At 40.4% G+C, this 115,343-nt stretch carries 97 protein-coding genes, 2 pseudogenes and 2 riboswitches (1 of these 101 only partly in view); of the genes and pseudogenes, 14 read left to right on the top strand and 85 right to left on the bottom strand.

Annotation, left to right across the window (positions count from 1 at the left end):
- Positions 1–202 precede the first annotated feature (202 nt).
- Positions 203–760 carry a hypothetical protein gene (locus AC0VYV_RS20315; RefSeq protein ID WP_475374184.1) on the bottom strand — a complete coding sequence of 186 codons (558 nt, stop codon included), beginning with the start codon at positions 758–760 and terminating at the stop codon, positions 203–205.
- Positions 761–1,181: 421 nt separating this feature from the next.
- Between AC0VYV_RS20315 and AC0VYV_RS20320 the strand changes: the two genes are divergently transcribed.
- Positions 1,182–1,955, top strand: coding sequence for a hypothetical protein (locus AC0VYV_RS20320; protein ID WP_475374185.1), 774 nt, complete (start codon positions 1,182–1,184; stop codon positions 1,953–1,955).
- Positions 1,956–2,454: 499 nt separating this feature from the next.
- Here AC0VYV_RS20320 and istB read toward each other — a convergent pair whose 3' ends face one another.
- The 12 genes from istB to pgsB form a co-directional block, all read right to left on the bottom strand.
- Positions 2,455–3,219, bottom strand: a complete 765-nt coding sequence (istB, locus tag AC0VYV_RS20325; RefSeq protein WP_371017751.1) for an IS21-like element helper ATPase IstB — start codon at positions 3,217–3,219, stop codon at positions 2,455–2,457.
- Positions 3,219–4,763 (bottom strand): IS21 family transposase, encoded by a 1,545-nt coding sequence (gene istA / locus AC0VYV_RS20330; RefSeq protein WP_371017948.1) that lies wholly within the window; start codon positions 4,761–4,763, stop codon positions 3,219–3,221. Before istA ends, istB begins: the two co-directional genes overlap by 1 nt.
- A gap of 126 nt (positions 4,764–4,889) precedes the next feature.
- A complete protein-coding gene (locus AC0VYV_RS20335) occupies positions 4,890–5,396 on the bottom strand; it encodes a hypothetical protein (RefSeq protein ID WP_475374186.1) in 507 nt (168 codons plus the stop codon).
- Positions 5,393–7,024 carry a putative bifunctional diguanylate cyclase/phosphodiesterase gene (locus AC0VYV_RS20340; protein WP_475374906.1) on the bottom strand — a complete coding sequence of 544 codons (1,632 nt, stop codon included), beginning with the start codon at positions 7,022–7,024 and terminating at the stop codon, positions 5,393–5,395. Before AC0VYV_RS20340 ends, AC0VYV_RS20335 begins: the two co-directional genes overlap by 4 nt.
- Before the next feature lie 416 nt (positions 7,025–7,440).
- Positions 7,441–8,124 (bottom strand): hypothetical protein, encoded by a 684-nt coding sequence (locus tag AC0VYV_RS20345; protein ID WP_475374187.1) that lies wholly within the window; start codon positions 8,122–8,124, stop codon positions 7,441–7,443.
- 235 nt (positions 8,125–8,359) lie between these two features.
- A complete protein-coding gene (locus AC0VYV_RS20350; protein WP_475374188.1) occupies positions 8,360–9,007 on the bottom strand; it encodes an N-formylglutamate amidohydrolase in 648 nt (215 codons plus the stop codon).
- Positions 9,008–9,079: 72 nt separating this feature from the next.
- Entirely contained in the window at positions 9,080–12,613 is a 3,534-nt protein-coding gene (locus tag AC0VYV_RS20355; RefSeq protein WP_475374189.1) for a C40 family peptidase, read from the bottom strand.
- Positions 12,614–12,743: 130 nt separating this feature from the next.
- On the bottom strand, positions 12,744–12,950 hold the full coding sequence (locus AC0VYV_RS20360) for a hypothetical protein (protein ID WP_475374190.1): 207 nt from the start codon (positions 12,948–12,950) through the stop codon (positions 12,744–12,746).
- Positions 12,951–13,004: 54 nt separating this feature from the next.
- A complete protein-coding gene (gene ggt / locus AC0VYV_RS20365; protein ID WP_475374191.1) occupies positions 13,005–14,663 on the bottom strand; it encodes a gamma-glutamyltransferase in 1,659 nt (552 codons plus the stop codon).
- A complete protein-coding gene (locus AC0VYV_RS20370; protein ID WP_475374192.1) occupies positions 14,653–15,807 on the bottom strand; it encodes a CapA family protein in 1,155 nt (384 codons plus the stop codon). The genes ggt and AC0VYV_RS20370 overlap by 11 nt, the downstream gene beginning before the upstream one ends.
- Positions 15,808–15,818: 11 nt before the next feature.
- Positions 15,819–16,268, bottom strand: coding sequence for a poly-gamma-glutamate biosynthesis protein PgsC (gene pgsC / locus AC0VYV_RS20375; RefSeq protein ID WP_475374193.1), 450 nt, complete (start codon positions 16,266–16,268; stop codon positions 15,819–15,821).
- Between the two features lie 11 nt (positions 16,269–16,279).
- Positions 16,280–17,461, bottom strand: coding sequence for a poly-gamma-glutamate synthase PgsB (gene pgsB, locus AC0VYV_RS20380; RefSeq protein WP_475374194.1), 1,182 nt, complete (start codon positions 17,459–17,461; stop codon positions 16,280–16,282).
- Positions 17,462–18,431: 970 nt separating this feature from the next.
- On the opposite strand from pgsB, the gene AC0VYV_RS20385 reads away from it, so the two are divergent.
- A complete protein-coding gene (locus AC0VYV_RS20385; protein ID WP_475374195.1) occupies positions 18,432–19,799 on the top strand; it encodes an FAD-binding oxidoreductase in 1,368 nt (455 codons plus the stop codon).
- A 410-nt stretch (positions 19,800–20,209) separates the two neighbouring features.
- Here AC0VYV_RS20385 and AC0VYV_RS20390 read toward each other — a convergent pair whose 3' ends face one another.
- The 7 genes and pseudogenes from AC0VYV_RS20390 to AC0VYV_RS20420 all read right to left on the bottom strand — a co-directional run.
- Positions 20,210–21,160 (bottom strand): endonuclease/exonuclease/phosphatase family protein, encoded by a 951-nt coding sequence (locus AC0VYV_RS20390; protein WP_475374196.1) that lies wholly within the window; start codon positions 21,158–21,160, stop codon positions 20,210–20,212.
- A gap of 539 nt (positions 21,161–21,699) precedes the next feature.
- Positions 21,700–23,235 (bottom strand): YifB family Mg chelatase-like AAA ATPase, encoded by a 1,536-nt coding sequence (locus AC0VYV_RS20395; protein ID WP_475374197.1) that lies wholly within the window; start codon positions 23,233–23,235, stop codon positions 21,700–21,702.
- A gap of 95 nt (positions 23,236–23,330) precedes the next feature.
- Positions 23,331–23,597 (bottom strand): hypothetical protein, encoded by a 267-nt coding sequence (locus AC0VYV_RS20400; protein WP_475366068.1) that lies wholly within the window; start codon positions 23,595–23,597, stop codon positions 23,331–23,333.
- Between the two features lie 138 nt (positions 23,598–23,735).
- Positions 23,736–24,092, bottom strand: a pseudogene (locus AC0VYV_RS20405) (transposase); the annotation flags it as partial.
- 333 nt (positions 24,093–24,425) lie between these two features.
- The gene (locus AC0VYV_RS20410; protein WP_475366069.1) at positions 24,426–24,986 is read right to left on the bottom strand and encodes a DUF7686 domain-containing protein; all 561 of its coding nucleotides are present in this window, start codon (positions 24,984–24,986) and stop codon (positions 24,426–24,428) included.
- Positions 24,987–25,195: 209 nt separating this feature from the next.
- Complete coding sequence (locus AC0VYV_RS20415) at positions 25,196–25,390, bottom strand: DUF7685 domain-containing protein (RefSeq protein ID WP_475374198.1); 195 nt, start codon at positions 25,388–25,390, stop codon at positions 25,196–25,198.
- Between the two features lie 523 nt (positions 25,391–25,913).
- Positions 25,914–26,354, bottom strand: a pseudogene (locus AC0VYV_RS20420) (IS21 family transposase); the annotation flags it as partial.
- Positions 26,355–26,585: 231 nt separating this feature from the next.
- Between AC0VYV_RS20420 and AC0VYV_RS20425 the strand changes: the two are divergent.
- Both AC0VYV_RS20425 and AC0VYV_RS20430 read left to right on the top strand, forming a co-directional pair.
- Positions 26,586–27,839: a hypothetical protein gene (locus AC0VYV_RS20425; protein WP_475374199.1), complete on the top strand. Its 1,254-nt coding sequence runs from the start codon at positions 26,586–26,588 to the stop codon at positions 27,837–27,839.
- A gap of 496 nt (positions 27,840–28,335) precedes the next feature.
- Positions 28,336–28,470: a hypothetical protein gene (locus AC0VYV_RS20430; RefSeq protein ID WP_475374915.1), complete on the top strand. Its 135-nt coding sequence runs from the start codon at positions 28,336–28,338 to the stop codon at positions 28,468–28,470.
- A 183-nt stretch (positions 28,471–28,653) separates the two neighbouring features.
- On the opposite strand, the gene AC0VYV_RS20435 is transcribed toward AC0VYV_RS20430, so the two are convergent.
- From AC0VYV_RS20435 to AC0VYV_RS20525, 19 genes are all read right to left on the bottom strand, one after another.
- Entirely contained in the window at positions 28,654–29,820 is a 1,167-nt protein-coding gene (locus AC0VYV_RS20435; RefSeq protein WP_475374200.1) for a nucleotide sugar dehydrogenase, read from the bottom strand.
- 400 nt (positions 29,821–30,220) lie between these two features.
- A complete protein-coding gene (locus AC0VYV_RS20440) occupies positions 30,221–31,468 on the bottom strand; it encodes a lipopolysaccharide biosynthesis protein (RefSeq protein ID WP_475374201.1) in 1,248 nt (415 codons plus the stop codon).
- Between the two features lie 84 nt (positions 31,469–31,552).
- Complete coding sequence (pseI, locus tag AC0VYV_RS20445) at positions 31,553–32,587, bottom strand: pseudaminic acid synthase (RefSeq protein WP_475374202.1); 1,035 nt, start codon at positions 32,585–32,587, stop codon at positions 31,553–31,555.
- 13 nt (positions 32,588–32,600) lie between these two features.
- Positions 32,601–34,052 carry a UDP-2,4-diacetamido-2,4,6-trideoxy-beta-L-altropyranose hydrolase gene (pseG, locus tag AC0VYV_RS20450; protein ID WP_475374203.1) on the bottom strand — a complete coding sequence of 484 codons (1,452 nt, stop codon included), beginning with the start codon at positions 34,050–34,052 and terminating at the stop codon, positions 32,601–32,603.
- Positions 34,049–34,804: a cytidylyltransferase domain-containing protein gene (locus AC0VYV_RS20455; RefSeq protein ID WP_475374204.1), complete on the bottom strand. Its 756-nt coding sequence runs from the start codon at positions 34,802–34,804 to the stop codon at positions 34,049–34,051. Before AC0VYV_RS20455 ends, pseG begins: the two co-directional genes overlap by 4 nt.
- 99 nt (positions 34,805–34,903) lie before the next feature.
- Positions 34,904–36,100: a UDP-4-amino-4,6-dideoxy-N-acetyl-beta-L-altrosamine transaminase gene (gene pseC / locus AC0VYV_RS20460; RefSeq protein ID WP_475374205.1), complete on the bottom strand. Its 1,197-nt coding sequence runs from the start codon at positions 36,098–36,100 to the stop codon at positions 34,904–34,906.
- A 33-nt stretch (positions 36,101–36,133) separates the two neighbouring features.
- Positions 36,134–37,096, bottom strand: a complete 963-nt coding sequence (pseB, locus tag AC0VYV_RS20465) for a UDP-N-acetylglucosamine 4,6-dehydratase (inverting) (protein ID WP_475374206.1) — start codon at positions 37,094–37,096, stop codon at positions 36,134–36,136.
- 56 nt (positions 37,097–37,152) lie between these two features.
- Positions 37,153–38,526: a hypothetical protein gene (locus AC0VYV_RS20470; protein WP_475374207.1), complete on the bottom strand. Its 1,374-nt coding sequence runs from the start codon at positions 38,524–38,526 to the stop codon at positions 37,153–37,155.
- Positions 38,527–38,573: 47 nt separating this feature from the next.
- Positions 38,574–39,743, bottom strand: a complete 1,170-nt coding sequence (locus AC0VYV_RS20475; RefSeq protein WP_475374208.1) for an O-antigen ligase family protein — start codon at positions 39,741–39,743, stop codon at positions 38,574–38,576.
- A 156-nt stretch (positions 39,744–39,899) separates the two neighbouring features.
- Complete coding sequence (locus AC0VYV_RS20480; protein ID WP_475374209.1) at positions 39,900–40,673, bottom strand: glycosyltransferase family 2 protein; 774 nt, start codon at positions 40,671–40,673, stop codon at positions 39,900–39,902.
- Positions 40,670–41,545 (bottom strand): NAD-dependent epimerase/dehydratase family protein, encoded by an 876-nt coding sequence (locus AC0VYV_RS20485; RefSeq protein WP_475374210.1) that lies wholly within the window; start codon positions 41,543–41,545, stop codon positions 40,670–40,672. Before AC0VYV_RS20485 ends, AC0VYV_RS20480 begins: the two co-directional genes overlap by 4 nt.
- Positions 41,542–42,201, bottom strand: coding sequence for a sugar transferase (locus AC0VYV_RS20490; protein WP_475374211.1), 660 nt, complete (start codon positions 42,199–42,201; stop codon positions 41,542–41,544). Before AC0VYV_RS20490 ends, AC0VYV_RS20485 begins: the two co-directional genes overlap by 4 nt.
- A gap of 1 nt (position 42,202) precedes the next feature.
- Entirely contained in the window at positions 42,203–43,030 is an 828-nt protein-coding gene (locus AC0VYV_RS20495) for a formyltransferase family protein (protein WP_475374212.1), read from the bottom strand.
- A 19-nt stretch (positions 43,031–43,049) separates the two neighbouring features.
- Positions 43,050–43,730 (bottom strand): PIG-L deacetylase family protein, encoded by a 681-nt coding sequence (locus tag AC0VYV_RS20500; protein ID WP_475374213.1) that lies wholly within the window; start codon positions 43,728–43,730, stop codon positions 43,050–43,052.
- 145 nt (positions 43,731–43,875) lie between these two features.
- Positions 43,876–45,699, bottom strand: a complete 1,824-nt coding sequence (locus AC0VYV_RS20505; protein WP_475374214.1) for a polysaccharide biosynthesis protein — start codon at positions 45,697–45,699, stop codon at positions 43,876–43,878.
- A complete protein-coding gene (locus AC0VYV_RS20510) occupies positions 45,700–45,852 on the bottom strand; it encodes a hypothetical protein (protein ID WP_159785920.1) in 153 nt (50 codons plus the stop codon).
- Positions 45,853–45,957: 105 nt separating this feature from the next.
- Positions 45,958–46,659: a CpsD/CapB family tyrosine-protein kinase gene (locus AC0VYV_RS20515; protein WP_475374215.1), complete on the bottom strand. Its 702-nt coding sequence runs from the start codon at positions 46,657–46,659 to the stop codon at positions 45,958–45,960.
- A complete protein-coding gene (locus AC0VYV_RS20520; protein ID WP_475374216.1) occupies positions 46,649–47,389 on the bottom strand; it encodes a YveK family protein in 741 nt (246 codons plus the stop codon). Before AC0VYV_RS20520 ends, AC0VYV_RS20515 begins: the two co-directional genes overlap by 11 nt.
- A 254-nt stretch (positions 47,390–47,643) precedes the next feature.
- On the bottom strand, positions 47,644–48,408 hold the full coding sequence (locus tag AC0VYV_RS20525; protein ID WP_475374217.1) for a tyrosine-protein phosphatase: 765 nt from the start codon (positions 48,406–48,408) through the stop codon (positions 47,644–47,646).
- 234 nt (positions 48,409–48,642) lie between these two features.
- On the opposite strand from AC0VYV_RS20525, the gene AC0VYV_RS20530 reads away from it, so the two are divergent.
- Positions 48,643–49,548 carry an LCP family glycopolymer transferase gene (locus tag AC0VYV_RS20530; RefSeq protein ID WP_475374218.1) on the top strand — a complete coding sequence of 302 codons (906 nt, stop codon included), beginning with the start codon at positions 48,643–48,645 and terminating at the stop codon, positions 49,546–49,548.
- Positions 49,549–49,602: 54 nt separating this feature from the next.
- Here AC0VYV_RS20530 and AC0VYV_RS20535 read toward each other — a convergent pair whose 3' ends face one another.
- The 3 genes from AC0VYV_RS20535 to AC0VYV_RS20545 form a co-directional block, all read right to left on the bottom strand.
- Positions 49,603–49,767, bottom strand: coding sequence for a hypothetical protein (locus tag AC0VYV_RS20535; protein ID WP_194218498.1), 165 nt, complete (start codon positions 49,765–49,767; stop codon positions 49,603–49,605).
- Positions 49,768–50,259: 492 nt separating this feature from the next.
- Positions 50,260–51,663, bottom strand: coding sequence for a cell wall-binding repeat-containing protein (locus tag AC0VYV_RS20540; protein ID WP_475374219.1), 1,404 nt, complete (start codon positions 51,661–51,663; stop codon positions 50,260–50,262).
- 201 nt (positions 51,664–51,864) lie between these two features.
- On the bottom strand, positions 51,865–52,875 hold the full coding sequence (locus tag AC0VYV_RS20545; RefSeq protein ID WP_475374220.1) for a cell wall-binding repeat-containing protein: 1,011 nt from the start codon (positions 52,873–52,875) through the stop codon (positions 51,865–51,867).
- Between the two features lie 442 nt (positions 52,876–53,317).
- On the opposite strand from AC0VYV_RS20545, the gene AC0VYV_RS20550 reads away from it, so the two are divergent.
- On the top strand, positions 53,318–53,935 hold the full coding sequence (locus AC0VYV_RS20550) for a cell wall hydrolase (protein ID WP_475374221.1): 618 nt from the start codon (positions 53,318–53,320) through the stop codon (positions 53,933–53,935).
- Positions 53,936–54,029: 94 nt separating this feature from the next.
- Here AC0VYV_RS20550 and AC0VYV_RS20555 read toward each other — a convergent pair whose 3' ends face one another.
- The 9 genes from AC0VYV_RS20555 to AC0VYV_RS20595 form a co-directional block, all read right to left on the bottom strand.
- A complete protein-coding gene (locus AC0VYV_RS20555) occupies positions 54,030–55,061 on the bottom strand; it encodes a LacI family DNA-binding transcriptional regulator (RefSeq protein ID WP_475374222.1) in 1,032 nt (343 codons plus the stop codon).
- 119 nt (positions 55,062–55,180) lie between these two features.
- The gene (locus tag AC0VYV_RS20560) at positions 55,181–56,221 is read right to left on the bottom strand and encodes a Gfo/Idh/MocA family protein (RefSeq protein WP_475374223.1); all 1,041 of its coding nucleotides are present in this window, start codon (positions 56,219–56,221) and stop codon (positions 55,181–55,183) included.
- A gap of 10 nt (positions 56,222–56,231) precedes the next feature.
- Positions 56,232–57,125 (bottom strand): myo-inosose-2 dehydratase, encoded by an 894-nt coding sequence (iolE, locus tag AC0VYV_RS20565; RefSeq protein WP_475374224.1) that lies wholly within the window; start codon positions 57,123–57,125, stop codon positions 56,232–56,234.
- A 10-nt stretch (positions 57,126–57,135) separates the two neighbouring features.
- Positions 57,136–59,037, bottom strand: coding sequence for a 3D-(3,5/4)-trihydroxycyclohexane-1,2-dione acylhydrolase (decyclizing) (gene iolD / locus AC0VYV_RS20570; RefSeq protein WP_475369080.1), 1,902 nt, complete (start codon positions 59,035–59,037; stop codon positions 57,136–57,138).
- 107 nt (positions 59,038–59,144) lie between these two features.
- Positions 59,145–60,605, bottom strand: a complete 1,461-nt coding sequence (locus AC0VYV_RS20575) for a CoA-acylating methylmalonate-semialdehyde dehydrogenase (protein ID WP_475368140.1) — start codon at positions 60,603–60,605, stop codon at positions 59,145–59,147.
- 17 nt (positions 60,606–60,622) lie between these two features.
- The gene (iolC, locus tag AC0VYV_RS20580) at positions 60,623–61,621 is read right to left on the bottom strand and encodes a 5-dehydro-2-deoxygluconokinase (protein ID WP_475368141.1); all 999 of its coding nucleotides are present in this window, start codon (positions 61,619–61,621) and stop codon (positions 60,623–60,625) included.
- 46 nt (positions 61,622–61,667) lie between these two features.
- Complete coding sequence (gene iolB, locus AC0VYV_RS20585) at positions 61,668–62,480, bottom strand: 5-deoxy-glucuronate isomerase (protein WP_475368142.1); 813 nt, start codon at positions 62,478–62,480, stop codon at positions 61,668–61,670.
- 80 nt (positions 62,481–62,560) lie between these two features.
- Positions 62,561–63,583, bottom strand: a complete 1,023-nt coding sequence (gene iolG / locus AC0VYV_RS20590; protein ID WP_475374225.1) for an inositol 2-dehydrogenase — start codon at positions 63,581–63,583, stop codon at positions 62,561–62,563.
- Between the two features lie 16 nt (positions 63,584–63,599).
- Positions 63,600–65,351, bottom strand: a complete 1,752-nt coding sequence (locus tag AC0VYV_RS20595; RefSeq protein ID WP_475374226.1) for a solute:sodium symporter family transporter — start codon at positions 65,349–65,351, stop codon at positions 63,600–63,602.
- 631 nt (positions 65,352–65,982) lie between these two features.
- On the opposite strand from AC0VYV_RS20595, the gene AC0VYV_RS20600 reads away from it, so the two are divergent.
- Positions 65,983–66,147 carry a Fur-regulated basic protein FbpA gene (locus AC0VYV_RS20600; protein ID WP_475374227.1) on the top strand — a complete coding sequence of 55 codons (165 nt, stop codon included), beginning with the start codon at positions 65,983–65,985 and terminating at the stop codon, positions 66,145–66,147.
- Positions 66,148–66,252: 105 nt separating this feature from the next.
- Here AC0VYV_RS20600 and AC0VYV_RS20605 read toward each other — a convergent pair whose 3' ends face one another.
- From AC0VYV_RS20605 to AC0VYV_RS20695, 19 genes are all read right to left on the bottom strand, one after another.
- Positions 66,253–67,836, bottom strand: a complete 1,584-nt coding sequence (locus AC0VYV_RS20605) for an ABC transporter substrate-binding protein (RefSeq protein ID WP_475374907.1) — start codon at positions 67,834–67,836, stop codon at positions 66,253–66,255.
- A gap of 31 nt (positions 67,837–67,867) precedes the next feature.
- On the bottom strand, positions 67,868–69,076 hold the full coding sequence (locus AC0VYV_RS20610) for a M20 metallopeptidase family protein (protein WP_475374228.1): 1,209 nt from the start codon (positions 69,074–69,076) through the stop codon (positions 67,868–67,870).
- A 143-nt stretch (positions 69,077–69,219) separates the two neighbouring features.
- Complete coding sequence (locus tag AC0VYV_RS20615; protein ID WP_475374229.1) at positions 69,220–69,951, bottom strand: ATP-binding protein; 732 nt, start codon at positions 69,949–69,951, stop codon at positions 69,220–69,222.
- Entirely contained in the window at positions 69,948–70,433 is a 486-nt protein-coding gene (locus tag AC0VYV_RS20620) for an ECF transporter S component (protein ID WP_475374230.1), read from the bottom strand. The genes AC0VYV_RS20615 and AC0VYV_RS20620 overlap by 4 nt, the downstream gene beginning before the upstream one ends.
- Positions 70,434–70,435: 2 nt before the next feature.
- The gene (locus tag AC0VYV_RS20625; RefSeq protein WP_194218469.1) at positions 70,436–71,026 is read right to left on the bottom strand and encodes a cob(I)yrinic acid a,c-diamide adenosyltransferase; all 591 of its coding nucleotides are present in this window, start codon (positions 71,024–71,026) and stop codon (positions 70,436–70,438) included.
- A gap of 16 nt (positions 71,027–71,042) precedes the next feature.
- Positions 71,043–71,477, bottom strand: a complete 435-nt coding sequence (locus AC0VYV_RS20630; protein ID WP_194218468.1) for a bifunctional adenosylcobinamide kinase/adenosylcobinamide-phosphate guanylyltransferase — start codon at positions 71,475–71,477, stop codon at positions 71,043–71,045.
- Positions 71,429–72,043, bottom strand: coding sequence for a histidine phosphatase family protein (locus AC0VYV_RS20635; protein ID WP_475374231.1), 615 nt, complete (start codon positions 72,041–72,043; stop codon positions 71,429–71,431). Before AC0VYV_RS20635 ends, AC0VYV_RS20630 begins: the two co-directional genes overlap by 49 nt.
- Positions 72,001–72,792, bottom strand: a complete 792-nt coding sequence (gene cobS, locus AC0VYV_RS20640) for an adenosylcobinamide-GDP ribazoletransferase (RefSeq protein WP_475374232.1) — start codon at positions 72,790–72,792, stop codon at positions 72,001–72,003. Before cobS ends, AC0VYV_RS20635 begins: the two co-directional genes overlap by 43 nt.
- On the bottom strand, positions 72,789–74,276 hold the full coding sequence (locus AC0VYV_RS20645) for a cobyric acid synthase (protein ID WP_475374233.1): 1,488 nt from the start codon (positions 74,274–74,276) through the stop codon (positions 72,789–72,791). The genes cobS and AC0VYV_RS20645 overlap by 4 nt, the downstream gene beginning before the upstream one ends.
- Positions 74,273–74,836 (bottom strand): bifunctional adenosylcobinamide kinase/adenosylcobinamide-phosphate guanylyltransferase, encoded by a 564-nt coding sequence (locus AC0VYV_RS20650; RefSeq protein WP_475374234.1) that lies wholly within the window; start codon positions 74,834–74,836, stop codon positions 74,273–74,275. The genes AC0VYV_RS20645 and AC0VYV_RS20650 overlap by 4 nt, the downstream gene beginning before the upstream one ends.
- Positions 74,824–75,888, bottom strand: coding sequence for a threonine-phosphate decarboxylase CobD (cobD, locus tag AC0VYV_RS20655; RefSeq protein ID WP_475374235.1), 1,065 nt, complete (start codon positions 75,886–75,888; stop codon positions 74,824–74,826). Before cobD ends, AC0VYV_RS20650 begins: the two co-directional genes overlap by 13 nt.
- Complete coding sequence (gene cbiB / locus AC0VYV_RS20660; RefSeq protein ID WP_475374236.1) at positions 75,866–76,828, bottom strand: adenosylcobinamide-phosphate synthase CbiB; 963 nt, start codon at positions 76,826–76,828, stop codon at positions 75,866–75,868. Before cbiB ends, cobD begins: the two co-directional genes overlap by 23 nt.
- Complete coding sequence (locus tag AC0VYV_RS20665; protein ID WP_475374237.1) at positions 76,825–78,294, bottom strand: adenosylcobinamide amidohydrolase; 1,470 nt, start codon at positions 78,292–78,294, stop codon at positions 76,825–76,827. The genes cbiB and AC0VYV_RS20665 overlap by 4 nt, the downstream gene beginning before the upstream one ends.
- 2 nt (positions 78,295–78,296) lie before the next feature.
- Positions 78,297–79,337, bottom strand: a complete 1,041-nt coding sequence (locus AC0VYV_RS20670) for a FecCD family ABC transporter permease (RefSeq protein WP_475367531.1) — start codon at positions 79,335–79,337, stop codon at positions 78,297–78,299.
- Entirely contained in the window at positions 79,321–80,304 is a 984-nt protein-coding gene (locus AC0VYV_RS20675; RefSeq protein WP_475366109.1) for an ABC transporter substrate-binding protein, read from the bottom strand. The genes AC0VYV_RS20670 and AC0VYV_RS20675 overlap by 17 nt, the downstream gene beginning before the upstream one ends.
- A gap of 138 nt (positions 80,305–80,442) precedes the next feature.
- A riboswitch (cobalamin riboswitch) is annotated at positions 80,443–80,627 on the bottom strand.
- Between the two features lie 140 nt (positions 80,628–80,767).
- Complete coding sequence (locus AC0VYV_RS20680) at positions 80,768–81,484, bottom strand: DsbA family protein (RefSeq protein ID WP_475374238.1); 717 nt, start codon at positions 81,482–81,484, stop codon at positions 80,768–80,770.
- A gap of 11 nt (positions 81,485–81,495) precedes the next feature.
- Positions 81,496–81,885 (bottom strand): DoxX family protein, encoded by a 390-nt coding sequence (locus AC0VYV_RS20685; RefSeq protein ID WP_475374239.1) that lies wholly within the window; start codon positions 81,883–81,885, stop codon positions 81,496–81,498.
- A 58-nt stretch (positions 81,886–81,943) separates the two neighbouring features.
- Entirely contained in the window at positions 81,944–82,786 is an 843-nt protein-coding gene (locus AC0VYV_RS20690) for a M56 family metallopeptidase (RefSeq protein ID WP_475374240.1), read from the bottom strand.
- 1 nt (position 82,787) lies between these two features.
- A complete protein-coding gene (locus AC0VYV_RS20695; protein ID WP_475366113.1) occupies positions 82,788–83,198 on the bottom strand; it encodes a BlaI/MecI/CopY family transcriptional regulator in 411 nt (136 codons plus the stop codon).
- A gap of 255 nt (positions 83,199–83,453) precedes the next feature.
- On the opposite strand from AC0VYV_RS20695, the gene sat reads away from it, so the two are divergent.
- From sat to AC0VYV_RS20720, 5 genes are all read left to right on the top strand, one after another.
- The gene (gene sat, locus AC0VYV_RS20700) at positions 83,454–84,611 is read left to right on the top strand and encodes a sulfate adenylyltransferase (RefSeq protein ID WP_475366114.1); all 1,158 of its coding nucleotides are present in this window, start codon (positions 83,454–83,456) and stop codon (positions 84,609–84,611) included.
- Between the two features lie 15 nt (positions 84,612–84,626).
- A complete protein-coding gene (locus AC0VYV_RS20705; RefSeq protein WP_475366115.1) occupies positions 84,627–86,381 on the top strand; it encodes an SLC13 family permease in 1,755 nt (584 codons plus the stop codon).
- 18 nt (positions 86,382–86,399) lie between these two features.
- Positions 86,400–87,002, top strand: a complete 603-nt coding sequence (cysC, locus tag AC0VYV_RS20710) for an adenylyl-sulfate kinase (RefSeq protein WP_475366116.1) — start codon at positions 86,400–86,402, stop codon at positions 87,000–87,002.
- Positions 87,003–87,097: 95 nt separating this feature from the next.
- Positions 87,098–87,856: a sulfotransferase domain-containing protein gene (locus AC0VYV_RS20715; RefSeq protein WP_475368158.1), complete on the top strand. Its 759-nt coding sequence runs from the start codon at positions 87,098–87,100 to the stop codon at positions 87,854–87,856.
- 221 nt (positions 87,857–88,077) lie between these two features.
- A complete protein-coding gene (locus tag AC0VYV_RS20720; protein ID WP_475374241.1) occupies positions 88,078–88,794 on the top strand; it encodes a hypothetical protein in 717 nt (238 codons plus the stop codon).
- Positions 88,795–88,846: 52 nt separating this feature from the next.
- Here the strand turns inward: AC0VYV_RS20720 and AC0VYV_RS20725 are convergent, their stop codons facing one another.
- From AC0VYV_RS20725 to AC0VYV_RS20795, 15 genes are all read right to left on the bottom strand, one after another.
- Positions 88,847–89,239: a nucleoside 2-deoxyribosyltransferase gene (locus tag AC0VYV_RS20725; RefSeq protein ID WP_475366119.1), complete on the bottom strand. Its 393-nt coding sequence runs from the start codon at positions 89,237–89,239 to the stop codon at positions 88,847–88,849.
- A gap of 57 nt (positions 89,240–89,296) precedes the next feature.
- On the bottom strand, positions 89,297–89,584 hold the full coding sequence (locus AC0VYV_RS20730; RefSeq protein WP_475366120.1) for a hypothetical protein: 288 nt from the start codon (positions 89,582–89,584) through the stop codon (positions 89,297–89,299).
- A 188-nt stretch (positions 89,585–89,772) separates the two neighbouring features.
- Positions 89,773–91,041, bottom strand: coding sequence for a D-serine ammonia-lyase (locus tag AC0VYV_RS20735; RefSeq protein ID WP_475374242.1), 1,269 nt, complete (start codon positions 91,039–91,041; stop codon positions 89,773–89,775).
- A 98-nt stretch (positions 91,042–91,139) separates the two neighbouring features.
- On the bottom strand, positions 91,140–91,454 hold the full coding sequence (locus AC0VYV_RS20740) for a cell wall-binding repeat-containing protein (RefSeq protein ID WP_475374908.1): 315 nt from the start codon (positions 91,452–91,454) through the stop codon (positions 91,140–91,142).
- Between the two features lie 27 nt (positions 91,455–91,481).
- Positions 91,482–93,353: a C40 family peptidase gene (locus tag AC0VYV_RS20745; RefSeq protein WP_475374243.1), complete on the bottom strand. Its 1,872-nt coding sequence runs from the start codon at positions 93,351–93,353 to the stop codon at positions 91,482–91,484.
- A gap of 172 nt (positions 93,354–93,525) precedes the next feature.
- A complete protein-coding gene (locus AC0VYV_RS20750; RefSeq protein ID WP_475374244.1) occupies positions 93,526–96,288 on the bottom strand; it encodes a cell wall-binding repeat-containing protein in 2,763 nt (920 codons plus the stop codon).
- 150 nt (positions 96,289–96,438) lie between these two features.
- A complete protein-coding gene (locus AC0VYV_RS20755; RefSeq protein WP_475373060.1) occupies positions 96,439–98,067 on the bottom strand; it encodes a cell wall-binding repeat-containing protein in 1,629 nt (542 codons plus the stop codon).
- Between the two features lie 141 nt (positions 98,068–98,208).
- Positions 98,209–100,659 carry a cell wall-binding repeat-containing protein gene (locus AC0VYV_RS20760; protein ID WP_475374245.1) on the bottom strand — a complete coding sequence of 817 codons (2,451 nt, stop codon included), beginning with the start codon at positions 100,657–100,659 and terminating at the stop codon, positions 98,209–98,211.
- 183 nt (positions 100,660–100,842) lie between these two features.
- The gene (locus AC0VYV_RS20765; protein ID WP_475374246.1) at positions 100,843–104,823 is read right to left on the bottom strand and encodes a cell wall-binding repeat-containing protein; all 3,981 of its coding nucleotides are present in this window, start codon (positions 104,821–104,823) and stop codon (positions 100,843–100,845) included.
- A gap of 520 nt (positions 104,824–105,343) precedes the next feature.
- Positions 105,344–106,222: a DNA-processing protein DprA gene (locus AC0VYV_RS20770; protein ID WP_475366129.1), complete on the bottom strand. Its 879-nt coding sequence runs from the start codon at positions 106,220–106,222 to the stop codon at positions 105,344–105,346.
- Between the two features lie 52 nt (positions 106,223–106,274).
- The gene (locus tag AC0VYV_RS20775) at positions 106,275–106,892 is read right to left on the bottom strand and encodes a transposase (RefSeq protein ID WP_430247050.1); all 618 of its coding nucleotides are present in this window, start codon (positions 106,890–106,892) and stop codon (positions 106,275–106,277) included.
- Between the two features lie 350 nt (positions 106,893–107,242).
- On the bottom strand, positions 107,243–112,756 hold the full coding sequence (locus AC0VYV_RS20780) for an alpha amylase N-terminal ig-like domain-containing protein (RefSeq protein WP_475374247.1): 5,514 nt from the start codon (positions 112,754–112,756) through the stop codon (positions 107,243–107,245).
- A gap of 179 nt (positions 112,757–112,935) precedes the next feature.
- Positions 112,936–113,322, bottom strand: a complete 387-nt coding sequence (gene gloA2 / locus AC0VYV_RS20785; protein WP_475374248.1) for an SMU1112c/YaeR family gloxylase I-like metalloprotein — start codon at positions 113,320–113,322, stop codon at positions 112,936–112,938.
- A gap of 71 nt (positions 113,323–113,393) precedes the next feature.
- Positions 113,394–114,161: an SDR family oxidoreductase gene (locus AC0VYV_RS20790; protein WP_475374249.1), complete on the bottom strand. Its 768-nt coding sequence runs from the start codon at positions 114,159–114,161 to the stop codon at positions 113,394–113,396.
- An 85-nt stretch (positions 114,162–114,246) separates the two neighbouring features.
- Positions 114,247–114,540: a hypothetical protein gene (locus tag AC0VYV_RS20795; RefSeq protein WP_430245764.1), complete on the bottom strand. Its 294-nt coding sequence runs from the start codon at positions 114,538–114,540 to the stop codon at positions 114,247–114,249.
- A 213-nt stretch (positions 114,541–114,753) separates the two neighbouring features.
- A riboswitch (cyclic di-GMP riboswitch) is annotated at positions 114,754–114,854 on the top strand.
- A 22-nt stretch (positions 114,855–114,876) separates the two neighbouring features.
- Here AC0VYV_RS20795 and AC0VYV_RS20800 point away from each other — a divergent pair.
- Together AC0VYV_RS20800 and AC0VYV_RS20805 are read left to right on the top strand one after the other, a co-directional pair.
- Positions 114,877–114,996: an anti-repressor SinI family protein gene (locus AC0VYV_RS20800; RefSeq protein WP_194218417.1), complete on the top strand. Its 120-nt coding sequence runs from the start codon at positions 114,877–114,879 to the stop codon at positions 114,994–114,996.
- Positions 114,997–115,109: 113 nt separating this feature from the next.
- A protein-coding gene (locus AC0VYV_RS20805) for a helix-turn-helix domain-containing protein (RefSeq protein WP_194218416.1) crosses the window boundary here: on the top strand, positions 115,110–115,343 show its 5' portion. Its footprint extends 102 nt past the window's final position; only the first 234 of its 336 coding nucleotides appear in the window; the start codon lies at positions 115,110–115,112; the stop codon falls past the right edge of the window.

Consider the following 115,343-nt stretch of genomic DNA (forward strand, 5'->3'; position numbering starts at 1 on the left):
GTTGATTCCTAATTATCGGAAACTGTTAGAACCTCTTTACTGAAAACTGTTGTATTCTAATTGATATTCAGCAGTTCTACTGATTCACCGTTCTTCTATAAAAACAGTTAAGTTACTTAGCAAATTGTTAGCTCAACTGTTCTTTCACAATCTTACTTTAATCAAAATGAATCACGGGAACCGTCCCCCGTGATTCTTTGGTTTAGAAAAGCATGAAATTCTGGAGCATCTCCTCCAATGCAGAAAAAAGGATATTTGCCATTATGACGATCGTAATCAATGTTCCTAAATAAGTGACAAGCGTACAATAAACCGAATCCAATCCTGACATTGTGTTTTTCCTAAACGTTGTGATGACCAGTGGTGGGACGGTTAAGAGGGAACCTAAAAACCCTAGTAGTAATACAACAGCAAAAAACTTTATTTGTAAGATAGCCATAACAAGCGCTACTACAAATAGACCTAAAAAAGGAATAAGAAATACACCGAACCTGGAGATGACTTCTTTATAGCTCGCGGTTCCTTTTCCAAGTTTGATCGACACAAATGTATAAGTGCCTACTAATAAAATAAAAATCGCATATCCAAATGCAGGTTTAAGTACAACATTTAAAAATGGACTTTCGATATACTCTGTGTATTCTTTAGCCCCAAAGTAAACCATTAAAGGTAAAAATAATGCATATAAACACACGGTTATCATTGCATTCAGAATTTGTTCAGCTCCAACTTGTTGGGCTTCTCCATACGGTTTTTTCAACACCTTCTTAAATAGAGAAAAATAAGAACTTGAAGTCCTCTTTATATTGCTAAGATTTACGTTCACTCCGGATGAGACTACTTGGGTATTTGCCATTTCATAAGATGATCGACTCTCCCCTTCATTGCCTACAGTCACCAAGGGAGTACCACACTTTCCACAGTAATTCCCTCCCCGGCTTTGAATTTCTTTACAAGTTTCACAATACATAACCTCAGCTCCTCTCTCGTTTCTCGTGAAATAATAAATCAATAATTTATTTATAATTATTGAACAGTAAATATATGACTTGTTTTATAAATAAATGGAATTTATGAGGGAGTATGTTCTAAAGAAACCTTCTCTAAAATACGTTAAGAGGGTTGACGACGATCGGTGCAAGTCAACGTGTAAACGACATTCATAAAGGGGAGAGGGACGAATGCGGGTGAAAATGCTCATTCTATGTCTATTCATTGTAAGCGGGTGTAGCATGCCGTCATTTGTTAGTAATCAGTTTATTGATCCAGAGAAACTCATGAAAGAGGCTCAAGAGAACATGATGGAGATTGAATCTATAAAAGCGGAGGGGAATATGAATTTCGAAGGTAACCTTGCAGGAATTTCTTATACTTACAACGCAACGAATGATTCTCAGGCAAGGATGAATGGAGGTATCATTACTGAAGCCTATATGAATATTGCAGCTGAAGGAACAGGTATACAACCTGCGACAGAACAGATTTATTTTAGTACTACCGAGTATGGTATTTATGACGACTCCACAGATTCCTGGGTTATGACTAGTTATCTTCCTGAAGAACAAGTTCTCATTGATTTATTTTCATCCTTATTAAATCCTTCCAATTCAATGAATCAGTATTTCGAATCGAAAATTGACACAAAGTTAAAAGTAATCGGTCAAGAAACAATCGATGGGGTAGATTGTGTTGGTATCTATATTGAAACAAATGCAGATCAAATGATGTCTGAAATCTCTCCGCTACTCTCCTTTTTCGCCGGACCTGCCGCAAAGTTATCTACCTCTCTAACAGGTGCATTAGTAAAGAATTTAGAAATCACTTATTGGATTGGAAAGCAGGATAAATTAGTTTATAAGCTAGAAACGAAGTTGCCAACACCGATTTTTGATTATACCTCTACTCTACGTGTATATGACCACAATAGCGAATTTGTTTCCCTTAAAGATAGATAAGAAAAATCACCGGAATCATCAGGACAGTTCTCTGATTCATTAAAGTAAAAGATCAAAAAGAAGGTGAACGAACCACATTCACAATTCGTTCACCTTCTTTATATGTATTAACTTAATATTATTTATCTAGTTAAGAAATGAAACACTACAGTCCGAGACTGGTAAAAAACAACTTTTTCACATTTAAAAACAACCGATTGGGAATTTAACTCAGTTATACTTAATTATCTTTATTTGGGTTATTTATTGCTGATAACAAAAAATTGTGATAAACAGAATGTACAAATATCCTCGATGAACGCTTATACCCTTTATAAAAAAGAATAAAGAAAGCTATTGCTACTAAAAAAATGAACTGCCATTCTCCAACGTGTGTGTTTCCTGGTCTAAACATAAGCATAATAATTGAAATTATTATTGTTAAAAAAGAAACTGTGGATAAACTTCTATAAAAATGTAGACGTCAAGTTGAATTTTACACTTTCTGCTCGTTTCCTTTTTACACTTCTGCTGAAAAAATGCTTTTCCGATTCTTCATACGATGACTTTCCTCATTTTCTCCGCCGTGGATAACTTCAACACGATGAAGTAAACGATCCAAAATGGCTGTTGTTATGCCCTGATCCCCAATTAAATGCCCCCACTCATCAGGACTTTTATTTGATGTAAGGATGATCGAACTTCGTTCGTATAAATGATTAATAAGATGAAAGAATAAGTTTGCTTCTCTTTGATCCATTGCCATATACATCAAATCATCAATAATCACCAGGTCAGCACTTCTAAGGCGTTTGAGTTGTACCTTTGATTTGTTTAGGTATTCTTCAGTCTTTAAGAGTTGTACAAGCTCACCCATAGTAGCGAAGTAAACATTAAATCCTCTGTAAACGGCTTCGAGTCCAAGTCCAATGGCGATGTATGTTTTCCCAATGCCAGGCGGACCTAGAAGAATTAAGTTGTACTGCTGTTCCAGCCAGCTTAACTCTCTGAGTTGAGCTAATTCTCTTGCAGTCAGAACGTTTTGGCCTTTCAATTCAAACTCATCTAGTGACTTTTCGAAAGGGAAGCGTGCCCATTTCATTCTTTTTTCAAGGTTTTTTGCTTCACGTTTTGCTAATTCATATCCCGTAATAGATTCTAAGAATTCTAAGTAAGTCCATGAAGATTTTTCAGCTTCGCGAAGAAGCTGTGGGAGCTTCTCCGCGGTTTCTGCCAGTCGTAACTGACGAAATTGTTCCCGTAATTCATTCACAGTCTTATTCATCAGACCCTACCTCCTAAAATGCTAGTATACGTATTTAAGGATCGAGTAGAGGCCTTAATATCAGTATGTTTGGCTAGATTTGAATAATGCGATTCTATTTCTTGGACAGGTTGATGATTCGTTGTATGAAGATGATGTGCAAGATCACGAAAATCGTTTGCACTGAACAGTCTGTCTGTCATACACTTGCTTATCGCAGAATCGATAAATGATGGATACCGTTGAATCACCCGATGAATGATTGCGAACTGGTCTCGACGATACCGTCGGTATCTCTGGCTAATTTCATCAAAATAAACAGCTGCCTGATTTTGATCTTCGAAAAAGGAAATCAAACGTTGTTTAAACTCTTCAATTCCTTTTGAGCGATCACGTATATGATTGCGGTTTTGAATCAATTTCCCTTTTTCTAAACTAATCTCATGCTCGGCGATCACTTCACCCTTTGATTCCTTTCGAATCACGAGTGTCTGTTGTTCATCACCTTTCAGTTCAATCAAAACAAGGTTTTCAGACTTTGTTTGGTGAGTCCCTAGTGGGACGGAATAACGGTTTGACTTATAACGGATTGTATTGTCCTTGCTTACGGTTCTTGTTATACTTTGCTTACTGGTACTTTCAAATGAAAGTAACGAAGAGACTGGCTGTAAGTGTTGCTTTTCGAGGAGAAACACTTCTGCTGGTCTTTTTTTCGTTGTTTGATGAACTTGATGGTTCCCAGTACGCTGGAGCCACTGTAATCCTCGGTGATTCCAATCCTCTATATCACTGAAAACTCGACTGTCTGCGAAGTTACCTTTTATGTACTTCACTACATTTTCAATCATGCCTTTGGATTCAGGGTCAGCTCTTCTACATAAATGAATTCTAAACTTACGTTCATTCACATAACTTTGAAACTCAGCTGTTAAAAGTAGCTGTCCTGCATTCTCGCTGACTGTAATTAAATGATCCTGATCATACACGATTTCGTTGGTATGTCCTCCGTAGAATTGAAATGCGTTTTCATGGCACCGAATCGCATCTCTTGTGGTAAAAGGAGATGTTTGCCATTCCATATATTTATACCTTGAGTGGGCGAGTACAAATGCGATAAAGTACAGTTTGATCTCTTTACTATCAGTCGTTTTCTGTTTTGTTTCACCCCAGTCTACCTGAAGTTGTTTTCCCATTGGTTGTTCAGGAACTGCCTCGTACTGACGAACATTTACCTTTTTCTCAATTTGATAGACTTCCCTGACTTCTTTTACGTAAGACCTCACTGTACTTCCACCGACCATGAGGTCGGGATATCTCTCGAGAAGCCAATCATGAATTTGTGCAGCACTCAGATGAGGGTACTCTTCTAACCAAGCAAGTATCCAGTCTTTGTAGCTGTCTAACTTCTTGTTCCTTCCGAGTGGCTGTTCAGTGTAAGCTCTTGCTTCATCAAAGCTCATCGCCAAATACTTATAGACAGTTGGTCTTGAGATCTTAAGCTCCTTAGCAATTTGTGCTATTTTTAACTTCCGCTTATGTAATTCTTGAATCTTAACATATAACACTAATTTCTCCTCCAACACCCTAACCTCCAGTAAATAACCTTACAGACTATTTTACTAAAGTATTAGGTTAATAGAGCAAAAGTGTAAAATCTCATCAAGCGATTACTGTCAACTTTATTCTAGCGTTTACAAAAAACTATATTGTCTATTATAAATAGCGGTTTTATGTGCATTGTTATTTTGTAAAATATAACAATGACATATTGAGAATAATTGTTGTATTTTGTTTTTATCACTCTTCCCAGTAACAGGAACCTCCCCATTTGTATATTTTAAAAGCACAATATTTCTCACATCAAATCCCTCATAGAATCCAAACTTCTGAATAAGCGCCTTTTTTATCCACCTACGCAAATCTTCACTTTCTTCTAGTAAAATATGAGAATATTTTTTCTTAATGAAGACTTTTTCCAAGAATAAACTAATCATTTGAATGGCCTGTCCTAACAAATAACTTACAAATAAGAAAAAGGAGACTTTAATAAAGCTAGCACCTATTTTTTCGTTCTGTAAAAGACTTAACATCCCCATACTGTATGCAGTTTCATTTAATAATTTTAAGGAAATAATAAACATTATTGTACCTGGAACAATATAACTAATAACATCATAAATATCAAAATTCGTATTCATTTTCCCTCCTGAGTTTGTAACATGTGAAGAAACGAAGAACAGGACAAGGGCTTAGAAATATAGTTACCCTGCAGCATGTCGCTATTTATTGATTTCATACTTAAATATTGAAGCTTTGTTTCCACTCCCTCTACTACCACTTTTAAACCTAATTTGTGAGCCATTTGAATAATCATTTGTACAATTATGCGTTTTTTTTCACTTGTCTCGATGTTCAAAACAAATTGCTTATCAATTTTCAAAGTATCAATAGGCAAGTTATAAACTCGGCTAAGTGAAGACCTATCTATACCAAAATCATCTAACGCTATCGTACAACCAAGTTTTTTTAATTCATGGACATACTTAATATGAGTATCATCACCAAGTAGGCTTTCAGTAATCTCAAATTCAATATGTTTCAAGTCATTACAATCTATACTTCTCTTCACTTGATTAATCAACTTTTCCTTTAACAACAATTGTCTAACTGAAAGATTAATGGCTATTCTTATATCTTCTTGACATTTCTTAAATTTCTGCAAATCATTCGCCACTTTTTCAATAACGTAAAACCCCAACTTGTTTATTAATCCTGATTCTTCAGCAAGAGGAATAAATTCAGCTGGGGATAGTTGACCCAAAGATGGATGATACCATCTAACTAAGGCTTCTGCCGAACTTATTGTCTCAGAATAAATATCAAATTGTGGTTGATAAAAAACCTGAATTTTATTATTTTCAAGAGCTTTTTTGAGTGAAGCACTAATCTCGAATTTATTTTTGGAAATAAAGCTATTGAATTTTTCTTCTTTTACGTTCTTCAATAAATTATTTTTTGCTTCTTCAACTAAAAATTCAGTAGTTTTATTACATCCCTTTGTGTAATTGGAACTACCGGTGTTAATTTGTATTGAAATTTCATAATCCTGTATATGTATTGGACTTGATAACTCCTTCAAAAGTCGATCTATTACTCGCCTTACTTCGCTACTTGTAACTTCAGAAAGAAAAACCCCAAAAATATCATCGTCAAATCTCGAGATTGTATCTTCCACTCTTAAGCATGCTTTCAATTTATTCGATAATATAATCATTAATTCTTTATGAATATATTGCCCATAGTTTTTTACGATTTTTTCACTGTTTGTTATTTTAATCATAATAACAGATACCATTAAGTTTGTTCTCTTAACCTTGTCAAGTGCAGAATTCAAACGATCAAGAAAAACAAATGATTTAGGGAGACCTAATTCCTGATCATATAATATTTTTATCATTTCACTATCTGAGCTCGGCATTTTAATTACTTCTTTATTTATCACTTCTAGAATAAATGTCTTTTCATTATATGTTATCAATGAAGAATGAAATTCTAGTTTATTTTGTTCATCAATTTGATATTGCTCTTTTATCTTTCTCTCCTGGTTTGTTAACAATTTACTCGTTCTCTTAGAAAATCGATCGAGGTGTATAGTCAATTCTTGTTCATTCTTGTAAGAGAGATTAATAGTTTCATTTTTAGATATATTGACCATACTACTAGCAATCTGGTTGATGTGAATAACTTTGAAAGTGGTTACTTCCAATTCTTCATAAAGAACCACTCCTAATCCAGCCTGATTAAATGCTTCACTGATACTAAGCACATTTTCCAATTTCAAGTCGCTCCTTATTAAAGTATAAGAACCCTTAGTAGGTCTGTTAAATGGATTGACTAACAAACTATTATTTCAATTAACCTTTCAATCCGTTTGAAGTAACTCTTCCATTCACTATTAGTAACATAAGAAATAGTATTCTATATAACGAACGATTTTCCCTTCTTTAAAATTGATATTTCTACATTCGAATTACTTGGACTGTACTGTTGATGTTATTACTCAATACTTTACTATTCAAAATGAAAAACCAGGTGAGCTAAGAATTAAGATTGTTAGCTACCTGGTTTTCTTTAAGTAAAATATTCAGTTTTGGTTAAATAAATTATTCGAGCACTTTTCTAGGTTTAGATTATTTTCAAAATCACAAATCAATCAATAAGTTGCTAAAGTATGTATTTCAATTAATGAACAAACGTAAGAGTAACTTCTTTTCCATCCGCTATTAGATCATATGTCTCCTGTTCCGTGACATCAGAGGTAAAGAACTTTAAGGTGGAGATATCTTTCTCATTTAATATAAACCCATCATACATAGGTCCATTAACTTTTCCCATTAAATCTCCTTTAAGTTCAGTTGTATCTTGGATAAAATCAGAATTCCAACCATCAATTTGCTGACCTTTGTTTGTCACAATTTTGTCTATGCCTTCAAAAATTACATATTGGTCTTTGGTATTTTCCAAATGGGAAGTTACCTGAAGAAATACAAACCCTTTTTTAGGGTCTATCTCTCTATCAGTGAAATGACTCATTTGATTAGCGTATTCCTCAGAAAGCTCAGTCAGTTGAAATATCTCCATTGTTTCAATGGTGAAAATTACAGGATCCAATTCAATTATTTCATTGACTTCTTCAACCTTTATCAATTCAGCGGTTCCTCGATCATCCTTTATAATATGACCTACTTCTCCTGGACCAGGATTACTATTTTCTTCAATTTTGCTATCTCTTGTATCCTCACTAGCAGATACCTGTGAGTTTTGAATTATTTCTTTACCACTTAATTCTTGTGCATTTTTTCCACATCCAATTAACGAAATTGCAATGAAAATGGATAATGCCCCTATTTTAAATAGTTTGTACAAAAAAATCCCCCTTTGTTTAAAACCTTATATTAGAGTACGACAAAAGGAAATTTATGTCTAGATACCTGGTCATATTTTCTAGTTTTAAGTTGTTTTTACATGTTTATTTAATTAGATAAAAATATATATGTTTATCCCTACAACCAGTGGAACTGTTCTGTTAATCTCTTTCTTTGACTCATATTCATACAAATCAGTTTTAAAAATCATAGAGATGGCCTAAATCACATTATTTTCAATTTGGGATTATTTTAATAATTCCACTTAAACATTTAACCATTCTATCAAACAAATCGAGCTCTCTCCTAGGATCCCGATACTTCCGATTGATTTCGATCTGAACGGCTTCCATTTTCAATGCATTAGAAGAATGATAAGTAATGGTCCCAGGATGTGATGCAGTAAAACGCTTATTGACAGTTACTTCTATGTTTTCTTTGTGAAAACGATCAATCATAATATCAAGTTTCTGTTTGGAAAGTGTTTTTCCATTACTTGTACCTAAATCAACATCAAATGATCTATTTAAGGCAGCACCGTGTAAATCAATTACCAAACCAATCTCATGATTCAAGCAATATTCTCTAAGAACGTCTTTGTAATGTCCATCTAATACGTAATTAGGATCTTCCCCCATTTTAGTATTTAAAATAACATGACAGCCTGTTATTTCATGGAGTAACAAAGTTATTGCACCTGTGTAAACATCTGCCTCCTTCTCATCACCATTTCTTATCTGTTTTGTTGTATGAGGGGCTGAGACTATTACAGGAATTACTCCTTGCTTTACCATTAAAGATTGATCAGCATCCACATCTCCTCGATAGCTGTTTTGTGAAAACTGATCCTCTATCTCTAAAATCTTTTGCAAATCTAGTATCATAACTCACTCTCCTCTTCACCCACATTATATAAAAAAAGTCAGGAACGACATAGTCCCTGACTTTTTACACATTTATTCAATTATTCTTCTTGCCTCTTTATACTTGGGAGCCCAATAACTACTTCCTTCCAAATTCGAAATATAAACGCCATACGTTTCAGTCACATGAATAAATTCATTATTCCCTACGTATATTCCAGGATGAATATAATTCCCTTCAAAGAAAACAAGATCACCTTGCTGAAGATCCGTCTTATCGACATAACTCCCAACTTCGATTTGTTGAGATCCATAGTTTGGTAGGACGATGTCATTTTGGGCATAAACATATTGCACAAACCCAGAAGCATTAAAACCTTCTGGTGTTTTCCCGCCAGTTAAGTAAGGTACACCAAGATAATTCTTTGCTTCTTTTACAATACTACTCGTAGTCGTATCATTTTCTAGATTATATCTCCTGGCACCTGTGTACTTAGGTGAATAGTAGGAATTATGATCCAAATACCCGACAGATACTTCACCGGCCTGTCCATTTGAATGTATAATCTGACCGTTTCCAACATAAATGCCATTGTGAGATATACCAGGTTGGTACGTATCACTAAAGAAGACCACATCTCCTGGTTGCAAATCACCTTTCGCAACTGGCTCTCCGAACTCCCATTGGTCAGTACTCGTTCTAGGTAAGTAAATATCATAGAATTCATTATAAACATGTTGAACGAAGCTCGAACAATCAAAGTAGTCTGGCATTCTCTCAGTTCCTAACTCATATGGAATTCCCAGATAACTAGCAGCAACTGATACTACTGGAATGTCTACTTGTAACTTCAGTCCGTCATATCGTTTAGCATAAGCAAATTTAGATGAGTAATAATTGCTTTTATTTAGATAATCAATCGTAGCACCTTCTGAGCTTGTCACATGTGCAAATTGATCATTTCCAAGATAAATGCCATTGTGTGAGATGCCTTCTTTATAGGTGTTTTCAAAAAAGACAACGTCACCAGGCTTAAGATTTTCAAGTGAAATCGATTCACCAACAGCCGATTGCTCTTCTGTATATCTTGGAATATAGATATCAGCTGCCTTTTCAAATACATATTGAATGTATCCTGAACTATTAAAACCTTCAGGCGTCTCTCCGCCAGATTCATAAGGAGAACCAATAAGATTCATTGCTTCTTTCGTAATTGCATTCTCAGCTACAACTTTAAGGCCGTTATAGCGACGCGCACCTGAATACTTTGAGCTGTAATAGTCGCTTTTGTTAAGATAATCGATCACAACTCCATTAGAGGTTGTCACATGAATAAATTGATCGTTCCCTAAATAGATGCCATTATGCGAGATTCCTTCTTTGTAAGTATTACTAAAGAAGACCACGTCTCCCGGTTGAAGGTCTTCAGTAACCTCTTCTCCTGTTTTCCATTGATAAGCTGTAGTACGGGGAATTACTGTTTCTAGCACAGTTTGAAAAACGTACTGAATATAACCGGAACTATCAAAGCCATCAATCGATTCCCCACCACTCTTATATGGAGCATCGATATGTGATAATGCTTCAGTCGTCACATCATTTACCGCTTGAATTTTCATCTCACTATACCTTCTTGCTCCCGTATATCTCGAGCTATAGTAAGAATTTTTATCTAGATAATCAATCTTCACTCCAGCTGATGTTGTAACATGAGCGAACTGATCTTGACCTAAATAAATACCATTATGTGACAGACCTTCTTTATAAGTATTACTGAAAAAGACGACATCTCCAGGTTTAAGATCTTCTTTTGAAATTTCCTCACCTAGTTTCCATTGATCATCTCTTGAGGTCGGTAGAACAATACCTTTACTTTCATTAAAGAGATACTTTATGAATCCATAGCTACTAAAACCTTCTGGTGAATCGCCACCGCTTAAATAAGGAGAGTCTACTAACGAAATGGCCAATTCACCGACAGGATCAGAAACCTCTAGCTGAAGGTTTTCGTAACGTTTTGCCCCTGTATATTTTGAATGATAGTAATTGTTCTTATCTATATAGTCAATGGTTACTCCTGAAGACGTCGTAACATGAACAAATTGATCATTCCCTATATAAATACCATTATGTGATAGACCTGGCTTATACGTATCACTGAAAAACACTACATCTCCTGGCTGAAGTTCATCTTTATCCACTTCTTTTCCGAGTAGCCATTGGTCTTCCCTTTTTCGAGGAACCAATGTGTCTCCTCCACTTTGAAAGACATACTCTATGAAGCCTGAACTATCGAAACCTGTTGGTAATTCACCACCACTTTTATATGGAGATCCAATTAAGTCAATGGCTTCTTTTGCGACAAGATTATCTGGTTTTGGCTTTAAAGAATCATAGCGTCGCGCGCCGGTATATCGCTCATTGTAATAAGAGTTATTATCCAAATAATCGATTGTCACTCCCTCTGAAGTCGTTACATGGGCAAATTGATCATTACCCAAATACACCCCATTGTGCGATAAACCGGACTTATACGTATTGCTAAAGAAAATAATATCTCCAGGTTGAAGGTTTTCTTTTAAAACCTTTTCTCCTGCCTTCCATTGATGATCTCTTGTTGATGGAAGGTAGATGTCCTCCGCTTCTTTAAACACATATTCAATGAAGCCGTAACTACTTAATCCAGATAAAGTATCTCCACCACTCTTATAAGGAGTGCCGAGTAATTTCATTGCTTCTTTAGCTACGGTATTAGACGGTTGCGGGTTCACGTTACTATACCGTCTTGCCCCAGTATATTTTGTGCGATAATAATCATTTTGCTGAATAAAATCAATAACTACTCCAGAACTAGTCGTTACATGTGCAAACTGATCATTACCCAGATATATACCGTTATGGGAGATTCCTTCTTTATAAGTATTACTGAAGAAAACAACATCTCCTGGTTTTAAATCATTTCCCCCAATTTCTTCACCAATTTCCCACTGTTGTTCGGTTAACCCTGGAATCGTTGTATCAGCTGCTGTCTGAAAAACATACTCTACAAATCCAGATATATTAAAGCCTTCCGGAGAATCTCCTCCGCTTTTGTAAGGCGCACCGAGTAACGAAATCGCTTCTTTAGCAATAGGAGAATCGCTTAAATCAATCGCTAAGTTATCATACCTCTTCGCTCCAGTATATTTCGATTCCCAATATTCACTATCATCGAAGGAATCAATTGCTACACCTTCAGAAGTTGTTACATGAACGAAATGATTATCCCCTAAATAAATGCCGTTATGTGAAATTCCTTCTTTGTAAGTATTACTAAAAAAGACAACATCACCTGGACGTAAATCACTTCTTTCAACTTCTAACCCAATATCCCACTGTTCAGATAAATACCTTGGAACATAAATATTCGTACTGTTACGAAAAACATAGTAAACAAATCCAGAACCGTTGAAACCCTCTGTTGATTCGCCTCCAGAGAAAAATGGCGTACCTAGATGACTTTCCGCTTCACTAATAATTTTCTGAGAGACGTCATCCTCAGCTGAAACATTAGATTGATAAACAAGTAAAAATGAAAAAAAGACAATAACCCACCATTTGCATGAAAATTTTACCTCTATATGCAAAATATCCCCCCCCTGTACATTCTAAAGATTACTGTGAATCTTGTCGAAAAGTCAACGAGATATTTGTCAGAAAATAAAAAGAAGTAAAAAGGCACGGTTCTTGTATACAAGAACCGTGCCTTTAGACCTATTAATTTGTAACTTTAAACGTTGACTTCGCTGTATCCAAATCTTTTGGGGTATTTTCAGTTGCCTGCTGTTCAATAATCAATTGCTGTTCCTCAATCGAAGTCTTTTCTGAATCAGTTAACGTATCAACCTCTTTAAATGTGACCATAAAAGCGAAAATAAATGTTAATAAAATAAAAGGACTTACTTCACGTAGAACTGTTTTCATGAATTATCTCTCCCTAAAAAATTTAGTTTTTGTTTTAATCTCGTAAAATATTTATTAATTTCTAACTTGCCATGCTCCCAATCTTCGTTGATCAGCACCACCATAAAGCATATCTTCTTCATAATTGACAATTAGACTTTGTACTCCACCGTAATATTGACTTGCACCATAGTACTCAACTTCGTAACCCCGATCTTCTAATTCCTCAGCTACTTCTTCAGGGTATTCTTCTTCTGACTCCAACTGAATTCTTTCATCTTCAACGTAGAATCGAGGTTGTTGAATCGCTTTTTCAATCGATTCTTTAAAAGTAAGATTTCGAATAAGCACTTCTGAAATCATCATCGGAATTCTTTTCCCACCGGGAGTGCCTATTCCAATGACCGGTTTTCCATCTTTAGATAAAATGGTTGGAGCTGTAAAGCTACGTGGACTCTTACCAGGCTCTATTTTATTAGGAGAGTCACTGCTCTCACTGAAATTTTTCAGCTGATTATTCACAAAATAACCATCAACATATTTTCCAGAACCAAAGAAATTACTAAGTGTGTGAGTCGCAGAAACCATCGTCCCATCTTTGTCAATGACTACGAAATGTGTCGTATTATCATGATCTTCATCATCTGCTGGACTATCATTCACTTCATATTTATCAGACAAATGTTCCATTGAAATATCTTCAGCTAATTCGCTAGAATATTCCATACTTGTTAACTTTTCTGTTTGAATATCTTCAAAACCAGGATCTGCAATATTATCAATACGATCGTTATAAGTTCTCTTTGTAATTTCACCAACGATATGTATAAAATCTGCAGGTTCATCTACTGTTTCTTCTATATTCATTAATTCTGCCATCTGTAACGATTGAATCAGGGTTATTCCAGCTAAAGGGGCTGGGGCAGAATAAACATCATATCCTGCGAACTCTCCTTTCACAGGTTTTTGCTTCAATACTGAATAGGATTGTAAATCTTCACTCTTAATTTCATCTGTCGCTTCCAGAAAATTTTCTCCAAGTTCACCTTCATAGAAAGAATCTGAACCTTCCTTGCTAATCTTTCTTAATGTATCAGCAAGCTCTTTCTGTTTCAGCGTAACACCAGGATTAATCGGTTTCCCATTAGGATAAAAGTGAGGAATATCACTTGTAGGCATTCGATACTGCGCACCTTTCAACCGATCATATAGTGCTTCATCAACTTCAAAACCTTTTTCTGCAATTTCAATTGCTGGTGTAATAAGCTGTGTCATATCAACTGATCCATAATCTTCATGTAACGATTCCATCCCCTGAACTAAACCAGGAACCCCTGAATATTCAGAAGGCATTTCCCCACTTAATGGAGCATTTTCACGATACATATAAGTGATGGGTTCATCATCTTTAGGATAAATCAACATTTCTCCCCCACCACCGATACCAGATCCATAGGGCTCTACTACTCCAAGAACATAGGATACTGCAATAGCAGCATCCACCGCATTCCCTCCATTTTCCATCACTTCCATACCAGCTTTAACAGCCAGGGGATGTGATGCACTAACTCCATAACCTTCACTCGATTCTAAAGGTTTTCCAGCTTCCAAATCAAAATTTGGAGCAGTTGAGAACGGTAGATTATCGGGGGGAAGACCATAAAACTTAAAAAATGCACCCATACCAACTAAAAAAATAACCGACAGTAAGATAATGAATTTTTTACTTTCCAAGGGACTCTCCCTTCATTATATCTGAATGATCTACTTTCAAAATAATGCTCTCACCCTTTTTAGACCATCCATTATCATCTAAATTCTTAGTCATTTGTCTGGTGATTTTAAAACTGTTATACCAATTTAATTCTGTCAAAGGTCTTGGCTGAGCATTTTTAATGGTGGCAGGAATAATTTCGAACTCTCCTGTCCCATCTTTGTACAAGTGATATTGCACCATTGCCGTATCATGCGTCCTCGACCATCCTTGGTCAAAAACAAAATTACCAAGACTATAGAAAATAGCCGTATCATTGTACATTTCTACTGTTGATAAAACATGCGGGTGATGACCGATAATGGCGTCTGCACCAGCATCAGCAATGGCATGAGCTAGTTCCACCTGTCTAGGGTGTGGCTCATTCTCATACTCAACACCCCAATGGATATTGACGAACACAAGATCCGCATTCTCTTTTGCATCATTAATCAATGGGATTAAATATTCTGGGTTGGCTTCTAGAACGCCACCCTTTGTGTCTCCTGCTCTACTATCATTTTCAAAGATATCATTAAAACCTAGTGTTGCAATTGTTAATCCATTCACTTCTGAGTAATGAATCTGCTTCGCTTCCTCCAGATCTTTTCCAGCCCCAACAACATCCGTATTGGCTGATTTAAAAGTAGTAAGCGTATCTTCAAGACCTTCAATGCCATAATCAAGCGTATGATTATTGGCAAGGTTAACGACAGTGAAATTCGCTGCATCAAGTGCATCAGCACTATCAGTAGTAGTCTTCAAGTTTATTGACTTATCTACTTTTTGCGTATTTTCGTCTAGCACAATAGGATTTTCAAAATTACCCGATACGTAATCTGAGTTCTCAAAATAAGGTTTCACATATTCAAAAGGATGATCATTACCATTTGCATCTGTTGCTTTCTCGACATAGCGCCCTAACATGATATCGCCAACCATTGTTGCTGTTACCACGGCATCATTATCAACTGCTTCCGACTCTCCAGGTTTTAATAAATAGGAGAAAGGAATAATCAAAATAATACATAATCCTAAGGCAATAAAAGTGTGCGTAAGTGTTCTTTTCTTATGCCATTTCAACTTCTTTAATACTGTTTCTTTAAAATTCAACTTCCTAGCCATTTACATTCACCCTAAATAAGATAGTATGAGAACATGATTAAGAATGTAATACCGCTAAGGAGTATGGTACTTCCTAGTGTAGGTACAACACCCTGTTTTTGAATCGTATTTGCGATCAAACCAGGTACAATAACACCAATCCCACGTAACTCAAATATCTCAAAAGGTATAATAGGATAAGCGAAATCCAAGATAAGTTTTAAAGCAATTCCTGTTGTTAACATCGCTGCAAATTTTCGTCTACCATATAGAATCGTAAATTTCGCTATACCATGTTGAACAATTAAATAGGTTAGCAAACTAATAATGAACATCGTTAACATGAAAATTGGTTGATCAAAGCTTAACGCAAGATATCCTGGAACAATTAATCCAGCTGGAAGAATCCCCGTTTTTTCTGCATAAATCAAACTTAAAATAACACCGATAACTAACGAAATATATAAATCCGAACCAAACACTATGCTTCCCCCTAGCTGACTTGCTGCTTGAACTTATACTGATTAAGCTTTTCAATCAATGGTTCTGCAGCCCCGTGAATATTTCCAACACCATATAGTACTTTATCGTTCAAAAACGGTTCTAACTCAGTAAATATTTGATCCGTTGTATAATGCTCAAGATCGAGCAAATGATCGGCTGGGATGACCCCCGCATCAAATGCATTAGCAATTGGACTCGTTGTTTCTCCAATTAAAACAAGTGTATGTGCTTCAATATAAGGGAGAACGTCTCTTGCAAATTGCTCTGTTCGGTCAACGCGGTCTTCTCTGCAGTTCATTATCACAATCGGTTTTTTCGAAGGATATCCCAGCTGATCTACACGTTCCCAAATATTAAGGGTAGATGCTGAGTCATTCGCTGCAAATCCGTTTACAAAAAAGGCAGGAGAATTGGGATTACCTAGAGGTAAAATTCTCATTGCACCGGGATCTGGCTGAGCATTCAGCATTCCTTTAAATGCCGTTTCTTCGTCAATACCAATCGCTTCAGCAACCGCAAGTGCGAGAGAGGCATTATCGGGGAATACCATATATTCAAACTTTAGAAGAAATTCATCAGAAATTCTTGAGTTATCGGCTACTATAACTTTTGTATTTCTTTTCTTTGCAATTTCCTTGTAGTATTCTTCATAAGGTGATTCAGTAATAATCAAATGCCCGTTATACGGAATCGTTGCAGTAAAGGCTTCTGCCACTTCATCTAGCGTTGGACCCATGACGTCCAGATGGTCTTCAAGAACATTCACAATAACACCAATATTTGCTTGGAGCATTTGTTTTTGAAAAATCACTTGATAGTCCGGATTAACCGCCATACATTCACTAACTAACGCTTCTGCATTTAAGTCTGCGGCTTCTTTAACAACCATTTTCTGTTCACGAATATTGGGACCTTCAAGCCTTCTCTTTATTGGCTTTTCTTCTCTTGTGTTCCAATACATCATTCTTGCCGACGTCCCTGTTGTTTTTCCAACCGTCCGCATATCAGCTTCCACAAGTACTCCCGTTACTAGCCTGGTAACAGTTGATTTTCCTCGAATTCCATTAATGTTCACCCTAACTGGTAAACTCTCAATGTTTTTTTGATGTTGTCTGTGCTCATAAATACCAATAGCTAAAACGAGACACAATATAAAAGGAATAAGTAGCATTTCCTTCTCCTTCCTGGAGGTTAATGTTTTAAATTGTTTTTCCATCTTGTTACCAAACGTTGTCCATTATAAGGTAACACCGACGTAAAAACAACAGCTTAACGAAAGATACTATAGGTTTTCTACATTTTTCTACCTTTCTTATAATAGCACTCGCGATTCTATAGAGATACAGGTTTTTTTGTCGAATAGTGTAAAGATATACAATTAGATTTACGTACTTCCAGAAGCTTAACTACTTATTAGGAAAACCTTCCTTGTTTATGTAAATACCTTTTAATTTAGCCCTCATATATTATAGACGATTCTTAATAGCACCCTTACTAAGGACATCAAATCTTTACATACATTTACTAACCTTTAACTTATTACTGTGCTTTACCTTTACTTCTTATTTTCTATAAGCCTCTTTTCGTTATATCCTTATAAACATTTTCTCTAGTACTGCCTTGATAGAACCAAGGTAATTAGGTACCTTACCTTTACCCTCTTATAGAAACGGATGATCTTAGTCCCCTGCTTTTGGCTTAGTCACTGACAGGATCTGTTGACTGGAGAGAAGATCAACGACATCCTGCATGCTTTGAACGTAAACCAATTCGATCTCGTCAATTTCTAACGTAGGAATCTTGGGGTCAAATGGAAGAAATAACGTTTGAAGCTGAACTTTTTCGCGGCCAGAATCGCGGCCATCATTCCTTCAACCGGTAGCACAGTGCCATCTAATGACAGGGCGCCAATAACTATAAGAATGAAAATTTAAGTATTGATGGTAGCGCTACTCGTAAAGGCTCCATTCAAATGTTGGTTTAACATGAAGATCAGTTGTTTCATTATAAATGAGAGAATTACGAGAACCGTCTCCGTGATGCCGATTCCTATTTCTTTTTTACTACATTTTTTCTAACCAATATTATCCATCGTGTGTTATAATGAACCCTGTTTTATTTATCCAATTGGGGGGGATTTTATGTTTCAAACATTAGAAAAGCAAGTTGGCGAGCGATTAATCTTGCCAAACCACGAGAATTTTGATGAAGCACGCAAGGTATGGAACAGTGCGATTGATCGTAAACCGGGGGTAATCGTGCGCTGTGAGACGGAAGAGGATGTAAAAGCTGGCGTTTCTTTCGCTCATGAGAACAACCTAACCGTCTCAGTAAAAGCTGGCGGACACCACCTGGGTGGTCTTGCGGTAGGTGATCATGCAGTCATGATCGACCTATCTACCATGAACAAGGTTACGGTAGATGCTGAAAAGAAAGTGGCCTATGTCCAAGGGGGAGCCACTTTGAAGGATGTAGATAACGAAACACAGAAATACGGTCTCGCTACACCGACTGGAACCGTATCTGAAACCGGGATTGCCGGCTTAACACTGAATGGTGGACTCGGCTATTTAAGAGGAAAATACGGCTTAACTTGTGACAACCTCGTTGGCGCAACCGTTGTTACTGCATCGGGTGAGTTAATTGAAGTAAACAAAACGAGTCACCCTGACCTCTTCTGGGCACTCCGTGGAGGCGGCGGTAACTTCGGGGTCGTTACTGAATTTGTCTATCAGCTGCATGAAGTGGGTCCTGAAGTGTTAGCCCTGGATGTGATGTATAATTACAAAGACGCGAAAGACGTCATTAAGAAAGCTCAAGACTACATGAACAATGCCCCTGACGAGGTGTCGATTAACATAACGATGACAACCTTGCCACCTGCACCGTTCATCCCAGAATTTCTACATATGAAAAAAGTCATCATGTTGACTGGCATGTTCGCTGGAACACCTTCGATTGGCGAAGAGGTTATCAAGCCTTTAAGAGAACTAGCCGAACCGATCGTTGATGGAACAGGCATCATGCCGTATACCCAGCTTCAAAGCAAGCTCGACGTCATGGTCCCAGAGCACGTTCCCGTACACGGAACCTCCCTCTACTTCAAAGGATTAACAGATGACGTCATCGAAACGCTTCTAACGAAAATTGATCAAGCACCAGCGCCAAGTATACTGGTTCAACTCTGGTCGCTTCACGGTAAAATGAATCGTGTCGCTTCAAGCGCAACGCCATACGCCATCCGAGATGCCAACTTCGTTCTTCTTACCGATATTATGGCGATGGATGTGGAACTCGATCTATGCAAAAAGTGGGCAGATTCGGTTTATGGAAGTCTACTGCCATCCTCCCATCACGAAGCCTCTTACTTAAATGGCATTACGCCAAGCGAGAAAGTGGTCAAAGCTGCGTTCCGAGGGAATTACGAGCGTCTCGTGAAGGTTAAGAACTTGTATGATCCTAAAAATGTGTTTTGTCATAATCCTAATGTTGTGCCAGGGGAGGAATAGAGAAAGGTAAAAGTAACGAAGACTAGCCTTTTGGATAATTGTCTTAGCTGAACGGATTTTCTCTTTAAGATTAAGAAGCTCAAGAATCTGCAGATTCTTGAGCTTCTATTATTAGCAATACATTTTCTGTTAATAGAATAAAGTGAATACTTTCTGCTCAGTAAATATGATCACAATAGTACACTATTATAGAAAGCCGGCATTATTATTTCTAGATAGAATCTCGAGAACCGTCCGAGATCAGTGAAAAAATGGTCACTTTCTTAAAATAAGCTTTTTAAGGGGTACTATAATGTCTCGCGGTATATCAAACGAGCCTTATAAGCAATTCTAGAGGTTTGATTATCTTTCATTGTACAAAACTTGAACTTTTTCACTGTTCTCGAACCGTCCCCTTAATTCCACCATTCTTATTTATGTATTTTAAATTCCCCTTCCTCGTAGGAAAATTTATTTGATTTCATTTTATTTGTTCCACTTTTTTGATCCCCAAACCTCTCTCTATTTGATGATTTTAGATCACTCTTATCAATCATTTCAGGCTTAAACTTAACTACTAAAGGAGAATGGTCACTTAAGTTCCCTTCTCTAAAATGATGCAAGTACTCAAATGACACTGGATTCAACGTCATTGATGCAAAGCAATGGTCGAACCGCCGATGAAAAAGTTTTTCTTTACGTTTTAAAACAAAGCTATATTCTCTTTTCTCAAAATCAAATAGCGTTCGAAAGACATCTCTTAAATCGTAATCTACTAAACCTTCAAATATACTTCTTTCTCCGTCATCCCACCTTTTCTTTTTTGAAGAGACTTTCCATATGCCATCTTTATGCAACATTTGTCCCCAGGTAATAACTTCTCCATCTTTAGTTTCTAGCTGCGGCGAATTAAAGTCTCCGCATAAAATACGATGATTTCTGGAATGACAGGCTAATTTATTAAAAATCCCTTCAAAGGTATCAATTTTCACCCAACCATTAGAAGAACCTGGCGGAATATGAGTATTATAGACCTCAATACATCCAAACGAACTATTCACTTGAACACCCAACACCCTTTCCTCCCATGGTATAGAAAAGTTATTGGCTACAGTGATTGGAAATTTACTCGCAACTAATAAACCGTACTTCCTTGGACCAGTTAACAAGCTAAGATCTTTTGTATTCTCAAATGTATGTATTGAATGTTGAAGACCTAACCCTTTGAGACCATCAACGTACCGATCAACGTTTGTTATGGTCATTTCTTGAAGTGCAACAACATCAGGCAACAAGCTGCTTATTGCTTCAAGCTGATGTTCTATTCTATTTCCACCACCTTGCCTTATGTTCCAAGAAAGAAGTGTTAATTTAGTCTGCATAACATTTCACCTCGCTTTTTCTCACTATATAACATATCTTTAGAATTCAGTTCGGTAGAATAAGCAAATAGTCCTTCTATAAAGAAGAAATCATATTTTAAGTTTCACTATACAACATTACCTTTTTCGTTAAACTCTTTAAACTGCTCAATAGCAATCGTTCTTTCTTCTCCGAACATGTTCAATATCAAATCACAAAGTCCCATTCATCGACACCCCTAACCATTCTTGCTTTTGCATTTGAAATGCTCGATTCACCATTCAAGTCAGCGATGTTCGCGCAAGGCTTATGATTTGGATTTGCACACTATTGCTGAATTCCTGTGCACTTGAGAAATAAATGCTCGTCAAGTCGCATCAATCAAACGTTTGTTTAACATGAAGATCAGTTTTTCATTATGGATGAGTGGAATCACGAGAACCGTCCGAGACCAGTAATTAAAAAAACAGCAGAGGGACGGAGGGACAGGTACATCGTCCCGGCGAACATCTATCAATAAATCATTTCCAGATTTACGACAAATTTCCTTGCCCCTCCTTCACTTCAACCCTTTCCTCACTCTCAATCGATGTCCATTCTCCTCCCCTCTCTTCTGTAACTTCACCGCCTCCCAAATATGACCATCAGAAATCGTCTTAACCTGTTGCAGGTCAGCAATAGTACGGGCTAGTCTTAAAATTTTAATCTGTGCTCTATTGCTTAAGTTGTTCTTTAAGGATAGCTGGCGAATCATATGCTGCTGACTGTTTGATAGAAAATTGCTTTTTGTTAATTGGTCGTATGAGACTCTGCCATTGCAAAGTTGTTCTCCATAGCGATCGTACTGCCTTTCCCTTGCTGCAGTTACTCGTTTTCGAAATTCATCTGAACTTTCCTTTTCTTTTTCCTGATCTGCTTGCAAATCTACTGGTTTTAGGGAAAGGTGAATGTCAAACCGGTCACGAATCGGACCTGAGAGTCGATTATGGTAGGCGATGATTTGTTTTGGAGTACAAGTGCAATAATGGGTCGGCGAATGAAGGTAGCCACAGGGACATGGATTCATCGCCCCTATCAGAATAAATTGAGCGGGGTAACTAACGGTTGAATGCGCACGGCTAATCGTCACCTTTCCGCTTTCAAGAGGTTGCCTTAACATATCGAGCGTCTTTTTTGTGAATTCAGCTATTTCATCTAAAAAGAGGACTCCTTTATGAGCAAGGGAAACCTCACCTGGCTTGGGATTTTGTCCTCCTCCAATAATGGAAACACCAGATGCAGAATGATGGGGATTTCGGAAGGGTGGCTCGCGGGATGATGCGGGGCTGCAGGTATTTAGCTGATACAAGCTCATGACTTCAAGTCGTGCTTCTTCTGTTAAAGGGGGAAGGATAGATGGAAAGGCTTCGGCAAGCATACTTTTTCCACACCCCGGGGGGCCTGACATGAATACATGATGCTCGCCCGCTGCTGCAATTTCTAATGCTCGCTTTGCGTACGAGTGGCCAACGACTTTTGAGAAATCAACTGTGCTCTCGATGATCGATTCTTCTTGTGTAATTGGTGGACGAAATGAAAGGATTGTCTGGCCGTAAAGGTGCTGAATGACATCACTTAATGTAGAAACATAAATCAAATCTAACCCATTAAATTCCAAGTGGGGTAACGCCTCATCAAAAGGCAGATATAACCTCTTAAGACCAAGCCTCTTCGCCGCCAATATGGCAGGCAACATCCCCTCTACCGGCCGAATTCCACCATCCAGGGAAAGAGCACCAATAAATGCAAAGTCTTCTGAGAGATTCACTTGAATTTCCTTCAAGCTGAGGAGTACGCCTATTGCCATAGGCAGATCAAACAATGGCCCATTTTTCTTCTGCTCCGCGGGAGACAGATTAATAATGATTTTTTGGTCGGTAAGGGAGTGATTCATAGAGTGAAGAGCTGCAGCTACTCTCTCCTTCGATTCTTTCACAGAAGCATCGGGTAGCCCCACAATAACGATGGTTTCCATCCCATCCACTGCCTGAACCTCCACTCTCACTCGATACCCTTCCAAACCTCTTAGTCCGATACTGGTAACGTTCGAAGACAAGCCAATTCCTCCTTATGCTTATCATAGCGAATGATTTTTTGAAAAAGTGTTCTGAATAAGGATTTATAATATCATTACAAACCCATATCCATCTTTCACTTTATGCGATCAATCACGCTTTTTGAGATCCCGGTTACTCTAGAGATCTGACGGATGGAAACTCCATTGATTCTTTTCATCTTTGCTAAAACAACATTTCGCTCTTCTCGATCCATTTGCTGTAGCATGCTGTTGCTAAGAATGCCTATTGTACGAAGATAGCCCCTAACCTGGTCATCTGAAAGTTTTATAGTCTCTTTGATATCTAGGCATTGATCTTGATTTGTCTCTTGCATATAAAGGATAAAACGTCGTCGAGCCATTTTCCGATCTTCAGAGAATAAACGTAACCCCCTGTCAATATCAACAAGCTTTATGATACGTACATACTCATGGATACTCGTCCACTTACTGTCCCATACACTTCTGACCAACTTTGCCTTAAGGGGATTCTGATGAATATATCTCAACACGGTCACAAAGTAGGCATCACTCTCCACGTTCTCACTATTAAATCTTTCCTGAAATAGATGGCCACATCTTTCATACTTTAAATTGTACCAATACACATAACTCGAGCTTAGCCTCTTCATAAAAATTGCGAGGCTCTCCTCTGTCTCCTTTACCAACAGGTGGACATGATTATCCATGAAGCAGTAGGCGTATAGTTCAATGCCACTTTTTATTTTGTATCGAGCAAGGACTTCTAAAAATTTCTCCTTGTCTTCCTCATCTTCAAAAATCGTCTGACGGTTAATCCCTCTGAAGACTACATGATAGACTCCAGAGCTACTTTTCTTTCTAGCTTTTCTTGGCAGATGAACATCACCTCTTTTTCGGCTGTTATTAAGAACGAAATTAGATACAAGTTGGGAATTCTAAGAAAGGAATTAGTGAAAAGGAAAAAAGAGTTAAACAAAAATGTGGTGGATAGATACTGGGGGGTACTTCTAAAAAAGGGGAAAAGAGGTGTCTTTTGTAATCACTAAACGGAAGCACTTTTATTTATTAGACACCAATACCAAGAATCCTTCAACAAAATCAATTTTAAATTGCGATAACAATGAAAAGAAGGATGACAGCGGGAGTATGCCTGTGTCCCGCCAACACTTTTGTGGGAAAGGATAAGACTCTGTACATCTGTTATGAACCTACTCCACATCGTCTGTCTTATCAAAGAATTTCATTTGAATTTGGAATCCTTCGAAGCTTTTAACCATCTCACCTATTCGTTCCCATGTATAAGGTTGTCCATCTATTACAATCATAGGTAGCGATGGGCTCATCTCATCGTGATCAATATGTCCAACTACCTCGTCATCAATGATGGATTGATATGTTTGACCGTTAGGAAATACCCCTACCTTTGTAAACCGTTTTGATACACCACGCTTCACTTTATCTACTAATCTCTCATATAATTCAGTTTGATTGCACTCTAGCTCACCATGCACCGCAAACTCGTAGCCATATTCTATATTCTCAGTAGCCTCCAAGAATAGACCCTCTGGATGAAGCCGCTGTTGAACTGTAAACATCCTACTAGTCCCAGAGTGATCGGTCACTTCTAAATCTTCAAGTATAGGCTCTAACCTAACTCCTACTTCATCGGCAACCACATCGTTAAAACAACAATCGCATAGCCGCTCCTGCCAAACATCAGTTAAAATAATGGTAGCTTCTCTATTCCCACAACGATCACACTTTTTCATAACTATCTCCCTTAATTAGATCATACTGTTCTTACGTTTTGTATTTTCTTTATTATGACATAATTTAAATGGGAGAAGTAAATTCAATTCATCACACACTTACAATTCTATTCTAGCGTTTATAGCTGGGGGACAAGGAGTCTGTCTCTCCAACTTCACTACCTGCAAAATGAAGATTAAAGCCACTATCATTTTTGATAGTGGCTCTCTTATGGCACGACTGGATCATTTTCTTGACCTAAGTGGATCAAATAGAAGGCAGAGATGGATCCTTCTTTACGGGTTGGGACGAGGAACCTGTCCCCATGTCCCACGTTAAAACAACGATCGCAAAGCTGCTCCTGCCGAACATCTGTCAAAACAATTGTAGCTTCTCTATCCCGACAACGATCACACTTTATCATAGGAACCTCCCTTAATTAGATCATACTGTTCTTATGTTTTCTTTATTATGACATAATCGAAATGGAAGTATAAAGTTCAATCCAGCCAATACTGGCAATCTTATTCTAGAGTTTATAGTTGGTACAAGGCAGCTTGTCTCTCCAACTTCACTATCTGCAAAATTAGTATCATAGCCACTATCATTTGTAATAGTGGCTAACTTATAGCACGAGTGGATCATTTTGTTGTCCTAAGTGGTTCAAGAAGATGGCAGCGATGGGTCTAACCTATTTCCTTCTTTAGTGGGACGAGGAACCTGTCCCCATGGCCTCACAATTCTATTCTCGCGTTTATAGCTGGGGACAAGGAGTCTGTCTTTCCAACTTCACTACCTGCAAAATGAAGATTAAAGCCACTATCATTTTTGATAGTGGCTCTCTTATGGCACGACTGGATCATTTTCTTGTCCTAAGTGGATCAAATAGATGGCAGAGGTGGATCCTTCTTTACGGGTTGGGACGAGGAACCTGTCCCCATGTCCCTTAATACCATAGTGAAAGCATAAACTTCTTTCTGCTCTCCATTTACTTCATATTTGCCAATCTCTCCCCAATCCATTTGAGCCTGTTTACCAGGAGAGGTTTCATATCGAACAGTCGCTTGCTTTTTAGGACTTGTACGATATGGCCTTACAAAGTCTCTAAGAATAGTCATCTTACCCTCATACCCTAATGCTTCTATCTCATCAAACAACACTGAACAGTTTGTCGTTCCTTCTTTTATTCTCGTTTTAAGATACTCTTTATACGGATCTAATTTACTTTCCGAAGTGGCTTGGCTGCTCTTCCTTTTAGGTATCTCATCACTTTTTATGTACTTTCGTATAGTCTTGGGATCAAACCCGGTTTCGTCAGAAATCGCAGTTATTGACCAACCTTTTTGAAAAAGTTCTCTAATCATAAAAAATTCCCCAGTCTGGACCATCACTCTACACTCCATGTCTAAAAGTTATATAGAATGATTATCCGTTATTAGTGGGGAATTTGGTACCGTTGTTATAAGGGATTTTATCACCGTTACTAACAATTCTAGCGTTTACAACTCTCCCAGTAATTCCATCCAGGCAACTTAGTGGTAAAAGAAGGGATTTAATTGAAGATATAGAAATGTCTTAGTTGTGAAAGTTAGTTTCATATTTTAAAAGAGGAGGTAAAGATGTTGGTAATTAAAACAAGTGATATATTTATTGCTGGCGGTCAGCCCAAAATCACTTATATACTAAGACAGGATTTACGCCTTGAAGAGCAACTTCGAGATTATTTAGATACCGGTTACAAACTACTGTCTATTACTGGTCCAACCAAAAGCGGTAAAACAGTACTATGTAAAAAGTTAATTTCAAAAGAAGATGGCGTATGGATTTTTGGAGGTCAAGTTAAATCAGAAGAAGATATTTGGAACATGATTAATGATAAGTTAGAAGTACATACCCAAGAAAATATTGAGAAGTCGAATGATAAGTCCGAAACTCTTTCTGATAAACTTGACGGTGGATTAAATGTAGGAATAGCGAAAACTGTTGCAACTCTAACAGAGGCTCACACAGAAAGATATGGAGATAAGTTATCAAAATCGTACTATAAAAATTCACGTCTTAGTGCAATTGATGCATTGCTTAGTAATGCCATGCCTTTAGTTATAGACGATTTTCATTATATTGATAAGGAAATTCAAACTTCAATTGTTAGATCATTAAAAGATCCTATTTTTGAGGGACTTAAAGTAATAGTGTTAGCTGTACCTCACCGAGCGTATGATGCTGTAAAGGTTGAAACAGAAATGACAGGTAGAGTACAACAATTAAGTATTCCACTTTGGAGTTATATGGAATTAAAACAAATAGCAAATAAAGGTTTTCCTGAATTAAATATCAATTGTTCAGATGTTACAATAACCGAGCTAGCTAAAGAGAGCTATGGTAGCCCGCATTTAATGCAGGAATTCTGTTTAAGGCTTTGTTTTAAAAATAAAATTCGTGCACGAGAAGATAATATCATGATAATTAATGAAATTGATGATGCATCGGATTTTTATAGGTATATCGTTAAATTATCTACATCTAAAATTGCTTTTGAGAGATTGGCAAGGGGACCAAGACAACGAACCGATAGAGTGAAGAGAAAATTTGCTGATGGTACTGAGGGTGATATATATTTAGGGATCTTAAAAGCGCTTTCTAAGACTGGTCCTAAGGTAGATATTAGCTATGAGGAGTTAAGAGAATCTTTGAAGCAAGTAATTGTTGGGAATGTACCACAGGCGCATGAAATTACTAGAGTATTAACTAAAATATCAGATATAGCAAAAGACGATATTGAAGGAGAACCCGTATTAGATTGGGTTAAAGAAGATGGCACAATATATATATCAGACCCATTTTTTGCTTTCTTCTTAAGATGGCATGATTAAAGCTCTTTAATCTTAAAAGAAAAACGTTTACTCTAGTTTAACCTTTACATCACATATAAATAAATGAATCAGAGGGTCGGTTCTGCTGGTTCATTTGCTTATACAAGGCAGAAAAACCAAATGCACTGAGAACAGAGGTACAGGACAATTCACCTTGCCCTTCTTTCATTTCAACCCTTTCGTTACTTTTATTCTATTTACGCTCTCATCTCCTCTCTTCTGTAGCTTAACCGCCTCCCAAATATGGCCATTAGGAAGCGTTCTAACCTTTTGTAAGAACCAACGGGACGGTTCTGCTGATTCATTTTTCTGCTCAACTCAAAAAAACAGGTGAGCTAATCAATAGAGTGGTTAGTCACCTGGTTCACTTATTTTACACTTTGGAAAAGACCTGTAAATCTAATTATGAATCACAAGAACCGTCCCTGTGATTCCTGTGATAGTGGCTCACTTATGGCACGAGGGGATCAATTTCTTGTCCTAAGTGGATCAAAAAATGGCAGAGGTGGGGCTAACCTATTTCCTTCTTCAGTGGGACGAAGAACCTGTCTCCATGGCCATCAATGAAACGGAAATCGATGACGGTGATGATCTTTTTAAGGATATGATTTTCTGGAATTTCATCGTATAATACGGAGTGAAAACTTGATTGCTTTGGCTCTTGTCGAAGCACAAGAAAGCCACCTAATGGTCGGTATTTGCTCGTACCCATTATACCCATTCAGGGGGTATTTCCATGGAAAAATAGGAAACTAGCTAAAAAGGTGATCTCAATCAGACTTTTTCACTGGTGTCGAACCCTCCCCGTAATTCCTTAATCTCTACTAAACAAATCTCTTGTGTAAACCTTGTCTTCTACTTCCTGTAAATCATCTGATAATCTATTAGCCACTATAACATCTGAAACTTTCTTAAACTCTTCAAAATCATTAATAACTCTTGAATTATAGAAATCATCTTCACCAAAAGCTGGTTCATAAACTACTACTTCAATGCCTTTAGCTTTAATACGCTTCATGACTCCTTGAATAGCTGATTGTCTAAAATTATCTGAATCCATTTTCATAGTTAGTCGATAGATACCTACAATCTTTGGTTTTCTTTTAATAATCATTTCCGCAACATGATCTTTCCTTGTTCTGTTAGCATCTACTATTGAGGCCATAATATTATTAGGGACATCTTCATAATTCGCCAGTAGCTGCTTTGTGTCTTTAGGTAGACAATAGCCACCATAACCAAAGGAAGGATTATTATAATGATTTCCTATTCGGGGATCGAGCCCGACTCCATCGATAATTTGTTTGGAATCTAACCCTCTTACTTCCGCGTAGGAGTCTAGTTCATTAAAAAAAGCCACTCTCATCGCAAGATATGTATTAGCAAAAAGTTTAACTGCTTCTGCTTCAGTTGAATTCGTGAACAACACATCAATCTTTTCTTTTAATGCACCTTCTATTAATAAATCAGCAAAAAGTTCTGCTCGATTAGATTTTTCTCCGACGACAATTCTTGTAGGATATAAGTTATCATGTAAAGCCTGACCTTCTCTTAAAAATTCAGGTGAAAAAATAATATTTTCAGTTTCAAATTTTTCCCTTATTTTTTCTGTATACCCTACTGGTACTGTTGATTTAATAATCATTACTGCGTCTGGATTAATAGACAAAACATTGGCAATAACAGCTTCAACCGTTCTTGTATTAAAATAATTCTTTTTGGGATCATAGTTAGTTGGGGTTGAAATAATGACATATTCTGCATCTTTAAATGCTTTATAATTGTCCGTAGTTGCATTTAAATTTAAATCTTTTGTTGCTAAATATTCTTCAATCTCTTTATCACCAATGGGAGATCTTTTATTATTTATCATATCAACTTTTTCTTGAATAATATCAAGAGCTATAACTTCATTATGCTGGGCTAATAAAACAGCATTGGATAAACCAACATAACCCGTGCCTGCAATTGTTATTTTCAATAGAATCACCTCTTTAATAATTAATTAATCCATAGAATGAATGATGATTTTTTGATTAAAATGTTTGACTAAAAAACCATTCATTTATTAATCTCTCTCTATAATCTATATGCAAGTATATTAAACTTTTAAGAACTTCCTAATGAAACAACTTCAACTACATCATACTTCTCCTCTGATCATATAATTAATAATTCGTTCCCTTGAAAGATAAGGCTAGATAACACTAACAGCGTCACAAATCAATGGCACTATTCTAAACACTCTTTAACTATGAATCACGAAAACTATCTCCATGATTCAGATTAATGAAATTTTACTTTACATGCTTTATACTCTCACAAAAAGGTGCCACACTTAATCCAGTTATTAAGAAAGGTGCGTTTTATCGTAATATTTATTATTTATAACTTATCTTATAACTAGCTCTAAGAATAAATAGAAACCTAACTAATTCAGCAATAATTGTGGAAAGGACCGCACCATATAACCCAATCAAAGGAATAGCTAGTATATTAATAATAATATTTAGTGTAGCCGCGAATGTACTACTAGTTGCAATAGCTCTTGTTTTTTTAGAGTAAAAGAGCTTTGCTACTGGTATAAAGTAAAAGCCTTTCACTATTTGACCTATAAGTAAAAATGGTATGAGTGTAATTGCTCCATGATATTGATTTGCAGTGAAAAATTTAATTGCATAGATAGCAGTTGGTATGGATGCTATCCCGAAAACCAGAACGACAAAGGAAAATATATGAAGTAGCTTATTTGCTTTTTTTTCATACCCCTCCTTCCTTAACCTAGTATACCTGGGTATTAAAGCATTGTTTATACTAGTAAAGAATAATGATAATACCATTGAAACTTGTGCTGCTAAAGCATAGATACCTATATCAGATATATCGACATATTTTTCCAGGATAATCCTGTCAGATGAACTAATAATCCATCCACTTGCAACGTGTGGTAATAAAGGCAAACTAAAAAATAGACTTTGTTTTACATATAGCCAATTTAATGAGATTTTATAGGACCTAAACTGGATGATAAATGTAGTTAAAACCAGTAAAAAAGTTATTATCAATTGGGAAATTAATGCGCTTTCTGCTCCTAATCCTCTAACTATTATTAAATAAGTAGTTATACCCATAATAAATAATGTTTTAAGTACATTAATCAAAACAAAATATCCAGCTTTTTCTTCTGCTCTTAAAAGGGCAAGTGGTAATGCCAGTAAAGCAGAGACCCAAGATAATCCGATTAAATAGTAATAATATGGATTTACAGAAATATTCTTAAATAGTAATAAGCCAATTGGATTACTAAATATTAATAGGAGAATTGCTAAGGCAGTAGAAAAAATTAAAACAAAAACAAATATAGTCCCTAAATACTCTTTTTGTTTATCCTGATTATCTAAGAAATCATAAAAAAAACGTGCAACAGCTGAATGTAGAGAGAGCAATAAAACCAGTTGCAGGAGACCAACAAGTGTTTGAATAGTGGTCATTATTCCATACTCCGCTGGTGATAAATAATCTGTATATATAGGGAGCATGAGCAACCCCACTATAGGAGTTAACATACTTCCAATTGTATACAACACTGAATTTCTTAGAAATATATTGTTTTGGAGTTTCTTCAACATAAATACTCTACTTCACTTCCCAAATGCTTATTTACCCTCTCTTAGGGTTTTAGAATTAACATCAGAGCAATATTTTTTAATTTCTTACTTTACGAGATCCCAAGTAACTGGGGTTCCTTTAGATATATCATGCCTTGCTTTTTTACCAATAACAGCCCCTAAATGTTTGGGTTTTAATCCATAACCCGGCCTAATTGATCTAACATTCTGTTCAGTGAAAAAATCACCTTCTTTAACTTCTTTTACAACAAATAAAGAACGAGAAAGTTCTCTACTTTTACGTTTTTTTTCAGAAAGCTCATAATCTACGTTTCCTAATGATTTTTCTGCATCTCTTACTGATTCAACAAGAATTTTAAATTCTTTTTTATCCATCGAAAAACTAGCATCTGGTCCACCGATGTCTTTATCTAATATGAAATGTTTTTCTATAATTCTTGCTCCTAAAGCAACAGAAACTATCGGAACAGTGCTCCCCAAAGTATGATCAGATAAACCTACTTCAACGTTAAATGTTTTCTTTAAATTCTTCATTGTATTTAAGTTCGCATCTTCGATCTTTGCTGGATATGCGGAAGTACACTTCAATAAAGTGATTTGCTCGTTACCAACTCTTTTACAAGCACTTACAGCATCATCTATTTCACCAAGCGAAGCAATTCCAGTGGAAATAATAATAGGTTTACCTTTTGAAGCAATGTATTCTATTAATGGAATATCCGTTATTTCAAATGACGCAACCTTATAAGCTGGTACATTTAGATCTTCTAAAAAGTCAACGGCTGTCTTATCGAACGGGCTTGAGAAACAAATTAAATCAAGTTTTTCTGCATAATTTATTAACTCTTCATGCCACTCCCACGGAGTATAGGCTTCTTTATATAGATCATATAAGATCTTCCCATCCCAAATTGTACCTTGGTCTATTTTGAAATACTCATTGTTGCAGTTAATAGTTATAGTATCAGCTGTATACGTTTGTAATTTAATTGCATCCGCTCCGGCTTCTTTTGCTGCTTTTATAGTTCTTTTTGCAATTTCAATGTCATGACCATGATTAGCAGACATCTCAGCAATTATTAAAACACTTTTGGAAGTGTCGAAATTCCCAATATTCACTTAATTTCCCCCTTCATTGTAGTGGATAGATATACTTTAATAGTCCGTCCTCATTTTCACATAGTTTAAAATTCGAATTCTCAAAGAGTTTTTTTGATGAGATATTACTTTCTGACACATAAGCTACAATAGTATTCAAATCTTCTCTTTCATTTTTAATGCATTTTAAACTTTGATTTAGAAATATATAACTTAATCCTTTTCCCTTCAATGATTTACATAAGCTAATGCTTACAATTGCTGAATCACCTTGCATTTTATATCTTAATTGTCCTAAAAATGTGTTCATATGGTCAGTTATTACATAAAAAACATGTTCATTTGAATTTTTAACATCATCAAACCATCTTACATGCTCTTCCCAATTGATTTTACTACTATTAATCGAAAACTTTCTAACGTAATCTTCATTAGAAAGCTTAAAAACATCATAACTGTCTTCTTCTTTTACTTTTCTTAGAGAATATTTATCATCGATTTCGTTTGTTGAGGTTAATATTTCAATAATTCTTTCACTACCTAACCCATCAATAGTTTTTTTGTATTTGTTAATTAAATCATTTCTAATATTCATGTCCATTAATTCTTCAAATTCAAACGCTATATTCTCCAATAAGTTCTCATCTTTAAATTCAAGGACATTTCGAACTAAATCCCATTTTTTCAATCCTGCAACATTGTTCTCTTGATTATCAACTAATTTTATTGGAATGAATGGTGTCTGAGTCGCTATTAGCTCATAAATAGTTTGTCCCGCTGCTGTTACAGCGATATCACACTCCAACATAATTTTCTTCATTTCTTCGCCTGTAACACTATAATGATAAAAAATATTTTTGGCAGTGTTTTTCTTGATTTCATCAATATTATTAAATCCATCCCCAATTACTACATGTATATTCAACCATGAATATTCACTACTAAATTGATTTAAGATTGATGGAGTGAGATTATGTACATCAGATCCTCCCATCGTTAATAGAACATCCTTTACTTTAGAGTTTATTGAGTCCCTTTTAACTTTGATAAAAGGATCTCTTAAAATAATATAATCTGCCCCAAGTAAATAACGATTAAATTTACTACTAGGATAATTAATAACATCAGAAATAAGTGATGGATTAACTACAATACCTTCCGGATATTTAACCCTCCCGTTATCATCAATAAAAACGCTCTTTTTTGCACACTTCGAAATTACTCTATAAATTTCTTCACTCGCCAAATAAGAATCTACAATACAATAATCATTTTTTTCAATATATTGATTCAAGAACTCAGCAGATAACCAATTTATTATTCTGCTGTTTCGCTTTTTCACAAGCTCTATATTTCCTATATCTCCATTGATAATAAATTCAACCTTAATGTTCCGAAAAAATAACTCATCATATAGGGAACTACATCTAGTAACATGTCCTAATCCTAATTCATTACCACCCTCAGTAAATATTAGCACTCTCATTCTTTCAAACCCTGTGTAGTATTAAGTTTCTTTTGTTCTATATGTGAGTTCATTTTGAAGAGGTGTGGTTCTCGAATTAATAGTTTAATAATATCATCAAGATAAAAAGCATGCTTTTTATTATATAGTCTTAAATATATTTCATTCATTAAATCGAAGTCCTCTTGAGTATCCAATGTGAGTCGATACTTTGAATAATCGATTTCATTCTTATAAAAAAGTTTATTATTACTTTGTTCATATATGTAGGGAGTAACGTGTTCTCTCTGATAATTTTGGGATGCATTAACATAAGCATTTTTTAATACAGCGAAAGAAAAAATTTCTGTATCTAATCCACGAGGAAAAGTTCTATTATTATTTTCCGATCCTGCATTTGTGACTAGTTCTACTTCTTGATTTAGATAAGTTTTAATCATTTCATCAATTATATTCGGATCTATTACGGGACAATCTGATGTTATTCTAACAATAACATCAAAACCATTATTTTTAGATGCATGATAGTATCGGCTGAGAACGTCATCTTCACTACCTCTAAAGATTTTAACACCACATTCAATTGCTTCTGCTTCAATAACATTGTCAATCTCATTTACTGTAGTTGCTACTACAACTTCTTCTACTAATTGTGCTAGTTTCACCCTTTCTATGACATGGGACAAAACAGTTTTCCCTTGAAGATTTTTCATCACCTTACCTGGAAGTCTTGTTGATCCCATTCTAGCCTGTATAATTACCCCAACTTTCATATCTTCCCCCTACTTCCTATCACAATTAATCTTTGTTTCAAAACAATAATAATGATATTTTCAAATTGAACTAAAAACTCAAAAGTTACTATAGTTAAATTAGTTTGTTAACGTAGACTGAGTATTTTTCGAGTGTTTGGAAATGACTTTCTTAATCCTACTTATAACATACTTCACATCTTTTTCACTCATTGATGGGAATAGAGGAATTGTTATTATTTCCTCATATAACTTTTCTGCATTAGGACAAATCCCCTTTTCATAACCTAACTCTTGGTAGTATGAAAGTAAATGAACTGGTATATAATGAACGTTAACACCGATATTTTCCTTGAGCAATCTTTCAAAAATTACTTTTCTATCTACAGTTAATTGGTCCGATTTTAAACGAATAATATAGATGTGCCAACTTGAATTTCCTTCTTCAGCTTGGTATGGCAGGGTGATTTGAGGAACTTCACCAAAGGCTTTGTTATACATCGCAGCATACTTTCTTCTTAGTTCTACAAATCGATCAATTTTCTTTAACTGACTAGCTCCTAATGCTGCTTGAATATCCGTTAACCTATAGTTATAGCCTAAAAATTGCATTTCATAATACCATGGCCCTTGATCTTCCTTTATCTTCTCTTTATCACGAGTAATACCATGAGATCTGAATTGTATTAATTTTTCGTAATATTCTCTACTATTTGTGGTGATTACTCCACCCTCTCCACTGGTAATGTGTTTAACAGGATGCAAGCTAAACATGGTCATATCACTTATCGATCCTATTTTTTTCTCCTTATAGGTAGCGCCTACTGCATGGGCAGCATCTTCAATTACCACGAGATTATGCTTTTTGGCTATTGCCCTTATTTCCTCTAGCGCAACAGGTTGACCTGTGAAGTGAACGGGAATGATTGCTTTTGTTTTATGAGTAATAAGTTCTTCAACCCTTCTGAAATCAATATTATAAGTCTTATCATCAATATCAGCAAAAACGGGTTTTCCCCCTTGGTATAATACACAATTAGCACTTGCTGCAAATGTCATTGGTGTAGTAATTACTTCATCGTCTTTACTAATACCAGCAGCAAAACAAGCCCCATGAAGTGCTGCAGTACCGTTAGAAAACGATACTGCAAATTCAGCTCCAACATAATTGGCGAACTGCTCCTCAAAAGCATTTACAGATGGACCTGTTGTTAAGTATTCCCCTTTTAGTACATTTACTACGGCTTGTATATCATCTTCATCAATCCATTGACGTCCATACGGTAAATACTTCTGACTTTCAACATTATTTCCCAAGTTAAACACCCTTCCATTTAGTGTTGAATTTATTTACTCCTTCACTAAACTCTTTAGCTCATCTACAGTTAACCATTGATCATTAACATTACTAATGTAACTAAATCCTTCTTCTAATGATTTTCCACCATTTGAGTACTCTTCACGCCACCATGGAAATTCAGGTTGAATAACATAGTATTTTTCATATTCCAGTGTTCTACGAGCATCATCTTCAGTTATCATCGCTTCGTGAAGTTTTTCACCTGGTCGAATACCTACAATTTTAACATTACATTCTGGTGCGATTGCTTGTGCTAAATCAGTAACTTTCATACTTGGAATCTTAGGTACGAAAATTTCTCCGCCCTTCATGCGTTCAAGGTTATCGATTACAAATTGAACTCCCTTTTCTAAGGTGATCCAAAAACGTGTCATACGTTCATCAGTAATAGGTATTTCACCAGAATGTTTGATTTGATTGAAAAATGGAACAACACTTCCTCGACTACCAACAACATTACCATAACGTACTACTGCAAACCTTGTCTCTTTGTCACCAGCATATGAATTAGCCGCTACAAATAATTTGTCTGATGCTAATTTGGTTGCGCCATACAAATTCACAGGACTGGCTGCTTTATCAGTACTAAGGGCAATAACTTTTTGAACCCCTCGATCAATTGCTGCTTCAATTATATTTTGTGCTCCATGAATATTAGTCTTTACAGCTTCAAAAGGATTATATTCACACGCTCCAACATGCTTTAAAGCAGCCGCATGGATTACAATATCAACTCCATCAAAAGCCCGATATAATCTATCCTTATCACGAACATCGCCAATGAAAAATCTAACTCTTGGATCTGTAAACTCTTGTGCCATTTCAAATTGTTTTAATTCATCTCTACTAAAAACAATAACTTTTTTTATATCTTGTTCTAAGACTTTTTTTATAAATTTTTTACCAAATGATCCTGTACCACCAGTTACTAAAATTGTTTTATTACTTAACATAATTAATCCTCCAATAATTTAATTAAATTGAACGTGATTTTATTAACAGTTCAAAGCTATTTATAAAAATACTGTTTGTCTGGCAATAAATTCAATTTGTTATTTTTCAATTCTCTAAAAGTAAAGTTCTTCGAAACTAACTTAATATAATTTTTTTCGATTAAGTAGTTCATATATTGGTATCCTTCTATATCTACCACAAAAGTCGCACAATTAAATAATAGAGATTCATAAATAGCTGTACTATTTACTCCAATAACATACCTACATATTTTAAAGAGTTCATATATAGTATTCTCAGTTGTTATAACCTTAAGTTGCGAGATGTTTTCACATTCAGCTAATTCTTTGTATCTCTCTTTCCAGTTGTTAAACTCATTGGGATGCATTTTATAATAAATTGTAACACCTTTGTTATTTTCTAAGAAAGTCGCTGCTACCTTGGATAACTGAGCACCTATATTTCCTTGAGAAATAAAGAGCACAGCATCGCTTTTCATTTTTTCCTCAAAAGTATTATCGTATTTTGGTTTTAAACATTTAAACTGATTTACCGTTTGAATACTATTCCGAGGAAAATCTACGCTATTCGCCCAATACTCACCGAAAGTAATTAATTCATCTGGGAAATAAGGAATATCATATTTATGAGGAAAATAATAACCCATATGATAGTTGCTTATGACCCCATGCTGAACTTCCTTGACTATTATTCCTCTCTCTCTTGCTGAAGCAATAAGCTCCTCCTTTCCATAGGATACTACGAGATAAATCTCTTTTGGTGCCACCTTGTCTAATAGTTTGTCGTAATATTTTTTATCACTATTAAACCTTATTAATTTTTGCTCCACAAGTTTAATCAAATTCACTCTTACTTTAAGATGCTTTTCTATTTCATTCTCAATATGTTTAAGTTGTTCTCTAGTCTCTTTTAAATCAATTTGTTTCGGAAGGATATGTGATAATCCACTTCTCTTTAAATGTCCAAATCTCTCATAATATATTTGATTGGTTTCAAAGCATCCAAAATGTTTTCCATAGTGATCTGGTCTATCTACGATTAAATAACTCTCTTTTTCTTTCTTTAATTTTTCTAAAATATCGTACAAATAGATATCAACATAACTCCCAGAACACTTGCTTTTTCTACCATGAGTTAATATTAAGTAATCTCTTTTTTTTATGTTTTTCTTTTTCAACAAATTTAACGAACTATATTTGATTAATAATGTTAGTCTATTTATTTTATCCATTTTTGTCATTGGATGGGCAGGATGGGAAAATCCTTTCTCATAAATAATATACTCAAATAATTCCTTTCTTATTAATTTCCAGTATGTAATTTCTTGGGATTTTAATTTATAAACGTCATTATTTGCCTCAATATTAATAAACAATTTTTGAACATCTTCAAAGTTCATTTCATTCATTAGCTCACCTCCTCAGATTTCTTTAACTTGAATGTTAATTCTTCTATTCAAGTAGTAATGCTTAAATATTTGGGGATGCTGTAATAGTAAACAACAAAGAATGCATTTATACAAGCTACCGTCAAGAAGATATAATCATCCGTGATACCATAAAGATTAAGCGTTAGAATTAACATAAACCCTTTTTTATCATTTAGTAGAATACTTTTTTTATATGCAATAAAAAAAAGTATAAAATACATGGATAATCCTATGAGTCCAGTACTCATTAATATTGATAAATACTGATTGTGGGGATGTATTTGTTGATAACCACCAATATTGTTAATATTTCTTATATAAATTGTACCGAATAATTTATGAATTAATGAAGAACTACTAAAGAAATTCATATACTCAACCCATAACTCTTCTCTACCACTTAGAATTAATTTATAGTTAACACCATATTTTTCAGATAAAGCTATGATAGGTTTAATAAACAATGATGAACTAAACGATATACCGAGAATAGCTGCTATTGTAATATTTTGGATTATGTTGTTTTTAATAAATTTGAAAAGTAAAGTTGAAACAATAACAACAATAAAAAATGATCCTAATATACTTAACTTTCCATTAAAAAATATTATATATAGACTTGTTATTATAGTTACATACTTAAATATTTTTAATATTAGTTTATCTGACTTAATGTACCAAGCAAATATAAACGAAAGTAAGGCAACTAAAGCTGTTATACTAAATTTCAGAAAATCAACAGAATTAATTTCAATAGCAAAACTATATATATACTTAACTCTTGTTTTTGTAACTGGAGAAAAATTTATAATAATAAAATTAATAAAGTTAATAATCATTAAAATATATGAAAGGTAATTTATTGATTTCCTACCCAAGCGCTTTATCAATAGATACATAAACAGTATAATTACACTGTATATTATCAAAGATATTGAATCGTAAATATTTTGATAAGCTACTCCCGATATCGTATGATAACCAACAAAAAAAATAATAAAGTAATCAAAGGAAGCCTTTGCGAAAAACAATAGCACTCCACAAAGTGCAAATACTAGGAAAGAAAAAATCACAAATGGATTATAAACATCTGTATAAACAAACCCTATATATGACCCCATTACAAAGATTGACCAGGAGATTGAAATGAGATTAATTTTATTATTCGTTCCAAGCCCAGGAGTTTCCAAATTCAATCCCTCACATCTTTATTAATTCCATCTATTATTCTACTTTTTTTGCATATAGATTTTATAGTTTTTATTAATCATCTTTTTAACACATTCTTTTATATATATTTAATTAAAGACTCGTAATAATAATTAAACCTACAAACTTTCAAGTAAAGAATATCACCTTAATTTCAAAGCGGAGATAACACACCAGTAACAAACTAAATTTATTGACTTTAGAAAAGGTAAATTTTCTATTTCCCTATAAACTCTCCAATGATATTTTATAAGGCTAAATTTATTACTTGAAATAGAGCCATCTAAAATTCGTTGACTTCCTAAGTGTTCATCTATTCCATGTAGATATTTTTCTTTTTTTAGAATTTGTAACCACATAACATAGTCGTTCCTTTTTTTTATATTGGGGATCTTGAATTTCCCCAAGTTTGCACTGTCATATATTACAGTCGAGTTTCCTGGACAAGCATATAATACCCCATTATAATCTCTTCTTTTTTTAGCTTTCCTAAATTCATTTAATGAATTTCCATTTTCATCTATTTTTGTGTAGCTTGTGCAAGTGAAATTAAATCCATTTTCCTTCATGAATTTAATTTGCTTTTCCAGCTTTTTGGGAACCCATATGTCGTCGCTATCTAGAAAGGCAATATATCTACCTTTCGCTATATCTATAGCTGAATTACGAGCTAATGCTGCCCCAGAATTCTCACTTTGTTTATGGTACTTAATCCTAGATTCTTTTTCTATATAATCCTTAACTACCTCAGCTGTATTATCAGTTGAGCAATCATCTACAACAATTACTTCCCAGTTATTATATGATTGAGATATAACAGATTCGAGTGTGAGGCCAATAAAATTCTCACAGTTGTAAGCTGGCATTATAATTGAAACTAAATCTTCTGTCTTTCCTTGAAATTCTAATGAACTCATTGATAGTCCTCACTTTCTGTAGCTATTATGGACTCTCGCAAATCTCTAATTCTATAATTCTCTTTATAATCACTTAAACTTTTGTCATAAACCAAATTACCAAATACTTTATTAACAACCCCTATTCTTCGACCTACAATACCTAAAAAAGGGTTAAATATTTTAGTTAATTTAACATTTCTATTATGTGCTTCAGCAATCATTTTGACCATCTCACTCGTATTCACATAATGTTTATTCTGAGGAAAGAATATTCCTCTTTCCGCATTAACTATCATAAGACGAATAAATTCACAAAGATTATCTATATGAAGCATACTTCTTTGATTACGGATATCAGGGAACAAAGGTAATAATTGAGCCATTTTAGACAACTTTGGATAATTACCTTTAGACCCTTTACCATAAATCATAGGTGGTCTTAAAATAGCAATTTTAAAATCATCACTTTCTAGAGGTTTAATTCCCTCTTCAGCTTGAAGTTTACTATTTCCATAGAAATTAGCGGGAATCGGCACTGTAGTTTCATCAATTATTCTTGTTTTGTTTATATGACTACTGTCACCATACACAATGATACTACTCATAAATATAAACTGTTTAACACCTTCGTTTTTTGCTTTTTTTGCAACTTCAATAGTTAAATCACGGTTTATTTTATAATAGAGTTGTTCCATTTCTGGCTTAGCATCTACATGTGCTATTCCTACAGTATGAAGAACGATATCATAACCTTCGAAAGATTTATTTCTCCACTCATTGCCTCGCAAGCTAACTGTATCAACAGAATAGTTTTGAGGATATTGAGAAATCCATCTTCGGAATGAAGTACCCACAAAACTTTTAGAACCTGTGACAAGTATATTTATCATTTTGAATCATTCTCCTCGTCAGTAGCAGCTACTTCATCTCTTTCTTTACTAACTTTAACTAGAGAATTATTAACGTATCTATCTTCTCCTAGTAATACTACACCAATAGTTCTTAGTATGATTTTCACATCTAGCCATAAGCTAAAGTGCTCCACATAATAAACATCTAACCAATACCGCTCGTCCAAAGAAAGATGAATATTCCCACTAACCTGTGCTAACCCAGTCATCCCCGGTCTCATATTAAGTCTTTTAGCAATTTCATCTGTATAATCTTCAAGAGAAGCAATTCTTTCGGGTCGTGGCCCAACCAGACTCATTTCTCCCTTTAATACATTCAATACTTGAGGAATTTCATCTAGCTTACTTCTTCGTAGGAACTTACCAATCGATGTTATACGGTCATCATCTTTCAGAACTTCTTGACCCTTAACCATTTTGTCTGATCCAGGCTTCATCGTCCTAAACTTATATACTTTAAAGATATCTTTATGCTTGCCAGGTCTCTCTTGTAAAAACATTACTGGTCCAGATGAAGTTGTTTTTATTAATAGAGCAATAATGAGCCAGAGTGGTAGAAAAGGTACTAGAACGACTAGAGAAAGCGTAATATCAAATACCCTCTTAATTAGTTTTTGTATACTCAGATTCCGCATACTATCCCTCAATCTCATACTTAACAGGTTTTAAATAACCATCATTAAGTTTGATTTCACTTTCAGTTGCACTTTTTTCAGCTGACCATACTCTGAGCGTTTTTCCATCAACCCTATAAAACGCTCCTGGATAAGGATGAGTGACTGCTCTTACCAATTTATCAGCTTCATCTATGGTCATATTAGAAGTAATTTCTCCATCTTCAGGTTTTCTTCCTGGCCATTCTGTGGCTTCCGCTTCGTTCTGTTTTTCGAGTGTTATAGAATTATTAACAATTCCATTCCAATAACGTGAGATGAGGGAAACGTGCATTTCGTCAACTTCTTTGTATAAGTCTGTTGCTGTCGTATTATTGTTTAGGTCAATTACTCCTTGAGCAATAATTTTGCCCGTATCAACGCCTTCATCAAGTTTAAACATAGTAACACCCGTTTGATCTAATCCCTTAATAATGGCCCACGGAATAGCTGCTCTTCCTCTACCAACCGGTAATAACGTGGGATGCATTCCAATACATCCATATGTAGGAGTTTCAAGTATTTCTTTTTTAGCTATCTGTGACCACCCGATAATAAACAGCCAATCAATTTCATACTCTTTTAAAGTATTGATCACTTCTTGATCATTAATATTATTAATTTTTAACAAAGGCGTATTTTGTTTTTGAGCAATATCATCTAAATAGACTCTTCCAGACTTGTTTTTCGCTTTTTCATCTTTAAGTGTAATAAGAAGATCTAAATTTCCACCGATTCGATAGATCTCTTCAATACAACTTAGTCCTAGTTGAACACAAGTAGCAAATGCAATTTTCTTTTTCAAGATCATTCCCCTCTCTCTCTTTTTATTAGAATCCGCGTCTAATTACACTTTCAAAAGCCTCAGCATAATTCATACCAGCTTGACCACCTCGATAAGCAGCAAGACCTTTAATAGCTTCATGACTTCTAGGATGAGGGTAATCTCTCATTACTCCACGGTATTGCCTAAGGGCCTCTAATTTCTTGTCGACACTCTCTTCACCAACCTCAATAAAGGTATTAGGAGAGAATTGGTTCATCGATTTGTTAAGTCCCCATTCTGTTGATGAAGGAACTTCCATAAAGAGAAGTTCTCTCAACGGTTTTACATCTGATCGGCGTTGAAATAATCTAACCGCTGCCTGACAGGCTAATGAAGTATGTAAATGATCATTATTTAAGTCTGCAGGATGGTGAGTAATGATTGTATCTGCACCAGAATCTATAATTGCCTTTTCTAGAAATTGAACAAGTTTAATATGAGGCACCATGTTTAATTCAATATTAGGAAAGTCTCCAACAATAACGTTATCAACACCTAACATCGCCATAGAACTATTAACATCCTCGTTCAACTCATCCGTTGACGGACGAAAATTCCTTGCATTAACTTCCCCTGATAGAATACATACATTTACGGAATGTCCCTCTTGTGCCAGTTTATATATTGTTGCTCCTGCTCCTAAAACCTCATCATCTGGGTGTGCAACAACTACTAAATATGTCAAATCAATTACCTCGCTTATGTATGATTAGTATTTCTATTTATTGATAGTGAGGTGTTGGCAGTCATCTTTTATCCAACACCCTAAGTTATAAAATATATGATGAAAGGGAGTGGGGAACCTTTAATTCTAAAAGATGGCCGAAGATTTACTTAGCATAAGAAAGTTCATTAGTGTGGTTAACTTTATTATGAGCAATATCCAACACCATCCCACGAACTCCTTGTTTATCCATATCCTCAAACCGACCAACAAAATCCATCACAACGCTCAAATCCGCATTAATCGACTTCCCAACATAAATCTTCGGATAAATCTGCTCGTCATGAACCTCATCTTTCCCAAGAAGCTCTTCATACAGCTTCTCACCAGGTCGTACGCCCGCAAACTTAATTCCAATTTCATCTACTGAGTAACCGGACAGTTTAATAAGGTTTTCCGCAAGATCAACAATTTTAACCGGTTCACCCATATCAAGCACAAAAATCTCTCCGCCTCGTGCCATGGCACCAGCTTGAATCACAAGTCTCGATGCTTCCGGAATCGTCATAAAGTAACGAACCATATCCGGATGGGTCACTGTAACCGGTCCACCTGCTTGAATCTGCTTCTTAAAGAGTGGAATAACGCTACCACGGCTTCCAAGGACGTTACCAAAGCGAACGGCCACGAATCTTGTTGCGCTGATCTTGTCCATCTGCTGAACGACCATTTCCGCAAGACGCTTTGTTGCGCCCATAACGCTTGTTGGGTTAACGGCTTTATCTGTTGAAACCATTACGAACGTATCAACATCCGCATCGCTTGCGGCTTCCGAAACATTTTTCGTTCCGATGACGTTATTTTTCACCGATTCATGCGGGTTTGCTTCCATTAAAGGTACGTGTTTATGCGCTGCTGCATGATACACAACATTTGGACGATGAAGCTTCATCACTTCTCCAATCCGTTCACGATCTTGAACATCCGCGATGACCGGAATAAACGTAATGGCATCACCGTATGTATTTCGGAGTTCCATTTCAATCGTATAAATACTGTTTTCACCGTGACCGAGTAGAACAACTTGATCTGGATGAAACTTCGAAACCTGACGACAGATTTCAGAACCGATCGATCCACCGGCCCCAGTAACGAGCACCGTTTTTCCTGTTAGTGTTTCTGCGATATTGTCTGTATCCAATTTAATCGGCTCGCGGCCTAATAAATCTTCTACTTTTACATCACGGAAGCTGTTGATCGACAGTTTACCAGTCATTAAGTCTTCAATCATTGGAATGATTTGCGTCTTCGCTTTTGTTTTCGAGCATTCTTCATAGATGCGCTTCATTTCACCTTTTGAAAGAGAAGGAATAGCGATGACAATATTATCGATTTCAAGTTTTCTTACTTGTTCTTCGATATCATCCGTTGAGCCAAGAACAGGAACACCCATGATTTCTAAGTTTTGCTTTCGGATGTCATCATCGATAAAGCCTATTGGATTCAAGTCAGAATCAACACTCTGTCTTAACTGCCTGACAATCATCCGCCCTGCTGATCCAGCACCAATAACGAGAACGCGCTTTTTCTTATTCTTCGTATTCATATACGTATCTCGGAACATTCTCCAGGCGAAGCGTGAGCCACCGATAAGTAGCATATGAATCATCCACGTGATCGAAAGTGCTCGGAAGTAGATATCCTGTAGCATAACGAATTGCGCTAGAGCTGCTAGAGCAATCGAGAAAGTCACGACTCGGAATATAACGACTAGCTCCCCGATACTCGCATACTGCCATGCTCGTTTGTATAGTTTGTAATAGTATGAAAAGAAATGATGACCAAGTAAAAGTACAATCGAGCTTGCGATAATGGGTTTTGACGAAAGAAAATCATTATAATTTAAAAGAAAGCTACTAATAAAAATCGCAAAAGCTACAATCAATGAATCTATCACGATTAACGACGATAACCGCTTTCGATAAGTCATTTACTTGCACCCCACTTTTGATTTTGTCATTCGCTCTTCAATGGATCTGTTCAATAACCCCTGAATTTCTAGCAGCTTCTGATCTGGTGCATCTTGCTTAATATACCGAATGGCTTTTCGAATCGACTTTGGCAATTGATCCGTCCCCTTCATTTCACCACTCCCCCTTTTAATGAACGCTTAAGGTGACTTAAGGCGCACATCTTAAGTCACGCTATTCTCCCAAAAAAATACTTCTAAAAAGAAGTATTTTCCTATTTATTTCTGCGCGTAATAGTAATAATAGCTACCATCTTTCATCTTCTTACGGTTAAGCACAACCCCAAGCAGCTTCCCCTTAGCTGAATCAAGGCGCTCTTTTGCTTTTACTGCCGCTTCTCGTTCTGTCGTTCCACTGCTAATCACTAGCACAGTTCCCTGAACTTTATTCGCAAGAATTTGAGAATCGGCCACCGCAAGTACTGGAGGACAGTCGAAGAGTATAATGTCATAGTGCGAAAGCGCCTCTTCGATGAGCGCATCCATTGCTTTAGAACCTAGAAGCTCAGATGGATTTGGTGGCACAGGTCCACTTGTTAGCACGTCAAGATTTGGTACTTCTGTTGCTGTTGTGACTTCTGTTAACGTCGCCTGGCGCGTGAGGACGTTTGTTAATCCTCTTGTGTTCATGACGCGGAACGTATAGTGAACGGTTGGTTTACGAAGATCAGTATCGGCGATCAGCACCTTTTTCCCTTGCTGTGCAAGGACAACGCCAAGGTTTGCAATCGTTGTCGATTTCCCTTCCATTGGACCAGAAGAAGTGACCATAATCGTACGCATGTCTTCTTCAACAGAAGCAAATTGAATATTCGTTCGGATTGTACGATACTGCTCCGCGATCGGAGACTTTGGATTTTGGTGCGTGAGAAGACTTCTTTCTTTACTCACGTTAACGGAACCTCTCTCTTTACGACTCAAGTGCTTCACCCCTTACTGACTTTTTACCTTTTTTCTTCGAGATACCAGCTTCTTTATCTTCAATGACAGCGATTGTTCCAAGAACAGGAACACCAAGTACTTTCTCGATATCTTCTTCTGATTTAATCGTGTTATCCAGGTATTCAAGTAAGAATGCTAGTCCAACACCAATCATTAATCCAACGACGAATGCGATCGCCATGTTTAAGACCGGATTGGGATTCACTGGAGAAGGTGTGCCTTCAAAGCCAGCTTTTGAAAGAATGCTAACGTTATCGACATTCATAATGTTGCTAATTTCTTTTTCAAATACGCTTGCTGTTTTATTCGCGATATCAACCGCAATCGCAGGATCAGGATCTGTAACAGATAATGAAACAACTTGAGAGTTTTGCGCATTGCTTACTGAAATTTTGTTATTAAGCGCACTTGTTGTCATATCTAATGAAAGTTCTTCTTTTACATCGTCAAGAATCGTTGGACTTTTAATAATGACGCTATATGTATTAATAAGGTCCACGTTTGTTTTTATTTGGTTATAGTCAAATCCATTTTCGGAATCTGCTTTTTGGTTTACTAGAATTTGGGTTGAAGTTTCATAAATTGGGGTAAGAAAGAAATAAGAGACAACACCGCTCGTAGCTGTAGCGAGTAGAGTAATAAGTAGAATGAGTGCAAGACGTTTTTTGAGTACTTCGAAAATTTCCTTTAAACTAATCGTTTCTTCCATAAGGTGCCTCCAACGCAATCGTAATTTATTTTAGTACAGAAAGAATTACAGGTTTTACTATAACACAGAAAATCAGTAAAATTTAGGGTTTTTTTTACGTTAAAACCATTAATCCCTTAAATAGTAAGATAGATACATAGAACGGTGTCGAATAGTGTCGAAGAAAACGCTTCCTTTATAATATCTTCACGAAATTTCTTCATAGGAAAATCCGCTTATTTTTCGAATAAGCGGATTTTCGTGTTTCTTCTTGCTTAAAAAAGGCCAAGCACTTTCTTCTTTTTGATGCGTTCAGGGATATCTTTGTCGATCATTCTTCCTAGAACCATGTCTTCTGGATTCTCTTGAAGCATGTACCGTACAGAAGTCCCTAACTCTTTTTCAACCGTTTCATAGGCATCTCTTAAATCAAATGGTCTTGTGGTTGTGTTATGGGAATCGGATGCGATGAAGTGTGCCAGGTTATGCGAAAGCAAATCAAGCGAGAATTTTTTTATCTTCTTGCCCATTCTTCCCGTTACGCTGGATGCCGTTACCTGACTAAGCGAGCCTTCTTTAATTAAACGATAGAGTTTGGATGGATCCTCCATGATCTCACGGTTTCGCTCAGGATGAACGATAATGGGAACGATCCCTTTTAGCTGAAGATCAAACAGAAGCTTGTTTGCATAGCGCGGCAAATGGCTTGATGGAAATTCAATTAGCATGTAAACCCCTGAATTGTTAACGGTAAGAAGATCCACATCAAGATCCTCTTCCATCTCTCCGTATATTCTAACTTCCTGACCAGGAAGAATCGCTAGATCAATTCCTTTCCTCACTAGTTCTTTGTTTAGTAGATTTACTTCTGTCAGAATATCTTGCAAGTTATTATCATAGCTTCCATTCTTATGGTGAGGACTTGCGACAATTTGGGTAATGCCCTGCGATTGTGCCTGACGTGCCATTTCAAGACTATCGTTTAACTCTTGGGCGCCATCATCGATCCCGGGTAATATATGACAGTGGATATCAATCATTTCCCCATTCCCCTTTCTTTGCTGTAGCATGTTCTATTCATTGTTTTATAGAAACCGGCATGTTCTTTTTGAAGAACGTCTTTTTATGATGTTACCATAATCTTCGACTCTGTGCATCTCGAGCTGTTCATTTTCTGGTAGGTATTTACTTTGCAAAATAGTTCGACTTATAATGAAAGATAGACTTTTAACCTTTCAAACAGACAACTACTCTATGGAAAGCTGGAATGTAAAATGAAGAAGTTCTTTATCATCGTCGGTGTCATTCTTGGTGTTCTTGTACTAGCAGGTGGTGGCTACGCCTATTATTTATATGACTCCGTCAAAGTCACTGCAAGCGACATGCATGAGCCCATTAGCCGTGAAACCTCTACACTAAGAGCGGATAAAGTAGAGACGAAGGAGAAAGACCCGATCTCAATTCTCTTAATGGGTGTTGATGAACGAGAGAATGATCAGGGGCGCTCCGACACAATGATCATGATTACTGTAAACCCAAATGTCAATTCAATGATCATGTTCAATATCCCACGCGATACGCGAACGGAAATTATCGGTCGCGGTACAGTTGAGAAAATGAATCACGCCTACGCTTATGGGGGCGTTGAAATGGCAATGGATACCGTTGAGAATTTCCTCGACGTTCCGATTGACTATTATTTTAAAGTAAACATGGAAGCATTTGAAGATGTGGTATCCGCATTGAATGGCGTTACAGTAGACAATCCATTTGCGTTCGACTACGGTGGCTACACCTTCCCTAAAGGGGAAGTAAGCTTAAATTCAGACGAAGCCCTCGCTTTCTCTCGCATGCGCTATGAAGATCCGAAAGGTGACCTTGGACGAAACGATCGCCAGCGTGAAATCATTAAGGCCATTATAGACAAAGGCGCGAACGTTGGAAGCATTAATAAAATCGCCGACCTGCTTGAAGCTGTCGGCAGCAACGTTAAGACGAACATGACGTTTAAAGAAATGAATGATATTTTCAAGAACTACAAAGGCGCACGTAATAACATGGAGACATTCGAAATTGATGGCAGCGGTGAGATGATTGACGGTCTCTGGTATTACATTGTATCTGATCAGGAGAAGCAGTCGATTACACAGAAGTTGAAGAACCATCTCGAAATTAGCTAGCTTATTAGTAAAAGAAAGCCTCTTCCTATTGAAATGGAAGAGGCTTTCTTTCTGCTATTCTATTTCTAGTTTTGATAGTGACATGTTCTTTGATAGGATGTCTCGAATCTGGTCTATGTAAGGCTTCGCCTCGCCTGCCTGCTTCGCTTCTCCCTCAACCTGCTGCACAAATTGCTGTAATTCATCCCACATCGGGTTTTGATTCTCTTTCCCTTTCATTCCAAATCCTCCGTTTTCTAGTAAACTATTTGGCGATTATACCACCGTTTTCAAGTAATTTCCATAGAATGATTGTTAATTATCTGTAAATTTATTTAGCGCTTCTTCTCTACATTCTATTAACCGGTATATCAATTGCTTAAACGGGGTATACTCTAGTAAGAGGGTTTAAACAAAATGAACCAAAACACGCCTGATTCTTTTTCGTAGAACGACAGATTATGATTGCGTTTTCATGTATGATAGATGAAAGTCACCCTGCCTTAACCGGATGGACTTTCAGTCAAAGGGGATGAGCATATGCATTACCAGGAAGAAGGCAATTTTGCTAAAGGAATGGTATGGAGCGTCTCATTAAGTATTCCTCTCTGGATCGCATTGTTTGGGTGGGCGAAGATTATGTTAAGCGTAGTAAGTTGATATAAAATGAAAGAAGGACAGTGCCTGGGCACTGTCCTTCTTTCATTTTACTTATATTTTGTTTATGCTCTCCTATTCTCCAAACATCTCCCAAATCTCATCCTCTACATCTTCACTAATCGCATTCGGCCCACCGAAGATCGTGAAGAAGAATGTATCTTTATCCATAAATAGTTTTTTAACTTCCTTAGGTAGCTCGTCCTTTCTCGTTAGGAGAACAGGCTCGTAGAAGTTTGCGGCAAGAACGGAGCCGGAAAGAGCATCTGCGAAGTTTTCACCCGTTGCGAGGTTAACTGCATACCCCGACGTATCGAGTTGCTTTGCCACCTGAACAGATGTATCATAGCGGTTTTCTCCTGAGATCCGCTTTGGATGTGGGAGCTTGTTGAAGACCGTGTTGCTGACAACGGCCGTTCCGCCAATAACGTATGTGTCATTGTACTTTTTTAATGCTTTTGCTGTTACAGCTGGAATTTCTTTTGTTTTTGTTAATAAAATCGGACTTCCTTGAAAAGCTGCAATGGAGGCGACAGATAACGCATCTGGGAAGTTACCTCCGTAGGTGACAAACGCTGTATCACTGAAATATGGATCGATTTCTTTCGCAATTTTGGCAGCTGTTTCGTAGCGATCTTTTCCTTCAATACGATCGAATGTGATGCCCATTTTTGTGAGGGACTTTTCCACATTTTTTGAAACAGCTGTTTGCCCACCAAGGATCGTGACGTGCTCTGTTCCAAAATAGGTTAGTGCTTCTTTCACAGAAGCAGGTAGCTCTTTCGTTCGGGTGAGAAGGATTGGCGCGCTATATTGATAAGCAAGTGGCGCTCCTGCAAGGGCGTCAGGGAAATTTTGTCCTGTCGCAAGAACAACGTGTCGCGTGTAGCCTTCTTCAAATCCTGTCTTGGCGATTTCAACTGCTGTTTCGTAGCGGTCTTCCCCTGCGATTCTCATCACGATTGGATCATTGGAGTACGTGAAGGCGGAGAAATAGTAGTCTACGTTATTATTTTTATTAGCGGAATCCGTTACTCTGAAATAGTAGGTTCCAGGCTCAAGCTCCTCGATACCTCCATAGTAACCGTATTCGCCTTCTTCGTAATCAGGTGTGATTTTCTCCTGATTCTCATCATATAGATCAACCCAAAGCTCCATTGTTGGCTCTTCTTCATCCGTACCTGCACCGAAAGATAAGGAGACCGGCTCGTCTGCTTCGACTTCGAATTTATAGAAATCTTGATCCTGATCGGTTAATTTACCGGTCATGACGTCATCATTTATGAAGGGATTTGCTTCTTTGTAACTATTATTTGGTTCGACTTCAGAGATGTATTCCCAGTCATCATAACCGTCGTTCATCGTCATTTTCTGCGCTTTTTTCATAAGCGCATCGTGGGTGGAGGCAGAGGCAACAGGCCCACCAATGAGGCTTCCTGCCAGGAGTGCGGTTGATACTAGTCCAAGTACTTTTTTCATTCGGATCTTTTCCCCTATCATTCTCATTTTTTAAGCAAAACGAGCATGTCCCCTGCTCCTTCATCACCCTTCCATTTCTTTACACTAAGAGGATTATATAGGAGAAACGAAGGTTGCGCTATAGGCTGTTTTTGTCGAATAGGAAGTTTTTTCCTCAACTAAATAAAAAGCTCAGACGTGGGTCTGAGCTTTTCGTAGATTTTAATCAAATAAGTGATTAATGTCTTGTTCAACGCCTACGCCAATGGCGCTTTTTCCACCAAGAATCGTGTAGAATTCTGTTTCACTCTCGCGGAAAAATGCTTTAGCTTGATCCGATAAACCGTTTTTCTTCGTTAACACTACCGGCTCAAAACCGTTTGCTGCATAAATCGATCCCGTTAACGCATCGGCAAAGCCTGCTCCTGTTGCTAGTGTTACCGCAAACGCTGGTCCGTAAAGCTCTTCTACGACTTCCACAGACGTATCATAACGATCTTCACCTGCAATTCGCTCTCCGGTGGGAAGCTTTTTCAAAACGTCGTTACTAATCACAGCTGGTCCGCCAATCGCAATCGATTCACTGTAATTTTTAAGTGCCTTCTCCGTTTCAACAGGAAGTGAATTTGTTTGAGTCAAAAGGATCGGACTGCCTTCAAGCGCTGCAATCGCTGCAACGGATAAAGCATCAGGATAATTCCCTCCATACGTTACATAAGCTGTATCAAATGGAGATGGGCTAAGTTCAGCGGCGATTTTAGCTGCCGTGTCATAGCGATTCGCTCCTGCGATACGATCATAATCAATATTCATTTTCTTTAGCTCGGCTTCGACATCCTTCGAAATTGCCTTCGTGCCGCCAAGAATCGTGACGTGATTAACGCCGAAGTAAGTTAGAGCTTCTTTAACTTTAGCTGGAATGGATTTGGTTTGTGTTAATAGGATGGGTGCATCCATCTCGTAAGCAAGCGGTGCTCCTGCAAGGGCGTCAGGAAAATCGAGACCTGTTGCGAAAACAACTTCAGGTGTATCGCCTTTTTCATAGTCTACTTTAGCGATTTTTACAGCCGTTTCGTAGCGGTCAGCTCCTTCAATTCTCATAATCTCCGTGTCGGTTGTAGCAGCTGAAGTAGCAGGAGCAAGCAAGCTTCCTGCGAGGATTGCGGTTGATAATAGTCCAAGTGCCTTTTTCATTCGTTTCTTTTCCCCTATCATTCTCATATATGGTGCCATACGAGCACGTCCCCCTGCTCCTTCATCATCCTTCCGTTCAATAGCACTAAGAGGATTATATATAGATTTTTGTCGCATAGCTATAGCATTGTTTGTCGAATGAAATAGTTTTTTTCTAGACTCAGCTACGTTACTGAGTCTTGCTTATTGATTAACCAACTAAAACATTTAAGTCTTCTCAACGCCTTCTCCAATAGCATCCTTACCGTCAGGAATGCTATTTCCTAAGAGAACTTGAGCAGATGGAGTGGACCATTTATCCTTTTATAGAAGAGGAAAATTGAAGTTTGATTAGGTAGAAGGAACCTACTATACTCCTTATTTTGGTTAAAACTAGACTATCGATGTTATTTTCCAATCTATAAGGAAGGCATTCCGTTCCATATCTTTCCTCAATTACCTGTATTATAATGGAGGTTAATTTATGGAGAGGAGTTTGCTAATGAAATTTGTACATGTCCTTGGTTCCCTCGTCCTTGCATCATGCTTTTATTTATTCGTCTTGGAGGACAATGCATCAGCAATGATGGACACGGGATCAAGAGGATCCGAAGTTCAGCACATGCAGTCAATTTTAGAAAAGCTCGATTACTTCCATACGACGCCAACGGGCTATTATGGATCGGTTACAAAAGAAGCGGTTCGTAATTTCCAGGCGGATTTTGGACTTAGCGCAGATGGCGTAGCGGGTACGAATACGTTGAACATGCTGAGTAATCTTGAGATGATCGCACACGTTGTAAATGGTGAATCTCGTGGTGAGCTCTATGAAGGTAAGGTTGCGGTCGCCGCTGTTATCTTGAATCGCGTTCAATCCTCTTCGTTTCCAGGGAGTACATACGGGGTGATTTATCAACAGAATGCGTTTACCGCTTTGAATGATGGCCAGTACTGGCTCACGCCTGATGCTTCTTCTTACCGAGCTGCGAAGGATGCGTACTTCGGATGGGATCCATCTGGCGGTGCGACGTATTACTACAACCCGAGTGGCGTGTCCGATGAATGGATTTATTCGCGTGATGTGATTAAGACGATTGGGCAGCATGTGTATGCGCGTTAGATGGCAATAGAGAGAGAATGAAAGAGATTTATAGAGGCAAAGCCACAAAGTCCGCTTAGGGCGGACTTTGTGGCTTTTTTGTTTGTGAAGGGGGTCAGGCGCGCGCCTGCCCCCCTTCATTGATCTCTTCTTTGAAAGCAGTCGTAGTACCTCTTACAATGAGTGACGGCTTAAAGAGAACTCTTTCTCTTATAACAACTCGTTTATGTATTTCCTCAATCAACACATCAACAATCTTACGCCCCATTTCCTCAATAGGTTGAGAAATTGTTGTAAGGGCCGGCACGGTTGTCGTTGCTAAAATAGTGTTATCGAAACCAACTATTGATAAATCAGAAGGCACCTTAATTCCCAATTCCCTTGCTCCCTGAATCGCTCCAATAGCAATGAGGTCATTGCATGCGAAGATCGCTGTCGGAGGATGGTCACGCTGAAGCAACTCTTTAACGCACTTTGCACCATTTTCGAGAGAAGCCGTTGTTCTTAGCGTATTCTCTTCTAAACATGGTACTCCAAAAGCTTCAAATGCATCTCGATACCCAAAAATTCTCATTCTACTACTATGCACGTCTTCACCGATAATGGCTATATTACGGTGACCAAGTGATATGAGATGTGAAGCGGCTTCATATCCGCCTTTGTAGTCATCGACGGATACCGTGGTTACATCAAGGGAAGGGTCATCAAAAGATAGCATAGCCAGCGGCACCTTATTTCTCTTTAATTCATCTAATAAACTTTTGTCTCGAAATCCAGAGGCGATAATTAAACCATCTACCTGTTTCCGCTGTAAAAGCTCAATGTATTTCTTTTCTTTCTCTGCTTGATCATCGGTGCTACACATAATGACGCTCATTCCTCGATCATGAGCGCGATCCTCTATCGTTCTTGCCATTTCTGAAAAGAATGGATTTGAAATGTCCGGCACCAAGAGCCCTAGAGTTTCGGTTCGTTTTCCTGTTAAAGCAGAGGCTACTACGCTTGGATGATAGTTTAGCTCCTTCATCGTCTCAAGTACTTTTACACGCGTCGCTTCACTAATTTTACCGGTATGGTTAATAACCTTAGAAACCGTTGCAATTGAGACACCTGCTGCTTTCGCTACATCATAGATTGTGGCTTTCATCAGTTCCCCTCCTTTCTTTCCAAACTTCACTGTTCTTCTATTTTTCATCATACCATTTATGTAGTGTGTTTGGCTTCTTGGAAAAGCTATGCGAAAAGCAGGCTGAACGCTCAGCCTGCTTAAACGATACCTGTATGCGCCTTATTTTTAACAAGTTCACGCTTCTCAAAGGATTCCTTACAAGCATAGCCAAGCCTTGTGGATTCTACGCCATCTTGAACTGTCACACTTGGCTTTCGACCTTCGAGAATACAAGATATAAATTCTTCTACCTCACTACGATATGCCTGCTCGAAACGTTCAAGAAAACCATCAACGCACTCTTGTACCGCTCCCAACTCGTTAAAGAGAACCACTTGATTACGTTCAGGGACGGTTCCTATTCGAAGGCTTCCCTTCGTCCCAATAATTTCGGTTTCGATATGATAACCATGAGCACAATTCCGCCCAGCTAGAAAAACACCAATTGCGTTGTTCTCAAATCGAACCATGGCAGCACCTGTTTCAGCATCTTGAAGGGCATCGAATTCTTTTCGCTCATAGCCTCCGCCAATCGCCCAAACTTCTTTCCCTTCTGTTCCAAGATACCACCGTGCGAGGTCAAGGTCATGAATCGCCATATCTAGAAATAGTCCTCCGCTATAGTTAGCTTCAGCAAATTGAAGGAAACTTTCTATTTTAGCAGCTGGATCAAGACCGTAGCAGCGAATAAAAATCGGATCTCCAATCTCACCGCGATCGATCTTTTCTTTAGCAGCCAAATACGATTTATCATAGCGACGCATAAATCCAAGCATAAACACTTGATTTGGGTGTGCTTTTACAGCTTTTTCAACGTCAATTGCTTCTTCTAAGTATAATCCCAATGGTTTCTCACTGAATACGTGAAAGCCGGCCTCAAGTGCTAACTGGATCTGGTTGCAATGAAACCCAGATGGAGACGCAATAAAGATCGCATCCAGCTCTTTGTTCTTGAGCATTTCTTCATAGGTGGTGTAGCCATATGGAATCTTCCATTTAGATTGAACTTCCCACACTTCTTCTTCAACCACACTGCAGATGGCGGTTAACTCACAATGAGGAATGCGAAAAGCTAAATTTTCTGCGTGTTGTCTGCCAAGTCGTCCGAGCCCTACGATGCCAACTTTTACTTTTTCCATATGATCCCCCTTACACTCCTGCAGTTTCTTTCAAATACTGGCGCGCCATAAGAGCGTATTCAAATGGATTGGCAATTGCAGGATCTTGCTCTGCCTCGACGAGAAGCCAGCCTGTATAATCTGATTCGCCAATGCTTTTCAGAACCGGTTCAAAATCAATATCACCGTTACCTGGAACGGTAAATACTCCTTCTTTCACTGCCTGGAGAAAGCTGAGCTTTTCTTCTTTCACGCGATTGGCGATCGGATTGCGCACATCTTTCAGATGAACATGATGAACGCGATGCTGAAATTTCTTCAACACGTCAAGCGGGTTTTCATCTGAAAAATACAAATGACCTGTATCATAAAGAAGATGAACTTTCTCAGGATCAGTCATCTCCATCAGTCTATTGATTTCATCCGCTGTCTGAATACCTGTTCCCATGTGATGATGAAAAACAAGCTTCATCCCCTTCTCATGTGCCAGTTCCCCGAGCCGATCAAGACCTGAAGCAAGTCGTTCCCATTCTTGATCTGAAAAAGACGGCTTATACTCAAAGAGCGGAATGTCCTGACCCTGAATGCTTTTTCCTTGTTCTGATACGACGATTACCTTTGCTCCCATTTCATGAAGAAAATCGCGATGCTCAAGGAAGGATTTTTCCGTTATTTCATATGGTTTTGTTGTGAGGTAAGCACTGAACCACGCGCTTACAATTTCGATATTTCGTATGGATAAAGCTCGCTTTAATACATGCGGATCTCTAGGATATTTATTGCCAATCTCCGTTCCAGAAAAACCCGCTAACGCCATTTCACTGACGCATTGTTCAAATGTAATTTCTTTCCCAAGCTCCGGCATATCATCATTTGTCCATCCAATTGGCGCAATGCCTAGCTTTACACTGTTTTCACGAAACATGATTTCCCCCTTAATAGCGACGTGCGATTTCTAACTGTTTTTCCTTTTCTTTATAAGCTTGTTGGATCGCTTCCTTCTTCGACGTTTCAGCTACGCCAACGTGCCACCATGATCCATAGCCATCCGTCATCGTCTTAGGCAAAACTTTAATGTCAATAAGCGTTGATACGTTCTGTTCCTTCGCATCTTCTATCGCATTTTGAAGTTCATCCATTGTTCGAACAGAATAGGTTTTCACCCCATATCCGCTCGCACTTTTCGCAAAATCAATTGGCATTAACTCACCAGTTAACTGCTGATTGTCCCGCTTTCGAAACTCAGTCCCAAAGCTCCCCATGCCGTTACCCATCTGCAAGTTATTAATACAGCCAAACCCGGCGTTATCAAAAAGAATGACGTTAATTTTAAGCCCTTCTTGTATGCTAGTAACTAGCTCGGAGTGGAGCATCATGTAGCTTCCGTCTCCAACCATGGCATACACTTCCTGATCTGGAGCTGCCATTTTTGCTCCAAGTGCTCCTGCAATCTCATATCCCATACAAGAATAACCATATTCCATATGGTACGTGTTCGGGGTATGAGTCACCCACATGCGCTGGAGATCTCCTGGCAAACTACCTGCTGCACCTACAACAATCGCATTTTCAGCAATAGAACGGTTAACCTCTCCTAGAACTGCTGTCTGTGTAAGTGAAGACTTAAGAACTTGTTGATACTCGGATAAATCAAGTTGACTCTCAATTTCAGGTTGATAGTTTTCGTCTTCATAGTTCGTCTTATATAATCGCTCAAGTTCATCTTGCCACTCTGCTTTCGCTTGCTCAATCTGATTTCCATAAGTAGTGAAATAAGTGCCAAGATGATCATCTAATGCTTTAAGGGCCGTTTTGGCATCCGCCACTAAAGTTGTCGCATCGAATTTATTTGCATGATAATCTGATAGATTAATATTTAAAAAGGAAACATCGGTATGTTGGAAAAGCTGTTTGGATGACGTTGTAAAATCAGAAAAACGTGTACCTACTCCTATGACAAGATCTGCTTCTCTCGCCAAATCATTTGCTGCTTTGTTCCCTGTTACACCTACTCCACCAAGATTGTAAGAATGGGTGCTTTCTACAGCGCTTTTCCCTGCCTGTGTTTCAGCAAAAGGAATGTGATACTTTTCTGCAAATGCTTTTAATGTATCGCCTGCTTCAGAATAGCGGACACCACCACCACAAATAATAAGGGGCTTCTTTTTTGAACGAATCAATTGAACAGCTTCATTTAGTTCTGTTTCACTTGGCTGTTTTCTATTTAAACGATGTACCCTTTTCTTAAAGAAGCTCTCCGGATAATCATATGCTTCCCCCTGAACATCTTGAGGAAGAGCAATCGTAACAGCACCTGTGTCTGCAGGGTTTGTTAAGACACGCATGGCGTTTAACATCGCAGTCATCAGCTGTTCTGGCCTCGTAATTCTATCCCAATATTTGCTCACAGGACGATAGGCATCATTCGTCGTGATGCTTGCATCATGTGTTTGTTCAACCTGCTGTAATACCGGATCTGGCTGACGCGAAGCAAAAGTGTCTCCTGGTAGAAGAAGCAAAGGAACATTATTAGCAGTAGCAGTAGCGGCAGCTGTGATCATATTCGCTGCACCTGGACCCACTGATGAGGTACATGCGATCAGTTGCTTTTGACGTTTCTGTTTCCCAAATGCTGTCGCTGCATGCGCCATTCCCTGTTCGTTACGCCCTTGATAAACTTCTAGATCCCCAGAATCTTCTTCTAGAGCCTGACCAAGTCCAAGAACATTGCCGTGTCCAAAGATGGTAAAAATCCCTTTGAAGAGCTTCTGCTCCTCTCCGTCTCGATCCATATACTGTTGATTTAAAAATTTTATGAGTGCTTGAGCCATTGTCATTCTCAAATGATCACCTCCATGAAAATAAAGAAAAAATTAACTTAATAATGGATAACCCTTCATCAAGGAATAAAGCCGGACGGTTTGCACCTATCCGGCTATTCTTTTTATACCCAGCGTGTTGTAACTACTTTTTTGCGCGTGTAGAATTCCACTCCGTCAGAACCGTTAGCATGAAGATCACCATAGAACGAATCTTTCCACCCAGAGAATGGGAAGAAGGCCATCGGGGCCGGCACGCCAATGTTAATTCCAAGCATACCTGCATCAATCGTTTCACGGAATGTACGTACTTTACCGCCGTGGTTTGTGAACAGGCAAGCTCCGTTAGCGAAGCGGGATTGATTTGTTAGCTCTACCGCTTCTTCTAGATTTTTCACACGAGAAATCGAAAGAACCGGAGCAAATATTTCATCCTGCCAAATTTTCATTTCGCTCGTCACATTATCAAAAATGGTCGGTCCAACAAAATAACCTTCTCGCTGAATATCCTGATCCTTACGACCATCGCGAATCAGTTTCGCTCCTTCATTTTCACCTGTTTCAATGTATTGAAGCGTCCGTTCTTTGTGCTGATCACGAATGACTGGTCCAAGGAAAACATCGTCCTCCAGGCCATTCCCAATTTTTATTTCGTTCGACTTCTGAACGAGCGTTTCGATAAACTGATCAGCTACACTTTCTTCTACAGCCACAACCGAGCAAGCCATGCAACGCTCACCAGCCGAACCGAAAGCGGCATTTAACACCTGCGTTGCTGCATTTTCTAAATTAGCATCTTCAAGAATAATCGAATGGTTTTTAGCACCTGCTAGCGCTTGAACACGCTTAAGGTTTTCTGTTCCTTTTTTGTACACGTATTCTGCCACTGGTTGAGAACCGACGAACGAAATCGCTTTTACTTGTTTATGTTCAAGAAGACCGTTCACCACATCATGAGCGCCATGCACAATATTAAATACGCCTTTCGGAAGCCCTGCTTCTTCAAGAAGCTCCGCCAGACGATTAGCAAGGAGAGGCGTGCGTTCTGATGGCTTCATAATGAAGGTATTTCCAGTTGCGATAGCCATCGGAAACATCCAGCATGGGACCATCATTGGGAAATTAAATGGTGTAATGCCACCAACAACCCCAATTGGATAACGGTAAACACCTGACTCTAACCCTGTTGCAATTGACGGAAGCTGTGAGCCCATTGTTAATGTCGGAGCACCTGCAGCAAATTCCACACACTCAATGCCACGTTGCACTTCTCCCTTTGCTTCTTTCACATTTTTTCCGTTTTCAATTGTAATTAACTCAGCAAGCTGATCCCAGTTATCGACGAGGAGCTGCTGGTACTTAAATAGAATTCGTGCACGACGAGGTACCGGGACTTCACTCCATGTTTTGAATGCTTCCTTCGCAGTCGCTACTGCATGATCAAGGTCTTCCTTTGTGGAAATCGGAACTTCAGCAATGACTTCTCCTGTTGCCGGATTATATACCGGCTGATATTCCTTCGTTTTCGAATCAATCCATTCTCCACCTACATAGTTTTGAATTGTTTTTACCGCTGTTTTTGTCATATTATTTCCTCCTAAATTTAGACTGGTTGAAATTCTGATGTGCGAATTTTTTCATCAACTTCTTCACTCGTTGGCATTGCTTCCGAACAGCTGTGTTTTGAGATAACAATGCTTGCTGAAGCGCTTCCATATTTCATCGCTTCAGATAAATCCCAGTGATTAAGTAATCCATATATAAATGCAGAAGCATAAGAATCACCAGCACCGAATGTTTTCAGAACTTTTGTTTTAAAAATCCCGCCACGATGTGCACTACCGTCTTTGGAATAAGCGATCGAACCTTCCCCACCATGCTTAATTACGACGACTTCCGCATGATGATCGAACCATTTTTGAGCGGTACGTTGATCATTTTTATCCTCTTTCTCAAATTGTTCCATCATATTAAACTCTTCTCTTGTTCCGATAATCACATCACACTTTTCAGCAGCAAGATTATAATAGATGGCTGTCTCTTTGGCTGAATTCCAGCTGTAAGGACGATAATCAATATCAAAGATCACGATGACGTCATGTTTGCGTGCGTATTCAAGAGCAAGAAAAACAGCTTCTCTTGAAGGACTTTGGGAAAGGGCAGTTCCTGAAATCAGAAGTGATTTGGACTCCCTAATGTAGTCTTCTGAAATATCTGTTGTTTCAAGTTTTAAATCGGCTACATTATCACGGTACATGAGGATGCTACATTCCTCGGGACTTTTAATTTCAGTAAAGGCAAGACCCGTTACTGCTCCTGTCTGGTCCTTCACGACACTTGACGTATCTATTTTGTTCCTTTCAAGATAATCAACGATATAGTTTCCCATTTGATCACTTGAGACTTTCCCAATAAATCCGCTGTTCAAGCCAAGTCGCGCTGCTCCAATAGCAATATTTGCTGGTGAACCTCCGACGTATTTCGTAAAAGAATAAGTTTCTTCCATCGGTCGATTGATTTCATTTGCGTTCAAATCAATGCACAGTCTTCCAAGTCCGATTAAATCAATAGGGCGATCTTTTTTGAAATCAAGGTGATACATTCGTTTTCCTCCATCCCAGTTAGGTTAAGCGCTTACCTTAAAGGCATTACTTCATTACATTTTCAAATAGCCATTCATGATCCGGGTCGTTATGGAATTTCCAGGTTCTTTTGGGGCCAGCCATTACATTTAAATAATAGGATTCATATCCTGGAATTGATGAGACGGGATGATACCCTTCCGGAACTAGAACGACATTTCCATTCTCAACGCTCAGTGTTTCATTTAAACTCCGATTGTCGTTATAAACTCGTTGGAACACGAAACCTTGAGGTGGATTAAGTTCATGGTAGTATGTCTCCTCAAGATAGGATTCATATGGTAAATGATCGCGATCATGCTTATGAGGTGGGTAGCTTGAAGTGTTTCCATCAGGTGTATATACTTCTACCACAAGTAGACTGTCCGCCTCTTTTTGCTCTGGTAAGATATTGTGAATTTTACGAGACATCTTTCCATGTCCTCGATCTTCTACGCCAACATCGTCTGGAGCAATTAGTCTTGCTTGATAAGATCCTCTACCGGGGGCAGAACAAACGGCAAGTTTCATATCACTTAAAGCAGTTACTTCATAATGATCATCGTTTGGTATATAAACGGAATATGGTGGAATTTTTTCGAATACACTCATACGCTTTCCGATGTTCACGAATTTTTCTTTATTCGTTTGGACATCTGCTTTTCCGCTTAGCAAAACTAGACAAACTTCTTGATTGTTTGTGTTCTGCTTTAGCGTACTCCCCTTTTCTAACGAGTAGACTTCAAAGCCCACATACTCCCACCCCGCTGATTCAGGAGTTACTCTAAGTATGTTGCCTTCTTCAGTTGCCTGGTTAGGTTTGATAAGCAATTGAGACATGATCAACTTCCTCCTTCACAATAATTAAGGTAAGCGCTTACCTTGTCTATATTCGAGTCTACAACATGATGTTTAAAAATTCAATCTATTTTTACTGGAATTAGCTCAGAAAGTGTAACCGTTCGACCCTCTTGCCACGATAAGCGGGCAGCGAGCGCAAGATTTTCAGCCTGTAACCCGTCATATCCACTGCACGTTAAAGGCTTTTGTTCCAATATAGATAAAGCAAAATCCCTCACTTCTTCTACATAAGCTTCTTTATAGCGATCAAGGAAAAAGTATTTAGGATGATCACTTGTCACCGATTCTCTCGTGCTAATTTTCACGGTCGTATTTTGTTCATTCTCAGCAGAAACAACGCCTTTATCTCCAAAAACTTCGATTCGTTGATCATATCCATAAGCCGCCTGACGACTATTGTCTATTACTCCAAGACTACCGTCTTCAAAAGTTAGCGTGATGATGGCTGTATCGACATCGTCGTTTCGTTTGAATTTCTCATCAATTAGATTGGCTGCTTTCACTGTGACATCTACAACTTCTTTTCCAGATAAATAACGAATCATATCAAAATCATGAATGGTCATATCCATGAACATACCGCCGGATCGCTGGATATAAGCTTCTGGTGGTGCTTCAGGATCTCGAGAAGTTACTTTGATCACGTGCGGTTCACCAATTGTACCGGAACGAACTGTTTCAAATACTTTCCTAAAATGCTTATCATAGCGACGATTGAAGCCAACTTGAAAATTGATCCCAGCGTCTTTAACAACTTGAAGAGCTTCACGCGTTTCTTCAATTTGAAAACTGACTGGCTTTTCGCAAAAGACGTGCTTTCCTGCTTGTGCAGCTCGTTTAATAAAATCAACATGCGTATCTGTTGATGAGCAAATAAAAATAGCGTCGATTTCAGGGTCTAAAAAGAGGTCATTAGGGTTAGTTGTAATGATTGCTTCCTTATCATATACCGTCCCCTCAAGGTGTGAGATATGAATATCTGAAATACTTCTCAACTGATAGTAAGGTGATTGAATTAAGTTATCAGCATGTAATTGACCGATGCGGCCACCTCCGATAATACCTGCAGTTACTTTTGACATGTAAAATCCCCTTTCTTTATAGTGATGATTGTTTTAGAGCCTGGTTAAACTTCGATCGCTCTGCTTCCTGTTTCCTTTGTTTCAATGTCGTACTTCGCCAGAACCAGATCACTCCACTTATTAAAACTAACGTTCCAAGCATGAAAACAAGTGACATTGGTGAATATTCGGTACTAGCTTCTGCCACTCCTATTGGAGAGAAGAAAGCATAAACACCGATCATCAGTACTAGGATAAAAATCGAGAAAATCCTGGCGTGCTTCCATGGTGTGAGATCGACTTTTTTAGAATCATATAATTCGTAAGCTGTCGTTCTCGGTCGAAGCTTACCAACTAGCACCATAACAAAAATGTTGAGTGGGAACAGAACGGAAAGAACGTACAGAAAATTCACGTGGCCAAGCAACACCTTTGATAGAGCATAAACGACTATATGAACTAGAATCGTTATTTTTGGTGCACTTGACGGTACATGTTTACTAAAGAAGCCTACAAGTACCATGGCGATAATCGGTATATTGTAAAAACCAAACATTTCCTGAAGATAATAGTACAAACCCGAAGGAGCAAAGATAATGAACGGCGCCACAATTACGGCAACCGCTGCAAGTCCACCGGCAAAAATCCTTCCCACTTTAACAAGCTCTCGTTCCTTTGCATTGGGTTTGAAAATTGGACGATAAATGTCCAAAGTAAAAAGAGTAATAGAGCTATTTAATGCTCCATTAAAAGAACTTAAAATTGCTCCGAATAGAACGGCAGCTAAAAACCCAGATAGCGCCAGGGGAAGAACATCTGTCACTAATGACGGATACGCCATATCAGCGTTCTTAAGTCCACCTTCTCCGTAAAGTAAGAAAGCAATGATCCCAGGTAAAACTAAAAAGAAGGCACCAAATATTTTAAAGAAGCCTGCGTACAAAACTCCCTTTTGTCCTTCTGCGAGATTCTTTGCTCCTAACGTCCGTTGAATAATTGCCTGGTTGGTACACCAATAGAAAAGGTTATTAAAAAGAAGACCCGTTAAAAGCACCGTCCACGGAACAGACGATTCATGATTTCCAATCGCATTTAGCTTGGCAGGATTGGCATGAAGTAGTTTATCTACTCCATCAACAAGATTGCCGCCTCCAAGAGCAACTAATGCAAGAAAGGGAATCAGAAATCCTCCTATAATTAGCCCAACACCATTGATCGTATCGCTAATGGCACAAGCTCGTAACCCACCAAAGATGACATAGCAGCAGCCAATAATTCCGATCGCAAAAGCAACGATCATGACGGTTGTAAACTGGCTCGTCCCGCTAATGGTTGACAGCGAGAAAATACTATCTAATACAAGTGCACCAGAATAGAGGACGGTAGGTAAATAAGCAACCGCATATCCAAGAAGAAATAGAATCGAAACAATTTGTCGCGTTCGAAGATCATACCGCTGTTCCAGAAAGTCAGGGATCGTGGATATTCCTGCTTTTAAATACCTTGGAAGGAAGATAAAAGCCATGAATATAAGCGCTATAGGCGAGGTTACTTCCCACGCCATTACGACCATTGATTCACCAAACCCCTGTCCATTCAGTCCTACCATTTGCTCTGTTGAGAGGTTCGTTAAAATAAGTGATCCTGCAATAACAATACCCGTTAAACTTCGACCAGCCAGAAAATAACCATCGGAACTTGTTAAGTCTGTTTCTCTCGTCTTATACCAAGAAAGCCAGGCGACAAAACCCGTATAAACAAGAAAACTACTAACAATCACCCACATCATAGGCGTAGACCTCCGTTCCAAGTAATTTTGTTGATTTGCGTAATAGAGCAAATAAATTAAACCAATCTACTTATAACATGTTTATAAGCTTCACAAGGAAAGCGCTTACCTTATTAACGAAATTAATGTACCATGATTGTTCGCCTTATAATTAATGCACTTTTCCCCTGGAAAACAAAACTCAGTGAAAACGGCGACATCATCATGACTTATCACTTATTTTCAAATCCACAAATCAAGTCTCCTTCCTAAAAAAGTAAAAGAAAGCGCTTACCTTAGTTATTATAAAACACATTTTTTCTACACGCAATGTTTTTTGTGATTTTTCAGAAAATAAAGACCTTAGTTGCATATTTCTTCTTAACCTTTTCTGAATCCAAATCGGGTTAGCTTAAATTTTAAAGAAACATGGAGTATAGCTCATTTGAATGTCCGTGTGGAGTGGACTTTGTTTCTTTTTTGTATGTGAAGGGGGTCAGGCGCGCGCCTGACCCCCTTCACCGCACATCGCTCCACTTCTCCCTCCTTTCACACATTCTTTGTTAATTTCTTCACAATTTCTTAACACACAAAAGAAGCAAAACGCGTTATGCTAGAGTCAGCATGATAGTAAAGGAAGGAGGTTGTGTTCATGGGAGTTCAACTCCGTAAAGGCATGATTGATCGTCGAACCTACCTAATTCGTAAGTTACTAAATTCACCACACAATCGAGAAGACCTTACTCAACTTCATAGCCTCACATTAACAGAGCTTGAGAAGAAGTATGAGAGAGAAAATCGTATGAAAACATTTTAAAGAGTAGTTCAATAGATAGAAAACCGCGCATTGTCTGCCTCAGGCGGACAATGCGCGGTTTTTGTTTGTATGTGGGGTTAGGCACGTGCCTGACCCCTCACAAAACTATTGCTCAAACTCTACTTTCAACATCTCTACACTCGAGTTAGGATGGGGGTTAAATTTCTTTATATTATCTTTCCCTGCTACTACTGGAGTTGAGTGAACAAGTGGAATCCACGGTGCGTCTTCATGGATAACTTCGAGAGCTTTTTTGTAAAGCTCATTTCTTTCTTCCTGTTCGACTGTAGACTGAGCTTCTACGAGAAGATTATGCAATTCTTCGCTTTCATAGCGAGAAGAGTTACTGCTTCCTACCATTTCTTTATCAAGGAGAGTATACAACACATTATCTGCATCACCATTTTGAGCAGTCCACCCAAGGAGGAAGGAATCTGCTTCTCCTCCTATGACTTTCTCGACATAAGCTGCCCATTCATAGGTTTTAATCGTCGTTTCTACTCCTATTTCTTTGAAGTTAGATTGGATGGCTTCTGCTACTTTTTGCCCATCAGGCATGTACGGGCGTGATACTGGCATTGCCCATAGTTCCATCTCAAACCCATCAGCATATCCCGCTTCTTCAAGTAGGGTCCTGGATTTATCGAGGTCATAATCATATTGTGTAATGTCCTCATTATATCCCTGGATAGATGAAGGAATCGGGTTTTTAGCTGGCTCAGCTTGTCCTTGATAAAAGGCTTTGATGATAGCTTCTTTATCAACAGCATGATTTAATGCCTGTCTCACTTTTTTACTTTTCAGAGGGCCCCGGGTGACATTCAATCCCAAATATCCAATATTCATTGATGGTCTAGTAAATGTTGTGAGATCCGAATTGTCTTCAATTTGCGGAACATCACTTGGCATAACTCCATCCATCATATCAATTTCCCCCGTTTTTAATGCATTCAATCGAGCGGCATTGTCTGGAATCGATTTAAAAATCACCTGTTCCAATTTGGGATAATCGTCTATCCAATAATCATTGTTTTTCTCTAAAACTATTTTGTCATTTCGTTTCCACTCTTTAAAGACGAAAGGACCCGTTCCGACTGGTTGCTTTCCATAGTCACTTCCACTTGCTTTTAGTGCTTTTGGACTAGCGATAGAGAAAGGCGTCATCGATAAGTTTTTCAAAAATGGAGCTTGTGGTCTTTTTAAATCGATCTCAACTGTGTATTCATCAATTGCTTTCACATCCTTGATGATATGATCTTCATCTCCTTTAAACCCTCCGAACATCGAACGATAGAAAGCAAAGGGTTCCGCCTGATCCTCTTTGGGACTCATCCACCTTTCAAAATTGTAAACAACAGCATCTGCATTAAATGCTGTTCCATCATGGAAAACTACATCTTCTTCCAAAGTGAACGTATACTGCCGACCATCTTCAGAAACTTCCCAATCAGATGCAAGAGCCGGGTGAACTTCTGTATCCATATCCCCAAATTGAACAATAGTATCATAGATATTTTCTGCAACTTTGAACGATTCGCCATCTGTTACAACAGCTGGATCCAGGGATACAGAATCTCCACCTCTTCCGAAAATCATTGTAGTTTGCTTATTACTTTCGGAACCGCTATTAGCATTAGACGAACACCCGACAAGACTTATACCAAGAACGAGAGTTAAGGTCAGAATCATGAGTCGCTTCAAACAGACACCTCCATAGAATTTAATTATTAATTGATTGATCCGTTTTTACAGAAAGGAGCGGAACTGCTTCAGGGTGAACAAGTGATAGGAACATTTTCCCTATATTCAGAATGGCTCGCTCATCTACATCAAAGTTGGGATGGTGATGAGGATAGACCGCGTTAATTTCAGGATTTCTTCCTCCAACAAAAAAGAAAGTTCCCGGGACCTCATTAAGATAGAAAGAGAAATCTTCCGCTCCCATTATTGGTTCTTTGTCGAACACATTCTTGGCACCGAAAAGCGATCTTGCTAATGACGAGGCTTTTTCTGTTTGGTCTTTATGATTCTTGAGAGCCATATGTCCCCGATTATAATGCACTTCTGCTTCTGCACCATAAGCTTTACAAGTCATATTACTTAATTGCGAAATCATGCTTTCAGCTCTATCTCGAACTTCATTATCGAAAGTGCGGACTGTTCCTTTTATAATTGCCTGATCAGCGATAACATTATGAGCATCACCGCTATGTATAGACCCTACCGTCACAACAACTGATTTCAATGGATCTGTGATTCTGCTCGCAATTTGTTGCAAACTAAGGATGACATGACTTGCAATGACAATTGGGTCTACCGTTTGATGAGGCATGGCACCATGCCCACCCTTCCCAGATATTGTGATATCAAATGTATCGGCAGCTGCCATCGTGTATCCATCATGAAAAAGTAAATGACCGATCGGATCATCAGCCCAAACGTGAGCTCCATATATTTCATCTACTCCATCCAAACACCCATCACGAATCATGGCTTCTGCTCCTCCAGGAGCCACTTCTTCGGCAAACTGATGGATAAGAACCACGTCACCTTCTATATCATCCTTTACCTGACTTAACACATTAGCAACACCAAGAAGCGCTGCGGTATGTAGGTCATGACCACACGCATGCATCACTCCAGGAATTTTTGATTTGTAAGGCACTTTCTTTTGATCTTGTATTGGTAAAGCGTCAAAATCAGCTCGTAATGCTATCGTCTTTCCAGGTTTCCCCCCGCGAATCGTCCCAACGACACCGTTCCCCCCAACTCCAGTTCTCACCTCTACGTCGAGGTTTTCTAAATAATTAACAATTTTTTTCGGCGTTTCTATTTCTTGTAGAGAAACCTCAGGATACATGTGAAAATCTCTTCTTAACTCAACGAGCTTCGGGTAAAGCAACTCTAGGTTCTTAAATAAATTTGCCATCGATATACTCCCTTCTAACATTTAAGATATTGTACATATTACCTTAATATTAAATTAATTCCAAATTTTCAAATTTATATAAAAATAAGCTATCTGAAGTCCACGTTTAATGGACTTCAGATAGCTTTTGTATTTTAAAGGGGTCAGGCACGTGCCTGACCCCTTCTTATTTCTACTACATGAAACAAGTTACCCGCTCGATCACGTAGTAGCTCCTCTACTTCTTCTCCATAAGTAACTATAAAACAAGTAGAAGGTCCTGATGATTTATGAACATCTAGCTCTACCTGTATCTTTTCAGCCGTCACTTCATCTTCAGCCAGAAGCTCATTTAACTCATACAATATCCCTTTCGATCCAACAGGCAATACAGCTCGAACGCCTTCCTGTTCACTCACCCACTGAAACAGATCAAGTGGTGCTATCGCATTCGGCTCGTTCATCACTTCATCGCCAACGAGCGGTTTACCGACTACGGCGAATCGGATACCATCACTTAGCGATACTTCCTGAAGTTCGTTACGTTGCTTCCTTCCAATTACCACAACGCCAAGCGCTGATTGAAGGAGAGGCATATTTGTTTCGGAGCTTCCTGTGATCGTAAGCTCGTTCATGCCTAATTCTCTTTTTCCTCGCTCGATGCCGCCCACAAGCTCCTCCCACTTTGCGCCGCCGCAGAAGTTATGTAAAACGACGGAAAGTGGCGTTGCTCCATGTGCGATATTTTCCATTACCGCAACGCGAAAAGCGAAGTAAGAAAGCACATCATATGGCACGTTCACGATATCATGCTCTTTCTCTCCAATGCCTCCGCTGTTATCGCTTGTGATCACGAGGTATCCGTTATCAAGCGGAATCATCGTACCATCTCTCATAAGCTCGCAAGTCCTTTTTTCTCAAAAATCGTTGCTAACCGCGGGATGAGAGCCATCGCAAGTACGAGATTGATCGCTGACGCAACAACTAGCCCTGGCATAATCGCCATGTAAAAGCCCGTGCCGAGCATAAAAAGAAACGGTAGTGGAGCAATAACTCCGTTTCCTACTAAAAAGAGTCCAACAGCTATTTTTCGTTTACTTTTCTCATAAAGCGCACCGAAAAGCCAAACGAGCGCTGCCATTTCTGCCGCGATTAGTAGATGCATGGGACCGAGCGGAAATCCGACAATAAGCGCAGATAGTATATGACCGAATCCTGCGATCAGCGCACCGCTCCTGCTTCCGAGAAGAACGGCGGCTACGAGCGCCGGAAACGCATCGAGCGCAACGCTTCCGATGACGGATGGGATTTTAATAAGCGCGCCAACAACGGATAGTGCAACGAACATGGCGAGAAGGCTTGCGCGTTTCCCCGACATGCCTACTCTCCTTTACGCTTGCCGCCGCGGAACACTTTTGCGCTTCTTGCGTACTCCACGTCTTTTACGTTCAAACGGAAATTGATCACGCGAGCAAGGGCGAAAAAGTAATCTGATAGGCGGTTTAAGTATTTCATTGGGACGGGTGGAATGTTTTCTTCTACTTTATTTAACGTAACAACGTGGCGCTCGGCGCGACGTGTGATTGTGCGAGCGATATGAATCGTTGCGGACGGCTTGCTTCCACCCGGTAAGATGAATTTCTCAAGCGCCGGCGCTTCTTCAATAAATTCATCGATGCGTCCTTCAAGGTACGTAATCGACTCTTCCATTAGCTTCATTTCTCGTTTTGGTGAGACGTTCGCAAGGTCGCCGCCACAGTCAAAAAGCTCGTGCTGAATTTTCTCCAAATCTTCTAGAAGATCCGTAAATTGATCTGAGCCAAGCTCGCTTAATTCAACGATCGCCTGTCCAACAAAGCCATTCGCTTCATCTACCGTACCGTAAGCTTCTACTCGTACATCGTCTTTATCGACTCTTCCCCCGATAATGCTCGTTTTTCCCTCGTCACCTGTTCGTGTATAAATTCTCATCCCTATTCCCCCTCGATTATTTTAGCTGCTGATTGAGTCCGTACCAGATCACATCAACACGGTCCGCTATGGCCGCTAAATCCTGGTACGCCCATCCTGTTAAATCACGCCATTCACGCTCTTCTTTTTCCATTGGTACAATTCCTTTAGTAATATCCGCGCCTATGATCACGACCGTCCGCTCATGTTGCTCACTTTCCCACGAGCGCCAGATGCCTAGTAGCGACTGCCAGATTGCCCGGCATTCTTCATGTCCCGAGTCAGCCGTAAGTCCTTTAATCCACTGTTCTACACCTTCAAGAACAACGACATCTCCGTAAAAGCGGCTTACATTAAGCGGGATTTTCATTTGGTCATAAGCGGATCTCCAGCAGTGATCCTCCGTTAATCCGTAGAACGTTTTCACCCATTTCGATTTGCCGTTATAGGCACCTCCTGTAACGAAGTGCATCGCATATCCCTCCTTAAATCATCTCGTTTCCATTCAAGCTCGATTCCTGAACCGTGGGGAACTTTCCATTCCCAAAACGAACGCTTATCTGGGGCATACTTGGTAAGCAAATAGCGAATAACGCCTCCGTGTGTAATCACGATGCCTCTTTGATTTGGTGATTCAATAACTTGTTCGATTACCGATTTAAACCCTTCCTCAATTCGCTGACCAAATTGAGCGAAGCTCTCACCTCCAGGTGGAGACATGACGAATGGATCATCAATCCAGCTTCTGTATTGGATATCATGTTCAAGGTCGGCATACGTTTTTCCTTCCCATTCCCCAAACAGGATTTCCCGCAACAGAGGCACGGGAATTCTTTTCCGATTCGGAAAGAGGCGTTTCGCTGTTTGCATGCATCGCTGCAAGTCGCTCATGAAAATAAGATCGTACTGATCAGCGTCGACTGTAGCAAGTTCTGCGGCTTCATTAAGCGGTGTATCTGTCCAGCCAATATAAGCACCGCGCTTGTTATCATCCGTTATCCCATGACGAAATAATGTAATAGCCACACGCTCATCCATAAGATCACCTCCATTCCTTCAACGCTCGCGCCGAGCACATCTCCGGTTACGCCGTTAAACCACCTAAGTATCTTTCTTCTCATCGCGGTCGCAAAAAGAACTGTCATTGCACTTAACAACAGCATGCCTAGAAAAACCTCCGGTGAGAGTAGCACCATCATTCCAATGAGCGTGAGCCAATAAATCGGATAAATCCATAAGCTTGATCGCTGAATCGATTTCTGAAAAAAGTAAGCAAGCCCCTCTTGTTTCGAAGGCTTAATGCTTAGCAAGAAGTACCCCATCACACTTTTGCTTAAAAAGGGTATGGACGCAATGAGGAGATACGAGCTGAACGTCGCCATTTGAATGATTTCATAAAGAAAAAGAAACCTTGCCGAGAGAAGCACAATCACCGAAAGCACGCCGAAAGCCCCTGTCCGTGGATCCTTCATAATCTCAAGACGTTTCCCTAAATCGCGATACGAGAAAAACGCATCGCTCGCATCCATCCAGCCGTCAAGATGAAGACCGCCCGTTAGCGCCATCAGAAACACCCATGTAATGAACGCAATCGCTAGCGACGAAAAAGGCGTCCATTCGATGAGCCCGTAAAGAAGCGCTGCCGATAGCATACCTTGAAGCAGCCCAAGAATCGGAAACGTTTGAATCGAGCGCGTTAACGGCTCCCGCTCCATTGGAAGTTCGCGTCGCACCGGGATAACGGTAAAAAATTGCACATTAATAAGAAATCCCTGCCACCAACTCATTGTCGCTCACGCTGAAACATGATGCTTTTCATAAGCTCCCAGTTCAAGTGTGGCTTCAGCTGGTTGGCGAGATGATCGTACGTTTTCTCTTTCATACTCGCACGGTTGATCAGCTCTTGTTGCGGTAAGCCTTTCCGCTTTCGCAGACGGTTCAGCCACTCGGTTCGCCATTCATCATTATGAAAAAGATGATGCAAATACGTGCCAATCACACGACCTTCTTCGCCATAGTAGCCTTCAGGCCGACCCTCGATCTGGAGAAAAGGTTTTGATGTATGAGCAAAACGTGTTTCCCCTAGATGAATTTCGTAGCCTTCGATTGTCATTGCTAGATTAGTAGCTGAATGCAGTGAACCGCTTGCTCGTACGGTAGTTTTTTCTTTATGAAACGACGTTTGCGCGGGAATGAGCCCCATTCCTTCAACCGTTTTCCCAGGCTCCCCTGTATCTGCGCCATAAGGATCCATCAGCGTCTCCGTTAGCATTTGATAGCCACCGCATATGCCAATAACGCTTCCGCCGCGTGCTATGTAGCTTTGTAACACGTCGTCAAAACCTCGATCCTTCAACCAATCCAAATCACGGATGGTACTTTTCGTTCCAGGAATAATGACTGCATCTGGCTCGCCAACTTCATCCGAGTGCTGCACCCAGCGAACTGTGACGTCCTCATCGTTAAACGGCTCCATATCGCTATAGTTTGAAATATAGGGAAGCTGAAGCACCACGATTTCAACCGCACCCTTTTTCTGTGTAAATCGATCGGTAAGCGAGAGAGAATCCTCCCCTTCCACATGATGCTCTACGTAAGGAAGGACGCCGATCATTGGTAGACCGGTTCGCTCTTCAAGCCATGTAATACCATCTTCGAAGAGCGCTGGATCGCCACGAAATTTGTTAATGATGATGCCTTTTACCCGCTTCCGCTCGTGAGCATCCAGGAGCTCAAGCGTGCCGACGATGCTTGCAAACACGCCGCCGCGATCGATATCCGCCACAAGAATGACAGGTACATCGGCCATTTCAGCCACTTTCATGTTCACGAGCTCGCGATCTTTTAAATTGACTTCAACCGGGCTGCCCGCTCCTTCCATCACAACCACATCATAGTTTTGCTGCAGGTGATCGAGCGCACGCTCAATGCTTTCTATGCCCATCTCGTAGTACGATTCTCGGTAATCTTTACCCGAGAGCGTACGGTAAGAGGTTCCGAACTGAATCACTTCCGCATGCTGATCGGATCTTGGTTTTAATAAGATCGGATTCATCCAGACGCTCGCTTCGGTTCTAGCCGCTTCTGCCTGCGCGCCCTGTGCCCGTCCGATCTCTTTTCCTTCCATTGTTACGTAAGAATTGTTCGACATGTTTTGTGATTTAAACGGAGCGACGGCATAGCCTTCGTTTGCAAGAAGACGGCAGAGGGCCGTCACGATCAAGCTTTTGCCAACGTCTGATGCCGTGCCTTGAATCATGACACCCTTCATGTGATTCCGTCTCCCTTCATAACCTGCGGCAGGCCCATTTCAATCAGATAAGCTTCGTCCGCTTGGCTAACAATCCACTGATGAATCTCACCAAGCAATCGCGCATAAACGGAGACAAGTTCCCCTTCTAACGGTTCATGCCCAAGTTCATTGCTAACAATGACGAGGGCTTCTGAGCTTTCGTTAAGTTTTTCGATATCAAGCTGAATTTTCTGTTTCGTCTGTTCCTGAAAAATGGCGTTTGACCAGTCTCCGTTTTGAAACAATTCATTAGATAGAAGCGTCGTTACGCAATCAAGCAAAACAACCGCGTTTGCCCCAAGCTGCGCGGTGGCGCTTCCTACATCCTTTGGGCATTCAACTGTTTGCCATGGAACGATGGCTTTTTCCCTATCCTGCTGGTGACGGCGTATTCGCGCTTCCATCTCTACGTCACTTGCCTGACCGCAGGCGATGTAATGAAGCGTACTGTTTTCTGTCCGGACCGAAGCTGCTCGCTTTTCCGCAAAACGACTTTTCCCGCTCCTCACGCCTCCGGTTATGAAGATCAGCGTCGCCATGATGCTAGCACCTCCATGAGTCGGTCGTTTTCATCGGAAGTTCGAATCGCAAATCTGAGCCATCGCCCGTTAAGACCCGGAAAATTCTCCGTATGCCTTGGGACGATGCCGTTTTTCATTAAGTAAAGTAGAAGCGGCGCTTGATCAATTTGTTCAGGATCTTTTAGCAAATAAAAATTCACGCTTGATCGTGAGTAGATATAGCGATGCTTTTCAAAAAAAGTCTGGAGTTTCTCCCGCTCCTCCTCGATAAACTTTCGCGTTAGCGTCATATACGCCTGTTCTTCGATACAAATCTCCCCCGCCATAAGCGCCAAAGCGTTAACGCTCCAGTGTGGCTTGAGCTTTTTAACTGTGCGAATCACTTCAGGATGCGCCATCATATAACCTAGACGTAAGCCTGGAATGGCGAACATTTTCGTTAACGAGCGCAGAATAATCAAGCGCTTATTTGTCAAGATCTCTACGGTATAACAGGGCTCTTTTTGTAAAAAGTCAGCGAAGGCTTCATCGATGATCAAATAGCAAGCTCTTTTATCCGCTTCAGCAATCAAGGTTCTGACTGATTCAGCATCGTATGAAACACCAGTTGGGTTATTTGGTGTACAGAGGAAAATGGCGTCAAGGTGATTCATTTTTTCAATAAGAGGATTTGGGTCAAGACGCCATCCCTCTTCAAGCATATGGTAAGTGATTTCGCATCCTGCACTACGGCACGCTTCTTCATATTCTGAAAAAGCCGGCTGCACGATGCAAACTCGTTTATGAAAAAGAAAACGGCCGACGAGCGTAATCAGCTCAGCACCACCATTACCTACGAGAACGTGACTTTCTTCCGTATCGTGCATTGCTGCAAGCTTTTTCGTTAGCGAGGACGCGTGGGGGTCAGGGTATGTTGTGATGAGGTTGAAAGCGTCAGGCCACTTTTCGATCAGCGCCTTTGGAGGACCGATTGGATTTAGGTTTGCGCTGAAATCGAGCGTCTCCTCAGGCTGTGCGATACTCAGCGATTCATATAAATAGTGCGGATTAGAGCCGTGTGATGGTAGCAATGAAAAGCCCTCCGATCCATAAGATAAATAGAAAAAGAATGCTCGTGCGATTCATGATCGCAATCGCTTTTGGAATATGTATGGCGCTTAGCTTAATAATGGGATCACCGATAAGCGCACGGTTTGAGACGATGCCTTTATATGTGTTCACCCCGCCAAGCTGCACGCCGAGAAGCGCTGCCGTTGCCGCTTCTCCCCACCCGCTGTTTGGACTCGGATGCTGTTTTGCATCGCGAAATAGAACGTGCCAGGCGCGGCTTCTTGCGGTATGCTCCGGCTTTTTGGAAAGCATCATGCAGCAGCCTGTGATGCGACTTGGAATCCAGTTCACAGCGTCATCAAGCTTCGCAGAGGCATAGCCAAATGCTTCGTATTTTTCGTTTCGATAGCCAACCATTGAATCACACGTGTTAATCGCTCGGTAGGCCACCGCCCCAACGCTACCGCCGATAAGCGCCCAGAATAGCGGTGCCGTAATGCCGTCGCTAGTGTTCTCAGCGACCGTTTCAACAGTGCCTCGCACGATTTCACTTTCATCGAGATGATCTGTATCACGTCCAACGATCCAGGAAAGCTTGCGTCGCGCCTCTGTCATATCACCTTGCTGGAGCGGCTTATATACGTCCAGTGCCGCCTGGCGCAAACTTTTCTGCGAAATCGTAGTTGCGATGAGAATGCCTTCAAAGAAAATCCCCACAAGCGGGTGAAGGGTGTAAGCAAGAAAAACGGTCAAACCGGTTAGAGTGATCACGACGACAAGAACGGTGAGCGTCATGAGGGCACCTTTTTGTTTGCGGTTCGCACCATAGTTCCAGCGTTTGTCGAGAAAGCTGATAAGTGAGCCAAACCACTTCACTGGATGCGGCCATTTTGGTGGATCGCCAATCAGCAGATCTAGAAAAAAAGCGAGGCTAATCGCAAGAAGGTGATACATGATCATAGCGAGAGCCTCGTACGGTACTTTTCAAGTGCCTCTGTCGTACAGTTGTAAACGGCGAGGCTAATCAATTTTCCGAGCGTTGTAATCGTGCCCGCGTATGCCTGATGCTGTCCACGCTGTGTCGCGGCGACCAGAATGCTGTCTGTAGAAGTACCTGTTGCTATGGTGCCTGTCACCGAGTCTTTTACTTGCTGGTCGTGCATGACCTTAACTTTTGCTTCCGTTGCGGTCATGATGCTTTGGATGAACGCTTCATCTGTGAGCGTTCCGTTTACGAAAATCCACGTGTTGATCGTTCCAGGGAGCGGCTCGTATACGTGCTCTGCGCTTTTCGATGCATCGACGGCGTTTCCAACGCCTGCCGTTACAACGACAAATACCGAAACGCCTTCATCTTCTACTAAGCGGTAAGAGACATCCTCTAATCGAACGGCCGTCATCATGCCAACTGTTTCTGTCGGATCGATGCCGTGCTCCTCTAAAAACGTCGCCATTTCTTCTTTATGATCTGAACAGCTGTAGCTTTTAGGGACGTGGCGGTTGACGAACGTGCGATACCAGCCAGTTCCAGATCCTACAACACCCGAAGACATCGTGCGAAGCGGAAATGGTGTCGTGAGCGTGATCATGTTATCTGACCGCTTAAGGTAGCGCTCATCAATGGTAAGATCGCTTTGATCCTCTGCCTGTTTTTCTGGCAATAACAGCATTTGTGGCTTTGGCACGGTCGGATGCGGATGCTTTTCAATTTTTGTGCGATAAACCGATTGAATGCGCTGTTCGTTTAGGACGTCATTTGGCTTGTTGTGCATGTTGATTTTCCCATTTTCAAGAAGAAGCAGGCGGTCACAGTACAGACCTGCCAGATTCAAGTCGTGAAAAATCGAAATCACTGTTAGCCCCTGTTCGCGCGTCCATTTTTTTAAGAGATCGAGCAGTTCTTTTTGATAAGAAAGGTCGAGGTGGTTCGTCGGCTCGTCTAATAAGAGAATCTCGGGTTCCTGCGCAAGCGCCTGTGCGAGAAAGACGCGCTGACGCTCACCGCCTGAGAGTTCGTTCACGTAGTTATCCGCGAAGGCGGCGATTCCCGTTTGCTCCATTGTACGCTGTACAACCGCCTCGTCATGCTCGCTCCACATTTGAAACCATCCCGTCTGATGGGCGTAGCGTCCGAGCGAAACGGTTTCTTTAACGGTATAAGGAAAAGCCTGATCCGCATGCTGTGGAAGAACCGCGAGCACGCGCGCTAGCTGTTTCGCTGAGTAGCTTGAGAGCGGCTTATCTTTAAGCAAGATCGAGCCGGACTTTGCTTTTAGAATGCCGCTAACCATTTTAAAAATAGTCGTTTTGCCGCTTCCGTTTGGTCCAACGATCCCGAGAAGCTCACCTTGATTCACATCAAACGAAATGTCATCAAGTACGTCGTGACCGGGGTATCCTCCTGTAACAGAATGTACGCTTAGCATGCTTATCCTCTTCTTTCCTTACGTCTTCGTATTAAAATAATGGCAAACACCGGGGCACCGATGAGCGATGTGATGACGCCAATCGGTAGTTCAGTTGGTGAAATGATCGTTCGTGAAATCAAATCAGCGATGATCAGAAAAGCAGCTCCAAGTAAAATGGATAGTGGCAGTAAATGCCTGTGATCCGGGCCCCATAGAAGGCGCGTTAAATGCGGAATCACAAGGCCAACGAAACCAATCGTTCCTGAAACCGCAACAGCTGCCCCTGTTAAAATCGAGCCGCCGATGAGAATCCAAAGCTTTCGTTTCGCGACGTTCACGCCGATATGCTGAGCGCGTTCTTCACCAAACGACATTGCGTTCAGCTCCCTGCTGCTAAAGAGCAGGATCCCTGAGCCGATGATGAAAAAGGGAAGAATAATTCCGATATATTCCCATCCTCGCATCGACACGCTTCCAAGGAGCCAGCCGATAATTTGACGAAGCTCCTCTCCAGTTAAAGCGATCATAAGTGACAGAAGTGAGCCAAGAAATGAGCTAAACACAATTCCTGTTAGGATGATCGTCTCCACGCGCATCGATCGCTCTATTTGTCGTGCGAAAAAGAGCACGAGAAAAATCGTGAGAATCGATGCAGCGATGCTCATAACTGGTAGGGTGAACATGCCGACAAACGGAATGGACAGGTTGAAAAACAGCACGAGTACCGCTCCAACTGATGCTCCGGATGAAACGCCGAGCACGTACGGATCCGCTAGTGGATTACGCAAAAGACCTTGAAAGGCGGCCCCTGCTATCGCAAGAGACGCCCCCACAAGACCTGCCAAAATGACGCGCGGCAAGCGAATATCCATCACAATTGTTGTAAACATTGGATCGGTTTTGCCTATGAATGGAAGGTGCAAAACTTCGCTTCCGATTAATTTTAGAATGGTAAGCACTGGAACTGAAACAGTACCGATTGAAATGCCAAGGAGCATGGCACCAATTAAGAGTGCTATCGCAATCGGATAGGCAATGAACCGTTTATTCAGCAAAAACATCCGGGTAAACCGCTTTTGCAAGTTCCTCTACTCCTTCAGTAAGACGAGGGCCAGAGCGCGTAACGAGGTCAGAGTGTACGTCAACAACCTGCTCTTCTTTGACAGCCGTTACGTCCTGCCAGCCGTCGCGGCTTAACACTTGTTCAACTGGCTTCTCTGTATAGTAGCCGTACGTTGTGATGATCACGTCAGGATTCGCTTCGATAATCGCTTCCTGATCCACCTGGTTCCAGCCTTCCTGATCGTGCGTCACGTTCTTCGCGTGAATCATCGTTAGCATGTCATCCATAAACGTATTCTTCCCTGGAGAGTAGATTTCAGGCGCAGGGGCAACTTCGACGAAGACATTTTTCTGATCTTCTTCACTAATGCTTTCTGCTTTTGCTTGAATGTCTTCAAGATCTTGCTTCATTTCATCGATCGTTGTTTCCGCTTCTTCCGTTTCACCAGTTGCTTGTCCGATCATTTCGATGGAAGCGTACACTTCATCGAAGCTTTTCGCATCGTTCACAACGAGTACGGTGATTCCAGCATCACGAAGCTGCTGTAGACCTGCTTCTGAGTTATGTGCGCTTGAGCCGTGTGCAAGTACGAGATCAGGCTTTAGAGAAATGATTTTCTCCACGTTAAATTCCATGCCGCCGATTTTTTCGATATCAGCCGTTTCTTCCGGATAGTTGGCGAAGTCAGATACGCCAACGACTTCTTCCCCTGCTCCCAGGTCGAAAAGGATCTCAGTGTTACTCGGGATTAAGGAGACAATTTTTTCAGGATCTTTTTCGATCGTAACATCCTGGTCCAATGCATCCGTTATCGTTACTGGGAAAGCGCTATCTTCTGACTGTTCAGCTTGCTCTGTATTCGCATTTCCTTCATTTGTCGCGCTGTTCTCTTCACTCGCTCCGCAACCTGCGATGATTCCTGTAACGAGAAAAAGTAAAACGAGTAGTGAATAAAGCTTTTTCATGTGTGTTTCTCCTCCTGTTTTCTGATGTCTCTAAACTAAAAAATCCCCACGCACGAGGGCATGGAGATGGTCGAATGGAAGTAACGGTGTGCCAAAGGCAGCACCTGAATCCGTTCGCACATCCCTATCCTCGTAGGCTGTTCGCGCTAGACTCAGGCAGGTCTCCTGGCTCATGGTTATCGCATGCTGCTCCTTCCCATTCGCTGTTACGAACAGTGGATTCTGCAGCAGGCGACCATTTACAGTGGCGGGACCGCGCTGGAATTGCACCAGCTTCCCTATTAAGTCTTCATTGAAAAGACACCTGAATCGATCACTATGTAATTGGTAACAGGTTTATTATACATGATTGCGGGAGTGGGGGGAACAGTTGTGTTTTGAGGGGGTCAGGCTCGCGCCTGACCCCCTTCACAAACAAAAAACCATCATTGTCCACCCACGGTGGACAATGATGGTAATTCCTTTACTCTTCCTTCGCTTCTTCTACCATTTTCTTCAGGTCATCAATTGTTTGTCCTTCAAACGGCTCGCCGTTCACAAAGAGAGCTGGTGTGCCAGTAACGTCGAGATCACGAGCTTTCGATAAGTCGTAGTCGATCGCCGCTTCTCCTTCGCCATCTTTAAAAGCTGCCAGTACCTGTTGTGCTTTTTCTTCATCAGTCACTTCTTTTAACGTGTCGACAAGATAATCTTCGGTGTAAATGTCCTGCTGTTCCGTGCCTTCTGTTTGCTTTTCATACATTAATGAATGGAATTCCCAGAACACGTCATTCCCAAGCTCCTGGTACACCACTTTAGCAAATTCAGCTGATCGATCAGAATCAACATTAATAAATGGATAGTTGATAAACGAGAATTTGATTTCCCCTGTTTGAATTAACTCTTGATCAATTTGCGGGAAAAAGGACTGTTCGAATGCTTTACAGTAAGGGCATTTGTAATCTCCAAATTCAATCACTTCTACCTGCGCATTTTCATCACCGAGAAATGGTTGCTCCATCGCTTTTTCCTCTGAACCATCAGAACTCGAGCCGCTTGAAACGACGATCACGATTACGATAACTGCAGCGACAGCGGCCACTAACCAGTAGATCCACGCTTTCGATTTTTTCTGATGCTGAGCTTTCGCTTGTTTGTTCGGTTGCTTCTTCTTCTTATTATTCTTATTTGAATTTGCCATGATTCTTCCTCCTATGATTGTTTCGAAAAGTATTTGTAATCAACGGAAATGGTTCCGCCTCCGCTAATCAAAACAGCGACTGACATACCGAGAAGAGCAAGATCCAATTCATACCCTCCGATAAATCCTGTCGTTAGTTTAACCGTAAAGATCGCTCCTAGCATGACGATCATGAAAAGCAAAGAAACAATGCGTGTGCCTAGTCCTACGATCATAAGAAGACCTCCGACTAGTTCAAACGTTGCAACGACATACGCTAAACCACCCAAAATGCCAATACTCTCGAAAAATCCAGCGGTATTTCCAATCCCTCCAGCAAATTTATCAAGACCGTGAACCGTAAAAATGAGACCGAGTACGATTCGTAATACGACAAGAGCAACGTTTTGTGATAAATTCATAAATTAACTCCCTCCTAATTTTAACACTACACGATGTAGTGTTTGTTTCCGAAAAGAATTAGGGTGTTGCCACCATAAACATGATGGATAACCCTAACACAATATAAAGTGAGTAAAGGACTGTACCAACAGGCAGCGTTACATGCACTTCTTTTTCTGGCGCAAGAATATGTTGTATGCGATCGTTCACAGACGTTTCCGCGAAAGATACGGCAAACGCATGACGCTGTCGGTGATCGCTTTTTAATAGTTTTAATAACGCGCTACTAAGATCCAGCATATTTGCTTCTTTCATCGCAAACCGATCCGCGGCAATTTCGCGTAGCGTGTGATAGTGATTCGATACCCATTTCAAAATCGGCACGTACCAAAGCGCGTGGACGAGAAGGGTGATGATAAATTTTTTCAATGGATCACGATGCTGCTGATGAAAAGTTTCGTGATAAATCACGGCGCGCAGCTCTTCTTTGCTCAACAGGCTAACTAGTTCAGTCGACAGAACGATTTTGGGTCTAATCATTCCATACGTAAGCGCGATAGGCTCATCGCTTCTAATCACTTCGAGTGCCTGCTTTCCTAAATCGTAATTCCGAATGACTTCCTGTGTGACAGTGTCTTCACGAAGAAGCGACAGCCGTTTCGAAAAGGTGACATATCGATAAATTTGCTTCACGATCATCATCACGATTAATGAAAATGTTGAGAGAATCAGAACTTCTAATAGCATGTTCATAGATGATAAACCGATCGCGCGAAGCATATTATGGCAGGCTTCAAGTACGCTTAACATAAGCGTCCAGTTCGAATATAAATGCAGACTGTATAGTGACATTTGAACAATCATCGTGGCTACAAGAAAAAAAGACAGCATAAACAAAAATCGCGGCTGTTTTATTCTCATCTTACTTCTCCTTTAGCTGCTTGATTTTTTGCTCAAGCTTTTCGATCAAAACTGGATCCGCTTCATCGAGCGCATCAAGCATATGATTCACAGCAAGCGGACCAAATTCATCCATTAGATCCTTTGTTAATTCCTTCGATTGCGTTTGTAAAAAATCTTCTTTCGATAGAAGCGGCTTAAACATTGACGTGCGCTTTTCAACTCGTTTTACTAGAATTCCTTTATCCACGAGACGATTCATGACCGTCATAACCGTGTTAAAGTTCGTACTTTTCTCTTGATCAAGCTTCTGTTTCACATCTTTGATCGTCATTTCTGGACCTTCAAAGAGTATGTCCATAACCTTCGCTTCAAGAGAGCCGAAAAAGCGGTTTAACCCTGTTTCATTCGTTTTGAACTGATGAATTTTCATCGCTTCCACCTCACACTACACAGTGTAGTCCAAAAGGATAGTAGGGTCAAGAAGGAAAAGAGAGGATATCTTCGAATGTGTTGGAGTGTCTTTCGTGCGGAGACAGTTGTTTTTAAAGGGGGTCAGGCTCGCGCCTGACCCCCTTTAAAAACACACCCCTCATCCATTTTTCTCATTAGCCCTCTCTTCTCCTCTCCTTCTTTCATAAGCTAGTAGCAACTCTATATGTGAACAAGCAAGAAGGGAGATTTATTTATGATAGAACCACATGGCGGTCAGCTAATAAACCGCATTCCATGTGAAGAGGATCGCCTGGCGCTTCTCGAGAAGGCCACAATGTTTCCGGTCGTCACCTTAACACCATGGAATTTATCCGATTTATATATGATCGCAATCGGTGCTTTTAGTCCGTTAACGGGCTTTATGAATCAAACAGATTATACGCACGTTTTAACTAAAATGAGGCTCGCAAATGGGACAATCTGGAGCTTGCCTATTACGCTTTCTGTATCCAAAGAAACGCGTGACAAGATTTTTACTAGTCCTACTGTTTGCCTGAAGGGTGAAGACGGGGAAATCTATGGATTAATGGAAGTAGAAGATATTTATGAAACAGACAAAACAGAAGAAGCTCGACGCGTCTATGGAACGAACGACGCTGAGCATCCAGGCGTTCAAAAAACGTACGAGCAGGAAGCGTTTAACCTCGGTGGCCCAATCACGCTCCTTCAGCACCCAACAGCTCTTCAAGACCATTTTCAAACGCCGGCAGAATTAAGAGAAACATTCCAACAGCGCGGCTGGAAAACAATCGTTGGCTTTCAAACGCGCAATCCGATTCATCGCGCACATGAATACCTTCAAAAGACGGCACTTGAAACCGTTGATGGCCTTCTCATCCATCCACTCGTTGGCGAAACGAAGAAAGATGACATTCCAGCGGATATTCGGATGAAAAGCTACAGCGCTCTTTTAGAAAACTATTATCCGTCTGATCGCGTCATTCTCTCCGTATTCCCAGCCGCGATGAGGTATGCTGGCCCGCGCGAGGCGATTTTTCATAGTCTCGTTCGGAAGAACTTTGGCTGCACACATTTTATCGTCGGCCGTGATCACGCAGGTGTTGGCGATTATTACGATACGTTCGCGGCGCAGAACATTTTTCACCAATTTGCAAAAGACGAAATCGGCATTGAGATTATGGCCTTCGAGCACGCGTTTTATTGTATCAAGTGTTCGAGCATGGCTACTGCCAAAACGTGTCCACACGATGGCGAATTTCACATTCATCTAAGCGGCACAAAGGTTCGAGAGATGCTGAAAAATGGCCAAAGACCTCCGAAAGAGTTTTCTCGCCCTGAAGTGATTGAGATTTTATTAGATGAGGTGCAGCACGATCATGAAGACGAATGATGCCGCGCGCGCTGAATGATGGCATTCTATTTCGTTATGATCACGATGAGCATCATGCTTTTCTGTCTTTTCTTTGAAAAAGGACGACCTGAGGTCATTCTAGCCTCGGTTCTCGTCTTATTTCTATTCACTGGCATTATTACGCCTGAGGAAGCAACGGCCGGATTCTCGAATGAAGGGATGCTTACGATTGCCCTTCTATTCATCGTGGCTGGAAGCATTCAGCGAAGTGGCATTGTGGATCGCCTCTTTCAACGTCTCCTAAAAAGCTCGCATTCGCCAAAGAAACGCCTGACTACATTGCTATTTCCAATCTCCATCATTTCGGCATTTGTGAACAATACTCCGATCGTGATCGCTTCTACGCCAATGGTGAAAAAATGGTGCGATGAAAACAGGGTGTCTCCTTCGAAGTTTCTTATTCCGCTTTCCTACGCTACGATTCTTGGCGGCACCATTACGTTAATTGGTACGTCGACAAACCTTGTCGTTCATGGACTGCTACTCGAAAACGGCTATGCTGGTTTTTCTTTTTTTCAGCTTAGTGCGGTCGGAATCCCGATCACGCTATTCGGTCTCGCGTATTTGATCTTCTTTAGTAACAAGCTGCTTCCAGATCGACGTTCTTCATCCTTCACTGAACCTGAATTGCTCAAAAAATACACCGGTGAAGTGCTTGTTACAGAACAATTCCCCTATATCAATCGCACTGTAAAAGAAGCGCAGCTACGGAGCTTGAAGGGGTTATTTCTCGTCAGCATTATGCGTCACGAGCGTGCGATCGCGCCTGTATCAGGCGAGACGATTCTGAAGGAAGGAGACCGGCTTGTTTTTAGTGGTGACATCTCAACGATCGCTGAGATCCAGCGGATGAAGGGACTACAGCTACAGGGAAGCTCCGGCTCTTATTTTCCAGAAAATCACCAGCTTATTGAAGGGATTGTGACACCTCATTCGTCACACCTTTTCAAAAAGATAAAGGACACCAATTTCAGACACCAGCATCAAGCAGCCGTGATCGCTGTTCATCGCCAAAATCAGCGCCTGAAATCGAAAATTGGTGATATTGTCTTAAAACCAGGTGACGTTCTCTTAATGATCGCGGGTGAGCAGTTTCATAAGAAAAAGGATTTCTACGACATTACACCAATCGATCATAAGCTCGTTACGCAGCGTCAAATCAGATTAGGCTGGCTTTCGATCGGGTTGCTTGGTGTCATGATTATTCTCGTTACGATTGGCGTTCTCTCCATGCTAACTGCTATGGCCGTTACGACGCTGCTTCTCTTTTTAACAAAGGTTGTGACGCCAGGCGAAGCGCGTGATTTGATTCAATGGCACGTTCTCCTTATGATCGCTTGTTCGTTTGGTATTGGTACAGCGCTGCTGAATTCAGGTGTAGCCGCTTCGATGGCAGGTCTCCTTATCCAACTAACAGCGCCGCTCGGACTTCTTGCAACGTTGCTAAGCATTTATGTGTTAACGAATATCTTTACAGAAATGATGACAAATAGTGCTGCCGCTGTCTTTATGTTTCCCATTGCCATCGAGGTTGCCCATACGCTTGAGATTGACCTCCTCCCCATTGCGATGATTGTCGCAATTGCAGCCTCCGCAAGTTTTATGACGCCGATTGGGTATCAAACGAATTTGATCGTCTATGGCGCCGGCGGCTATCGCTTCCACGACTTTTTGAAAATTGGTTTCCCATTAACGCTGATCGTTATGGTAACGACGCTATTAATCGTTCGGTTTATTGTGATGATTTAATGAAAGGAGGACGAATAAATGAAAGAAAAACATGTCACCTGGCATGAAGGAAACGTGACAAAACAGGATCGTGAAAAAATGAAGTTGCACAAAGGCGCTGTCCTCTGGTTCACAGGACTATCCGGGTCAGGAAAATCAACGATTTCGGTTGAGCTTGAGAATGCCTTACATGCAGCAGGCGTGCATACTTACAGGCTAGATGGTGATAACGTTCGACACGGGTTGAGCGCAGACCTTGGCTTTTCTGATGCGGATCGGATTGAAAATATGCGAAGAATTGGAGAAGTGTCTCGTCTCTTTGTTGATGCTGGCCTTATGACACTTGCTGCGTTCATCTCCCCTTTTCAGCAAGAGCGAGATAAGATTCGAGGACTTTTCAGAGACAAAGAATTTATTGAAATCTATGTGAAAGCCAGTGTGGAAACGTGTGAGAACCGTGACCCTAAAGGCCTTTACGCCAAAGCACGAAAAGGTGAGATCCGTCAGTTCACAGGAATTGACGCGCCTTATGAAGCTCCGGTTTCGCCAGAGCTTACAATCGATACGGAAACGGAAACGATTGAAGAAGCTGTTCAATCGATTAAATCCTTTTTGGTGAAAAACGGGTACTTAAATGTGTAAACAGGCGGGCCCCCTGTCCACTCCTCTTACCATTCTTCTTCATAGGATAGTAAAGCAAGTCCACCACGTTTGCTTATTAAAGGAGGTTTACACGATTGACTGACACAAAGCTACCACGCTTTTTATTAAATTCGATTCCGAAAAGCGGGACGCATCTTTTAAAACAACTACTGCTCGGTGTACCTGGTATGCAAAATGATCCGTTTATTGGTATGTACGGACATTATCATTACCAAACGGCGGAAAAATTGGCCACTGCAAGAGCGTTTCCTAACCACAGCTTCTTAAATGGACATTTCCATTATTCCAAAGAGTGGGAGACATTTTTTGAAGAATTAAAGTTAAAACAAATTTTTGTACTGAGAGATCCACGTGACGTGCTCATTTCATACGCACATTTTATTCCAAAGGTGCCAGCTCACCATCTCTATGAAACGTTTATGCAGGAAGGATTTACGCACAACGATCGGATTCAATTTCTAATCGAAGGGGGCGTTCCGATCACGCCTTTTGTTGCCGTGCAACCTCATTTTGCTGAGTGGTACCGAAGTTTTAGTGAGTGGATGGGGCGTCCAAACGTTCACTCTGTTCGATTTGAAGACCTGATGTCATCAGAAGAGAACAGAAGAAAAGCCACTGGGGAGATTATTGATTTTCTTTGGGGTGATACAGCGCATAGCTACAATCGTGAAGAACTGATCACGAAAATGACGGCAAACATCAAACCACAGGAATCCGTTACGTTCCGAAAAGGAAAAATCGGCAGCTGGCGTGAAGAATTGAACGGCGAGCTTGAAGCGCTATTTATAAAGCATGCAGGGCAGTTGTTAGATGAATTGGGGTATGGGAGATAAATTTAGTTTCCCCCTCTGGTTTTCCATTTATTAGAGATGAGTTATTTTAGGGAAAATGAAACTTTCTATAAGCAAAATGTCTTTCTGTGAGAGACACTTTATTGCTTTTGTTTGTGAAGGGGGTCAGGCTCGCGCCTGACCCCCTTCTCTTTTTTCGTTTAATAGGAATCCTCCAATCGGGGTAGCATACGAGTAACTAGACCTATGAAGGAGGAACGGTCATGACCATGAAGCTCGTTACGATTGCTGCTTACTTGTATTTGCTCGCCTCTTCACTCCTCTTCTCAGGAGATATGTCGGGTACTAATGATGTACTGATTGCCCCCGCCGGCTATACATTCGCGATTTGGTTATTAATTTATTTACTTTTGCTCATTTCACTCGTTAGACAATTCACAGCGAGTGAGTGTGATCAGGTCCTCTATGTGAAAGTTTCCTATCTTTTTGCATCTAGCATGCTGTTATCAGGAACAGCTCTCCTTGTAAGTAAATCGGTTGCGCTCTTGTTTATCGCGGGTTCATTAATTACTCTGTCTATCCTTTACGCTATTATTACGAAAAATTCTGAGCGATCTTCCTTTTTTAGCGTACCGTTCTCTTTCTATCTCGCTTGGACATCGATTGCAACGATCGTGGATGCATTCGTCGTCGCGCAAGAAAATAACGTATCGCTGATTTTTGGTATGAATGAGTTAACCTGGACGATTATCATGCTCATTATCGGTGCAGGACTTGCAGTCTACTTCAGTCTTTACAACGACGATTTGATCTATCCAATCGTGTTTTTATGGGGCTACTTTGGCATCTTTGTGAAAGATGATAAACCAGTGCAGCTGACGTACACCCTCAGTATTTTAATTATTGGACTTGGTGTGTTTGTGATTTGGAAAGTAGTGCGTGAGGTGCGTGGGCGTAGAGTGAGAGCTGAGACGGTTTGATGGAGGAGGCAAGTTAAAATGGGGGACAGGTGCGAACCTGACCCCCTTTCTTTTAATAGCTATGCTGCTTTTCTAAAATGGTTTTAACGAGTTGCTCATGACTCCCTTCCACTCTCGTTACCCCGCTAGTATGGTAAAAAGTGCTCGCTTCTTTTGCGTTATGGAATCCATCTTCATTGAATAGGTAAACCGGGGTGTCTCGACCTAATGCAATCCCAAGTTCAATATGAGTTCCCTTTCCTCCTGGAAGCAGAACAATTAGGAAATCAGCTGTTCTTACTGCCTCTAATTCTGCTTCTCCGATTGAAGCAAGTTCATCGAACGTAGCGGCTTTTTCATTTTTCGTCCAATCGTATGTATGCTTGAAGCCGTGACGTTTTAATTCTGTAGCGAGTGTTTGCACGTGTTGTTTGTTTTGAAAACTCGATGCAATGTAAAAGTTCACTTTGTTTCCCTCCGCACTCATTCGGTTGTGAAACAGAAATCGGTTTCATTTGTTTTCTCAACCGGATGCTAACTGTTTTTGGATTACATTTTTCAATTTCCGTTCTTTTCGATCTTCATACATCGGTGATTTTTCAAGCTTTTTTATGTTCATTTTTCCAATTACATTTCGTACAGAAGAATTTTCTTGAATTAACTTGTTATATTGAGGGTTCTCAATAAGCTCGACGAACCAACTATATGCCATCAGTGCGGCAATATTCGCTTCGATCCGCTGCCCATCTGGAGGATCTCTCCAAAAAATAAGATCACCTGCTAATCCTAACATCTCTAAGAACAATTCCAACTCCTCGCCCCCTCAAATAAGATCATTTTACATTTTTGACCAATCTTTATATAGATACGAATTTGGAGGTCGTATTGTTTCATAAGTTGCAGGAAGTAAATAAGCTGAAGTGTCCTCAATGTGGGGACTTTTCAGCTTATTTTGGTGGTTTTGTCTTTATTGGGGGTCTGACTCGCACCTGACCCCTTTTACTCTTCTCTCCACACCTTATCCGGCACAAGGCTCCCACCTGTTGCCCATACAAGATGCGTACCACGCATACTCTTTCCATCTACCGCTGTTACTTGTGGCCCACTCATTCCTGCGAGAGCGGAAGGCTCAAGCTTAATTTGCTCGGTTTCATAAATCCAGTCGAGCATTTCTTTCATCCGCTCATCCGTGACGGTGTAAACACCATTAAGAATTGGTTGAACTACGCGTCCAACAAATCCTGATGGTCTTCCTACAGCAAGACCGTCTGCCGCAGTGATGTTGTCGATCCCAAAGTCTTGAACGGATACTTGATCGTGTAAGCCTGTCATTAAGCCGATAAGCATTGACGGGGAATGCGTCGGTTCTGCAAAGTAGCAATGCACGTGTTCTCCGAATACCTGAGAAAGCCCGAAAGCAATGCCGCCAGGGCCGCCGCCTACTCCGCATGGAAGATACACGTGAAGCGGGTTCTCAGCGTCCACCTTTACGCCGCGTTCATCGAACTGCTTTTTCAACCGAAGCGCTGCTACTGCATATCCGAGAAAGAGGTCTTTTGAATTTTCATCATCAATAAAATAACAAGTCAGCTTCTTCTCGCACTGCTTTCGGCCTTCTTCTACAGCAGCACCATAGTCTGCTTGATGCTCCACAACTTGAACGCCTTTTTCGCGAAGAAGGTCTTTCTTCCATTGCTTTGCATCACTCGACATATGGACCGTGACATTAAAGCCGAGTTTCGCTGACATGATCCCGATGCTTAAACCGAGGTTTCCTGTTGAACCGACCGCAATCGAAAAGGCTGAGAAGAACTCAGTGAACTTTTTGTCAGCTAGAATGGAATAATCGTCATCTTTCGTTAAAATCGCATGTCCGATCGCAAGTTTTTCTGCATGTTTGAGCACTTCATAAATGCCTCCACGCGCCTTAATGCTGCCGGCGATAGGGAGAATATCATCCCGTTTTAGAAGAAGATCCCCTGGAATGCTGATCTCTTCTTCTTTCTCTAGCTTCTCTTTCATCTTGGTAATATCTGAAATAGGAGATTCAATGATGCCATTCGTTTCTGGAAATACTTTGCGAAAATAAGGAGCAAAGCGTTTCATACGAGCTTCAGCATCTTGAATGTCTATCATCGAAAGCTCAGTTGTTGGAGCGATTTTTCCTTTTTGCGGATTTCTCCAATATACTTCTTTTAATTGAAGAAGATCGTTTAACAATGGATGGTCACTTTTCCACTGTTTAATTGTTTTTCCGGCTATGGTCATTGTTCCTTCACTCCTTTACTGTAGTGGGGGACAGAGAGGGGTCAGACCCCTTTACGCTATACAAAAGCCTTCTGACCGAAATCAGAAGGCAGTTAAGATTATTTTACCGTAAGTTTAGCGAGGTCGTCATCAACATGGATAACATCCGGACCGCCGAGAAGAACAAAGCGGTTTAGTTGCTGAGCATCGATTGATTTTTCCATTGATGCAGACAACTCATTTTTCTTTGAAAGAATTAACGGCGCGTCATTTTTAGCAGCAAAGACCGCTCCCTTAAGAGCGACAGTAACTGCTAAACCGTTCGCTACATAGCCTTTCTTAACACCATCCCCGCCAACTATATGAATAAAAACCAGCCCAAGCGTCCGCGATAGGTGGACACTTTTGCTGGTTTTGTCTTTAAGCGGGGTCAGGCACGTACCTGACCCCTTTTAAAAAAATCAATGCGCGCGCTTCGCCCCTAAATACCTCGGTGCCCAGTAGCTTGATGTCATGTCGCTAATGGTGACGCCTGTTGAAGAGCCGGCGTGGATGAATTTATTGTTTCCGATGTAGATGCCTCCGTGTGACGCACCTGGTTTGTATGTTGTGAAATACACGATATCTCCTACGGATGGAGAGCTAACAGCTGTTGTAACGTTCCACATTTGTGCCATTGTTCTTGGCAATGAAACGCCCTGCTTGTTAAACACATAGACGAGGAATCCGCTGCAGTCAAAGCCCTGTGTTGGCGTGTTTCCACCCCACACATAAGGAACACCTATGTATACAGATGCATCTGCAATAAGGTCCATCACGCTAAAGTTGGAACTGCTGCTCCCGCTGTCCCCATTGCTATTCCCTTCATATCCTGTCGATTGCTTTAGCTTTTCCCATGTTGCTGGTCCGACGATACCATCAACCGTTAACTTGTTACGTGATTGGAAGTTTCGAACAGCTCGATCTGTTCCATTTCCAAAATCGCCATCAAGCGGACCGCTATATAAACCAATCGCTTGTAATTTAGATTGAAGCTCTTTCACAAGTGATCCTGTTGAGCCTTTCTTTAACAAATCACCATAATCTTCTCCAGTTGAAGGGGATGACTCGACTTTATCTGTTAAGCCGTCAAGCGCATTCATTGTTTCCTTTGTTGCAGTGCCTGTCACCTGCAGTTTTTTTGCTTTCTGAAAGTCCTTGACCGCTTTTTCAGTGACAGGGCCAAAGTAGCCTGTCGCCTCAACGTGGAACGTTCCTGCTTTTTTAAGTTTATTTTGTAGATCCGTTACAGCACTCCCGGTTGAACCAACTTTAAGAACTGTTGACGTCTCTTGCTGACTTCTGGATTTCAAAGCATCGATCGTTTTATCATCCGCAATGCCTGTAGCCTGTAAACCTACGATACTTTGAAACTCTTTGACCGCTTTTTGCGTAATACTACCAAAGATCCCGTCTATGTTATAGGAATAGTAGCCACGATCATTCAATAGCTGCTGAAGATTTGTTACGGCACTTCCTCGAGAGCCAATGATAAGGCCGCTCGCAGGTTTTGCTGCATTCCCACTCTCTGACAGGGCCGATAAGGTTTTACTATCCGCTACGCCTGTTTGTGACAGTCCCTTTGCCTTTTGAAAATCTTGTACTGCTTTCTTCGTGATTTGACCAAAAATGCCATCTACATTATATGTATAATAGCCTTTTGCTTTCAGCTTTGACTGAAGATCCGTTACTGCACTCCCCCGCATCCCGATGGAAATATCGGAAGAAGAGCTTGATGATTTTGAGCTTGATGAACTTGCGTTTGCAAGGGCACTGATCGTTGTAGAATCTGCTTTCCCTGTTACGGAAAGCCCCTTTTCTTTTTGGAAATCCTGTACAGCTTTCTGAGTAATTTGACCATAAATCCCATCCACGTTGTAGGAATAGTAGCCAGCCGCTTTCAGTTTGGACTGAAGATCAGTTACTTCTTGCCCGCGGGATCCGACTTGCAAAGTGGATGAAGACGACGCAGCTGACGATTGACTTTTTGATGTTCCTCCTAGCTTCTGAAGGGTATCCGTTGTCGCTACCCCCGTAACCTTTAACCCGACAGCCTGTTGGAACTGGCTGACTGCATCCTTTGTAATTGGACCGTAGTATCCTGTTGACGTGTGGTAAGTAAAATACCCCTTCGCCTTCAATACATCCTGTAGCTCTTTGACGTCCTGATTTTTCATGCCTTGCTTAAGCTCTTGATCCCCAAACGCTGCTTCTGCACCATCAGGTTGAACAAACATTACTCCAGCGACAAGCGCAGAACCAGTTATTGCTTTCTTGACCAATGAAGGTTGCATCCAGATCCTCCTCATTCCAATTAAATTGCTGCCACAAATATCGACACTCTGTCTTTACTATCGGCTATAATTCAACAAAGTTTAAGAGATATCCTGTTATTTATTACAAAAAATAAGAGATACAGGTCAAATTCCCTGTATCTCTTACTATTGGAAAGTATTTTTTGTCGCATTATTCCTGAAATAAGCGCTGTTCAACTTTTCCGTTAATAGCTGACTGACCGCCTAGCAAGTTGAAATCGTTCATACCTTTCATAGCTTCTACCGTTTCTTTTGGAAGCTCATCAGACTTTACTAGCAAAAGGGGTGCGCCATCTTTCGCCGCTAGCACAGAGCCTGCAAGGGCGTCGGCAAAGCCGAATCCTGTCGCCAAATAAGCTGATTTAGCTTCTGGATAAAAGGTGGTTTTCACTTTAGCTGCCGTTTCAAACCGATTGGCACCTGAGATACGCTCTGGTGACGGAAGACCTTGATACACTTTTTTTGTAATCACACTTTCACCACCGATGACAACCGTATCATCAATGTTTTTCAGCGCGAGTTTTGTTGCCGCAGGGATTGTCTCTTTATCCACTAACAAAATGGGATAGCCATTTTGCGCAGCATATGGTGCAATCGCAAGGGCATCTGGAAAATTAAGACCGTAGGCGATCACGGCTTTCTCAGGATCTCCTCCCATGCGCTTCGCAATGTTTGCGGAAGTATCATAGCGATTATCCCCGCTAATCCGCTCAACCTCTAGTCCGAGTGACTTAATTTTCTTTTCCGTTGCAGGTGAAATCGCGTTAACTCCACCCAGGATAATCGCTTTTTTCGCCCCGAGTCGGTCGATTTCATCTACCGTTTCCTTTGGAAGTTCGTTCGTTTTCGCAAGGAGAATAGGCGCTTTTAGTTGATAAGCAAGGGGCGCACCAGAGAGAGCGTCTGGGAAATCTAAACCTCTCGCAATTACGACCGTATCCGCCTTATCATACGTTTTTGCACTCACATTCGCTGCCGTATCAAAACGAGTCGCACCTTCAATTCGTTTTACTGTGTTTGCTGACGGTTTCACGGTCAATTCTGGGCCATTCGTTGTAACATAGCCTTTCTTATCCACCGCTTCTACTCGAAAGTTATAGGCTTTATTCGTAGTAAGCCCCTGAACGGTAAGCTTTCTTGTCATTGCTTCCACTTCTTTTAACACGCGATCATTTTTATAGACGATGTAAGATTCAACGCCAGAAGCATCTGTCGCCTCTGACCAATTTAATGTCAGTCTGTCATTTTTGATAGAGCTAGCCGTAAGCTCTGCGTTCTTAGCCCATACAGGTGGAAGCTGATCGTCTCCCTGTGGCACTTTCACTGAAACCGTCATTGTATCGCTATTCGGATCAACAACTGTAACTGAAACGCCTGAACTAGCCCCTGAATACACTTTGCTATTTGGTGATGTAGAGCTATTAAAGCGACTGTAGCCATTCCCGCTATAATAATGATCGTAGTATAATCGCGTATTTGGATCTTGATCTAACTCCGGGTAACCCAATCTACTTTCATTTGCTTCTTCCACATCCACCGCTTTATGTGATTCATCTCTATTGTTTTGACGATTTTTCAGCTGCTGCTCATCAATATGCCAGATGGCAATTCCAGGCGACGCCACCTGATCAGCTAAACCGATATCAAAGCCAGTAAACTGACGATTCTCAATTAAAAAGTACTCCGATTCATCGGTTGTTTTTAATTTCAATACGGAATAGTCGTCAGAAGTAAAATTCCCAACTTCATATGAGCCATTATTTTGCACTTCTATAGGTCGCTCTAAGCCAAGCACCATTTTGGACCATGGATCGAGATGAGTTGGATAAGCTCCTTCGTACTCATTGTTATGGGTTGTCCAAGAACCGCTCCCCATTAAACTGTGGATGCCAACACCATCTGAAGTGCCGTCCGTATCATAAAGATCCGGTAGCCCCAGATCGTGGCCCATTTCATGTGCAATAATTCCAACGGTTGCCATATGTCCTCCATGTTTCTCCCCAAACATCGTGTAGCCGCCGTTCCCTTGATAAGAGCCTACTTTTACTCCATCAAGACGAGGAGCTTCGCTTTCATAAAGGCTCGACATGTGACCCCAAACCACTTTCCCCGTATCTCCATAGCTTGCTTCACCACCGGCCACAATGGTGACAATATGTAATTCCTCTGAGGATATAGAACCGTCTTTATTTTGATCAAATTGAGCATAGTTTACTTTATCATTCGATGCCTTTAGCGCATCTTTTATGATTTGTGAGTATGTACTATCTGGATTTGTTGCCGTCTCAGGACGAGGGTGAGCATACGGTAATGTGACCCTTACGATCCCATCATTTGTTCCGCTTGATTCGGCAGCCCCTTTAAATCCGAGCTTTCCTTTTGAAACCTCATCATAATAGTGGTTTAGCGTACTCCCGCTAGCGCCAAAGAATCGGTTACGCCAGTCTGCATCTGAATAAGTGATTTTTGCATCGCTATATTCAACTAATAAAACAAGCGTGTCCTCCTTCGCTCCTGCACTCAATAAATCAAATGAATCATCCGTATTTGGAATCTCCTTTTGCTTTGTATTCATTCCTTCAGTCGGTTGGAGCTTCTTCACATCTTCAAGCTCTGCCGCGTCAGAAGGCTTTTTATTAATAGCAAATCTAGCTTGTGTAACTTCTAGACGTTCACCAACAATACGAGTGTAATACCAGTATTGGTCTTCCCCTATTTTAATCACAGATTCATCGTTCGCCGTCCACCAATGAAAATTCTCATTGCCGCTGAGTGACGCCTTAAATGTCTCTCCTGAAGGCTGAACGAGCTCCTGCGTTTCTTGTAACGCAGGCATGGCATTTGCCTTGCCTGCTCCCAAAATGATGAACAGACTACATAAAAGTAAACTGATTCCATAGATGCTTTTCTTCATCCTGCTCCCCCTATAGTTGACCAAAGTGTTTCAGTAGATTTTATACTCTACAAGTCTACCATTAGCGAGTAAAAAATTGCCATAATTCTGCAATTTTCGGTAACAAAAGGGACCAGCTCGTAAGCTGATCCCTCAGAAATCATTATTCGACTATTCAACTCCCATAAGCTCCCTTTCAATGGAAGGACTAACCGCTTTCGGACCTCCTAGAATCGTAAAATGATAGATGCCTAACTTTTCTTTTGCTTCAATGACCGCATCCTGCATATTATATGGATCTACTAACAAAAAACTACTGTCCCTTTTGGCAGTAAGAACACTTCCGGTTAGCGCATCTGCAAATTCAAGACCCGTTGAGACAAAAGCCTTATGCGATGGATTTAATTCCATTGCAATAATTGAAGCTGTTTCATAACGATTCTTACCCCCGTATCGCTTTGCTTTTGGTAACTTTTCGAAAAGGCTTTCCGAAATAACAGCCGTACCGCCCACGGCAATACTCTCAGGATATTGTTTGAGAATTTCGGCCGTATCTTCTGGAAGCTGATTCTGTTTTGCTAGCAAGATAGGATACGTATTTTCCGCTGCGTAAGAAGCAATTGCAAGAGCATCTGGAAATTTCATGCCGTTCGCAATAACAGCTTTATTTGATGGAGGAAGACTCACTGCAATCATTGCAGCTGTTTCATAGCGATCCGCTCCTGCTATTCGTTCAACTGGAATTTCCATTTTGCCTAATTCATCTTCCACATCTTTGGAAAGAGCCTGCTCTCCTCCAAGAAGAATCGCGAACTCTGGGTCGAGTCGTTCAATCTCATCCTTTACAATTTGATCAAGACCGTCAGAGTGTGTTAATAAAATAGGGGAATTTAAATCATAGGCAAGCGGAGCACCAGCTAACGCATCAGGAAAATCATCGCCTCTTGCTATCACAACTCCTTGCGCGCTTTGCTTCCACCCTTCCTGAGAAATTTTCACTGCTGTCTCATACCGATTAGCTCCAGCGATTCTATCAACATTTGTTGGCAAATTCAATTTCACTTGCTTCCAAAATTCATCGGCGATCGCCATGTAACCTGCTGCCGACGGATGGACGTTTTTAGGATTTGGCAAATAGGTTGCATAATCCGTTGAAATGGCATCATAGGTAGGAACATAGTGGCTGAATGAATCGGCCGCGATCTGCTTAATGATCCCATTCACCGTCTTTGTCAGTTCCACGAGCGGACGCTGATCAGCCTCAGGGAACGCGTAGAAACCATTGTAGTATCCCATTAAATAAACATCTGCGGACGCATTAACGCTTCTTATAATTCCCATAATAGAAGCGTAATTTTCCGATAGCTCAGTGATGATCTCTTTGACTTCTTCTGGGTCCTTCAATCGTTCCGGTTCCGAACCGAGTACTTGAAGAAAATCGTTCGCACCGATCGTAATCGTTATCATATTTTTGGAGGCGATCTTAACTTGCATGTCACGATCCATCAAAGCGTTCAACAAATCTTTAGAAGTCGCTCCAGGCACCGCAAAAGGTTTTTCGTAGCTTCCTAATAAACCTACCCGATCTAGATCCTGAGCTATGTAGTCGCCATAACTTAAACCGAGAGTATTGTTCGACATGACGCCAGCCGCGAGTGAATCACCAAGGGCAGCATAATAGACATTATTTTTTTCTTCATCGAGACTGGCAGTGGCGAACGCTTGAGACGGCATAAGCATGGTTATCACGAGAATCAATAGCAACAGCGGACTGATTTTTCGCTTTCCCGACCTATTCAATCAGAACCCTCCCCAAAAATAATTCGTTATAACGAATCGTTACGTATACAATTAGCTTTCCTTTCTTCAATACCTGCCTATTCATAAAATAAATATCAAAAAAGCGCAGGAGACGTTCCCCGCGCTTTCTTAATAAATGGATTACTTTTTGAGCTGATCTAAAATGTCGTTACTTACAGCATTTTCTCCACCAAGAACGTTGAAGTCATAAGCTTCCATGTCCTCGATCGCTTCTGCTGTTTCTTTCGGAAGCATATTCGGCTTCACTAATAGCATTGCAGCATTTTGTTTCGCTGCAAGAACAGATCCTGAAAGGGCATCAGCAAAGTTCATGCCAGTGGAAACGTAAACGCGTGCTGAAGGGTTAAGATTTGTAGCAATATCAGCCGCTGTACCGAAACGATTGTCCCCTGCATAGCGATCTTCAGCATGTAGCTTCGCATCGAGCTTACCGTTAACAGCTGTTTCGCCACCAACGATGATCGATCCATCAATGCCTTTAAGCGCATTGCTAGTTGCTGATGGAATTTCATCCGCTTCTGTTAATAGAATTGGATAACCTTTCTGTGCAGCGTATGGCGCAATTGCAAGAGCATCCGGGAAGTTCATGCCGTTTGCTACAATCGCTTTATTTGGAGATCCGCCAAGACGCGCTGCAATGTTTGCAGCTGTATCGAATCGGTTGTCCCCTGCAATACGCTCAACTTCAATTCCCATACCTTCAAGCTGGAATTTCACGTAATTGCTTACCGCACTTGTGCCACCAAGGATAATGACATCTTTCGCACCAAGACGTGCAATTTCTTCTTTCGCCATTTTATTCAGTGATCCGCTTTCTGTTAAAAGAATTGGCGCATCGTATTTATAAGCAAGTGGTGCTCCTGCTAGTGCATCCGGGAAGGAATCGCCACGTGCGAGAACAACCGTATCTGCAGTTTCCCAGCCTTCTTGCGAAATTTTCACAGACGTTTCATAGCGCGTTTCACCCTGGATACGCTCAGCATCTGCTTCAACGATACGTGCTTCGTCTTTCGCTTTAACTGTTCCAATTTCATCGAGATACTCTGTAAATACTTCAAAATCTACGAAGAAAAGTTCGTTCATACGACCGTCAGCGGCAGCTTCACCCATTGCATCGTATCCGTCGCCACCTTGAGCGATATATGCGTTAGTTGCAACAGTGTAAGTCGCTTCTAGATCAATATCTTCATAGCCGTTTTCAGTTTTCACATTTACATCTAAAATTCGTTCACTAGAAGGAAGATCTTTATCAAAGGAATATCGAAGTCCTGCTACTTGAGCAAAACGACCTTCCTGAGTTTCGACACCGCTTACCCCATGCTCCAATGAATCAATGATTTCTGCACCAGTCATATCAAGCGTGACGAGGTTGTTACCGAATGGCATCGTTGTGAGAACTTCTCCTAACGTAATTGGTCCCTCATCGATTGATTCACGGATTCCTCCGCCGTTCGTGATTGCGATTGTTGCATCAGTAAACTGCTGAGCTTTGTAAAGCATGCCGTCTGTAATTAAGTTTCCTAGATTCGTTTCACCTGTTCTAACGGATGCACGTTTTCCATTAAGATAAACGTCAGATTGACCGACTACTTCTTTCTCAATTTCCTCGAGTGGTTTCTTCAGTTCATCATAGAGAGCTTTTGCTTCTTCGTTAGGCTCGAACTTACTTTTACTACCCAAATCAAGAAGTTCATTATCCCAATCAGTTAGCACGCCTTCTTCGTTAAACGTCACTTCAAGATCACCCAAGAAATTGCTATATTCATTTGCTTGTACAACTAGAGTTGGATCTTCAAATGTATCAACTACAACCGCTTCTTCAATTGTTGTGTGGCTATGACCACCAACAACAACGTCGATGCCTTCTACTGATTTAGCTAGTTCAACTTCAACCGCTTTTCCGAGGTGAGTAAGGGCTACGATTTTGTTTACGCCTTTATCCTCGAACATTTTAATCATCTTTTCAGCTTGCTCCTGATGATTTTGGAAGGAAATCGTTTCGCCAGGGCTTGATAGCTCATCTGTTGATTCAATCGTTAGACCGAACACACCCACTTCTTCGCCGTTTACATCAAGGATAACGGCTGGATAGATGGTACCATCATCACCAGTCATCGCCATTTCATTTTTATATAGAGGGCTAAGATAAGGATCTTTGCTGTAATCAATATTTGAGCTTACGATCGGGAATTTCGTTTGCTTGACGAACTCAGAGAACGTCTTTGGACCCTCATCAAATTCGTGGTTACCCGGTACCATCGCATCGTATTTCATCATGTTCATAAATTGTACGTCTGCGAGACCTTTATATTTATTGAAGAAAAGCGTACCAGAGAAAACATCACCAGCATCTAATAAAATTGTATTGGCGCGAGCTGCACGAATTTCTTCTACAGCTGTTACCCTTTTTGGAGCATTATCTAGATGCGCATGTGTATCATTTGTATGCATAATTGTAAGATCAAAATCGCCCGCTGCCGCCTCAACAGGTGTGGACGGTGAAGCTGCTGCAATTCCCATTGCTAATGCCGCTGTTGATAGAACGCCGAAAAGAGGTTTTTTCATATTCATGTAAGTAATCCCTTCCCTTTCGAAAACTCAAATTTTGTCGGAATGTCTCCGCGATTTTCATTATATACTAGACTACTAGGTGAATGGTCCTTTTTGTCATAATAGTTAACATATTCAAAACATTACTTTATAACTAGTTTCATAGAAAAGGAGAAGGCGGAGAATTCCCGCCTTTTTCCCAGTTTAGTTGTTCTTTAGTTCATTCATTACGTCGTCGCTAATAGCATTCGTGCCACCAAGGATGTGGAAGTTGTGCATGTCATTTTCGTTAATGGCTTCAGCAATTTTCTCTGGAACCTTATCTTTCTTAACGAGCAGGATCGCTGCATCTTCTTTCGCAGCAAGAACTGAACCAGCAAGCGCATCAGCAAACTTCATTCCTGTTGCTACTATAGCTGTGTCTGCATCTGGTGTTAGAGCGGTTGCGATCGTTGCTGATGTTGCATAGCGGTCATCTCCGCTAATTCGAACGGCATTGGAAAGACTGTCTACAACCTTTTCACTGATTGCACTTTTTCCACCAACGACAATTTGCTCGTCTGTTGTGTTTAATATTTTCTTCGACACAGCAGGAAGCTTGTCGTTATCCGTTAGTACGATTGGATAGCCATTTTTGGCTGCATAAGATGCAACAGATAGGGCATCTGGGAAGTTAAAGGCATTCGCCAGGATCGATTTTTCAGGCGTCCCGTCAAGCTTCGCTGCAATGTTCACAGCTGTTTCGTAACGCGTTTCTCCTCCGATACGATCAACTTTCAGCCCAAGGCCTTTTAGTTCATATTCTGTGTAAGACGAAATTGCGGATGTTCCACCAAGAACGATCGCTTTTTTCGCGCCAAGACGTTTAATTTCTTTCTTAGTAGCAGTGTTTAGCTTGTTTTGTTCCGTTAAAAGGATTGGTGCATCATATTTGTACGCAAGCGGTGCTCCTGCAAGGGCATCCGGGAACTTATCGCCTCTTGCGATCACTACTGTTTCAGCACTTTCCCATCCCTTTTTCGAAACTTCAACCGCAGTCTCATAACGTGTTTCTCCTGAAGTGCGGTCAACGCTGTTGTTCATTTGAATCTTCGCAAGCATTGGATCGTGATCACTTGCGCGGCCATCTGCTTCACTAAAATCAGAGTTAATGTTAATGCTATCAATCATCGTACGGTTTGCTAGATTGTTCGATACGAGAATATGATCGAGCACCTGCGCATTTCCTTGATAGTTGTAGGAGTAGCGTTGCTCTGTTGGAAGCTTTTTGACCATATTCGTTAGTACGTCGCCTTCAAGCGTTTGGATTGGCTTTGAGAATTCAAAGTCATTCAAGTCACCTAGAACAACAACCTTGCCATTATCCATGTTCGTCACGACGTCATTTACGAAATTGTTTAAGATGGACGCCTGTTTCACACGCTGTACTTCACTTCCTAAAACAACAGGGTGATCAGCGCCAAAGAGTGCGCCATCTCCGCCTTTTGAATTAAAATGGTTCGCTACAACAACCACTTTTTCACCATTAAATTCAAACTCAGCAGCAAGTGATTTACGGGAATCTTCAAACGCTTCATTTGTTGGATCAATGCGTCCAGGATTAAGCGTTAGTCCGTTTTCATCGACGCCAACTGAAGTTGTTGCATCACCAGATTTCTTCTCAGAGAAATTAACGCGATCAGGATTATAGATGAACCCAACGCGAATATTTCCACCAGGCTGTCCGCCATCTGTTTTATCCTCAGGTGCGATTTCAGTAAACTTGTATGTTGGGCCGCCTGCTTCTTCAATCGCTTGAATAATCGCTTCATAAGATTCGTTTGCACTTGTCGTGCCGTCATCTGTAGGACCATTGTTATCTTGTACTTCGACTAAACCAACGATGTCTGGTGTTTTCATGTTCTTTACAATCGATTCAGCAATTTTGCCTGTTTTCTCTTCCCCAACACCAGGATAGTAGTTTTCAATGTTATAAGAAGCAACAGTTAGATCGCCTTCTGATGACTCCATTTTCGTTACTTCACGTTCTGTATTACCATCAATCACGGATGGGAATGTGCCCGTTGGACGGATTTTGAAATTACTGTAATCGTAGCTCACGATTCCAGTGACTGAGCCATCGAGACGATCACCAGTCGTTACGTCAATATCAATACCATCAACGTCAATTAAGAGACGTTCAGGGTTTGGATCTTCTGCTGAAAGCAGCAGTCCGTTTGCACGAGTAAGAAGTTGATCTTTACTTGTGTTTACGTATACAGGAAGCTCATCGTATTTCACCGGCCCTGTTACGTTTGCATCCGGAATCTCAATAAGCATTCCTTCAAGGCTTTCATAAAAGTCCAGTCCATCTGTTTCAGGATCAAAAGATTTCATTTCGTCATCTTCTACGATTTCAGTTGGAGGCGTGCGGTCTGTTCCGATTACGATCGCTTCTGGCAAAGTGTTATCGGAAGAAGCTACTGTGATGGAAGAGGCAGTAATTTGAGTAGTGAGAAGGTCTTTCGCGTCACTATAACCACCTTCTTTATACTCTTTCACCTGACCGTCTACTTCTACTTTGTCGCCAACGTTTACGCCAGCGCCGCCGCTTTTATAAACATAGATTCCTTCTGAAGTGGCGTTGCTATCGTCGGGATTTTCTTCTTGCATGTAGAAGGCGTTATTGCCGTCTTTTGCCGTAACGATCCCAGCGATTTTCGTAACAGCCATTCCTTCATAAGGAGAAGTGTGGTCTGAACCTTGAATATCGTGAATGCTAATGCCATCAGCAGACTTTAAAACAGTGTAATCAAAAGTGGCGACTTCACTTAATTTATTGTCTTTGGCTGCTACGGCTTTAATCGTTGTATCTTCAGTTAGTTCAATTGGCGCTGTGTATTCTGTGCTTTCAGCTGTCGGTTCGCTACCATCTGTTGTGTAATGAACCGTCGCACCTTCTTCTGCTGTCGCAAGCTTCACCATCGTGCCTTCAATAACAGATCCTGATGCAGGATTTGCCGTTACTGAGAAAGCTGTTTCGATAACGTCAGCTGCGCTTCGAGTTACGAGTTTGTATTCGTTAAAGTTGTAGTCAATAACACCTTTAAGAATTTCATAGGTTTTACCTACTTCAAGTAGAGACTTATTTGTTGGTTTAATGACAAATTCACCTGAAGCGTCTTCAGCAGTGAAATTACCATTGCCATCGACTGACTTAACAGTGACATCATTAAATTGTGTGAATGCAGCTTCATGCTGTTCACCGTTATCTTTGGAAAGATCAGTGGATATGAGTGACTGAGGGGACGGGATACCTTTGTCTTCCGTTGTGATGGCTACATTAGAGGCACTAGTTTGTACTTGCTGCATGCCATAATAATCTGACATGGCGCCTTCTACAGTTACTTCATCACCTGGTTGAGCCGTAATGCCTGCAGCACGCACAATAATGGCAGCAGTGTCATCCTGGATAAACAGGTTCGTTTGGCCGCCAGTTTCAAAGGATGCTGTGGCAATGCCTTTTATTTTCACTTTTGTACCGTTTTCTACTTTTCTAGCATCAGTGATTGTTGAGAGTTCGATAGGTTCTGGATCTGGGTCTGGAGCTGTGCCGTCAGATTGGTGGGCACCGAGGTAGTCAGTCGTGTCTTTTGCATATTGAGTCCATTCTTTCGTAATGTCAACCGCATCAGTAGTATCCGTATCACCAGATTTAACTGAACCTTTACGAACAAGCGTCATATCTTTCGCAAAATCGCCGGCTGAACCAACTTGACCAATAGAGTCAATAACCGTGTCTGTTTTTTTGAGGACAACAACATCATTACCGTTAAAATTAACGACGGATTGATTTGTTACATCAGCTTTATCTAAAATTGACTGATTGGATTTTTCGTGGGCAAGTACAAAGACTTCTCCAGTAGCAAGCTTACCTTCTAATGGTAAAGAATATTGTGGAGTGGTCTCCCCATTGGAGTAAAGTTCAAGAGTGTAGTTTGCTAAATCAAGTTCATTTTCTGTTCCATTGTAAAGTTCAAGCGCTTTGTTGAAGCTCCCACCTTCAATGTATTCTGAAATGATTAAGTCCTGAAATGTGTCTTCAGCTGCTGAAGCATACTGAGAAACAGGAAGCGCGAAAAAGCTAAGAACCATTGAGAATATTAGCGCAAAGCTAATAAAACGACTGGTTGACCTTCGTTTCAAATTTCATCCCCCCGGATATGTAGTCGAATTTTGGTGATGATACCACCAATTGTCAGTATACAATAACTTTTGACCCAGATGTGTAAAAATAGCGTAAATTGTCTAAATTTAGATGGCGCTTTCATTTTGTGGTAGGGGTCAGGCGCGAGCCTGACCCCCTTCACATACAAAACCGCTGTTTTCGCTGCTTTTGTCCGCGTTCACGGGACACTAATTGTTCCTAGAAAACTCTTTCTTCAATCTTTCACATTGTAAAGAAACGGTGAAATTAATATATAACGATAGATTTCATTTTTCCTTACTCTTTCATTTTCTGCTCACATACTAGTCTAAAGTACTAGTTTCCAATCACAAAGAAAAACCACCCTATCGATGGCTCGATTGGATGGTTAAGAGGCAGGTTTATCTTCTTCTTTCTTACATCTCTTCCCTGATGGGTTGGATCCATCATGCTCTAGTCGGGGAGATGATCTTGAAGATCCTTGAGGGAACATTACACGTTAGTCTAGCGGGGAGTATACTAGTTTGGTGACTCAAGAGTATATGGGTTTTCTAATTCGTTTTCAAATGAATGAAAATCATTATAAGGACGTATACCTTGCTTCATTAGACAGTTTGTCCCCTGCCTAAATCGAGCATCATTGCTATTGAAAACAAGGACGTTTCTTGCTTGCTTCCGCGCAAAGTGAGCTGTCGTCATAGCACCACTTTTCACTTTAGCTTCCATAATCACGACATGACTTGACCATGCACTGATTAACGCATTTCGCTGAATAAATTGCTTTGGTGTAGGTGCTGTGCCAGGTGGATACTGTGATATGACAGCGCCTTCAATTGATATTGCTTCGAAGAGCGAGCGGTGCTCTTTCGGGTAACAAGTATCAACTCCATTTGCAACAAAAGCAATCGGTTGCCCACAATTTGCGAGGCAGGCAGTGTGAGCAGCATGATCGATTCCTTTAGCGAGACCACTAATAACAGGGATGTTCAGGCTTGAGAGTTTGGTGGATAACTCTTTCGCAGCACGTCGCGCCTGATTAGAACAAGAACGGGAACCAACTATTGCGACAGAAGGTAAGCTTGGCTTGATATGACCTTTGTAATATAAGAGAACGGGCGATTCAGGAACATTTTTTGCATAAACAGGGTAAAGCGGGTCATCTCGGGGTAATAGCCAGATCTCCTTTTGCTGAACAAGTTCGAGAATGCGCTTTGGTTTCTCAAGTGAACGGGTAGCCATTATTGCTTCGCGTGCAAGACGAGAGATTCCACGGACATTCTGAAGTTCAGAGAGAGAGGCATCATAGACTCGTTCAGGAGTTCCGAAAGCGGTCAACAGCTTTTTTTGTGTCACCGGACCCACATGCGGAATCGAACTTAGCCAGATCCAGCGCTCCATTCGTTCACTTCTCTTTCGTGATTAATTTTTATGACAGGATTTTTTCCCATCGTTACTCTGGAAGTTTGGAGAGCACATACACTTTGCTACCTTTTCGCTCTGGCCATTGTTTAACAAGATCTGGTGGTGTTGAGGATTCACTATTCTCGACATAACGCTGGTAAGCTTCCCGGGAAGGTTCCTGAAAAAGTGAGAGTATGTAATCCGGGAAAGCGTGTGGATTCTTGCGATCAGAAATGTACGCACGATAACTGCTCCACATATAGTCCGCTGGCTTTACTACCATACGAGCTTTAACTGGATTAAGGTGGATGTATTTACTCACGTCAATTTCATAATCAATCGAATCGAGAAGTTCAGCGAAATAGCGACCTTGAAAGACATGTCCTGTGTACTCATATTTGTCGTTGAAATATCTTGCATAGTTGGAGTTGATTACTTTCATGATTTCACCAGGGGGATGATCGAAGGTTTCGATGGAGAGATGCACATGGTTAGTCATGAGACAGTATGCGTGTAGGCGAAACGGAAAAACGAGACGAGCTTGTTCTAAAAGTAATAAGTACTTCAGACGATCAATACGCTCTTCAAAAAGTGGTCCTTTTCGATTCCCTCGACAGATAATATGGTACTTAGCACCAGGGAACCAATTGCGTTTCTTACGAGCCATTCGAATTGCTCCTTTAGTAAGGAAAATGGGGAATTTCTACCATATCGGGGTTAATAATTGTAGTATACCACCTTTCAAGAATTTGGGAATAGTTAATTTGTAAATTATTCAGAAATATTTTTTAATTCATTAGAAGGAAAATGGAGAGGGAGGTAATAGAGGTGAATGAGGGGGTCAAGTACGTACCTGACCACCTCATTCACCCCATACCGTTAAACCCTTATCCACTATAGGTTCAATGCAATTCAAGGTTCATTTGCAACGAAAAAAGTGTCCACCTGTGGCGGACACTTTTTGGTGTTTTGTCTTTTGATGGGGTCAGGCGCGAGCCTGACCCCATTAAGCATTGCCTACTTCAATCCCTCCACCACATCATCATTAACCGCATTGACTCCACCTAAAATGGTGTACGTATCTGCTTTTAGTTCTTCAATGGCTTCAGCTGTTTCAGACGGCAATTCATCTGGCTTTACTAGAAGCATCGCTGCACCTTGTTTGGCAGCTAGAACGGAACCTGTTAACGCATCAGCAAAGTCCATGCCTGTTGCGATGAACACGTGCTGAGATGGGTTAAGTTCAGTTGCTATTGACGCCGCTGTACCAAAACGATTTTCACCTGCATAGCGCTTCGCATACGGTAGCTTGCTGAACGCTTTCTCACTAACCACTGCTTCACCACCAGCGACGATCGCCTGGTCGACACTGCGAAGGGCTACTTCCGTTGCTTTTGGAACAGTGTCTTGTTTCGTAAATAAAATCGGATAGCCATTTTCTGCTGCGTAAGATGCGGCAGAAAGAGCATCAGGGAAGTTCATCCCACTTGCTACGACAGCTTTATCAGGATTGCCACCAAGACTCGCCTGGATATTAGCAGCTGTTTCGAAACGATCATCTCCGTAAATTCGTTTCACTTTCAAATCGAGTCCTTCTAACTGATAAGCGATAAATTTCGGTACGGCTGATGTCCCACCAAGAATAATCGCTTTCTTCGCACCAAGGCGCTTAATTTCGCTTATGACCGATTTCTCAAGCCCCTTTTCACGCGTTAAAAGAATAGGTGCATCTAATTTATACGCGAGTGGTGCCCCTGCTAGCGCATCTGCAAAGTTATCTCCTCGTGCAATAACAACCGTATCCGCTTCGTCCCATCCTTCTTTTGAGATCTCAACAGCTGTATCATAGCGATTATCTCCAAATATCCTCACTGGTTCCTTCGATTCCGCTTCACCAGCATCAGATGTTACTTTCCACGTATATTTCTTCGTATTCTTTCCAATCGCTCCACTATCGTTATTGAAAATTTTAGATTTATTTTCTTCAGATGGTTCAATTGTAATTGGTATTTCATTTTCACCATTTACTAGCTTTACTTCATGTGTGAACGTCATATCCTCATTCACATTTACTTTCTCACCATTAATCGTTAGGTTTCCTTCTTTGATCGCATTTCCTTTAAAAGTTACCGTATCGCCTTCCACAACGGCACCATTTTCAGGAGAGTTTACGACAACGGGCATATCGATCCAACGGAAAATTTCATCTTGTACAACCATTTTATTACTGCCCTGGTTAGTTACCGTCACTTTAAGATCTGTACCTTCTGCTCCGTAACCATAGAAGCTGACGTCATCATCAGACTTATCATTACGCGTATGGTCGGCAAGTCCTTCCTGATCCCATGACTCCCCTTTTGCATATTTGTACGTTAAGACCGTTCCTTCTGGGAAAGATTTTTGTAGTTCCCAATCCGGTGATACCGCTCCATTACGAGACATTTCCCATGCACTTGTACTCCACCCATTTTGATCACCAGGCATCGTTACTTTTGCGCTAAGCGGTGTATCGTCAGGGGCATGCACTTTAAATGTTACGTCTACCATCACAATATCCGGAGTTACCGTTACTTTATTAGAAGCGGTTTGATTTCCAGCTTTGTCATACGCTACGATGCGATAGGTGTACGCTTTGCCGTTCTCAACAGCGAAGTCGGTGTACGTCACTGCTTCTGCATTATCTAGAAGTTCAACCGTTTGACCATCCCGCTCAACCGCTAATAAGTAAGGGTTGTCTGTTCCTTCAAGTGCCCAGTTTAATGTTACCTGTCCAGATTCCTTTAACGGCTCTTCAAGCTTCACAGCATCTGCAGGGGCCTTCGTATCATCCTCATTTTGAGAGAACGTGACTTCTTCTGTATTCGTTGTTTTCCACGTAGCCCCACGATCAGTTGAAAAAGCTAGTCGGTAAGCGTATGTTCCTTTCTCAATTGGGCGGAATTCCGCTTTAAATCCATTAGCCTCTTCTTCCTGTCCTGTGTAAGTCGCTTTAGACTCTTGCCACTCACCGTCACGCTTCACTTGAAGTTTTCCAATTAATCCTTCTGCAAGACTTGATTCCGTTGCACCATCTATTTTCACACTAGCTTCGATTGCGAAAGTGTTTGATAGATCCAACACTTGATCATCAATGACTGAAACTGAAGAAATTTCGTACTTTCCTTCTTTCCACTCGATGTGCGGAATCGTTGGTTCCTTCGTTTCCACTTTTACCGATTCATTGCCATCCTTATCGATCGCCGTTACGGCAAAAAAGTAAGATTGGCCATTAGTTAATCCAACAACGGTAAGTTCCTTGTCTTCCGTTACACTCACTTCTTCATACATCGCCCCTTGTAGCGTTGAGCGATACACTTTGTATTTCGCTGCATCTCCTGTCCAAGAAAGGGTTGCGCTTCCTTCTCCAGCAGAAATTTTCAAATCGCTAGCCGCTTTTGGTCGCTCAAAATTCTGACCTTCGTCAGCTATTAGCATGCGGCCAGTCATTGCAGGAATCGTTACCGAAACCTTGCCACCCTTCACCGTTACGCTGTCATCTTTCGCGAGTCCATCGGTAAATGATATGTTGTTTTTCACAACTTCCTTCACATTTAGCTCGATCGTTTGCGAATTAGTACCGCGGTTCACTGCAATGATTGCTGCACCGTCATCATTCGTACGAACAAATGCATAGACATCCCCGTCTGCATGCAGGGTTGTGAGCTTCCCGTATGCAAGAAGATCTGCATTTTCAGTACGAACAGCTCCTGCAGCTTGATAGTGCTTTACTAAGTCTGCATTTTCGTCTCCCCACGGATACGTGCGACGATCATCAGGGTCTTTAGAACCTGTTACACCTGCTTCATCACCGGAATAAATCGTTGGGGCACCTGGGTAACCCATTTGCAGAACCGCAGCTAGCTTTAAGCGCTGCACGCCAAGCTCGTGATCGTAATTCGGATCAAATTCAGCTCGTTCATACGTGTCAGTTCCGCCACCAAGTACATAGATTGCACGCGGCGTATCGTGAGATCCCATTAAATTCATGAGCGCATGAAACGCCTCATCAGGGTAATCCTCCTGTACTGCCATCAACTTCTCATCTGTACTTGCTGCATTCCCATTTTTCAAGAAATCAAGAATAGCACCTTCGAAACGATAGTTCATCACGGAATCATATTGATCCCCAAGGAAGTACTTTGATGCGTCATCCCAGATCTCACCTAGAATCAGCGGCTCTTCCCCATCCTTCAGCGTTGCTCCGGCACCGGCCATTTCTTCAGATTTCAATTCATCACGGAACTCACGCCAGAATTCCATATCGACTTCATTTGCGACATCAAGGCGCCATCCGGAAGCCCCATTTGTTAACCATGATTTCGATGCAGAATCTTTGTCATACATAATGTAATCAGAAAATTTCTCATTGTTTAACTCACTATCATAATCAACTGCGTCTCCTTCAACGCTTTTGATTTCAGGAAGAGAATCATATCCCCACCACGCCTGATAGTCGTAGCGTTCCTTCCCATTCTCATCCTTCACTTTTTCATTTTTGATATTAAACCAGTTATGAAAGCCATATTCGTCATTAAACGTTTGGCCTTCTTTTTCAAGCTGTTTTCGTGCTTCTACTTTCGCATCTTTTTCACTCATGTCCTCGTCATTCATTAGGTCATAAATACGAGACCAATATTCATAAGCCCCAACGACATCGTACTTACTATAGCGATCAAAGTAGATGGAGTCATCCCCAACATGATTAAATACGCCATCCATAATCAGGTGCATGTCACGTTTTTCAAGTTCATCGGTAAATGCTTTAAATTCCTCAGGTGTTCCAAACATTGGATCAATCGTTTTCCAATCCGCTGCATCATATTTATGATTTGATGCTGCCTTCGCAATTGGATTTAAATAAAGGGTATTTACACCAAGGGATTGAATATAATCAAGCTTCTTTTGAATGCCTTGGATATCCCCACCAAAGAAATCGTTACTCCATATCTTATCTCCATCATAATCTGCACTGTCCGAAAGCCTTGGATTATCGGGAAGCTCTCCCCACTCCTGGTGCTCAATTGGTTCATGACCACGTGCGGTTTCCTTTGCATCATCGTTTTCTTCATTTCCATTATTAAATCGATCAGGGAAAATTTGATACACAACAGCTTCTTTCATCCAGTCTGGCGTTTCGTATCCTGGGTCGAAGACCGTTAATTGATAAAGTTCAGCATTCGTATCAACTGCTTTTCCAGCCGCTCCTTGCTTCGTATCTTCTCCATACTCCGCTTTTGCTGAACCATCACGCACAATAAATTTATAGCCGTAAAGTCCTTTTTCTTCAGGCGTTACTTTCGCTTCCCAAAAATCTTTCCCATCATTTGTGGCTGCCTTCTCCATTGAGATCAGCTTGCTTGTACCCGTATTTTGATTCTTGATATAGAGGTCGGCTTTCGCTACATCATCTTTCTTTGCTGCTAGACGTAGCGTCACCGTCTTTCCTTCTTTCACAGCACCAAACGGAGCACGATAAGCTTCTTCCCATGAGTTATGTAGAAGACTTGCCTTATTTACTGCACCATCTGACCCTTCAGCACTATAATCTGTGCTTACTTCTTTTGAATCGGCATTGAAAAAGAACGTGACGTCTGCCTTTTCAATGACGTTCAACTTTGCATTCTCTGCAGGATAATCGTCTCCCCATTTATCGCCAAGTACCACTTTATACTCATAATTCCCTTTTGGTACGCTTGTCGTAAAGGAATAGACATTATCAAATTGATCATCAGTCAGAAGCGCTGTTGACTGATCAGGGCTCCACTCTGCTCCTGCATCAATGGCAGGCTGGATCGAGCCAACAAGTCTAGGTGATTTTTCTTCTAGCGGTGTGTAAGTAGTTGAATCTGCAATCGCATGTGTTCCATCATGATAATAAAACGTTACTTTTGTTTTCTCATCCAGCGTTAATTTAAGATTGTTTCCACCATCACCATAGCTCTCTCCCCAAGATTGATTGATCGCTATTTTATATTCATAACTCCCTGCTGGAAGTTCACCAGAGAATTCATAATATCCTCCTCCCACGGCTTCCATCTTTGTTTCCTCAGCTGTTGGATCCCATTCCTTTGAAGCACCGAGCTCGTCCTGCAAATCGCCAACAAGGGTGACAATTCGTTCGTCTGTCACCTCGCCAATCGTAAAGGTACTATTATCGCCACCATTTGGATTTAAAGGATCTTTCATCCATTCATCTCCCACGATAAATTTGTACTGATGAAGTCCATCGGATAGACCATCTATCGTTAACTCCCAGACGTCATCTACCTTCTCGAGTGGAAGTGCCCCTTCCTGCCAATTTGTAAAATCACCTGCAACAAGGACCGATTCTTCGCTCCCTTCTCCTTCATAAATAAACGTAGCTGATGATCCGTCTATGAGAGGACTAACTGCTGCCGCTTTCACTGCTCCAGGAATAGCTCCAGCAAGCAATTGAATCAACAGAACGACGACGAGTGACAGTGAAAATCTCCTTCGATTACCCCTTTTCATCCTTTTCCCCCTTGAAAATACGATTAGTGAAACCGTTTGCACAAAACCGTAAATTTTAGGAAACCGTTTGCAGTTATAAATAAAAAAATAAGCTAACTGTTCCAAATCTAAGCAAACGCTTTCACGATCTATTTTGCCACAGGATTTGGAAGTAATCAACTTATTTTTAGAAAATTTCATTATTTTTCGCACAGCTCGATCGGTAGACCATCCGGATCATTGAAAAAAGTGAACCGCTTCATTGTGAGCTCATCCACTCTTACATCTTCAATAGAAGATACTCCTCTTTCTGTTAGATGATTAACGGCCTTATCAAGGTCTAATACTTCAAAAGCGATATGTCTTAGTCCCTTTGCTTCAGGATAGCTTGGTCTTTCTGGCGCATTCGGGAATGAAAATAATTCAATTCTTGTATGATCTCCGACGGCAAGATCAAGTTTGTATGAATTTCGTTCTTCTCTGTAAGTTTCCTCGATAACCTTAAGACCGAGTGTGTCTACATAGAACTTTTTTGATTTTTCGTAATCTCCGCAAATAATCGCAACATGGTGCACTTTAGTAAACATCTGCTTCACCTCACCCTAAACGATAAGCTGACAAATGAGCGTCGTCAATAAGAAACCCGAGCAGCAAGTCATTATAGCAGCGATTCCGCCCCATCTACATACAACTCTGTCCCTGTTACATGACTGGATGCATCAGAAGTTAGAAAGTAAACGACGTCTGCCACCTGTTGTGACGAACCTGGTTTTTGCTCAAGCGGATGACTTCCTTCAGGATATTCTACTGGAATTTCAATTTCTTCTACACCATCTTTTTTGTCTGTGTTTTGATCAATGTTCGTATCGATTGCCCCAGGGCAAATGGCGTTTACGCGAATGTGATATTGAGCTAGTTCAAGAGCAGCCATTTTCATAAAGGCTACCTGTCCTGCTTTTGAAGTACTATAAGCAGACATACCGAAGTTCGAAAAAGTCCGATTCCCATTTATGGAACTAGTAATAATGATACTCCCTCCATCTTCTTTCATATAAGGGATTGTATGTTTCACCATTAGAAAAGTACTTCTTAAATTTGTCTCAATCGTCTGATCCCACTCATCAACCTTCATTTCTTCAATCGGATTCAGTGTGCCATTAATTCCTGCATTGTTAAACAGAATATCAATGCGTCCCCATTTGTTAACAACTTGCTTCAAACCATATGTAACTCGTTCTTCATCGGCCACATCCACATTAAGGACAAACGCCTCTCCGCCGTTTTTTACGATCGACTCCTTCACTTGTTCTGCTCGACTTTCCTTCAAATCAAATAAGCAAACTCGAACGCCTTCTTTTGCAAAGCGTTTAGCTGCGGCTTCTCCAATGCCAGATCCACCACCTGTTATAACGGCTACCTTCTTCATATTTAGCACTCTCCTTTTTTCTGACTATTCCCGTCCACCTACTTTTTAGACAATTTTATATAAAAAAAGAGACCCGTTAAGGTCCCTATTGCTGGTTTTCAGTTTCATCATTCGGTTGCTTTTCAGTGTCGTCCATGTCCCCTTCATCCATGTTACCATCTTCATCTTTATCGCCTTCTTCTGAACCATCCTTATTCATTGTATCATCGTCTTCCTGATCAATCGTTCCATCGTCTTCGTTAACATTCTCTTCATCTTCTGGTGTATCTTCTTGCATTTCGGGATCTTCTACCGGTCCTTCTTCTTCATTTGCATTCGAACAAGCCGCAATACTCAGGGAAAGAAACATCGTCATCAGTAACATCATCCACTTTTTCATAGAAAAACCTCCATCGTTGTAATAGTCCTATTTTGACCATCTCAAGTGGATGTATGTATTTTCCTAACACCAAATTTAAAAAAAGCTATTTATTTACAAAAAAAGTCATATATTTTTGATATTTTTTACAAATTACAACACATTTCGTAGGTTTAATGGCCTATTATAATAGTAGGATTTTCATAAATATATGATGGATCGTACAAAGTATCCTCCAGAAAAGGGCAACCATTTTTGAAAAAAAGTGGGCGCAAAGTAAACAGATCTAAGGAAGCTTCTTGATAGAAGGCTTCTATGATGGCTGAACTACCTGGAAAGAGTTTAAGGAGGAGTTACATGGGCGTACATACGGAAGAAAATCTGGACGAGGAATGGATTAAATTAATGAAAGAAGCGAAGGAATTGGGCATCAAAATTTCTGAAATCAAAGCGTTTCTCAAAAATGAGGGAATGTAACCTGAACGAAAGCGGCGGAACGGATGCCGCTTTCGTTCTATTTACGGAACAATAACATACTGGTATAATTACATACAATCAAAGAATTTTGTCGAAGCATCGGAGGGATACACGTGATAGGTGAAGAAGTAAAGAAGTATCGTTTACGCAAAGGGTTATCTCTTTCAGAATTAGCGGAACGTGCGAATGTGGCCAAGTCATATCTGAGTTCAATTGAACGAAATATACAATCAAATCCCTCTATCCAATTCCTAGATAAAATATCTAATGTTCTTGATGTTTCGGTAGAGGTACTACTTCAGGGAGATGATCCTATTCATCAGAGTGAGTTAGACTCGGAATGGAAA

It is taken from the genome of Anaerobacillus sp. QJM3NY_17, assembly GCF_056173665.1.

Coding starts and splice junctions, on each gene's coding strand:
- AC0VYV_RS20525 (WP_475374217.1), bottom strand. CDS start 48,408: ATGATTGATATCCACTGTCATATATTACCCGGGATCGATGATGGCGCC.
- AC0VYV_RS20385 (WP_475374195.1), top strand. CDS start 18,432: ATGTTTCAAACATTAGAAAAGCAAGTTGGCGAGCGATTAATCTTGCCA.
- AC0VYV_RS20610 (WP_475374228.1), bottom strand. CDS start 69,076: ATGGCAAATTTATTTAAGAACCTAGAGTTGCTTTACCCGAAGCTCGTT.
- AC0VYV_RS20600 (WP_475374227.1), top strand. CDS start 65,983: ATGGGAGTTCAACTCCGTAAAGGCATGATTGATCGTCGAACCTACCTA.
- AC0VYV_RS20750 (WP_475374244.1), bottom strand. CDS start 96,288: ATGAAGAAAAGCATCTATGGAATCAGTTTACTTTTATGTAGTCTGTTC.
- AC0VYV_RS20680 (WP_475374238.1), bottom strand. CDS start 81,484: ATGGCAAATTCAAATAAGAATAATAAGAAGAAGAAGCAACCGAACAAA.
- AC0VYV_RS20495 (WP_475374212.1), bottom strand. CDS start 43,030: ATGATCTTGAAAAAGAAAATTGCATTTGCTACTTGTGTTCAACTAGGA.
- sat (WP_475366114.1), top strand. CDS start 83,454: ATGATAGAACCACATGGCGGTCAGCTAATAAACCGCATTCCATGTGAA.
- cbiB (WP_475374236.1), bottom strand. CDS start 76,828: ATGATCATGTATCACCTTCTTGCGATTAGCCTCGCTTTTTTTCTAGAT.
- AC0VYV_RS20410 (WP_475366069.1), bottom strand. CDS start 24,986: ATGAAAAAGTGTGATCGTTGTGGGAATAGAGAAGCTACCATTATTTTA.
- pseB (WP_475374206.1), bottom strand. CDS start 37,096: ATGTTAAGTAATAAAACAATTTTAGTAACTGGTGGTACAGGATCATTT.
- AC0VYV_RS20535 (WP_194218498.1), bottom strand. CDS start 49,767: ATGAAAGGGAAAGAGAATCAAAACCCGATGTGGGATGAATTACAGCAA.
- AC0VYV_RS20605 (WP_475374907.1), bottom strand. CDS start 67,836: ATGATTCTGACCTTAACTCTCGTTCTTGGTATAAGTCTTGTCGGGTGT.
- iolG (WP_475374225.1), bottom strand. CDS start 63,583: ATGTCAAAAGTAACTGCAGGTATTATCGGAGGTGGCCGCATCGGTCAA.
- AC0VYV_RS20625 (WP_194218469.1), bottom strand. CDS start 71,026: ATGAGAATTTATACACGAACAGGTGACGAGGGAAAAACGAGCATTATC.
- AC0VYV_RS20540 (WP_475374219.1), bottom strand. CDS start 51,663: ATGAAAAAAGTACTTGGACTAGTATCAACCGCACTCCTGGCAGGAAGC.
- AC0VYV_RS20800 (WP_194218417.1), top strand. CDS start 114,877: ATGGGCGTACATACGGAAGAAAATCTGGACGAGGAATGGATTAAATTA.
- AC0VYV_RS20790 (WP_475374249.1), bottom strand. CDS start 114,161: ATGAAGAAGGTAGCCGTTATAACAGGTGGTGGATCTGGCATTGGAGAA.
- AC0VYV_RS20705 (WP_475366115.1), top strand. CDS start 84,627: ATGATGGCATTCTATTTCGTTATGATCACGATGAGCATCATGCTTTTC.
- AC0VYV_RS20780 (WP_475374247.1), bottom strand. CDS start 112,756: ATGAAAAGGGGTAATCGAAGGAGATTTTCACTGTCACTCGTCGTCGTT.
- AC0VYV_RS20720 (WP_475374241.1), top strand. CDS start 88,078: ATGACCATGAAGCTCGTTACGATTGCTGCTTACTTGTATTTGCTCGCC.
- AC0VYV_RS20560 (WP_475374223.1), bottom strand. CDS start 56,221: ATGGAAAAAGTAAAAGTTGGCATCGTAGGGCTCGGACGACTTGGCAGA.
- gloA2 (WP_475374248.1), bottom strand. CDS start 113,322: ATGTTTACTAAAGTGCACCATGTTGCGATTATTTGCGGAGATTACGAA.
- AC0VYV_RS20620 (WP_475374230.1), bottom strand. CDS start 70,433: ATGTCGGGGAAACGCGCAAGCCTTCTCGCCATGTTCGTTGCACTATCC.
- cysC (WP_475366116.1), top strand. CDS start 86,400: ATGAAAGAAAAACATGTCACCTGGCATGAAGGAAACGTGACAAAACAG.
- AC0VYV_RS20695 (WP_475366113.1), bottom strand. CDS start 83,198: ATGAAAATTCATCAGTTCAAAACGAATGAAACAGGGTTAAACCGCTTT.
- pseG (WP_475374203.1), bottom strand. CDS start 34,052: ATGAGAGTGCTAATATTTACTGAGGGTGGTAATGAATTAGGATTAGGA.
- AC0VYV_RS20690 (WP_475374240.1), bottom strand. CDS start 82,786: ATGAGAATAAAACAGCCGCGATTTTTGTTTATGCTGTCTTTTTTTCTT.
- iolE (WP_475374224.1), bottom strand. CDS start 57,125: ATGTTTCGTGAAAACAGTGTAAAGCTAGGCATTGCGCCAATTGGATGG.
- iolD (WP_475369080.1), bottom strand. CDS start 59,037: ATGACAATGGCTCAAGCACTCATAAAATTTTTAAATCAACAGTATATG.
- AC0VYV_RS20745 (WP_475374243.1), bottom strand. CDS start 93,353: ATGCAACCTTCATTGGTCAAGAAAGCAATAACTGGTTCTGCGCTTGTC.
- iolB (WP_475368142.1), bottom strand. CDS start 62,480: ATGTCTCAATTGCTTATCAAACCTAACCAGGCAACTGAAGAAGGCAAC.
- AC0VYV_RS20400 (WP_475366068.1), bottom strand. CDS start 23,597: ATGGCTCGACGACGTTTTATCCTTTATATGCAAGAGACAAATCAAGAT.
- AC0VYV_RS20650 (WP_475374234.1), bottom strand. CDS start 74,836: ATGGCGACGCTGATCTTCATAACCGGAGGCGTGAGGAGCGGGAAAAGT.
- AC0VYV_RS20735 (WP_475374242.1), bottom strand. CDS start 91,041: ATGACCATAGCCGGAAAAACAATTAAACAGTGGAAAAGTGACCATCCA.
- AC0VYV_RS20485 (WP_475374210.1), bottom strand. CDS start 41,545: ATGATAAATATACTTGTCACAGGTTCTAAAAGTTTTGTGGGTACTTCA.
- AC0VYV_RS20775 (WP_430247050.1), bottom strand. CDS start 106,892: ATGGCTCGTAAGAAACGCAATTGGTTCCCTGGTGCTAAGTACCATATT.
- AC0VYV_RS20415 (WP_475374198.1), bottom strand. CDS start 25,390: ATGATAAAGTGTGATCGTTGTCGGGATAGAGAAGCTACAATTGTTTTG.
- AC0VYV_RS20350 (WP_475374188.1), bottom strand. CDS start 9,007: ATGATACTAGATTTGCAAAAGATTTTAGAGATAGAGGATCAGTTTTCA.
- AC0VYV_RS20595 (WP_475374226.1), bottom strand. CDS start 65,351: ATGATGTGGGTGATTGTTAGTAGTTTTCTTGTTTATACGGGTTTTGTC.
- AC0VYV_RS20480 (WP_475374209.1), bottom strand. CDS start 40,673: ATGAGTTCATTAGAATTTCAAGGAAAGACAGAAGATTTAGTTTCAATT.
- AC0VYV_RS20670 (WP_475367531.1), bottom strand. CDS start 79,337: ATGTTTTTGCTGAATAAACGGTTCATTGCCTATCCGATTGCGATAGCA.
- AC0VYV_RS20320 (WP_475374185.1), top strand. CDS start 1,182: ATGCGGGTGAAAATGCTCATTCTATGTCTATTCATTGTAAGCGGGTGT.
- AC0VYV_RS20455 (WP_475374204.1), bottom strand. CDS start 34,804: ATGAAAGTTGGGGTAATTATACAGGCTAGAATGGGATCAACAAGACTT.
- AC0VYV_RS20675 (WP_475366109.1), bottom strand. CDS start 80,304: ATGAAAAAGCTTTATTCACTACTCGTTTTACTTTTTCTCGTTACAGGA.
- AC0VYV_RS20335 (WP_475374186.1), bottom strand. CDS start 5,396: ATGAATACGAATTTTGATATTTATGATGTTATTAGTTATATTGTTCCA.
- AC0VYV_RS20760 (WP_475374245.1), bottom strand. CDS start 100,659: ATGAATATGAAAAAACCTCTTTTCGGCGTTCTATCAACAGCGGCATTA.
- AC0VYV_RS20530 (WP_475374218.1), top strand. CDS start 48,643: ATGAAGAAGTTCTTTATCATCGTCGGTGTCATTCTTGGTGTTCTTGTA.
- AC0VYV_RS20685 (WP_475374239.1), bottom strand. CDS start 81,885: ATGAATTTATCACAAAACGTTGCTCTTGTCGTATTACGAATCGTACTC.
- AC0VYV_RS20490 (WP_475374211.1), bottom strand. CDS start 42,201: ATGCGGAATCTGAGTATACAAAAACTAATTAAGAGGGTATTTGATATT.
- AC0VYV_RS20545 (WP_475374220.1), bottom strand. CDS start 52,875: ATGGCACCATATATGAGAATGATAGGGGAAAAGAAACGAATGAAAAAG.
- AC0VYV_RS20520 (WP_475374216.1), bottom strand. CDS start 47,389: ATGGAAGAAACGATTAGTTTAAAGGAAATTTTCGAAGTACTCAAAAAA.
- AC0VYV_RS20390 (WP_475374196.1), bottom strand. CDS start 21,160: ATGCAGACTAAATTAACACTTCTTTCTTGGAACATAAGGCAAGGTGGT.
- AC0VYV_RS20425 (WP_475374199.1), top strand. CDS start 26,586: ATGTTGGTAATTAAAACAAGTGATATATTTATTGCTGGCGGTCAGCCC.
- istB (WP_371017751.1), bottom strand. CDS start 3,219: ATGAATAAGACTGTGAATGAATTACGGGAACAATTTCGTCAGTTACGA.
- AC0VYV_RS20630 (WP_194218468.1), bottom strand. CDS start 71,477: ATGCACTTCGTTACAGGAGGTGCCTATAACGGCAAATCGAAATGGGTG.
- cobS (WP_475374232.1), bottom strand. CDS start 72,792: ATGAGTTGGTGGCAGGGATTTCTTATTAATGTGCAATTTTTTACCGTT.
- AC0VYV_RS20505 (WP_475374214.1), bottom strand. CDS start 45,699: ATGACTTATCGAAAGCGGTTATCGTCGTTAATCGTGATAGATTCATTG.
- AC0VYV_RS20795 (WP_430245764.1), bottom strand. CDS start 114,540: ATGAAAAAGTGGATGATGTTACTGATGACGATGTTTCTTTCCCTGAGT.
- AC0VYV_RS20440 (WP_475374201.1), bottom strand. CDS start 31,468: ATGTTGAAGAAACTCCAAAACAATATATTTCTAAGAAATTCAGTGTTG.
- AC0VYV_RS20770 (WP_475366129.1), bottom strand. CDS start 106,222: ATGGAGCGCTGGATCTGGCTAAGTTCGATTCCGCATGTGGGTCCGGTG.
- AC0VYV_RS20550 (WP_475374221.1), top strand. CDS start 53,318: ATGAAATTTGTACATGTCCTTGGTTCCCTCGTCCTTGCATCATGCTTT.
- AC0VYV_RS20470 (WP_475374207.1), bottom strand. CDS start 38,526: ATGAATGAAATGAACTTTGAAGATGTTCAAAAATTGTTTATTAATATT.
- pgsB (WP_475374194.1), bottom strand. CDS start 17,461: ATGCTACTTATTCCTTTTATATTGTGTCTCGTTTTAGCTATTGGTATT.
- AC0VYV_RS20615 (WP_475374229.1), bottom strand. CDS start 69,951: ATGAGAGATGGTACGATGATTCCGCTTGATAACGGATACCTCGTGATC.
- AC0VYV_RS20430 (WP_475374915.1), top strand. CDS start 28,336: ATGGCAGAGGTGGGGCTAACCTATTTCCTTCTTCAGTGGGACGAAGAA.
- AC0VYV_RS20555 (WP_475374222.1), bottom strand. CDS start 55,061: ATGAAAGCCACAATCTATGATGTAGCGAAAGCAGCAGGTGTCTCAATT.
- AC0VYV_RS20370 (WP_475374192.1), bottom strand. CDS start 15,807: ATGGCTAGGAAGTTGAATTTTAAAGAAACAGTATTAAAGAAGTTGAAA.
- AC0VYV_RS20360 (WP_475374190.1), bottom strand. CDS start 12,950: ATGAAAACAGTTCTACGTGAAGTAAGTCCTTTTATTTTATTAACATTT.
- AC0VYV_RS20645 (WP_475374233.1), bottom strand. CDS start 74,276: ATGAAGGGTGTCATGATTCAAGGCACGGCATCAGACGTTGGCAAAAGC.
- AC0VYV_RS20510 (WP_159785920.1), bottom strand. CDS start 45,852: ATGAAGGGGACGGATCAATTGCCAAAGTCGATTCGAAAAGCCATTCGG.
- AC0VYV_RS20665 (WP_475374237.1), bottom strand. CDS start 78,294: ATGCTAAGCGTACATTCTGTTACAGGAGGATACCCCGGTCACGACGTA.
- iolC (WP_475368141.1), bottom strand. CDS start 61,621: ATGTATCACCTTGATTTCAAAAAAGATCGCCCTATTGATTTAATCGGA.
- AC0VYV_RS20635 (WP_475374231.1), bottom strand. CDS start 72,043: ATGGATGAGCGTGTGGCTATTACATTATTTCGTCATGGGATAACGGAT.
- AC0VYV_RS20575 (WP_475368140.1), bottom strand. CDS start 60,605: ATGACAAAAACAGCGGTAAAAACAATTCAAAACTATGTAGGTGGAGAA.